The sequence below is a fragment of the Ruegeria sp. CDSB117 genome (genome assembly GCF_059611005.1).
The window spans coordinates 282,235-394,360 of record NZ_JBXWOS010000001.1 but is presented as its reverse complement, the minus strand read 5'-3'; the positions used below and the strand labels follow the sequence as shown (position 1 = coordinate 394,360).

The following is a 112,126-nucleotide window of genomic DNA, read 5'->3' as shown; positions in this document are numbered from 1 at the left end:
GGATCCGTTCACCGGCTCCGCAACCGGGGCGATGGCAGCTTATCTCTGGAAATATGGCCTGATGCCCAAGGACACGTTTACGGCAGAACAGGGCCACGACTTGGGCCGCCCCGGCCAAGCGACCGTTACACGCGTTGGACCTGCCGATGCGATGACCGGTATCAAGGTGGCGGGCCGTGGCTATATTCTGATGCGTGGTCAGGTCAATTTGCCCGGGCAACTGTAATGACTGAACCCGCGATCGCCATCCTTCCTTATGGGCATCGGTTGGGTCCGAAACTGGCTTCGGTTCCATTGTCCGATCTGATCTGGCCCGAAGGGTGCCCCGAGCGCCTGATGGGCAAAACGGTTGGCGATCTTGAGCGTACCGATCACCTGATCATGTACCCTAATTCAACCGTCCATCTGCGCCTGCGCCGAGGGACCCGCGCCCGGATTTCCCTGATGATGGGTGAGCCGTCGGCAATTCACGCCAAGCACGACAAGATGCTGCGCTACACGTGGCGGCGTTTCTTTCGCGTGATGACGTTCCACGACGTGTTGCTGCAGAACCTTCCGAACGCTGTGTTTCTGCCCTACGGCGTGACGATGGTGCCGGATTGGCGAGACCTCAACGTAGAGAAAACGAAATCCTGCTCGCTCATCGCCTCAGCCAAACGCGATCTGGAAGGGCACCAACTTCGCCATTCGGTGATTGACTGGGTGCGGGAAACGGGCGCTGACGTTGATATCATGGGGCGGGGATACACGCCGTTTGATCGTAAATCAGACGGGCTGGCTCCGTATCGCTATTCCGTTGTGATCGAGAATGTGCGCGAGAAGAACTATTTTTCGGAAAAGCTGACGGATGCGGTCCTGTGTTCAACGGTCCCGATCTATTGGGGGTGCCCGAATATCGGGGACTTCATGGACACAGCCGGTATGATCCTCTGTGAGTCCGAGGCCGACATTCAGCGCGCAATCAACAGCCTGTCCGCTGACGACTATGCCGAACGCCTGCCGCATCTGAAAGCTGCACAAAGCAAGGCGGCAGAGTTCGGTGACTTTGAAGGCCGAGCGGTGCGAACCCTGCGGGAACAGATAAACGCGGCCTAGTCGTCCAATGGCCGCGGGGCCAGCCATACCACCGGCAAGATCGGATTCGCCAGCGCGTTGATCCCATGTCGAAGGCAAAGGCGCTGCAGATATGATCCGCTGACCGGCAGCCCGGCGGTTTTGGCTGCCATGAATTTTTTCTGATGTCCGTAGATGTGAACTGAATGCACCTTATCCCGTTCGATCTCGGCCGTGGAAATGCGCGGATCGTGCAGTTTCCATAGCTGTTCCTTGTCCAAAGGATAGAACACATCCGGCTGCATCGCGTGGCTGTCCTCGCCGGTCTGGCGCAGAAAATACTCCAACGCCTTGGGGCCGGAGCTGCCCCAGGGAAGTGCTTCGATGCCCCAGGTCTCTCCGTTTCGGATGCGCCTGCGATTGTGTCGAAACAGCCGACCGCCACGCCAGGGCTGGGTCGGGTTGGCAGAGATCACGAAATCAATCCATAGCGCCAGCGTCTCTGAGTCTGGTGGCAGACGCAGAACACCATTGGGAAAAGTGCCTGATTGCGTCGACCCGAAAACGTAAGTCGAAGAAAAGTCGAATGGCTTGACGCAGTAGGCATCCAGATCGACCCAAATGAACGGGGTTTTCTGCATCAACCGCAGCCGGAAAATGTCGGAAAACACTGCGACCCCTAACCGGTCTTCCGGTCGGAAATCAAACGGCGCGGGCCAAAGGATATCAGAAGCGGGCCGTACTTCGGCGCCCCTGGGCACGCCTTGGATGTCATGCACGGTATACAGGATAAACCGGTGACCGTTATCCAGATAGGATTGAATGCACAGCGCCTCGAGCCAGCTCAGGTCTGAACCGAACCAGAAACTGGCAATTGGAGGCAGGTCGCGGGTCATGGGCACTTTGCGTTTTGGTTAGGGTCTGCATTTGCACCAAGGCAGCGTGCGCTTGTCAATCCAACACAAAAAGCGGCCACTGCTGGCCGCTTTGCTTGTTCGTTGTAGCAATTAGGATGCTGCAATCAGCCCCATACTTTCCAGTTTCAGGAGAACCTGATGGGCGCAGTTGTCGACCTCGACATTTTCGGTCTCGACGCTCAGTTCTGGGTCTGCAGGAACGTCATACGGGTCCGAGATGCCGGTGAACTCTTTGATCTTGCCTTCGCGGGCCAGCTTGTACAGTCCCTTGCGGTCGCGGCGTTCGCATTCCTCAATGGTGGTGGCCACGTGAACTTCGCAGAAGGCACCGAATTGTTCGATCTCTTCCCGGACTGCTCGGCGGGTCGTGGCATAGGGCGCGATCGGCGCGCAGATTGCGATGCCGCCGTTCTTGGTGATCTCGCTGGCCACATAGCCGATGCGACGGATGTTCAGGTCGCGGTGTTCCTTCGAAAAGCCCAGTTCGGACGACAGGTTTTTCCGAACGATGTCACCATCCAGCAAAGTAACGGGACGGTCGCCCATTTCCATCAGCTTGACCATAAGCGCGTTGGCAATCGTCGACTTGCCCGAGCCTGAGAAGCCGGTGAAGAACACAGTGAATCCCTGCTGCGAACGCGGCGGGAAGCGGCTGCGCAGTTCCTGTACAACTTCGGGGAACGAGAACCATTCCGGAATCTCAAGACCTTCACGCAAACGGCGGCGCAGTTCGGTGCCCGAGATGTTCAGGATCGTGACGTTGTCCCTGTCGAGGATTTCGTCGTTCGGCTCGTATTGCGCGCGTTCCTGCACATAGACCATGTGTTTGAAATCAACCATCTCGACGCCGATCTCATCCTGGTATTTGCGGAACAGATCCTGCGCATCGTAGGGGCCGTAGAAATCTTCGCCCTGACTGTTTTTGCCCGGGCCCGCATGGTCGCGGCCGACGATAAAGTGGGTGCAGCCATGATTTGCGCGGATCAGCCCGTGCCAGACGGCCTCGCGCGGGCCAGCCATGCGCATTGCAAGATTCAGCAGTGACATTGATGTGGTTGAGGCCGGGTATTTGTCCAGTACCGCCTCATAGCATCGCACGCGGGTAAAGTGGTCGACGTCGCCCGGTTTGGTCATGCCCACGACCGGATGGATCAGCAGGTTGGCCTGCGCTTCTTTCGCGGCGCGGAATGTCAGTTCCTGGTGCGCGCGGTGCAGCGGGTTACGCGTCTGGAACGCAACGATGCGCCGCCAGCCGACCTTGCGGAAATAGGCGCGCAACTCGTTCGGAGTGTCGCGGCGCGCGCGAAAGTCATAGTGGACCGGTTGTTGAATGCCGACTACAGGGCCGCCCAGATACACTTTACCCGCCACATTGTGCAGGTAATTCACCGCCGGGTGCGCCTCGTCATCGGCACCAAAGACTTTCTCGGCCTCACGCGCTTTGTCCGGTGTCCAACGGTCGGTGACGGTCATCGTGCCCAGAATAACGCCTTCCTGATCGCGCAGCGCGATGTCCTGGCCCAATTCGATTTTGTCGGCAAACGCCTCGTCTACGTCCAGAGTAATGGGCATCGGCCAAAGGGTACCATCGGCCAGCCGCATGTCCTCAACGACATTGTCGTAGTCCTCCTCGCCTAGGAAACCTTTGAGAGGGTTGAACCCGCCGTTCATCAGCAGTTCCAGATCGCAGATCTGGCGCGGGCTCAGGTCCCAGCTGGTCAGGTCTGCGGCTTCCACCTTCAGTTTCTGTGCTGAATCGTAGGACACGAACAATTCGGGGATCGGGGCCAGGTTACTTAACATCGTCATGGGAATACTCTTGTAAAAGTGCTGCTTTGCCGTTGATTAAGGGGCGTTTGCCCCGGCTTTTGGGTGAAGTCCATATACCTTGGTGAAACAAAGGACGATATGCGCGGTTTTTCCACGCAATGGAAGGATATTCCGGTTTGGGTGGCATTCTGCGAAGCTGGTTCCCGAGGTGGGCAACAATTCCACCCATTTCAGGGCGAGTGTTCTTATGCAGCGACACTGGCGTTCAGATCCGCGGCTTTGGGGACGGGCAGGGCGGGAATCGGTCGCGTCACGCCACGCAGCTCGAATGGGCGAACCTGCCGCATATCGCCGTCATATCCTGCCGCCAGCAACAACTTTTCCGAGACCAGAAGTTCGCAGCCCAGAGATTTGGTTTCGGCCTCTAACCGGCTGGCCACATTTACGGTGTCGCCGATGATTGTACGGGCGGCGTGGCCTGCGGCACCGATTTCGCCCAGAACAAGGTCCCCCAGATGCAGGCCCATTCCGATGCGGATCCGGGGGCTGCCCTCGGATTCCAGCTGCTGGTTAAAACGCTGCAAGGCAAGGCTGATATCAATGGCCGCTTTCATCCCGGCCCGCGCAGAGCTTTGGGCGTCGTTGGTTTCGAACACGGCCAACAGGCCGTCGCCCATGTATTTGTCGACCACTCCGCCCTCGGCCGTGATCGCCGGGACGATGGCGTCAAAAAAGCGGTTTAGCAGGAAAACGATGTCATAGGGCAGATGGCCAGCTGTGCGCGAGGTGAAGCCGCGCATATCCAGAAACAGGACCGCCAATTGCCGTTCCTGACCTTGGCTTGCATGTGCCCGGTGCCGGGCGCCATCCGGGCGGAACATGCGAAACGCCGTGATCGGAGCCATCGGGCGGATTTGGCATGCCAGCCGGGCGCCCGCCGGGGCGCTGACCGCAGCAAGACTTCGGGCTTCGACCTCACCAGGTTCGGGCAGTTGATCCCCGCCCTCCTCGACAATAACGCGGCAGGTGGTGCAGCGCCCTTTGCCACCGCATAGCGCCGTGTGTGGAATGCCGTTGGCTTGGGAAATTTCAAGCAGGGTCATCCCTTTTTCGGCAACGACCTCAGGGCCTTGAGCGTACTTGACGCGCACGGAATGTCGGCGGCGCCACAGCTTGCGGATCGCAAATACCGCCAGGGATGCGCCAAGGGCCACCCAGAACGCCATGAGCGCATTGTCTTTTACGCTGAACAGCTGCTGGAAGTCTTCGGGAGAGGGCCAGTTGTAATGCTCGATATATTGTTCGCGCAAAAATGGGTCTGCAAAGTCAGCCCAGATCCGACGCCCTTCCGTCAGCACTCCGGCAAGGGCAAATGTCGGAACAAACACAGCCAGGCCAATCAGATATGGCACCAGCTTGGGCCACCAGCGGGTCAGCCGCAGCCACATGTGCAGTCCGATACAGCCATGTACCCACACCACGAGCAACAACAGGCTTTGCATCCAGACCGCGTAGCTGGGCCACATCAGCACGATGATATAGCCCATTTCATCGTTCACATCGTAGACCGTATTCGCATAGCGCGTTTGCACGATATGCGAGATCAGCTGCAATGGGATCAACAACCCCAGAACCATCTGCAATCCCGTGCTGAACGGCATGCGCAAAGTCCGGCGCTGGCTGATCGAGTACAGGGCTAACCCCGCGTGAATCAAAAGAGCAGCATAGAGTATTATGCTGCCGACATCGTGACGTGTGATTACATGCCGGGCATCCTGCATGTCATGCAGGTAGTCCGTGTGAAACAGACCAAGGCCGATGTTGATGAAGTGAAAGAACGCAAAGGCGAACAGAACTAGGCCGCTGCCGATCCTCAGCCGGGTTGCCCACCCGCCTTGCCACAGAACAGTTTTCAATCAGATCACCTGCGTTGGTCTCGCCTGAGGCCGAGTCTGATACGCCGCAGCTTAGCGGTCAAGCGCAGGTTGCGGATAGGGCGGTGTCCAATCTGTTGACGGCGTATTCACACGGATCAGCGAAGGAGACGGGTCGAACAGGACAATGTGGCTGAGTTCGGGGCGCGAGCGTGAGCTGTATAGCAACCCGTCAGCTCCTGCGTCACGCGCGCGGTCCGAGAACCGCCATGTCGGCGAGGTGCCCCATTTGGCGTGAATATCCTGCCATATGACGGATGCGTCAGACTGGCCCCGTAGGTCGAGCAGCTTTGCGTCTGTCACGTTTGCCTGCACCAACACCCTTGGTGGATCGCCTGCCGTGACATATCGCCGAATGGCGATTCCGGCGCCTTCCGCGCTGTGCGAAGCGTAAAGCGCCGATTGTCCCGCGTAATGAAAACGCCCCTCTGGCGCCCGGGCAGGGGCCAAAGGGGCGTCCAATTGTGACAGAAACAAAATTCTCCAGACCGGGCCAGAGAATTCCAGCATCTGATTAGTCCTGTTCGGCTAGGAAGCGCTCGGCGTCCAGTGCGGCCATGCATCCCATTCCCGCACTGGTGACAGCTTGCCGGTAGATGTGGTCAGTCAGGTCGCCCGCCGCAAATACACCCGGCACCGAGGTCTCGGTCGAACCTGGCTTGGTCACGACATAGCCGCCCATATGGCTTTCCAGCGAGTCCTTGACCAGTTCATTGGCAGGTGCGTGTCCGATCGCGACAAAAACGCCTTTGCAGGGGATTTCGGTAATCTCGCCGGTCTTCACGTTTTTGACCCGCACACCTTCGACGCCCAGCGGGGCATCGGTGCCGGTCACTTCTTCTAACTCGTGGAACCACAGGGGTTCGATTTTTTCATGCTTCAGCAGCCGGTCCTGCAGGATCTTTTCCGCGCGCAGCTCATCCCGTCTGTGTATCAGCGTGACCTTGCTGGCAAAATTGGTCAGGAACAGCGCCTCTTCCACGGCGGTGTTGCCGCCGCCGATTACCACGATTTCCTGCCCGCGATAAAAGAAGCCGTCGCAGGTCGCGCACGCCGAAACGCCAAAGCCCTTATATTTCTCTTCCGACGGCAGCCCCAGCCATTTGGCGCGCGCGCCGGTGGCCAAAATGACAGCATCAGCCGTATAGACTGTGCCGCTGTCGCCTGTTGCGGTGAACGGGCGTTTGCTGACGTCCAGATCGGTGATGATGTCGCCAATGATCTCACAACCCATCGCCTTGGCATGGTCCTGCATACGCACCATCAGGTCAGGGCCTTGAACCTCGGTGTCTCCGGGCCAGTTTTCAACCTCGGTCGTTGTGGTCAGCTGGCCACCCGGCTCAATGCCCTGAACCAGAATCGGCTCTAGCATCGCGCGGCTTGCATAAACGCCGGCCGTGTAACCGGCCGGTCCCGATCCGATGATCAGAACCCTGGTGTGTCGTGTTTCGGCCATAGTACCCCCAACTCGATCTGCCTGATTGGGGCGCGTGGCCCCTGACGGATGGATATAGCGAGCGTCGCGCAGGGCTTAAACCCCCAACCTTTTGACAGGCAGCAATGCATTTGCGGCAAGGCGCCCAAAAAAAGAACATTGAAAATATAGAATATTGCGCAGGTGCGAAAGATAATTGCGCATTGGTCGGGTGCTGATATAACAACCGAAAAATTAGGAGCATTTCATGGTCGCGATACGGCTGGATGAGATTGACCGCAAGATTTTGGCAGAATTGCAGGCAGACGGTCGCATGACCAATGTAGAGCTGGCAAAACGCGTAGGTATTTCTGCGCCGCCTTGCCTGCGGCGCGTGCGTACGCTTGAGGATTCCGGGCTTATCCGCGGCTACCATGCCGATGTGAACTCACGCGAGTTGGGGTTCGAGGTTCAGGTCTTTGCCATGGTGGGGCTGGAAAGCCAGGCCGAATCCGAACTGAACGCGTTCGAGGAACGCTGCCGTGAATGGCCGCTGGTCCGGGAATGCCACATGTTGAACGGCGAGGTGGACTTTATCCTGAAATGCGTCGCCCCCGACCTGAGCAGTTTTCAGCAGTTCCTGACGGGTGAGCTGCTGACCACGCCCAATGTAGCCAGCGTAAAAACATCGCTGGTTATTCGCGGCGCCAAAGACGAACCCGGCGTTCCCTTCGACGTTCTGGAAGAACGAATGAACCGGACGGCGTGAACATCATTCGCTTTTGATGCGGTTTTGACGGCGGCAGAAAAGCAGCGACCGTTAATGATAGAACCCAACTAATTATCAGCTGCATAATGCCCCCACATTGCAGTTAGTTTTCGTTGTCACGCAGAAAGCGCATTTATCTCACCGTCTCCTGCGCGTGGTAGAACCAGTGGACCAAAATCGCTCAGCGATTCGATATGCGCAAACAAGTTCAAGTAGATCGATCTGAGCGATTGGCTAACCTGGCGTGCGGCATTGACTCCCGGATGGTATGATTCGAATTGCAGGCCATCGACCTTGATGACCGAATGACGTTTCAGGCAGATGTGAAACAGCTCAATCGGGGTCGGCGGCAATGTTTCGATCACGCTCATACCGTCCTGGAATTCATGGACAGGGGTCAGAATTTCGCCCCCGTCGTGTAAATGGCGCAGATGCGCAGGTGTGCCCAGCAGACGTGCTGCGGGTCCCGCGATTACGCCGGACAGCGGCTTTTGCATTCCAAATGTATCGGCCATGATCCGAGTTAGCGGGCGTGTTCGGCCCCGCGAATCCTCGCGCCCGGGAATCAGGGTCACCGACCCCTTCCACAACACGGTCTGAAGTGCGCCATCCTGTGTCAGAACCATGTCGCCCGGAAGCAGATCTTCGATCGCCAATGGGCCGTTTTCGGTTTCCACCAGGGATCCGCGTGTAAAGGCACAAAAGGCGTCTTCGAACATGGGCAATGCCGGGGCGATGTGGCGGGTTTGCGAAACATCTCCGTTCGGCATCAAGGTACTGACCTCATAGCGCCGCAACTGCGCCTTTGGTCTTGCGTTTGTCTTCGGAATTTCGCGCAGCATGGCCGAAGTTTCGACCGCGTTTCTGGCTGCGCGCGTCAAGGAATGTGGAATTGTCATTTTTATTCCGTCCCTCCTAAAATACCGTTCAGACGGGTAAAGCCCTCCGTACAGGGCAACCTGACCGGCGTATTCTTTGTCTTTAATGAGATAGCGACCTCAGGGCGCACGCCTTTGCGGCGTCGCAACGCGATGAACTTTCGCTTTCCTTTGGTCAACACACTGACCCCCCAGACAAACTCACTAAAACACAGGCGGAAATTACCTGCGCACACACACCCCTGAACCAGGCCGCTGGAAATTTCAGCGGTTGGTCACACACCGGCCCGGAGCACCCCTCCGATGTGCGTCTTGACCCTTGGAACCGGCAGCATGGTTCCTTGGGCTTTTGATCAGCGTTGGCGTGCCAAGCGGCGCGCGACCCTGATCGAAGAACTGGAAACCCGTTTCCACGGCATTTCCGGTGCCTGTTCTCGCGTGGCCGCAACAACGGCACTGAGAAAACGAGATTTAACCTTCATGTTATTATTCCTAGTCGTACCGGGGCAGCTACCCCGGGTTCCTGTGTAGGATCAGTGTGGCGCGTCAATGCGGCACCGATAAGGCTGACTCAGGATTTAAACAGTAAAGTCGAAGGTCGGCAGATCCTCTTCTTTGGAATGCCTCGCACCGCGGGATAATCGTTTGATAAACACCTGAGTGCGGACAATAAAAGTCAAAATGTCTCGACTCAAACAGACACAACAAATGTGGCGAAAAAGCGGCGATTTCGCCACATTTTGGGCGCGCTCTACAATTTAATGGCGGAGATCAAACGGCCATAATCGGCTTCTTTCGCGTGGGTCGAGCGGCGGAAGGAATAAAATCTGTCCGGGTCTGAATAGGTGCAGTGCCGCGTCCATTCCGCCTGACCCACCCCGGCTTGCCGCAATCTGTGCAGACCAAAGGCGGGCAGGTCGAACTGCAGTCGATCCCCATTGCCATTCGCGAAGAACCTAAGGTTTTCGGGCGAATCCGCTGCGAATTCATCCAGGAAATCTGGACCGACCTCATACGCGTTTTGAGAAATCGTAGGACCAATGACAGCGACGGTGTTTTCCCGCTGCGCGCCCAATGCCTCCATCGCGTCCAGGGTTGCCTCCAATACACCGTCCAAAGCACCGCGCCACCCGGCATGCGCAGCCCCGATCACATTCGCGTCAGAATCGGCAAACAGGACCGGTTGGCAATCCGCTGTCAGAATCGTCAGCGCCAATCCCGGGGTTGCGGTGACAACCGCATCCGCTTTGGGTTTGTCGCCATTTATCGGAGCGTCCACCGTCAGAACGGTTGGGGAATGCACTTGATGCACCCCGACCAATGCGTCCGGGTTGACCTCCATCGCCGCGGCCACGCGCTGACGGTTCACCGCCACTGCTTCGGTTTGGTCAGACGAGCCATAGCCGCAGTTCAAACCCGCGAATATTCCGGAAGAGGCACCGCCCCGACGGCTGAAGAACCCGTGGCGGACAGGCGATAGGACGTCCGAGGTCAGAATTTCCAATGTCATGGTTCCAGTCCCGGTGGAGGTGCAGCGTAAGAAGGATAGAGACCCAGTACTTTGAACAGATTTCCCATTTCCTCGGGATGCGTCAACCGGCGATGTGCAGCAATGAGCGCCTCAAGCTCAGACCCGCCGAGTGGCGCAGCCAGCGCCTGTGCGCGGGCGGTGATGCCCAACCGTTCCAGAAACATGCCCTGAGGTGTCAGCTTTGTATGGGCGCAACCCGCGGCCCGTGCGGCTATGGCAAGGGGCTCGAAATCTACATGCGCGGTCAGATCCGCCCGACCCGGAGCTTGCAGGGGATCAACACGTTTATGTGATTGCAAAGCTTGAAACGTGTCGCCCAGCGAATGCCAGTCACCGTAATCCACGATCAGACCCGCCCCGCCATAAGTGGCGATCCGCCCAGCGATCACGGTCAGGATCGGAATTGCGGCCGCGCAAAGTTCAACCAGGTCGCCATCTTGGGTGTCTATCATGCGATCCGTCAGCGCGACCTGAGCCGTGTTCGGCCCCAGCCCATACGTCAGCGATTCGCCCTGCGCACCAATCAGACGTTCGCACCAACTATCGCCGTCACGTATGAATTGGCGGACTGGCAGGGCATCAAAAAACTCGTTCGCCACCAGAAACAGGGGGGCTTCGGGCAGGTCGATGAGCGTATCGATCCAGCGCGGGTTGTGACAGCTCAGCAATTGCGCCTGCCTGTCCCGCAGGGCAGGGGAGGCCTCGAACAAAACAATTTCTGCGGCCTCGTGAAATCCAGATATGCTGCTGGTTGCGCGCAGGATATCTGCCATCAGTGTGCCGCGACCCGGTCCCAGCTCTGCTAGAATGAACCTGTCCGGCTTGCCTTGATCCATCCAGCTTTGCGTCAGAGCAAGCCCGATCAACTCTCCGAACATCTGGCTGATTTCCGGTGCAGTGATGAAATCCCCCTGTGCCCCCAGCGGATCGCGGGTGGTGTAGTATCCAAACTTAGGGTTCAGCAGGCATTCAGTCATGAAATCGGCCACGCTCATCGGGCCATTCAGCGCAATTTGCGCCAGTAGGTGATCCTTAAGGTTCATTGAGTGCGTCGCGCGCGCAGTGCAAACCAAAGGCCAAGCGCGATCATTGGCAGCGATAGCATTTGCCCCATGGTCAGGCCATAGCCGCCCACGTGCCACGCCAGCCCCAGCGGATTCCCGGCCGAGACGAACTGTGCGTCAGGCTGACGAAAGAACTCAACAATGAAACGCGAGGCGCCATAACCTGCCAGAAATACACCCATCACCAGACCGGGCTTGTGAAACGCCCCACGCCGATAGGCCATCCACAGTAGAAGTGCGCCCAGCAACAAACCTTCCAGTGCGGCTTCATAGAGTTGTGAAGGGTGCCGGGCACACATCCCGGCCACAACACCCGGGCAGTCCTGCGCGGCGCCACCTGGAAAGATCACTGCCCATGGAACGTCGCTGGGTCGCCCCCAAAGCTCGGCATTGGTGAAGTTCGCCAACCGCCCTAACAGCAGCCCGGGCGGCACGGCATGTGCGATCAGATCGGCCAAAGACAAGACCGGGACCTGGTAACGCCGCGCATAGAGATAGGACGCAACGACGACCCCCAGCAAACCACCATGGAAGGCCATACCGCCCTGCCAGATCATCAATATCTCCAACGGGTGCGATAGGTAGTAAGCCGGTTGGTAAAACAGAACGAACCCCAGACGCCCGCCGAGAATTACGCCGAGGATGATCCAGGTGATCAGATCCTCCAACTGCTGCGGTTTCATCGGTGGAGTATCTGCAGGCCAAAGGGCCGGACGCTTCAGCGCCGCAGTACCCAATCGCCATGCGATCAGAATACCGGCGATATAGGCCAGCGCGTACCATCTAAGTGCGAACTCCATCCCGAACAGCGAGATCGAGAAAACTTCGGGCGAAAGGTCGGGGAAATTCACAACAGCCTGCATGTGCGTCTCATTGCCCGGGGTTAGCGGGGCAAGTCAACCTTGAGCCCGGGCCATTCTTTACCCATATAGAGACCAACCGCGATACCGGAGTAAAGCCATGCAAACCCGTAATAAGATTCTTGATGACGTTTCCCAACTGATGACCAACGCCATGGGCGTCGCGCAAGGCGCGCGGGAAGAGGCCGAGAACGCCATGAAGTCGATGATCGACCGCTGGTTAGCCGATCGTGATTTCGTCACGCGCGAAGAATTTGATGCTGTGCGCGCCATGGCCCAGAAGGCGCGCGAAGAGAACGCAGCGCTTGAGGCACGTATTGCCGCGCTTGAAGCCAAGCTGGACAAATAAGTTCCGCACACTCGAGATTTTGAAAAAAGAAAACCGCCGCGCAATCCACGCTGGGATTGTGCGGTGTTGTGTATTTTGACACCTTACCAAATTTAATCAAGACAAAGCTGGCGGTGACGCCAATATTTTGATCGCCGTTGCCGACTGTCCACAACTTATTGATGTTATCCCCAACAAATAGGGTTGCCAGAACCCTGCCAGCGGCGCACCATATCTAGTACAGGCAGACTGGGGAAGCCCGGCTTGTAGAGCAAGCAACTAGCGCTGGGGCGCTGCCAGCCCCTAAAAGGCTAGAGATTAGTGAGGTGGCATTATGGCCCTTTCCGAACAGTTTCTCGAAGAAGACCTTCATCCAATCGACATTGTTGAACATCTTGCCGAACACCACGACTGGGATTTCGACCGGATCGGGGATGATCAGATTGCCATGGCTGTCGAAGGACAGTGGCGCACCTATTCGATCACCTTGGCCTGGTCCAACTATGACGAAACGCTCCGCATGGTGTGTTCTTTCGAAATGGAACCTCCATCCGAGCGCGAGAACGAGCTTTATGAGCTGCTCAACAAGATGAATGATCAGTGCTGGGCCGGTGCTTTTACGTATTGGGCCAATCAAAAGCTGATGGTCTACCGGTACGGTTTGGTTCTGGCGGGTGGCCAGATGGCCAGCCCGGAACAGATCGACACAATGATCACCGCCGCGGTTCTGAGCGCCGAGCGCTATTACCCCGCGATCCAACTGGTCACCTGGGGCAACCGCGATCCCGAGGACGCGATGCAGGTCGCCATTGCAGAGGCCTACGGCCGCGCGTAAAGATTTGCCCCAAACCGGATATGGAGAGGGGCAATCATGGACATGTCACGCGTCGCCGAGCAGGGGCTGGTTCTTCTGGGATGCGGCAAGATGGGTTCGGCCATGCTCGCCGGTTGGTTGGAGCATGGCCTTCCTACGTCAGCCGTCTGGGTGATCGACCCGTATCCTTCGGATTGGCTGAAGGCGCAGGGCGTCAATATCAACACTCCATTACCCGAGGCCCCGGCGGTCGTATTGGTGGCCGTCAAGCCACAGATGATGGGCGAGGCACTGCCAGCGATCAAAGCGCTGGGCGGAGGCGGCAGCCTGTTTGTGTCAGTCGCAGCGGGCACATCAATCGCCACCTTTGAAGCTTTGTTGGGTGAAGGCACCCCAATCGTGCGGGCGATGCCAAATACACCGGCGGCGATCCGGCAGGGGATCACAGCATTGATCGGCAATGCAAACGCCTCAGACGCCGATATAGCTCTAACGGAAAACCTGCTGTCCGCAATTGGTGACACAGTTCGCCTTGAGGACGAGGCACAGATGGACGCGGTGACCGGGCTGAGCGGTTCGGGGCCTGCTTATGTCTTCCACCTGATCGAAACGCTGGCAGCAGCCGGACAGGCGCAAGGCTTGCCGCATGATCTGGCGATGAAACTGGCCAAATCGACCGTGGCCGGGGCAGGGGCTTTGGCCATGGCGGCAGAGGAAGACCCATCGCAATTGCGCGTCAACGTGACGTCGCCCAACGGTACGACGCAAGCTGCGCTTGAAGTTCTGATGCATGAGGAAGAAGGTTTCCCCGATCTGTTGCACCGCGCCGTCAAGGCTGCAACTGACCGATCCAAGGAGCTGTCCCGTGAGTGAGATTTCATTCGATGATTTTCTGAAGGTCGACATTCGGGTCGGTAAGGTCGTCCGCGCCGAGCCTTACCCAGAGGCCCGCAAGCCCGCGATCAAGATGTGGATCGACTTTGGTGACGAAATTGGCGAGCGCCGAACCTCGGCCCAGATAACGGCGCATTATGATCCAGCGACGCTTGTGGGCAAGCAGGTGATGGCCGTTGTCAATTTCCCACCGCGCCAGATCGGCAAGTTCATGTCCGAGGTTCTGGTGCTGGGCCTGCCCGACGACAAGGGCGAGATCGTTCTGATTGGCCCGGATGGCGAGGTTCCAACCGGCGGGCGGATGCACTGATGAAACTTTTGATCGCACGCCCCATGACGGCCGCCGTCGAGGCGCGCGCTCGCGCCGAGTTCGACGTCGAGATCCGCAGCAGCACGTTGCCAATGTCGCCCGACGAAATGCGGCACGCATTGGCCGAATTTGATGTGGTCGTGCCCACCCTGGGCGATCAGTTTTCGGCCACAATTTTCGCGGAAGTGCCGCAACCGCGCTGCAAACTGCTGGCCAATTTCGGTGTGGGGTACAACCATATCGACGTCGCTGCCGCGCAGGCCGCAGGGGTTCAGGTCACTAACACCCCCGGTGCGGTTACCGATGCCACTGCTGACATCGCGATGACGTTGCTGTTGTCGACCGCGCGCCGCGCGGGCGAGGGAGAACGGCTGGTCCGCTCGGGCAACTGGCAAGGCTGGCATCCGACGCAAATGCTGGGGCATCATGTGACCGGAAAACGCGTTGGGATCGTCGGGATGGGCCGTATTGGTCAGGCGATCGCGTGGCGTTGCCATTTTGGTTTCGGGATGGACGTGGCGTACCAGTCGCGCAGCCCGAAAGAGGTGGAATTTCCCGCAGAAAACATACCCGACCTGAAAGAACTGGCCGCTGCGGTCGATTTCCTGGTGCTCGCCGTGCCCGGCGGTGCGCAAACGCGCCACCTGATCAATGCGCCGGTGCTGGAGGCGATGAAACCTTCGGGCATCTTGATCAACATCGCGCGCGGAGAAGTTGTGGACGAATCCTCCCTGATCGCTGCCCTGCAATCCGGTCAGATCGCAGGCGCGGGCCTTGATGTTTATGAGTTCGAACCCACCGTTCCGCAGGCCCTGCGCGATATGGAGAATGTGACGATATTGCCCCATCTTGGCACCGCGACCGAAGAGGTCCGCACCGATATGGGGCATATAGCGCTGGATAACGTTACAGCTTTCGTCGCGGGGCGATCTTTGCCGAACCCGGTCTAGCGCCCGACGGCCTCGCGCCAATGTTTGCGGCAGAGCGAAACATAAGTTTCATTGCCGCCGATCTGTACCTGTGCGCCTTCGGTGATGGCGTTGCCGTTTTCGTCCTGACGGATGACCATCGTGGCCTTGCGCCCACACTCGCAAATGGTCCGCACTTCGCGCATCTCGTCCGCCAACGCCAGCAAGGCAGCGGAGCCGGGAAACAGGTGGCCCTGAAAATCCACGCGCAAGCCATAGGCAAGCACAGGCACCCGCAGGTCATCCACTGCACGGGCCAATTGCCAGACTTGCTCTTCGGTCAAAAATTGCGCCTCATCAATAAAAACGCAGGTGATGTTCCCTTTTTTCAGGCGCTGTTCAATCATCGCGAACACGTCGGTTCCAGCGGCGAACGTGTCCGCATCAGCCGATATGCCGATCCGCGACGCAATCCTGCCAACACCGGCCCGGCCATCAAGGGCCGCGGTCATCAAATAGGTGTCCATCCCCCTCTCACGGTAATTGTGCGAGGCTTGCAGTAACACGGTCGATTTTCCCGCGTTCATCGTCGAATAATTAAAGTATAGTTTTGCCATGGGTCGGGTCTAAAACGCCTGCTTTGATCGGGCAAGCCATCAAGAGCTTTAATAAGCGACGTCGCCGTTATTGTTGCAGAGGTCGAGCGTAAGCCCATTGGGGATGGATTCCCCCGCCTCAACAACAGCGACGCCGTCGGCCAACATGCGGCCTAACCGTAGCAGGACAAGAATACCGACCCGCAATCACTCATTACTGGCATTAAATGCCTCCACTCACTCACAAAACCCCCGCATATCTGAGGGATAGCCAACATATGACATTTCAATTATGAATCGAGTATGGGAATTTTCTTTTCCCTTTCCCCCGCAATGGCAGATTTAGTGGGGCGTGCAGGCAGTAAAGGTAAAAACATGGCAGATATCGGGGCCTACCTGAAAAAACACACTGAAGCGCTGGTTAAAGACGTGGGAATCGAATCCGCGTGTGAGATTACAGGCAAATCCAAAGCCACGTTGGGCCGTTATTATTCTGACAATGTCGAACATACTGATCGGTTCATGCCGGTCGATGCGGTGGCGCGGCTTGAAGCAGTGGCAAACTTCCCCCACGTCACCTCGGCGCTGGCCGATCTGAAAAATATCACCCTGTCCTATGACGGGCGCAATGACGACAGCCCCCGTACTGGCGGAGTGAATTCCGACGTCATCGCGCTGAGCCAGCGGTTTGCGATGCTGATGACCGAATATCAATCGGCGATCGAGGACGGCATCATCACGGTGAACGAAGCCAAGCGTCTTCTGAGGGAAACCAGCCAGCTGCAACAGGTCCTGCTGGATATGAAGCTGCATCTGGAAGAGGAAAGCGTGAGCTGACAGCTGTTTGCCTTCTACTCGCTACGGTCAATTGCCCCTCGAATGGGGATCAGGCGACAAGCTATGTTTAATTTCCATACGCCCAAGCTTCCTAAACCTCTGAATCTTGACCTTGCCTTGCTGAACGGCGGCGGGTCATGCCCGAGCCAGTTCTATGGCCAAACTCATGACGAACGGGATGTTTATGTTCGCTACCGAGGCGGTCGGCTGAGCGTTCAGATTGCTGAAAAACCCGGTGCCGACCCCGCCAGCGCCGAACCGATTCTTGAGGCGGATGTTGGCCCGATCTTAGACGGGACGATTTCGCTGAGGCATTTCTGCCACTATTTTGGTGTCACTGTTCAGGGTGTTCTACCCACGGAATGCAGCCCTGATGCAGACAGAAACACTGACTTGTCCGGCGAAACAACTTACTTTCGAGCTTACTTGGATCGGATCACGCTCGAAACGTCTCGGGTAATTTTGAAGGTCTGTACGCAGGCTTTTCCGAAGGCGATTTTGGTGCGCCCGGTCTTGGATGAAAAGTTCAAGCTGAAAGAGTTGGCCGAAGTGACCGCGGACGTGACCGATGACGCTGTCTGGCTAATTGATGGCGCAACGAGCGTTGCTGACATCAAAACAAGTCCCGGCCGCTACGTTTTGCCAAATGAGGGGCAACTCCAGATCTATTTGGGATCCGAACTTTGGAAATGGCCCCGCCCCCGGAACTCGAGCAGAGGCTGTGAACTTGCCTCTCAAGATCTGGGACGAAAGCTGATTGTCGCTGGTTTAAGGGGAATGCCCAAAGATGAAGAAGTGGCGTTTTCCAGTTTTCACATTTCGACACAATTCCCGACGTCGGATATTGCTGCACGGGCCGGGTTGTCCGCACTAGGTGATGCGCTGAAAGCGGTATTGCCCGAAGCTGGTTTAAAGCAGGTCAATTTGGAAACGGATCAGGTTGTAGCGACGTTCACTCGGCCACTAGACCCAGCCTTGTACCAATGGTGTAAGTCAGAGCCAAACCGTTGGTTGGAAGTAACACGCGAGAGCCGCGACGGCCCTTGGCTTGGTGTTTGCCCCGAGTGATCTCGGCATATCACCCGTGGCGCTTAACAATCACCGATCCAACTGAATACCCCGCGCCGAAGGAACAGATCAGGCCGACATCTCCATCTGACAGATCATCCGAATACTTGGAAAACGCGATGATGGACCCGGCCGAGGAGGTGTTGGCATAATCTTGCAGGATGTTGGGCTGTTCGCTTGCTTCGGGCTCGCGGCCCAGCACTTTCTTACCGATAAAATCGTTCATCGTTTTATTGGCCTGATGCAGCCACAGGCGTTTCAGGTCATCGCTGTTCACGCCTTCCGCGTCCATGTGATCAGAGATGTGCTTGCTGACCATCGGCAGCACTTCTTTGAAGACTTTGCGTCCGTTCTGCATGAACTGCATGTCACGGCGGTCGACCACCCCGTCAGGGCGTGAACGGCGCAGGAAGCCGTTGTTGTTGCGAATATTGTTTGAGAATTCGGTCGCGCAGCGGGTCGACAGAATTTCGAAATGCGGGCCTTTCGCGTCTTCGATCCGTTCGATCAGGGTGGCGGTGGCCACATCACCAAAGATGAAATGACAATCGCGGTCGCGCCATTCCAGATGGCCTGAACAAATCTCGGGGTTCACCACCAATGCGGCACGGACCGAGCCGGAGCGAACCATGTCCGCGGCGGCCTGAATCCCGAAAGTGGCCGAAGAACAGGCGACATTCATGTCAAACCCGAACCCGTTGATCCCAAGGGCCTGCTGTATCTCGATAGCAACCGCAGGATAGGCACGTTCGTGGTTCGAGGCGGCGCAGATCACCAGATCAACGTCCTCAGCGCTGCGCCCGGCCTGTTCCAGCGCCTTTTTACACGCATCCAAGGCCATCTCGGTCATGATGCCCGGTTCGTTATCGCCACGTTGACGCAACAAAGGATGCATCACGTCAGGGTCCAGAACACCGTCCTTGTCCATCACGTAGCGTTTCTCGATACCCGAGGCCTTGAAGATGAACTCTTCCGACGAATGCTGCATCGGCTCAATCTCACCCGCCGCGATTGCGTCTGCGTTTTGGGCGTTCATCTTGTCGGCATAGGCGTTGAAGGCCGTGACAAGTTCGGCGTTGGTGATGACGTTTTCGGGGGTGAAAACACCTGAGCCGGTGATCGCGGGCGTGTACATGATAAGACCTGAATGTTTCGGATTCGCCCAAAATGCAGGCATACAAGGGTTAGATCAAGAGACGTTGACCCAAGGGAATGTCAAAGTTTCGGCTGAAATCCGCTTCGCTTCTTGAATAGTTCATATTTCGAAGTATATGCGAGGCCAAAGTTACAAACGGATTCACCGATGACCCATGACGACAGTGCGCTGGTCCGCTGCCTCAGCCCCGAAGTGCAGGCGATGATGGGAGTCTATGCGCTCTACTGGAAACTGGAAGAAAGCCTGGACGCACTAGAGGTCGGGCTGAGCCATCAGGAATGCCATATGATGGTCAAGCTTGAGCGACCCAAACGCATGGGCGTTTTGGCTGCAGACATGCTGACGGTGCCGTCCACCATCACGTCAACCGCTGACGCGCTGGAAGAGGCAGGGTACCTGACCCGCCAGCGCGATCCAGAAGACCGTCGGGCTTGGTTGTTGGTTCTGACCGACAAGGGGCTTGAGATGCGACAGGTTCTGATGTCCGAGGCGGGAGACCTGTTCCGCCGAGCTTCTGGGCTGGATGCTGACGAAACTGCCGAGTTTGCACGACTGGCCCGGAAGATCCGGGAAAACATAATGAAAACAGGAATTCCTGAGGGATTGAAGAAATGAAACTCTTCATTGTACTGAGCGTCGCTCTGACCGTGTTCGCCGCCTCCGTTTTGGCGCAGGATAGCGCCAAACCCGTAAAACTAATGATGGTCCAAGAGACATCGCCCGGCTTCTCGCGTCAGTTTTTTGGTCGCGTCGCTGCTCGGCAAACAGTCGATCTGGCCTTTCAGGTTTCCGGGCAAATCGTCGAAATGCCGGTGACCGAGGGGTTCGTGATACCCAAGGGCGAGCTGATCGCGCAATTGGATCAGGAACCATTCCAGCGCCGCTATGACCGCGCTGTCCTGCAAAAGGATCAGGCGGATCGTACCGTGGCCCGTCTTTCCCGCTTGCGCGGAACCACAGCCAGCCAGGTGGCGGTGGACGACGCGGAAACCGAAGCGCAACTGGCGGATATTGCCGTCCGCGATGCCGAATATGATCTGGAACACGCCACACTGACCGCGCCTTTTGATGCGTTGGTATCTCGTCGAACGGTCGAGTCTTTTACGACTGTAAACGCAGGGGCACCCATCGTACGTATCCACGATATGTCCGAATTGCGGATCGAAGTGGATGTGCCGGAAATCCTGTTCCAACGATCGGGTCAGGAAGATGACATTACGATTACGGCGAAGTTTCCAACCAGCGACGAGGTCTTTCCTCTGCAGATCCGGGAATTTGACGCCGAAACTTCAAGCGTTGGTCAGACGTTCCGTATCCAATTTGGTCTTACCCCTCCCGAAGGATTGCAGATTTTGCCGGGTTCGTCGGTGACCGTGAATGTGAAGGTCCAGGACGCCCGGACAGGTATCGTTGTGCCTGCAACGGCCATCATTTCGGACGCTGAGGGCGGTCTGGGCGTCATGGTGTTTTCACCGGTTGGGGCCGATGAAGGCGCCGTCCAGCTTGTGCCGGTTACCATCGAACCCACGCAGACCGGCGAAGTCCGTGTTCTGACAGGGTTGAACGATGGTGACGAGATCGTCGTCGCGGGTGGCAGCACGTTGACAGATGGCCAAGCCGTTCGCCGCTTTGTCGGCTTTGCAAACTGAAGGGCGGATCGATGAACATTGCGCGCGCATCCATTGATCGCCCGATCTATACGTGGCTGATAATCCTGATCGCCCTGTTTGGTGGCGTCTGGGGGTTTCTGTCGTTGGGACGTCTGGAAGATCCGGCCTTCACTATTAAAAACGCGGTCATCGTGACCCAGTATCCCGGTGCAACGGCTGAACAGGTGGCGCTGGAGGTATCCGAGCCACTGGAATCCGCCATCCAGCAAATGGGTGAGGTTGATACGATCACATCCGTGAATCAGCCCGGGCTTTCGCTGATCGAAGTTGAGATCCAATCGACATATGACGGAACCGAATTGCCCGAAATCTGGACCAAGCTGCGCGCCAAGGTGCGTGATACGGCCCGCAGCCTGCCGTCGGGAGTGCAGGCGCCGCTGGTCAATGACAGGTTCGGCGACGTGTTCGGGCTGTTCTATGCGGTAACGGCTGATGGGTTTTCGGACGCTGAAAAACACGAGCTGTCCACCTTCTTGCGGCGCGAATTGCTGACCGTCGAAGGCGTCGCAGACGTAGAAGTGATGGGCCTGCCGCAAGAGGCTATCTTTGTAGAACCCGATCTGGCCATCTCGGTGAACCAGAATGTGCCGCTGCAGTCCATCAATGAAGCTATTGCCAACGCAGACTCTGTGAACGCGTCGGGTTCGCTGCGTTCAGAGAATGACCGTACAACGATCCTGACCGCCGAAGGGTCGGACTCAGTTTCCGCCATCGCCGGTCTGTCTGTCGGTTCGCAGGGGCAGGTGATCAACCTGTTTGACATGTCTGAGGTTTTCCGAGGTCGCCAGACCGACCCGGACATTATGATCCGCTTTAACGGGACCGAGGCTTTTACGCTGGGGATCGCTGGCCTATCCTCCGAAAACATTGTTGAGGTCGGCAAGCGCGCCGATGCGAAGTTTGCGGAACTTGACCCTCAGATCCCCTTTGGCGTCGAAATCCTGCCGATCTACCAACAGCACGTGGTGGTGGAACAGGCCTCAAACGACTTTCTGGTGAACCTCGCCATGTCTGTGACCATCGTGGTCATTGTGCTGGCGGTTTTTATGGGGTGGCGCGCGGCTATTGTCGTTGGCTCGACCCTTTTGTTGACCGTAGTAGGAACGCTTCTGTTCATGTCGATGTTCTCGATCGAAATGGAGCGGATCTCGCTGGGTGCGCTGATCATCGCGATGGGTATGTTGGTGGATAACGCCATCGTTGTTGCCGAGGGTATGCAGATCGCCATGTTGCGCGGAAAGAACTCGCGCGATGCGGCGGATGAGGCTGCGTCCAAGACGCAAATCCCGTTGTTGGGCGCGACGGTAATCGGGATCATGGCCTTTGCAGGGATCGGTCTTAGCCCGGATGCGACGGGCGAGTTCCTGTTCTCTCTGTTTGCGGTGATCGGTATTTCACTGCTGCTGAGCTGGGTGCTGGCTCTGACGGTGACACCAATGCTGGGCCACTATTTCTTCAAGCAGGGTGAGGCAGGCGCTGTGGATGCCTATGGCGGGATCATGTTCCGTGTCTACGGCAGCATCCTGCGCTGGGCGCTCCGGTTCCGCTGGCTGGTTGTTGCCGGTTTGATAAGCGTCACTGTTGCCTGTTTCGCCGGGTTTGGACTGGTCAAACAGCAGTTCTTCCCCGATTCGAACACGCCGCTGTTCTTCGTGCACTACAAACTGCCGCAAGGTACGCCCATCGCGCGAACGGCCGAGGATATGGCTGTATTCGAAGAATGGCTGGACAAACGCGACGATGTCGTTGCCGTCACCACATTTGTTGGGCAGGGGGCAACCCGGTTTCTGCTGACCTATTCGGCAGAGAAACCGAACCCCAGCTATGGCCACATGATCATCCGTACAGAAACTCTGGATGACATTCCCGCATTGCAGGCTGATCTAGAGGCGTTTGGCTCCGCTCAATTCCCCGAAGGTGAGTTCCGCACCAAGCGTCTGATCTTTGGCCCTGGCGGCGGTGATCCGATCCAGGCCCGGTTCTCGGGTAGTGATCCGGCTGTTCTGCGGCAGCTTGCGGACGAAGCGATTCAGCGGATGCGCGGTGCGTCCGAGAACGCTTTGCATGTCTATCAGGACTGGCGTGAGAAGGAACTGGCGGTTCAGCCTATCTATGCGACAGAACGAGCGCAGACTGCCGGTGTCACCCGTGAAGATATCGCCGGAACGCTGCAATTTTCGACCGATGGTATCAGGGCGGGTGTATTCCGGGAACGCGACCGTTTGATCCCGATCATCATCCGCCGCCCTGCGGACGGAGATTACTCGATCGTCGATCAGGTCGTGTACTCGGATCAGTCCGAAAAGTTTGTGCCAATCGAACAGATGGTCGACGGGTTCGAGTACAAATCGCTCAACACGCTGGTTCATCGTCGTGACCGGGTGCTGACCATTACCGTCGGCGCCGAAATTCCGGCGGGTCTGACGGCGGCTCAGGTCCACTCGGAAGTTCGCGCTGCCATCGAAGAGATGGAACTGCCCGCAGGGTATCGCATGGAGTGGGGTGGCGAGTTCGAAAACGCCGGTGACGCCAACGAAAGCCTGGGCCGTCAGTTGCCGGTCAGCCTGTTGATCATGGTGCTGATTTCGGTGTTGATTTTTAACGCCATCCGTCAGCCGATTATCATCTGGTTGCTGGTGCCGATGTCCGTAAATGGCGTGGTTATCGGGTTGTTGGGTACTGGTCTTCCGTTCACCTTCACGGCGCTGCTGGGTCTGCTCAGCCTGTCGGGGATGCTAATCAAGAACGGCATTGTTTTGGTCGAGGAAATCGATCTGGTCCGCGAAACCGGCAAAGGCTTGCGCGAGTCGATCATCGAGGCCTCGGTCTCACGTCTGCGCCCAGTGATGCTGGCCGCGATCACCACTATTCTGGGCATGGCGCCGTTGCTGACAGATGCGTTCTTCAAGTCCATGGCGGTGACGATTATGGGCGGCCTGGCCTTCGCGACAATCCTGACGATGGTCGCAGCGCCCGTCTTCTACATGATCTTCTTCGCGCGAGATGAAAAGCGTGAGATTAAAGAAGCCGCTGCGTAACAGCTCAGATTTTTGTCGAATTTCTCAAACCCGGCTGGTGTCCTATCCAGCCGGGTTTTTCGACCAATTGACTCGGTCTAAGGCCGCCTGCGTTTCAGGGGCAATGTCATAGTTGGATCGGGCATTAGTGTCATAACTTCGCCAAGCGCTCGACGTGATTGCCTTGCAATGCCAGACGCCATTGGATTTTGGGGTGATCAGACTGCCTCGTGACTTCAACAGCCCGATTGTGTGGACGTGCCATGACGTAAACCAAAGAGGACCAGAGGGCGCGATGCAGTATTTGGCTCTGCACAGTTTGTCGTCCGCCTTTTTGCGGATGTGATCGGAATGTCGAAAATTTTCGGTGCAGCCTGCATCCGGATACCGCCATTCCACACCCAGGCGGACAAACCCGGTTGGCCGTTTTTGGGTGAGGTCAAAAATTGAACCGCTTTTGCACCAGACCAGTTCATCAATATCACATTGAAGAACCGCGCGAGCGCCCGAAAGAAAACGCAAGCGCGCGATGTTCAGCAGCGAAGTCTGCAGAAACATCGTATTGTGACGGTTTTTGCCCTTTCTGTCTTGCGAAACAACGCCGTACCTGAAAGGCGCGGACAGCACCGTTGGGTTATGGATCCCACCCCGCCTCAGCGCTTCGCGGATGTCGTCCAGCCCATACCGGGTTGAGGCATTGTCGAAGAACAGCATCTGCTCCAGCCCATGCATCTGACAATGGTAACGGGCAAAATCTTCAATCCAGGTCAGGTCGTTGTCACGCGACAAGGTTACGGCCACGTTTTTCCCAGTGTGAGGGGCCGAATCCTGCTGGACCGAATTCACGGGCGACTCGACACCAGAACCGCGCCATTCAAACCTTAGGGTTTGTGGCTTCTTTGACGTCCGGATGATCAATAGATCATAGAACTCATGGGACTTCAGGCGGGGTTTCCCGACTTTGTCTTCATCCAGATAAAACTGGCCTTCTCGGATCACGTGGTACAGGCCGAACAGTTTTGGGCAGAAAACCACCAGGCTGCCCCGGTCCCAAAATGCATCGTACCAGAACGTGTCATAGTCGTACACGTGCTCGGTATAGTCTGGGCCAACATGGCCCGGTTTCATTTCGCGGCGTAGCCCGAGTTCCGTAAGGCTGCTGGAGGCAAAAATCGGATAGTGCTCTTGTGTCAAAGTCGTTGCCTTAAACTTGCTGGCAATTTCGAATTGTTGCCGCCAACTTACATGCGCTTAGATAGCCAGCTCATCGGTATTTCTGGCGCCGGGTTCAGTCGCCCGGATCCCTCGCCGGGTCATAGTGATAATAAAAACAGGACAGTTTGTTCCCGTCAGGGTCGCGCAGATAAGTGACATAGAAATCAGGTGCGTAATAGTCTCTTGTACCCGGGGCACCAGCGTTTGTGCCACCATGCTCCAGCCCTGCAGTGTGAAACTGTCGGACCGTTGCGGCGCTTTGGGTGGGAAACGCGATCATCGTCCCGTTGCCCACATCGGCAGGGTTCCCGTCAAAGGGTGTGTTTATCCAGAACCCGGTCCCATCGTCTGGTTCGGTTCCCCAACCCGCACGATCTTTGGTCCATCCTGGAAGGCGTGGCAGTTCCAAGACAGAAAAGATCGCGTCATAGAACTTAATGGCCCGCGACAGGTCATTTGTTCCATAAGTGGCGTAAAGGCGCACGGCTTCCCCCGATTTAGGGACGGTATCACACGGCCTTAATATCGGAGGGTCACAGAAAAACAGCACTGAAAGCTGTATTAGATCAGCGGGACAAAGGGCACATCACACGCTGCAAGCGTCATCATTGCGGCGAAAACAATAAACCTGCGCATTTGTTTTTTTCCTTCTGCTCAATCATAGAAAAGATGCGCGCCCGGGGACACAAGGTCAACGGGCGCGCGAAACGTTCGGTCGTGTAAGCAGGTTAAGGCCGATCAGCCCTGCAACGATCTAACCTCGACATCGCCTTCGGCCTGCGCCTTGATTGCCAGCGCGGCGGCGTGGCTTGCGGCAGCCGTCGTATAGTACGGGATTTTGTCGTACAGCGCGATGGACCGAATGGCCTTGCTGTCCTCGACCGCTTGAGCACCTTCGGTGGTGTTCATCAACAGCTGAACCTGGCCGTCTTTCAACATATCGACCACGTCCGGGCGACCCTCATAGACCTTGTTGACGATCTCACAGGCAACGCCTTGCTCGGCCAACCAGCTTTGTGTGCCACGGGTCGCGACAAGCGAGAAACCTTGTTCGGTCAGAACCTGAGCGGCCTCTAGCATAGCAGCACCCTTATCGGCGTCCTTGATCGAGATAAAGGCGCGACCCGAGGACGGTAGGACCATGCCTGCGCCCATCTGCGCCTTGAGGAAGGCGCGCGGGAAGTCGCGGTCCCAGCCCATGACCTCGCCAGTGGAACGCATTTCCGGGCCCAGAATGGTGTCAACGCCGGGGAAGCGGGCAAAAGGCAAAACAGCCTCTTTCACCGAGAACCACGGCATGTCCGGATCGGCCAGCGTCATCTGGTCGGCAATCTTGGTATCCTGACCATCCTTGTATGCGGGGCGCATAGGGAAGTTCGAAAGTTTCTCACCGGCCATGACGCGTGCTGCAATCGAAGCAATCGCACTGTCGGTCGCCTTGGCCACAAACGGTACGGTCCGCGAGGCGCGTGGGTTCACTTCGATCAGGTAGATTTCATCGTCCTTGATCGCGAACTGCACATTCATCAGGCCGACAACGTTCAGTGCCTTGGCCAATTTGTATGCCTGGTCCTTGATTTGCACGATGATTTCTTTTGACAGCGAATAGGGCGGCAGCGAACAGGCCGAGTCACCCGAGTGGACGCCGGCTTCTTCGATGTGCTGCATGATGCCTGCAACGTGAACGTCTGTGCCATCACAAAGGGCGTCGACGTCCAGCTCAACCGCACCAGCCAGATAGCTATCCAGCAGTACAGGGCTGTCACCCGAGACGACCACCGCCTCGTTGATGTAGCGTTTCAGCTGATCCATATCGCGCACGATTTCCATAGCGCGACCACCCAGAACGTATGAGGGGCGGATCACCAGCGGGAAACCGATATCTTCAGCAATTTCCAGCGCTTGTTCGTCGGTAGATGCGATGCCATTCTTAGGCTGTTTCAAGCCCAGATCATTGACCAGTGCCTGGAACCGTTCACGGTCTTCGGCCAGGTCGATGGCGTCCGGCGTGGTGCCGAGGATCGGAATGCCTTCTGATTCCAGCGCGTTGGCCAGTTTTAGCGGGGTCTGACCGCCGTATTGAACAATCACACCGTGCAGCGTGCCGTTTTCCTGTTCTTTCGTCAGGATTTCCATGACGTGTTCGAAAGTTAGGGGTTCAAAATACAAACGATCCGAGGTGTCATAGTCGGTCGACACGGTCTCGGGGTTGCAGTTGATCATGATGGTTTCATAGCCAGCCTCGGTCAGCGCGAAGCAGGCGTGACAGCAACAGTAATCGAACTCGATCCCTTGACCGATCCGATTTGGGCCACCGCCGAGGATGACAACCTTTTTGCGGTCGGACGGACGCGCTTCACATTCAACCTCGCCCATCATAGGCGCTTCGTAGGTCGAATACATATAGGGCGTCTGCGCCTCGAACTCGGCGGCACAGGTGTCGATGCGTTTGAACACGGCATTGACGCCCAGATTGCGGCGGGCGCGCCGGACGTTGTCCTCGTCGCGGCCGGTCAGATTGCCCAGACGCGCATCGGTGAAGCCCAGCATTTTCAGCTTGCGGAGATCTTCTTCGGTCACCGGCAAGCCGTCTTTGCGCACCTGACGTTCGGCCGCAACGATTTCGCGGATACGGGCGAGGAACCACGGGTCGAATTTGGTAACGCCGAAAATCTCATCATCGGTCAGGCCGTGTCGCATGGCCTGCGCAATGGTGCGCAGACGGTCGGGTGTCTGCTGGCTGATCGCCTTGATCACGGCGGCTTTGTCGTCAGCGTCGTCCCAGACGCCCACATTCAGGCCAGGGATTTCCACCTCATCAAACCCGGTCAGACCCGATTCCATCGAAGCCAGCGCCTTTTGCATCGATTCGTGGATGGTACGGCCGATAGACATGGCCTCACCCACCGATTTCATCGCGGTGGTCAGATAAGGTTCAGACCCGGGGAATTTCTCGAAGGCGAATTTTGGGATCTTGGTGACGACATAGTCGATGGTCGGCTCAAACGAGGCAGGCGTGACCTTGGTGATATCGTTGTCCAGTTCGTCCAGCGTGTAACCTACAGCCAGCTTGGCCGCGATCTTGGCAATCGGAAAACCTGTCGCCTTGGACGCCAGCGCCGAAGACCGCGATACGCGTGGGTTCATCTCAATCACGACCATCCGGCCATCAACCGGATTGATCGCCCATTGCACGTTTGATCCGCCAGTTTCGACACCGATTTCACGCAGCACGGCAATCGAGTGATTGCGCATGATCTGGTATTCTTTGTCGGTCAGCGTCAGGGCAGGGGCCACGGTGATTGAGTCGCCGGTGTGCACGCCCATAGGGTCGACGTTTTCGATGGAGCAGACGATGATGGCGTTGTCCGCAGTGTCGCGCACCACCTCCATCTCGTATTCTTTCCAGCCCAGCAGGCTTTCATCGATCAGGATTTGGCCAACGGGCGAGGCATCCATGCCTGTGCGGCAAATATGAATATAATCCTCGCGGTTATACGCCACGCCGCCGCCGGTGCCGCCCAGCGTAAAGGCGGGGCGGATGATGGCGGGTAAGCCCACATTTTCAAGGGTTTCAAGGGCCAGTGCCACACCAGCGTCCAGGTCTTTCTTGCCGCTTTCGTCCTTGGGGGCAGTCACGATCTCGGCCTTTGGGTTTTCGATACCCAGCCGGTCCATCGCCTCGCGGAACAGGGCGCGGTCTTCGGCCATTTCGATGGCGTCGCGTTTAGCGCCGATCATCTCGACACCGAATTTGTCCAGCACACCCATCTCTTCCAGCGCGAGTGAGGTGTTCAGGCCAGTCTGACCACCCATTGTGGGCAGCAGCGCGTCGGGGCGCTCTTTCTCGATGATCTTGGCGACAACCTCGGGCGTGATCGGCTCGATATATGTCGCGTCGGCCAATTCGGGGTCGGTCATGATCGTGGCGGGGTTTGAGTTCACCAGAATGACCCGGTACCCTTCTTCACGCAGCGCCTTGCAGGCCTGAGCGCCGGAATAGTCGAACTCGCAAGCCTGACCAATAACAATGGGGCCCGCCCCGATGATCATGATCGACTGAATGTCGGTTCTTCTCGGCATGGCCACGTTCCTTCGATTGTCCGCGATTCAGGGCACCCCCAAGCGCCCAAATTGTCCTGCGTTATAGGGACCGCGCGAAAAGGTGCAAGGGGGATCGGAAACAGGGGCGAAATTGCCGCTTTCCCCCCTTTCCCTTGGCGGCGTATTCTCTATACCGCGCAGCACGACAAATGAGGATGCAATTGCGTATTCGTTTTGATCAGGGGCCAGCCGGATCAGGAACCAGTTTTGACCGGCCAGCCGAAATGATCCGCGCGGACAATGCGGAGGACGTGCCCCAAGCGTTGGAGGCGCTGGACGAGGCGCGCGCGCAAGGGGCTTGGTTGGCTGGCTATGCCAGCTATGAGCTAGGGTACGTGCTGGAACCGCGCCTGTCTGAGCGTTTGCCAGAAGGCCGCCGGCTGCCTTTACTATGCTTCGGCGTTTATGATCGCCCCATTCAGCGGGAATTGCCGGTTGCATCCGGTGGCGTGACCCAGTTTGAGCCGCGCTGGGACGAGGCGCGGTACACGCAGGCGTTTCAACACGTGCATGACGCCATTGGGGCAGGGGATATTTATCAGGCCAACCTGACATTCCCGATTGATATGACTGTAGAGGGCGATAGCGCCGCGCTTTATGCCGCGCTCACGGCCGGACAGCCCGTAGGTCATGGCGCGTTGATCCAGCAGGATGGGTTGCCCGATCTGCTCAGCCGGTCTCCTGAGCTGTTCTTTCGCACGAACGCGGACCGCGGGATCGAAACCCGCCCAATGAAGGGGACCCAACCCCGCAGCGAGGATATGGCTGAAGACGCCCGGCGTCGCGCGTTCCTGGCGGTCGACGAAAAGAACCGGGCTGAAAACCTGATGATCGTCGATCTGTTGCGCAACGATATCAGCCGCGTCGCGATGCCCGGATCCGTCAAGGTGCCCGAACTGTTCAAGGTCGAAACCTATGCGACCGTGCATCAGATGATCTCGCTGGTGCAGGCGCAGCTGCATATGGGCGCCGAGCTGTCCGATATCCTGACTGCTTTGTTTCCCTGCGGCTCCATTACCGGTGCCCCCAAAATTCGAGCCATGGAGATTTTGTCCGATCTCGAACCCTGGCCTCGCGATGTTTATTGCGGTGCAATTGGGTGGGCTGCGCCGGACGGGCGTTCCGAATTCAACGTGGCCATCCGGACCCTGATGGTCGAGAATGGCGCGGCCACCCTCAATGTCGGCGGTGGAGTGATCTGGGACAGCACGGCCCCATCGGAATATGAGGAAGCGCTATGGAAAGCTCGCTTTGCCCACCAGCTGACCCTGACTTCCGCCTAATCGAAACACTGGCCTTTCGACCCGGCCAAGGGTTCGTTCGCCGGGATCGACATCTATCCCGTATGGCCCGGTCAGCTGCTGCCATGGGCATGCCTTTCGATGTGGGCGCAGCCATCCAGGCACTGGACACTGTCGGAGGGCAATCTCCTCTGCGGTGCCGGCTTACACTGGCAGTTGATGGAACATACGATGTGACAACCGGAGCTTTGGCCGACAACCCACCATTATGGCGGGTCGCGGTCACCAAAATGCGGCTTTCCGCGTCGGATGTTTGGTTGCAGCACAAGACGACACAACGCTCTGTTTATGATACGGCTCGCGCATCGCTGCCGGACGGAATAGACGAATTTCTTTTTCTGAATGAACGTGAAGAACTGTGCGAAGGGACCATCACCAACCTGTTCCTGCATATGCCGGACGGCCGTCGTCTGACGCCAAAGCTGACCTGTGGTTTGCTACCGGGGATTCTGCGAGAAGAACTGATTGATAATAAACAGGTTACCGAAAGCGTCTTGTCCTTGACCGATCTGAAAAACGCGGAAAAAGTTTTCGTAGGGAATTCCTTACGTGGCCTGATCCGGGCGGAATTGGCGGTATTGTGAGCAAACAAAGCGATTGGGCGCATGACGGGACGCATCACCTGCGGCTACGGCTGGAGTTCGGCCTGTTCTTTGTCGCAGTACCAGTTCTGATCGCGGTCTTTTTTCCTCCGAATTGGATGTTTCCGTCGCTGTTCACCTTCACGGCCATCGGTATCATCCTGCTCCATTACACGCCGGGTTTTGCCTGGGCCGAACTTCGGTACAACTGGCGCAATTGGACGTGGCGCGAGCTCGCTCTCTTCACTGTTGCCATGGCGGCGTTTTGCTCGGCGGTCGTCATGGCGATGCGACCGGATGTTGCATTTCGCATGCTTCTCTACCGGCCCGAATTCCTGGCAGTGATCTGGCTGGCTTACCCGATTGCTTCGGCCCTTCCGCAAGAGCTTTTGTTCCGGTCGCTGTTCTTCCGCCGCTACCAGGCGATCCTGCCAAACGGGAAGGTGGCTTACCTACTGAACGCGTCCTTGTTTTCGCTGGCCCACCTGATGTACTGGAGCTGGATTGTCGCCATCATGACCTTTGGCGGAGGGCTGTTGTTCACTTGGGCCTACCGTCAACGCGGGTCGTTTTTCTACGCGGTCCTGCTGCACGCTATTGCGGGTAATGTTATCTTTGCGGCGGGTCTGGGCATCTATTTCTATTCCGGCAACGTGCAAAGGCCGTTTTGACGGCGCGACCTGCCTTGACTTTCCAAGCCTGACAGGGTGTACCGGCGCGACGAATTCTACGCCCGAAGGGATAAATCCATGCACGCCTACCGCAGCCACACCTGCGCCGCACTGACCGCCGCCAATGTCGGTGAAACCGTCCGCCTGTCCGGTTGGGTGCATCGGGTACGAGATCACGGCGGCGTGCTTTTCATCGATCTGCGCGATCATTTCGGTGTGACACAGGTTCTGTGTGATGGCGACAGTGCAGCTTTTGCCGCGCTTGAAAAGGTCCGGTCCGAATGGTGTATCCGCATCGACGGCACCGTCAAAGCACGTGACCCGGAACTGGTGAATGCAAAGCTGCCCACTGGTGAGATCGAAGTTTACGTGCGTGAACTGGAAGTGCTGGGAGCGGCTGACGAGCTGCCACTGATGGTGTTCGGAGACCAGGAATACCCCGAGGAAACGCGTCTGCGCTATCGTTACCTGGACCTGCGCCGCGAGGCGATGCAGCAGAACATGACCCTGCGTTCGGACGTTGTCGCCTCGATGCGCAAGCGCATGTGGGATCAGGGCTTCCGAGAGTATCAGACGCCGATCATCACCGCATCGTCGCCTGAAGGCGCGCGTGACTTCCTTGTGCCGTCGCGTTTGCACCCGGGCAAGTTCTACGCGCTGCCGCAGGCCCCGCAGCAGTTCAAACAGCTGATCATGGTGTCGGGCTTTGACAAGTATTTTCAGATCGCGCCCTGCTTCCGTGACGAAGACCCACGTGCCGACCGCTCGCCCACTGATTTCTACCAGCTTGACCTTGAGATGTCATTTGTCGAACAGCAGGACGTGTTCGACACGATCCAGCCGGTTCTGACCGGTGTGTTCGAAGAGTTCGGCGGTGGCCGCAAGGTCGATCAGGAATGGCCGCAGATCTCCTACAAGGATGCTGCATTGTGGTACGGTTCCGACAAGCCCGATCTGCGGAACCCTATTAAAATGCAAGTGGTCTCTGACCACTTCCGCGGGTCTGGCTTCGCGATTTTCGCGAAGCTGCTGGAGCAGGAAGGCACCGAAATCCGCGCCATCCCCGCGCCGACCGGTGGTAGCCGTAAGTTCTGCGACCGCATGAACGCATTCGCTCAGAAAGAGGGTTTGCCCGGCATGGGTTACATCTTCTGGCGCGATCAGGGCGAAGGGATGGAGGCCGCAGGTCCGCTGGCCAAAAACATCGGCCCCGAACGCACCGAGGCCATCCGTCAGCAATTGGGGCTGGGCGTTGGTGATGCGGCGTTCTTCCTGGGTGGTAAGCCGAAAGCCTTTGAAAAAGTCGCAGGCAAGGCGCGTGATGTGATCGGTGAGGAACTGAACCTGACCGAGAAAGACCGCTTCGCCTTTGCCTGGATCGTGGATTTTCCGATCTACGAGCAGGACGAAGAATCCGGTGCCATCGACTTTGAACACAACCCGTTCTCGATGCCGCAGGGCGGAATGGAGGCTCTGGAAGGCAATCCTCTGGATGTGCGAGGCTATCAGTACGACTTGGCTTGCAATGGGTATGAGCTGGTGTCGGGTGCAATCCGAAACCACAAGCCCGAGATCATGCTTAAGGCCTTTGAGCTGGCAGGCTATGGCGAGGATGAAGTCAAAAGCCGCTTTGGTGCGCTGTTCAACGCCTTCCATTATGGTGCCCCGCCGCACGGTGGCTGCGCCGCTGGTATCGACCGTATCGTGATGCTGCTGGCCGATGAAGCCAACATCCGCGAGGTCATGATGTTCCCCATGAACCAGCGTGCCGAGGACCTGATGATGGACGCACCATCCGATCCGACTTCGGATCAGATGATGGAGCTGGGCCTGCGGATCATCCCTCAAGACTGAGAATGACAAAACCCGCTGCTTACCCTGCAGCGGGTTTTCTCATGGTTTGCGCTTGTACAAAGGTCATGGCTATGGACCGGTATTCATAGCTTGGTCACAGGTCTGCATAGCCCGTTTGTTGGCGACCTATTCCCATGGGTCCTTAAATGACTTCCGGCTGGAGCGAATATCACGGGCGGTAGCGCGGGTTTGCCAGTAGACCCAAAGGCACAGGATCGTTGCGGTTATGAAGTAAGCGGTCATCATCTCAAATCGCCTCACGTTGTTCCAAACGGGTCTGCACAATCCCGGCGACCTGAGCGGCGACGGCCGTTACTGGGGTCCCGTCTGCCCGGGACTCGGCCAGCCGCTGCGCCGCTTCTGCCAGAACTGTATCGTCGGCATCGCGGGCGACCCCGCGCAGAAACTGTGCCGCGTAATCCAGCGTGCGCTGATCATTCGGACCAGCCAGAATGTCGGCGATATGGGCCATGTCATCCTGATAGGCCAACGGATCGGCGTTAATGATTTCATCCCGGACGGCATGCAGGCTGCTGGGGCGGCGATCTTCGGGCAAACGTTCCAGAACGGATGTCTGGAAATAGGCCAGCGATTTGAGGGGTTTTTCCAGAAAACCGTCGGCACCGGCCCGCATTGCGGTGCGTTTCATGTGGTCATCCCCGGACATGCCAAGAATGGCCCCAATACGGGGCGCAGCCTCAGACAGATCGGCGATCAGATCCGCGCCGGACCCGTCCGGCAGCCCCATGTCCACAATGATGACAGAGGGGCGGTAGATCTGCAGGTGACGCCGTGCCGATTGCAGGCAATCCGCCCGCCTGATGCGCGCGCCGCTGTGCAGGCACATCAAGCGGATGGCGTCGCAGGCATAGCGGCTGTCTTCCACAACCAGAATAGTTTGTCCCAGCAGGGGCCGCGTGGCCGTCGGCTGCGCGGGAGAGGCGAAGGGGCTCGAATCGTCCATGGCGGAACTCCTAATCAGCAGATACCTCACGCTAGGAACTTCTGGCTAACAGGGCGTTAACGGCAATTTGGCGCACTTGTTCTTTGTTCAATCAGCCCCCATAACCGCTGCAACGCAGAACAGAGGAGAGTTCCATGATTGGTCGACTGAACCACGTAGCCATTGCCGTACCCGATCTTGAGGCTGCCTCTGAGCAGTATCGCAACGCGCTGGGCGCGAAGGTCGGCGCGCCGCAGGATGAGCCGGATCACGGCGTGACAGTTGTGTTCATCGAATTGCCCAATACCAAGATCGAACTGCTCTATCCGATGGGCGATGACAGCCCGATCAACGGGTTTCTGGAAAAAAACCCCGCTGGCGGCATCCACCATGTCTGCTATGAGGTCGAGGATATCATCGCTGCCCGCGATCACCTGAAGGAAACCGGCGCGCGCGTGCTGGGTTCGGGTGAGCCCAAGATCGGTGCGCATGGTAAACCGGTGCTGTTCCTGCACCCCAAAGATTTTAACGGCTGCCTGGTCGAGCTGGAACAGGTGTAACCTAACCCCGGAGGGGATAAGATGTCGATTACTGGTGCGGCCGTTCTGTTCGCTGTGATCTGGTTCATGACCTTGCTGGTAGTGCTGCCAATCCGTATCAAGACGCAGGGCGATCTGGGTGACATCGTTCCGGGCACCCACGCGGGCGCACCTGAAGAGCATCACCTGAAGAAAAAGATGTGGATCACCACCGGTATCACGGTGGTGCTCTGGGCCATTATCGCAGGCATCATCCTGTCCGGCGTGATTTCCGTGCGCGACTTTGACTGGCTGAACCAGCTGGAGCCGCAGCGCTGATCTTTAAGCCATAGACCCTGATAGCTTGTGGTAGATATGGGTGAACGTTGCGACCCCTAGGATTGGGATCACAAGGTTCACCAGGGGCACGGATAGCGGGATCGCCATCAAAATGCCTGCCATCCAGATGGTCGTTGCGTGTTTGGCGCGCAGCTTACGTGCACCTTCGCGACCCAACCTGCGCATGGCCGCCAGCGTAAAGTACTCCCGCCCCAACAAGAAACCGTTCATGCCCCAGAAGATGAAGGGAGCGAGCGGGGTAAAGATTGCATAGAGAATCAGGGCCAGCAGGTTGGCAACGATCAGAACTCCCATGAAGCTCAGCCCGTCGCGCAGGCTTTCGCTGAACGGAATGCCGGGTACAGCTGGCAAAGACGGGTAATGCTTGTCTTCGACCGCTTGCGCGACGTCTTCCAGAAACATCGACGTAATCGCCGAGGCCACCGGGACCATCAGAAATACGGGCAGGATCAGGACGACAAAGATGCCGGAATAATTCAGCACGTCGTTCAGCCACGGCACGGCACCGATAAAGGGCAGAGAGATCTCGTTCCCCGACAGCCGGTTGATCAGCCAGATCGCCAAAGCACATGCAGCGATCAGCAAAACAATCGTCAGACCAACGCCGCGCAACAGGACAGCCCGGAGCTTTGGGTCGCCGATCTGTCCCAGCGCTGCAAAAAAGGCGTTGAGAATGGTCATTCCGAAACCCACTGCGTCAACCCATCCACGTCAGGGCGGGGTCTTTCGGGCGGTGCTTTGCCCTCGGTCGCGATATGGACCAGACCCGCGACGCGCTCATTATCTTGTAGCCCGAACGCCTTTTTGCAAAAGTCCCGGTTGTGGGTCTGCCAACCGGACAGCCAGTTCGCGCCCCAACCCGCAGCAAGCGCCGCGTTCAGCAAAGCCAGGCACACTGCGCCGGCGGAATAGGTTTGTTCAATCACCGGGATTTTCGCGGAGGGTTTTTGAACCTCGATCACGGCGACCGCCAGATGGCCCATGTCAAACTGACTGCGGGCCTTGGCGATATCCTCAGCAGTTTTACCAAGGGTAGCACCGCAGTCTTCGGTCAGCTGCGCCAGGCGCGGCATGGCACCTTTCTCAAGCACGATAAAACGCCAGGGTTCCAGCTTGCCATGATCCGGGCTGCGTGCGGCGGCGGTCAGCAGGGGCAACAGCTGGTCCCGCGTCGGGGCGGGTTCAACCAGCGTTTTTGCAGGGCGCGACCGGCGCGATTGCAGAAACTCCAGGGCGGCCGGATTCTTCAAGGACATATGTTAACTTCCTTTACATAGGCGGTTGTGTATGTGGTTGAACATCTGGCGGGTTTCAAGGGCAAGTGGCTGGATGCAGGAGATCAATTTCACTCCCTGAGCGTTCGTGCAAGGGTGTTCAAGAAGAAGAGAGGGAAGATGGCCAAACCAAAGCTGCGAAATGTACCGGATCTGCGCGCGCGCGCCGTACCCGATGAAGGGATCGAGGTCCGGGTCACGCCGAAAGCTGCGAAAGACGGGATTATAACCGATCAGGGAAACATTCGCATCACCGTCACCGCGCCGCCCGAAAACGGCAAGGCAAACGAGGCGGTGCGCAACATATTGGCCGTGGCCTTGGGGGTGGCACCGTCCACTCTGATCCTAAAGCGGGGGCAGACGTCGCGCGACAAGGTGTTTGTCTATTCACCCTGATCCGGTGTTTCCCGGACTTGGTACACGCCTTCCGGCAAGTCCAAAGCCGCCGCCAGATCGCGCACCTGTTCAGGGGACAACGTGATCCTCTGAATCTGATCCGTGCGCGGGTCCAATTGTTCAAGCGTCACACATTCGGCGAAGCTGTTGATGACGACATCCTCTTGCAAAGGCTTTGGGCCTTCGTCCACCAGAGTAATGACTGTCGAGTCGAATTCATGCTCAATCGAAAACATGAAAGCAGAGTGCAGGTCAGCCGAGTGCAATGCAACCCGTACCTTACCAATCGGGCTGTGGTGATTGGCGCAGCTCCGCGCTATGGTCGTGAAAACGGGCCGACCGTTTCAAAGGATTATGAATGTATCGTCTGATCTGTTTGTTTCTTCCTCTTTTTCTGGCGGCCTGTAGTGCTGGCGAGATGCGATTGCAACCCGCGACCCAATGGTCGGGGACCTTGGGCGAGTACCAGGTAGAGGCGGCCGCGGTTCGGGATGTCAGCCGCTCTATCGGCAAAGAAGCCCGGGCTGAGTGTCTGAAGCGGGCCAAAGTCAAAAATTGCGATTTCACGGTTCTTGTTGATCTCAATCCACAGGCGGAAGCGAATGCGTTTCAGACCTTGGATAACAGAGGCCAGCCGGTGATCATTATGACCCGTTCCATGATTCAGTCAGCAGAAAACCCAAATGAACTGGCTTTTGTCCTTGGGCATGAAGCGGCCCATCACCTTCTGCGCCATATCCCCCGCCAGTCGAAAAACGCGCAAGAAAGCGCTGCAATATTCAACAATCTGGGCAAGCTCTTTGGAGAAGAGGGCGAAGACCTGGAGCGAACACAGAAAATTGGGGCGGAAGTGGGTGTTCAATTGAACGTCAAGGCCTTCGAGCTTGAGGCTGACCAGTTGGGCACAATTATTACCCACAATGCCGGATACAACCCGTTGATCGGCGCAAAGTACTTTGACCGCATCCCGGACCCGGAGGACAGTTTTCTGGCGTCACATCCGCCGAATGCGCAGCGTGTGCAGATGGTTAAGAACACCGCCCGAAAACTTGGGCTGACGCAATGACCCAAATAACAAGGCTGGGTGTAATCCTGACAGATCGTGGGTCAAAATACGCGGTGTCGGGAGCTGCGGTGCAAATGCGCGAGGACGTGGATGCCGTGCTGCAAGATCTCAAATCCGACAAAGCCTATGCCAAGGCGACGCACAATACCTGGGCGGCGATCTTGCCGACAGGGGCTCTCAAGGCTGACGATGGAGAAAGCGGTGCCGGAATGGTTATCCTGCGCATGCTCGAAAGGGCCGGACTGGAGGGCCACGTCATCATTGTCACCCGCTGGTACGGCGGCTAAAAACTGGGCGGTGTCCGGTTTCGCAGGGTGCAGGATGCGACCCGCGCCTATCTGGACCATATCGGTGCCGGGTCTTGACCTGAGTCAAATGCCTGTTCGGGCCGCTGCGCTATCCTGCCAGAACTGTGCGACAAGGAGACAGCGCAATGCTTGGCAAAAATACTCTGAAACGACATGCGGAACTGGTCGACCAGATGGCAACCCACGTCGGGGTCGATCTGGAAGATGCGGCCATAGGCGGTGACGTCTCGATTGACCAGATCTCTGATGCGGTCCTGCGTTGCAGAGATTGTTCGAACCCCGATCATTGCGCGCAATTTCTGGCACAATCTGCCCAAGACCAGAAAACCCCGGAATACTGCAGGAACACGTCCCTGTTTGACCGCCTCACTTCGCTGTCGGAAAGCAAGCGCGACGGATAAGAAAAATCATGCCGCGCCATCGCCGCGTTTGTGCAAACAAAAGGCAGACTTGCCAATGACCCGAGATACTCTGGGCGACGTGGAGAAACACTTTTGGCTAACCCGGTCGGTAGCCAGATGTATGGATGTTTCGTTGACCGAAGCGATGGCCGAGGGGCGGTTGACCACCAATGGTTATGCGGAGATCGTGACGCGCTGTCGTGCGTCTGGGTGCAGCGACCAATGCGAATTGTGGTTGTCGAAACAACAGGTCAAAGCCGATTCGGCCCCTGAATTCTGCGTGAATGCAGAAACGCTGAACGCTTTGAAGACTTAGTCAGAGCTTGGAATGCGAACCGTCGCACAGCGGCGGATTGGCCGTTTGTTTGCACCCGCAAAAGAACACCTTCTTGCTGGTCTCGGCAGTAAACTTCACTGGTTCAAACTGGGTTCCCTTGTGTGAACCATCGCAGAAGGGCTGGCGCTCTGACTTGCCGCAAGCACACCAGAAATAGGTTTTCCCTTCGGTCACTTCGACCGGGTAGGGGGCTTTTTGGGCAGGTTTCGGCTCATCTGACATGTGGCTGCTCCGCTTTTGGCTAATGTCGTGAAACAACTATAAGGCCATCGCGGGGGCGTGTAGAGCGCTTATGTTTCTTTATGCAAGCAGCATGGTTTTGCCGTTCTCACAAAACTGTGATTGATTTTGTTGCAATAATATCAACGAGGTCGTATTTTGAGACTGGCCCCAGATAATAGGGCAATATGAGAAAATTTTTAGAGGAATGACGGACATGAAACTTAAATTTGCTGCCGTTAGCGCAATTGCCCTGGTTCTGGCTGCATGCTCGCAGCAGGAAGAGCCGACGCCGGTTTACATCACGCCTGAATACGACAAGTTCGGCACACCGAGCTGCCCGGCTGGAACCGAGCTGGCCACGACCGAAGCGGGACAGACCATCTGTAACCCGGTCGCTCAGTAAGAATTCTGCGGGCGGTCTTGTTTTGGCCGCCCGCTTACTCAACGCATCCGACCGCCCTTGTTGGGCGGTTTTTTTGTGCCCGCTTTAGGCCGGCGCGGGTCAGATCAGAATGTGCCGAAAATGGGCAATCATCGCCTCCCCAGCCGTCAAAATCCGTGCCCAAACGACTTGCGGTGATAGTGTTGACGCCTTGACTCGTACCGTGGTGCATAAAGGTAGCGATAGGATTTCTTTTTTTGCTTTTGCTGAACGTAGGGCGCGTTCTTAGGGGTCGGTTTTGCGTGGTAGACTTTTGGTGTGTAGACTTTCGGAGAGTAATAGTGCCGGTGAATGCGGATGTTATTGCTGTTATGAACATGTTGCGATTTTGACCCAACAACAGCTTGGCCGCTCGTTCCAACGGTGATGCTGCCTGCAGTTGCCGGGCCAGTAAAAAGTTGGGATGCAAGTATCGCGGCCATGCAATTGAAAGAGATTGCACGAAGGTACGACATGAAAACCCTCCTTCCAGCAAGTTGAGGTTTCCATTTATGGTCCGGGAAAATCCCGGCTCAAGCCAATAAACTTAAATCACGCTCTGCCCATCTGGGGTGAACGGGCATATTAGGGCCAGGTGCGTTTGCCCCATAAATCGTATTCGCCGGCCTCATCGATCTCGACCGATAGGATGTCACCAGGCTTCAGATCATCGAAACCTTCATCGATGAACAGGTTCCCGTCGATCTCGGGCGCGTCCGCCTTGGTGCGGCACGTGGCGGCTTCGTCATCAACCTCGTCCACGATCACGTCGATGGTCTGGCCGACCTTGGCGGCCAGCTTAGCCTCGGAGATGGCCTGCGCTTTTTCCATGAAGCGTTCCCAACGCTCTTGTTTGACCTCGGCTGGAACGTGATCCGGCAGGTCGTTTGATCGCGCGCCATCGACGTTTTCGTATTGGAAGCAGCCAACACGATCCAGTTGCGCCTCGTCCATCCAATCCAGAAGGGTCTGGAACTCGGCCTCGGTCTCGCCCGGATAACCGACGATAAAGGTCGACCGTAGCGTGATGTCCGGGCAGGTTGCGCGCCATGCGGCGATCTCATCCAAAGTCTTGGCTGCCGCTGCCGGGCGCGCCATGCGTTTCAGAACGTCTGGATGGGCATGCTGGAACGGAATATCCAGATAGGGCAGGATGTTGCATCCGGCGTCGGCCATCAGGGGGATCAACTCGCGCACATGCGGGTAGGGGTAGACATAGTGGAGCCGAACCCATGCATCCAATTGCCCCAGCTCACGCGCCAGATCGGTGATGTGGCTGCGCACCTCGCGGTCCTTCCACGGGTTTACGTCATACTTCCGGTCCAACCCATAGGCGGATGTGTCCTGCGAGATCACCAGCAATTCACGCACGCCATTGTCGACCAGCTTTTCGGCTTCGCGCAGCACCGCGTGGGCCGGGCGGCTGGCGAGCTTGCCGCGCATGTCAGGGATGATGCAGAACTTGCATTTGTGGTTACAGCCCTCGGAAATCTTGAGATAGCTGTAATGGCGGGGGGTCAACTGTACGCTTGCAGCAGGCAGCAGGTCCACAAACGGATCAGGATCGGGCGGCACTGCCGAATGCACCGCATCCAGTACCTGCTCGTATTGATGCGGGCCGGTAACAGCCATGATGCGCGGGTGATGTTCGCGGATGTAATCCGGTTCCGCGCCCAGACAGCCGGTCACGATGACCTTGCCATTCTCGACCAGCGCCTCGCCGATCGCGTCCAGCGACTCGGCCTTGGCACTGTCGAGAAACCCGCAGGTATTCACGATCACGGCATCCGCGCCTGAATAGTCGGGCGAGATGCCGTATCCTTCGGCACGCAGGCGCGTCAGAATGCGCTCACTATCGACCAGGGCCTTGGGGCAGCCCAAGGAAACCATGCCAATTGTTGGCTGGTTCGAACGTGGCGTCTCGGGCATCCGGGCGGCAGGCGCCAGGTCGGGGCGGAGGTTTGGCGGGTTCGTTGTCATTGCGCGGCATATAGTGGGGAACGCTTCCCCTTGCAAATGCGGCGCAGGCTTTGGATGATCTTTTTAACGCATGAAAAAGGCGGAGAGCAGAATATGAAGTGGCTGTTGCGCATAGTTTTCCTGTTGGTGGCGGTTTTTGGCTTGGTCATCGGGGCCTTGCTGCTGATGCCCGGCGACAAGCTGGCCACCATATTGGCCGAGCAGGTGCGCACCCAGACCGGGCGTGACCTGAAGCTTACGGGCGATGTGAACCTGTCTTTCTGGCCCGTGCTGGGGCTGGAAACCGGTCCGGTGACTTTTGGAAATGCACAATGGGCTGGTCCTGAACCAATGCTGAGCGCCGAAAGCCTGGCCGTGGGGGTTGATGCTGCCGCGCTGATCTCCGGGGACCTGCGCATAAAACGGGTGATCGCCGATAATCCGGTTCTGCGGTTGGAACTTTCGGATAGGCGTGGGAATTGGGAACTTTCGGCACCCGCAAACACAGCCTCGGCGGGGACTGCAAGCGGCGCGGCACCGCAAGGGCAGCAGGGCGAGGTGACGCTGGATCATCTGAAGCTGACGAATGCACGTTTGGTCTATATCGAAAACGGCGCAACTAAATTCGATTTTACCAATGTCGATCTGGCGGCCAGTTGGCCGGATGTTTCAGCGCCTCTGCAGGTTCAGGCTCAGATGGCTGTGCCCGGGGGGGCGGTCGATGTCGACCTCAAGATTCAAGATCTGCCAGCTTACGCGTCCGGCGCGGTAACGCCGCTGGATTTGACCATGACCGCGCCCGGCGGAGAGTTCGGTTTTGCAGGCCGGGTCAATCTGGCTGGTGAAATGGATGGCAGAATGCTGGCCAAAACGACGAACACGGAACGTATGCTGGCTGCTTTTGGTCAGGCCGGTGTTGGGGTGCCATTGGGTCTGGGGCGCGAGGCCGACGTGGCCGGGCAAATGACCTATACCAGCGATGGTCGGATTTCGCTGCGCAATTTGGTGGCGTTGCTGGATAATAATCGCCTGACTGGTGAGGCAGATATCGTTATCTCGGACCCGCCGCAGATTACCGCGCGGCTGGAAGGCGGTGACCTGGATCTTACTCATTTCAATGATACGCCTGGTGGCGCTAGCGGCGGGTCGGCGCCGTCACCTGACCAAGGGTGGTCGACCACCCCGATTGATGCGTCTGCGCTGGCCTTGGCGAATGGCAAAATCCGGCTCAAGGCAAATTCGATTGCCGTGCCGGGGCTAACGCTGGGTCCCAGCGATCTGACGCTTAACCTTGATCGATCCAGAGCGGTACTTCAGATGAGCCCAGCCACATTGTTTTCAGGGCATCTGAACGGGCAAGTGGTTGCCAACAATCGGAACGGTTTGTCGGTCGGCGGCAATCTGGCCGCGGGTGGCATGGACGTACAGCAAGCTCTGTCCGCCCTTGGCGGGATCGAGCGGTTGTCCGGCACCGGATCAGGGTCGTTTGAGTTTCTGGGAGTTGGACAGACCGAGGATCAGATCATGCGCTCACTCAGCGGCAAGGGCCGTGTGGACGTGGGCAAGGGCGTGATCTCGGGGTTTGATCTGGACCGCCTGATGGGCCGCAGCGGGGGCGAGCGCGGCACAACCGTGTTCAACAGCTTGTCTGCCAGCTTCACCATGGATCAAGGGGTGTTGTGGAACAACGACCTGTTGATGTCGCTGGATAACTTCCGGGCCGACGGTTCCGGTCGGGTCGGAATCGGCAACCGCGATATCGACTATCTTTTCACGCCTGTGGCGCTGCGCGCGAATTCGGGAAACGGCATCGCGGTACCAGTGAAAATTGTCGGGCCGTGGAGCGACCCGTCGATCAAGCCGGATCTAACCAAAGTCATCGAAGCTGTTGCTGAAGGAAAGGCCAAAGAGCTTGAAGATGAGGCCAAGCAGAAAGTTCTGGATAAGGTCGGGGACGAGCTGAATACGACGATTACGGACAGCGATCAGATCGAAGACGCGATCAAGAACAAACTGGAAGACGAGGTGAACAAGGGGCTGCTGAAGCTGTTTGGCGGCAACTAAAGCGCGCCAATACACATTGGTTTCGGGGCAGAAGGTGCCCCGAAACGCAGTAGTGCTTAGATGGTCTGATCGTAGTCGCCCACACCGGGTTCGGTGCGAATGACCGCGTCGATATCGGCAAAGATTGCGCGCATTTCGTCCTCGCTCTGGCTGCTTTCGCAGACCACAACAAGGTTCGGAGTGTTCGAGGATGCGCGCACCAGACCCCAGCTGCCATTGTCCAGAATGACACGAGCGCCATTGACAGTGACGACCTCTTTGATCGCGCGACCGGCAAAGGTATCTCCGGCATCTGCCTTGGCAACCAGCTTGTCGACCAACCGCTGAAGGATGTCATACTTCTCGGTGTCGGCCGCATAGGGCGACATGGTCGGCGTCGACCAGGTTTTCGGCAGAGCCTTGCGCAGGTCCGACATGCTTTGGTCAGGATTGCGATCCATCAACTTGCAGATTTCAACGGCAACCCGCATCCCGCAGTCGTAGCCGCGCCCGATCGGTTCAGCCAGAAAGTAGTGACCAGACTTTTCAAAACCGGCGAGCGCGTTGATCTCCTTGACCCGACGCTTCATGTGGCTGTGGCCGGTTTTCCAGTAATCCGCTTTGACACCAAGGGCCTGCAATTCGGGGTCACTGTCAAACAGACCAGTGGATTTCACATCTGCCACAAAGGTCGAGTTCGGATACAATTTGGCCAGATCACGGGCCATGATCACACCGACCTTGTCGGCGAAGATCTCTTCCCCCTCATCATCCACAACACCGCAGCGATCGCCGTCGCCGTCAAAGCCCAGAGCCAGATCGGCACCGCTGGCTTTCACAGAGGCGGACATGTCGTGCAACATCTCCATAGCCTCGGGGTTGGGGTTATAGTGGGGGAAAGTGTAATCCAATTGGGTGTGGCTGGGCACCATTTCGACGCCAATGCGCTCGAAAATCTCAGGCGCAAAGGCCGAAGCCGTTCCGTTTCCGGTTGCGCATACGACTTTCAGGGGACGGGACATTTTGAAATCACCGACCAGATCGTCGATATAGGCTTCTTTTACGCCCTCGACGAATTCGTAGGACCCACCGTCGTGGGTGACGCCTTCGCCGTTCAGGACAATGTCACGCAATTCCGACATCTCATCGGGGCCGTGGGTCAGTGGGCGGTCAAAGCCCATCTTCACCCCTGTCCAGCCGTTCGGATTGTGGCTGGCTGTGACCATGGCTACGGCGGGCACATCCAGATGGAATTGCGCGAAATAGGCCATCGGGCTAAGCGCAGGGCCAATATCTTTAACCTGAATACCCGCCTGCATCAGGCCCAGGATCAGCGCGTTTTTGATCGCCAGTGAGTAGTCGCGATAGTCATTACCCACCGCAATCACCGGTTCGATCCCACGCTTGCGCATCTGTGTGCCCAGACCCAAGCCAAGCGCGGTCATGCCGGGCAGGTTGATCTCTTCCGGGTATTTCCAGCGCGCGTCATATTCGCGAAAGCCGGTTGGCTTGATCATCGGATCGCGCAGAAAACTCCAGGTGTTCGGGGTCACCTCGGGGATGGGTTTGGTCATGCTATTGCTCTTACTCAAATCTGTATAGGATTGGCTTTGGCCAATGCATCAAAGCGCATCAAAGTGTCAATCAATTGAGGCATTTGGTCCAGATAGATCATGTTAGGCCCGTCTGACGGAGACTTGTCCGGGTCTTCGTGTGTTTCAATAAACACAGCACCGACGCCGATGGCGGCAGCTGCGCGTGCCATCACCGGCGCAAATTCACGCTGACCACCGGTCGAACCTCCAAGCCCTGCAGGCTGCTGAACCGAGTGGGTTGCGTCCATCACAACCGGATAGCCCGTCGCCGCCATCTGCGGGAGCGAGCGCATATCTGTCACCAACGTGTTGTACCCAAACGAGGTGCCACGTTCTGTCAGCAGAATATTCGAGTTACCAACACTCTCGATCTTGGCGACAATGTTAGCCATATCCCATGGTGCCAGAAATTGCCCTTTTTTGACATTGATCGCCGCGCCTGTTTGGGCTGCGGCCAACACCAGGTCGGTTTGACGGCACAATAACGCGGGAATCTGCAAAACATCACAAACGTTGGCCGCGTCTGCGCATTGCTCTGGCGTATGTACGTCAGTCAGGACAGGCACCCCAATTTGTTTTTTCACATCATCCAGAATGTCCAGACCTTTGGCAATTCCGGGTCCACGGACACCTGAAATTGAGGTGCGATTCGCCTTGTCATACGAGGCCTTAAAAACGTACTGCGCACCGGCGGCATCACAGGCTTCTTTCATTTTGCCTGCGATCATCTGCGCATGATCCGCGCTTTCAAGCTGACAGGGGCCGGCAATGACCGTCAGAGGCAGATCATTGCCGACCGTGAGGTCGGAGATTTTTACATGTTTCATGTGTCTTACGAGGATACCTGTTCACGAAGGACCGACGCGGTAAGCGAGATCAACAGGTAGATACCAGCAAACAACAGAAAAGCCAAAATCGTATTTTCGAACTTGCGCGGATAGGTGGGTTCCTGACTTGGCACCGGCCTTACGGACACCGTCAGATAGCGCACTTTGCGGTTTGCTTCAGTCCGTGTGGTTTCCATTTGCTGCATAGCTGTCTGCAGTATCATGTCCCTGGCAACAAGATCGGCCTGCGCCATTTGAATTCGTACACTGAGCCGGGCAAGCGAATTTTCGCCTGCAGACACATCCAGCATTTCCGCGTTGAGTTCTGCCAACACAGCCTCAAATCGCGCGATGTCCGCACGGGCACCATCCACCTTGGCCTGGTTCGGACGACGATTGTCCAGCAATGCGGCCAATTGTAGTTCTTTGTCCTGAATCTGCGTTTCCATGGCGTCTATGCGGCCACGCAAGCTGGCGATGACGTTCTGAGGGTCCAGCAAAGCGCCTTGAATCTGAAGTTCGATCAGATCTTCCTGCGCTTTTCTGCGTTCCTGCTGGGCCATTTCAAAACCATCCAGCGCATCGCGCATCTGGTCTTCGCGCTTAAGTTCTGTAAGCCCGTTTATGGTTTCTTCGGCGTAGGACAGAAGACGGTCAGAGATGGCCACCGAAATCTGCGGATCAGGGGCTGCGACTTCCATCCGGATAATGCCGTCGCTCGGGTCGTACCCGATGGTGATCATGCGTCGGAAGAGCTTGTAGGCCTCTTCCAGCGTGGCGTCCGGCGAAAGCCGTTGAATAGGGTCGATCCACTCCTGCTTGAAAATTTCCTCAAAGCCCATGTCACGCTCTAGCCTCAGCAAGGCATCCTTGGACTCCAGAAATTCCTGTGTGGCGACAGAATCCTGCGCGGTGGCATATTGTGTGCCCGCCAAAAACCCGCCAAACGATGCCCCTCCGCCGTCCGCCTGAAGGATCGAGAAGGCCGAGTCGCTGGCATACATGGGTGTCGCCACGCGGTAGAAATAGAACCCGACAATAAAGGTGGGCAGGAAGACAAAAACCGCCAGGCGGGCAAACAGGGCAAGCAGTTTGCGACGGCGGCGGCGGGCGATGTCTTTCTGTATCTCGCCAATTTCAAACTCTCGCCTTTGCGTAGGGGACATCTCGGGCCCGGGCAGGGTCCTTCCACCTTCGCTGACCGTTTGCGGCAAATGAATCGTAACCTTGTCCTTGGTCTGATCCTCGGTCTGCGTCGTTTCACCCGCCATCCCCAGCAAATTGGCGCGATGAAACGGATCGATGCCATTTTGGCGTAGCAAACGCACCGCATCATAGTCCGAGGTCGCCTCTAGCCCGTTCTTCTGCGCCAGTCTGCGTGCCATCCGCAATTGGCGCCCGGTCAGCCCCTCGTTTTTGATGGCGTCAATCTCGGTTATGGACTCTGAGTCATTGGCCGCAGTGGGTGGCCGCGTCGCGTTGCGAATGCGCGAAATGGCGTCAGCGCGGTCTTCTTCCGTTCCCGCATTGCGGCGTTTGCGGCGCCAGTTGTAGATGCTAGCCTTGGGTTTGGTAGTCATATAGCTGCTTTGCCTCTTCCAAGGTGTCGAACATATAAAGCTGGCCATCCATCAAAACGGCAGCCTCTTGCGCAAATTTCTCCAGCACGGCGGGACTGTGTGACACGATCACCAATGTTGTCGTGCGTAGTTTTTCCCGAAGGATGTCGCCGGCCTTCCTGTTGAATTCAACATCAGTCGACGCCGGCATCCCTTCGTCAATCAGGTACATGTCGAAATCTAGAGCTAACATCAAAGCAAACGTAAAGCGCCCCTTCATACCGCTGGAATAAGTGGTCAGGGGTTGGTCGAAATACTCCCCCAATCCGCATAGCCATTTGCAGTAGGCTTCGACATAATCGGGGTCCATCCCGTAGATGTTGGCGACGTAGCGCGCGTTTTCCAGGGCGGACAGTTTGTTTGCGACACCTCCGGTGAAACCCATAGGAAAAGATACCCGGCAGGACTTTCGAATCACGCCTTCATCGGGCTTTTCCAGCCCTGCCATCATGTTGATCAAGGTGGTCTTGCCGGTTCCGTTAGGTGCAAGAATGCCAATCGAACGGCCCAGTTGGACCCGAAACGAGACACTGTCCAGGATCACCTTGCGACGTGTCCCGGTCCAGAAGGACTTACTGACATTCTCAAACTCAAGCATTGAAGGCCTGCTGCTTGCACCTTGTTAATCGTACCGGATGTGTCGGTAATCGGGTTGTTATCCTACGTTTTATGTGGGCCATATTATGTCGAGTTTTGGTGGCAATGATCAATCCACTGGCATGTGTGCTGTTAGTATTGTGACTTTTCCATCGGTTGGACCCACGCATTGCGTTGACTATCTTTCAGGATGACCGTCAACCAATTTGATGCAGGAAACCTTGCCATCTGATGAATTCGCTACAGAAAGAAATCTCGGCCTGCCGAATCTGCGCGGATAGATTTGCCGCGACAGAAACCGCCCATCAGCCGCGCCCGGTGGTTTGGTTTCAGCCGGGAACGCCGATTTTGGTCGCCGGTCAGGCTCCGGGTGCACGGGTGCATGAATCGGGTCGGCCGTTTACCGATCCGTCCGGAGATCGCTTGCGGGATTGGCTTGGGGTGGATGAAGCCGTGTTCTACGACCGGTCACGGGTTTCAATCGTGCCGATGGCTTTTTGTTTTCCGGGTTATGATGTGCGCAAGGCGGATTTGCCGCCCCCCCCTGTGTGCGGCAAAACCTGGCACAACAAAGTCATGCAAACGCTGGGGGAAATACCCCTGACTATTTTGGTGGGTGGGCATGCTCATAAATACCACCTGAATGTGTGCAGCTCGGTGACGGAAACGGTTCGCAACTGGCGGGACCATGCGCCGCGCGTCTTTGCCTTGCCTCATCCCTCGTGGCGGAATACGGCATGGATGAAGAAAAACCCGTGGTTCCAGACCGACCTTCTGCCGGTTCTGCGTGCGCGGGTGCAAGAGGTTCTGAATGACTGAAACCACCGCTTTGGACACTGCCCACACCGCAATGGCTGCCGCCCCAAACGATGATTCAGCGCGATTGCGTTTCTTCGAACGGCTTGCCGACAGCGAGCTGTTTCTGATGCTGACGGAAGAGGCGAAGGGCGAAAATATCTCGCCCGAGTTGTTTGACGTCGCTGATGGACGCTTCGTGCTGGCCTTTGACCGAGAGGACCGGTTAGCGCGGTTTGCCGAACGTCCTGTCCCTTATGTGGCGCTTTCAGGCCGGGTGTTGTCCTCCATGCTGGCGGGGCAGGGGATCGGGCTGGGCCTCAACCTCGAAGTTGCGCCGTCCTCTATGCTGATCCCGTCCGAGGCGCTGGGTTGGCTGGTGGAAACTCTGCAGCATGGACCAGAGGAGGTTCAGCAACGGTTGGCAGAGTTCTTGCCCCCTGCGGGTCTGCCCGACGATTTGTTGACCGCTCTGGATGCGAAACTTGCCACGGCCGTTGGATTGGCTGAAGCCGCTTATCTGGTGGGAACGAAGTCCGAAGGCGGCGGTTCCGGGCACCTGCTTGGGTTCATAGGTGCTGTCGAAGGCGCCGAGCCCGCACTCGCTAAAGCCGCGTCCGAGGCGTTGACGTTTTCCGGGATTGAGGCAGGGGCAATGGATGTCGGGTTCTTCGGTGCGCACGATCAGGCAGCTGCCTCATTGGCACGGGTTGGTTTGCGGTTCGATCTGCCGCAGCCGGAGGCGCGTGTTGTCGCGCAGACGATACCCGGCAGCAACCCGGATAAGCCACCCATTCTAAAATAGGAAAAAAGCCCCGCGCACGAAGGATCTGCGGGGCTTTTGGGATTATTCCGCAGCAGCTTCCAGTTTGTCCTGGGTGCGGGTTTCGAAATCGCTGGCCTCGTGGCGTTCGTGCAGCTGGGTGTTCGGCTCGCCGAATGGGCGGTTGACCATCCGGCCACGCTGAACCGCGGGGCGTGCGTCGATGGCCTTGGCCCACCGCATGACGTTTTTGTACGAGTCGACATCCAGGAATTCTGCGGCGCTGTACAGGCGGCCCAGAACCAGTTGACCATACCAGGGCCAGATCGCCATGTCCGCGATGGTGTAATCCTCGCCTGCGATATACGTCTTGTCGGCCAGTTCACGATCCAGAACGTCCAACTGACGCTTGGTTTCCATCGTGAAGCGGTTAATCGGGTATTCGAACTTTTCAGGCGCATAGGCGTAGAAATGGCCAAATCCGCCGCCCAAATAGGGTGCACTGCCCATTTGCCAGAAGACCCAGTTCATGACTTCCGCACGTTCCGGTCCGGACTCTGGCAAAAACGCACCAAACTTTTCGGCCAGATGAAACAGGATCGACGCGCTTTCGAACACGCGTGTCGGCTTGTCGCCTGAGCGATCCCAAAGAGCGGGGATTTTCGAATTAGGGTTGGCCCCGACAAAGCCCGAGCTGAACTGATCGCCTTCGCCGATATTGACCAGCCATGCGTTGTATTCGGCACCTTCGTGACCCAGCGCCAGCAGTTCCTCCAGCATCACGGTCACTTTGACGCCATTGGGGGTGGCCAGCGAATATAGTTGCAGCGGGTGCCGTCCAACCGGCAGATCCTTGTCGTGAGTGGCGCCAGCGATTGGGCGATTGATGTTGGCAAATTGACCGCCATTCTGGCTGTCCCATGTCCAGACCTTTGGGGGCGTATAGGTCGGTTGCTCGCTCATTTCTTGCCTTTCTTCGCAAAGTGCAGGTGAATTGTCCGTCCATCACAACAGCTAATGTTGCAAAGCACCGAGTCCAACCCCCCAGAGCGCAGCGTTTTTGTAACAATCCTCACCCGACATCTCACGAATTCTCATTCAACGTCACAGCGACGCGAGGGGGACTTCGCAAGCGATCTGAATTGCCTATTGTATGTTCAGACCCGCAAGTTCGGGCAAATCAACAACCCCAAGGACAAAAGGACTTACCACCATGAAACGTTTTGCCCTGACTGTAGCTGCGGCACTGACCCTTGCCGCTCCGGCCTTTGCTGGTGATCAGTATATTGACGGCACCGGGTTCGCCGTATCCGGCTACGATGTTGTCGCCTACCGTAGCCTTGATCAGGTTGCGGTTGGCCAATCTCAGCCAGCACCTGTACGCGGCCGTGCAGACATCACCGTGGAATACAATGGTGCCACCTGGGCATTCTCGTCTGAAGAGAACCGCGACAAATTTCAGGAGAATCCAGCCTTCTACGCACCGCAATATGACGGACATTGCGCATACGGTGTTTCGAAGGGCGGCAAAGTCCCTGCAAACCCGAACCTGTGGCGCATCGTCGATGACAAGCTTTACCTGAACATCACCGATGTTGTCGTCGGTTTCTGGGAAGAAGACGTGCCCGGCAATATCAACCTCGCCGAAGGCAACTGGCCGGGGATCGAACCCGATGGCGCATCCTCCAGCGTGATCCCGAAATTCACTTCGGAAGGCCCGATTTCAAACTAGGTGGCCACTCGCCAAACCAAAGCCCGGCTCATTCCAGCCGGGCTTTTTCGTCAATGCGCAAACGAGAATTTGTCCCGCATCTGCTGATCGGCCTCGAACCGAATACGAACGCTCTTGGCACCGGGGAAGGTCCGGGCAATGATCGCGTCGGGGACAACAACTTCGCCGCCGCCGGAATCGTTCGATTGGAAATTCAAAACCTCTGTTTCCGTTCGGCGCGACCCGGCCAGAACTGACGTCGGCAGAGCAACGCGATTTGCCCCTTCGTAGACTGGCGTCGGGACAAAGAACGTTAAATGGCGCCCGAAAAACCCGACCGCATCCGGAACATGGTCTGATTTGCAGGCAAGCTCGGATTCGGGTGTTACGATCTCGTCCGATCGGTCCGGCAATGCAGTGTTTAATAAAGCGCGGCATGCGTTAATGTCGGCTGTTTCCAGCGTAACAACGCGTCGCCGCAGCTTTGGACGCAGCGGTTTCCTCAGCCCGGAGCCTTTCCCGGCCAGCCCTTCCTTGCGCAGAAGGTCATAGGCTTCTTTGGCGCGTGTAAATCCAGAACTATCGCCTTCGGCTTGGTCAGGGTGCCCATGAAACGCAATGTTTCGCCAGGCGTTTCTGATTTCATCAGAGGTAGCGCTTTGATTTAACCCTAGCGCATACAGTGCCTCTGTGCGGGCATTGATCTTGTCAGCAGGTTCCATAACCCAAAATACTCATTACAAAAAATGTTACTGTCCCAGTTTGAACAGGACTGCGAACTTGTCAAATTTCACATAAAATTGAAGTGCCTGCAGGAACAATTGCGGCAGTGCGCAGCAATTGTTCTCAGTTTTATTCCTGCCGGTGAAGGCGCCCTTTTCCCGAGCCCCATTCAGGCCACGTTTTGCAGATCAGTTTTCGGCGTTATGCCAAGGGCAAAACACACATCACGCGTCAATTCCGGCCGGTTCAGCGTGTAGAAATGCAGTTTGTCCACGCCCCCGTCGATCAGGTCCGAGCACAGCTCGGTGCACAATGCTGTAGCCAGCAAATCCTCACGATCGTCGCGCACGGCCTTTTCAAACGCCTGTTCGACCCATTGGGGAATGCGCGTGCCGCATCGTTTGGCGAAATTGCGTGCACCTTTCCAGTTCTCGATCGGCAGGATGCCGGGCACGATAGGCTTGTCGATGCCGGCTTTTTCGCAGGCGTCCCGGAACCGGAAAAACGTCTCGGCCTCAAAAAAGAACTGGGTCAGGGCCTCATCTGCGCCTGCATCCAGTTTGGCCTTGAGCCACTCAATATCGGTGCGGGCATTTTGTGCCTCGGGGTGAATGTCGGGGTAGGCGCCGACTCGAATGTTGAACATCTCGGTCTCAGCCAGGGCCGAAATCAGTTCAACCGAATTTGCAAAACCTTCGGGGTGTGGCTCAAAACGATCCTGACCGCTTGGCGGATCACCGCGCAGGGCTACGATATCCTGTACGCCCGCCCGCGCGAAAGTATCCGCGATTTCCAGCGTTTCCTGCCGCGAGGCATCAACACATGTCAAATGCGCAGCAACAGGCAGCCCCGAGGATTTGTGCAGGGTCGCCACCGCATCGCGGGTCAGTTCCCGCGTTGTGCCACCCGCACCATAGGTGACCGAGACAAATCGCGGCTCTAACGGGGCCAGAGTCTGAACCGTGTCCCAAAGACGAAACGAGGCTTCGAGCGTCTTGGGCGGAAAGAACTCGAATGAAATTTCTGGCTTGGTCATCACGGCCTCATTTGATTGGTACAAGGACCTTGTGCCAGTTTGGGCAATGTGAGACAAACTCATATTATTCAAGAACAACATGAGTATCACTGTAATGCACATTGAATTCCGCCACCTGCGTACGATCAAGGCGATCCACGAATGCGGTGGGCTTGCCCGTGCGGCGGATCAACTGAACATCACCCAATCCGCGCTAAGCCATCAGATCAAAGGGCTGGAAGATCAGGCGGGGGTTGAATTGTTCCTGCGCCGGTCCAAGCCGATGAAACTGTCAGCGGCCGGACTGCGTCTGCTGCGTTTGGCCGAACAGATTTTGCCGCAAGTTCAGGCCACACAACAGGAATTCTCGTCGCTTCGGGATGGGCGCACGGGGCGGATGCATATCGCGATCGAATGTCACGCCTGTTTCGAATGGCTGTTCCCGGTGCTTGAATCTTTCCGGAAATCCTGGGGTGACGTGGACGTCGATATCCGCCCGGGTTTGGCATTTGACGCCCTGCCTGCGCTGCAAAAAGAAGAAGTCGATTTGGTCGTTTCGTCCGATCCAGAGGACCTGCCAGGCATCGAATTCATTGAACTGTTTGACTATGACGCTGTTTTTGTTGCTGCCTCATCCCACCCGCTGGCGCAGAAAGAGTTCATCGAGGCCGAGGATTTCCGTGGTCAGACCCTGATTACCTATCCGGTCGAGCGCACCCGGCTGGATGTGTTCAGCCAGTTGCTGATATCCGCGCGGGTCGAGCCGGCCGCAATCCGGCAGGTCGAATTGACTGCAGTGATCCTTTTGCTCGTTGCGTCGAACCGCGGTGTATCGGTGCTGCCTGATTGGGTTGTGCGCGAAGTGAAGTACAATTCCGACTACGTCACCCGCCCCCTGACCAAGGACGGCATCACCCGCAGGCTATATGCGGCAGTGCGCAGCGAGGACCTGGAAAAACCCTTTGTGCAAGAGCTGATCCATCTGGCCGGGACCGAGGCGCGCAAGCTGCAAGAGCAATAGGCAAAAAACGCGGGTCTGCTATGCGCATCATTCCTCTTGGCAAGGGCGCTTTGCATCAGTATACGCGCGGTTTGACCGGACAGGAGCCTTTGGACAATGGTTGGCAGCGCAAACCTCAACATCATGATCAAAGCCGCGCGAAAGGCGGGGCGTTCTTTGGTCAAGGATTTCCGTGAAGTCGAGAACCTTCAGGTGTCGATGAAAGGCGCAGGCGACTTTGTGTCCAAAGCTGACATTGCTGCCGAGGCGATCCTGAAAGAAGAACTGCTGGGCGCACGTCCGACCTACGGCTGGCTGGCCGAAGAGGGTGGCGCCATTGACGGCGAAGACCCGACCCGCCGCTGGATCGTCGACCCGCTGGACGGCACCACGAACTTCTTGCACGGCCTGCCGCACTGGGCGATCTCAATCGCGCTGGAACATAAGGGCAAGATCGTCGCCGGTGTTATCTATGACGCTGCCAAGGATGAGATGTTCTTTGCCGAAAAAGGCGAGGGTGCTTGGATGAACGACATGCGTATCCGCGTGTCGGGCCGTCATCGGATGATCGAGTCGGTTTTCTCGACCGGCCTGCCTTTTGGTGGCCGTTCGGACCTGCCTGCGACCCTGCAGGATCTGGCGCGTCTGATGCCTGCTTGTGCTGGCGTACGCCGCTGGGGTGCCGCCGCGCTGGACATGGCCTATGTGGCAGCGGGGCGTTACGAAGGCTTTTGGGAGCGTCGCCTGAATTCCTGGGATGTGGCCGCCGGAATCATCATCGTCCAAGAAGCGGGCGGATTTGTTCAGGCGCTAAACCCTGAAGGCAACGTTTTGGAAGACGGTGAAGTGATCTGTTCGAACGAGCCGATTTTCGATCAGTTTTCCAAGGTGATCCGAGGCTGACCGGCCATATAGCAATTCCGCAAGCGCGCCCCGATTGAGGCGCGCTTTTTTGTTTTCAGAGGGTCGCGCGTTGCGCCAGACCTGCTTCGTCCGCCAGCCGCGCCGCGACGGATGCAACAGCGAGGTCCTGCAGACCCACGCCAGTTCCATCGAACAGGGTGATCTCGTCAGCACTGGTCCGCCCGGGGTGATCGCCGTTGATGACTGCACCAATTGGGGTGATTTGTGTTTCGGTCAAAGCCCCGCTTCCCATGGCGTGCTGTGCCTCGCCAATCGTCGCGGATTGGGCGACCTCGTCGGTGAAAACGGTGGCCGAGGCGACCAACGCCGGATCGACCTCCATCTTGCCTTTCGTGTCTGTGCCCATACAGGCCAGATGCGTGCCGGGTTTGATCCAGTCTTTCATCAATAGCGGCTCGAACGCCGAGGTGATGGTGATGATGACATCCGATTGGGCACCCAGCTCTTGTTGACTGACGGCTTCGAACTCCAGTCCGATTTCCTCGGCGACTGCCGCCAAACGGGGCAACATGTCGGGGTGCGGATTCCAGGCGACAACCTTTTCAAATGCACGCTGTTCTGCTGCCGCACGCAGTTGGAAGGTCGATTGGTGACCTGCGCCAACCATGCCCAGCACTTTGGCATCTTTCCGAGCAAGATGTGCGATCGAAACCGCTGATGAAGCTGCTGTTCGCACGGCCGTCAGGTAGTTTCCGCCTACCAGCGCAGATAGCCGCCCGGTATCAGGATCGAACAGAAACACCGTGGATTGGTGATTGGTCAATCCTTGTTCGGCATTGCCCGGCCAATAGCCGCCGGACTTAACGCCCAACACCTGTCCGTCCCGATCAAAACCGGATTTGAAACCATACAGCGCATCAGCGTAGCCCAGTGCCTCGCGAACGACCGGAAAGTTCCGCGCCCCACCGCTGGCCATTGCACCAAACACGGATTGGACCGCATCAAAGGCCTGTTGGCGGCCCACCAGCTGTTCGCACAGGTCTTCGCCTACTATCAGCAGGCCATCTTGCGTGGTCATAGCATCCCTCATCAATAAGCCTTTCCGCGGGCCGACACGGGCCACAGAGCCTCGACCTTGCCGTTGCGCACACCGACATACCAATCGTGGACGTTGCAGGTGGGATCACAATGCCCAGGCACCAGCCTCAGCTTGTCGTTCACCTTCAAAACGCCGTCGGGGTCGCCGATGACACCGTGCTCGTCCGAACATTTGAGGTATTGCACATCGTCGCGCCCAAAGATGAAAGGCAGGCCGCTATCGACCGATTGCGCCTTGAGGCCGGCGTCGCAGATGGCCTTGTCAGTCTTGGCATGGCTCATAACGCTGGTCAGAATGAACAGCGCGTTTTCCCATTCGCCCTGATCGATCCGTTTGCCGTTCTCGTCCAGAATGCGCCCATAATCCGCATCCATGAAAGCGTAGGATCCGCACTGCAACTCGTTGTAAACGCCTGAATTGCTCTCGAAGTAGTATGATCCTGTTCCACCGCCCGAAACCAGCTCGCAGTCGATGCCTTCGGCTTTCAAACCGTCAACCGCGTCTTTGACCATGGCGATGGCTGTATCCAGCTTCTCTTTGCGCGCCTCATAGGTGTCGAGGTGCTGCATCGCGCCCTGATAGGCCTGAATGCCGGTAAATTTCAGGTTGGGTGCTGCGTTGACTGCCTTTGCGATATCGACAACAGCTTGGGTCGTGGTCACGCCGCACCGACCTGCACCGCAGTCAATTTCGACAAAGACTTCAAGTTCCGTGCCGTGATCGACAGCGGCTTTGGACAGGTCGGCGACATTGTCGATGTCGTCTACGCACACAATAATGCGCGCGCCCAATTTGGGCAGTTGCGCCAACCGGTCGATCTTGGCCGGATCACGGACTTGGTTCGACACGAGAACGTCCTTGATGCCGCCCCGCGCGAAAACCTCAGCCTCAGATACCTTTTGACAGCAGACGCCAACCGCACCGCCGAGCTGTTCCTGTAGCTTGGCGATGTCGACGGACTTGTGCATCTTGCCGTGCACGCGGTGGCGCATACCATGAGCCTTGGCATAATCGCCCATCTTCTTGATGTTCCGCTCCAGCGCATCAAGGTCCAGGATCAGGCAAGGGGTCTGGATTTCGCTTTCATCCATGCCGATTGCAGCGGGGATGTCGAACCCGACTTCCAGTTCTTTGATGTTCACAGGTTTGTTCATGTCGTTCCTCCTTACCCTTTCAGCCAGGGCAGTTTGTCCAGATCCACGTTGCCGCCGGTGATGATCACACCGACGCGCTTGCCGCGGAATACGTCCGGGTTCTTGAGTATGGTTGCCAGAGGCACGGCCGATGACGGCTCCATCACGACGCGCAGGTATTTCCACGTCAGCTTCATCGCTTCGATGATCTCGTCGTCAGAGGCGGTGAAAATGTCGGTCACATTTCGGGACACGAAGTGCCACGTGTTCTCTTTCAGCGGCACCAGCAGCCCGTCGGCGATCGTTTTTGGCGCATCATCGGCGATGATGTGACCTGCTTTGAAGGACCGGTATGCGTCGTCCGCCTGTTCTGGCTCGGCGGCATAGATCGCGGTTTCGGGTGCCAGGTTCGAAACAGTCAGGCACGTGCCCGAGACCATGCCCCCACCTCCGATTGGGGCGATGACCGCATCCACTCCGTCTGTCTGTTCCAACATTTCGGCCGAGCAAGTGGCCTGACCCGCAATGACGCGCGGATCATTATAAGGGTGCACGAACTCTCCGCCCGTTCTGGCCTGAACTTCGGCAAAGGTCGCCTCGCGGGATGAGGTTGACGGCTCGCACTCTGTGATCGTCCCGCCATAACGGCGCACGGCGTCCTTCTTGGCTTGCGGCGCGGTACGCGGCATCACCACGTTGCAGGGAATACCCCGCCGTCCGGCGGCATAAGACAGGGACAAAGCGTGGTTGCCACTGGAGTGTGTGCAAACACCCTTGGTCGCCATATCATCACTCAGGCCAAACACGGCGTTGCTCGCACCGCGTACTTTGAACGCGCCGGCCTCTTGGAAGTTCTCGCATTTGAAGAACAGCTGCGCTCCGGTCAGATCGTTCAAGTAGTCCGACACCATGATCGGGGTGCGCCGGATGAAGGGTTTGATCCGTTCATGCGCAGCGCGCATATCGTCGATCGTCAGATCGGCTGCGCGGATGTGATCCAGCATTGCAATCCTCCTCAGGCTGCGGCTTGGGCGCGGTCAAATGGGCCGGTGCGATAGTAGTCCTGCGCCGCCGCGACCCCGCTGCCCAAAGTGATCGGATAGTTCAGATCGGCCATCGCCATCTCGATTGTGCTGAGGCCGGACAGAACCATCACATCCGTCAGACTGCCCAGATGGCCGATGCGGAACGCCTTACCATTCAGTTGACCCAGTCCAATACCAAAGGACACGCCATAAGCGTTGAACGCGTGGTCAGTGAGTGTGTTGCTATCATACCCGTCTGGCACGTAGATCGCGCTGACAGTGTCAGAATACAGATCGGGCGATTGCGCGACCAGTTTCAGCTCCCAGGCGTCGACGGCGCGGCGCACACCTTCGGCCAGTCGGAAATGCCGGGCATAAACATTCTCAAGCCCTTCTTCGAACAGCATCTTGAGGCTTTCGCGCATGCCGTAGATCAGTTGCAGCGGTGGCGTATAGGGAAACCCTCCCGATGCATTGGCCGCCATCATATCGTCGAAGTCAAAGAAGGTGCGCGGTAGCTTGGCGCTTTTCATCGCGTCCTGTGCCTTGGGGCTGACGCACAGAATTGCCATGCCGGTCGCCAGCATGAATCCTTTTTGCGACCCCGACACGGCGATATCGACGCCCCAAGCGTCAAAGTCGAACGGCATCGAAGCCAGAGAGCTGACGCAGTCGACAAACAGCATCGCGGGATGGTTTTCCGAATCCATCGCTTGGCGAACCGCTGCGATGTCCGAACGCACCCCGGTGGCTGTTTCGTTGTGGGTCACCAGAACAGCGCGGATTTCATGCGCGCTGTCATCGGCCAAAGCGGCCTGAAACTGATCAGCGGGTGCGCCGGTGCCCCAAGGACATTCGACGATCTGAACGTCCAGCCCGTGACGCTCGCACAGGTCTATCCAGCGATGGCTGAACACGCCGTAGCGCGCGACCAGAACCTTGTCGCCGGGGCTGAGTGTGTTGGTAACGGCCGCTTCCCATCCACCGGTGCCGCTGGCAGGGAAGGTCACGATCTGGCCGGTCGTAGTACCGAACACCTTTTTCGTGTCCTCAAGAACGGGTGCAAAAGTTTCGACAAAATCCGGTGCGCGGTGATCCTGCGTTTGAACCTGCATGGCAAGACGCAACCGGTCTGGGATGTTGGTTGGGCCGGGTATGAAAACCGGGTTTTGGTTGGACATCTGTTATTCCTCCGCTTTGGATGTAAGTGTCCGGGAAAACCTCACGACGTGCAATTTTCTTGAAAAATATTTTCATTTTTGCGATTAAATATTTAACGCGCTGTATTTATGCAGTTTTTCGTTTTTCATTTTTGGATCTCAAAAATGAACGGTTCAGAAATAATCTGGCGCAGAGCAATGGAGTAGGGCGATGGACAATCAGAAAAGACCGCGTGGCAGGCCCAAATCCCTGTTCAAGGAAAGTTCGGCCGGGACCATGCAATCGCTGGATCGGGCGCTGGGCGTTCTGACCACGGTTGCCCGGTTGGAACGCGCAGCGCTCAGCGATCTGGCGCGCGAGATTGATGTGCCGACGGCCACGACGCACCGCATTCTGGTAACCTTGCAGAAACACGGCTTTGTTGCCTTTGACGACGAACGTCAGGAATGGATGATTGGGATTGAGGCGTACCGGACCGGTGCCTCGTTCCTGCGCCGCAACAGTGTGCTTGAAATCGGGCGGCCAATCCTGAGACGTCTTATGCAGGACAGCGGTGAGACCGCCAATCTGGCAGTGCCGGATGGGGCCGAAGTAGTCTTCGTCGGTCAGGTCGAAACTCCGAACCCCATTCGCGCCTTTTTCCCGCCCGGGGCGCGAACGCCGATGTATGCCTCTGGCACTGGCAAGGCGATTCTTGCTGCGATGAACGAAACGGGGCTGGAAAAAACGCTGGGGGCGATTGATCCGGTGGAGTTCACTGCGAACACGCAGATACCGGGCGACGGATTACAACAGGATCTTGCCAATACCCGCGCACGCGGCTGGTCGCATGACCGAGAAGAAAGATATCAGGGCATGTCCTGTATCGGCTCGGCGATTTTCAATGACCGGGGGGAGCCATGTGCAGGGATCTCGGTATCGGGTCCGACCGCTCGGTTTGGCGCGGATCGAGCGCATGCGCTGGGTGAATTGGTTCTGGCCGCAGCGCGGGAAATCACCCATCTTAGCGGCGGCCAGACCCCGAAAACCTGAAGCCCTGCTACCTGCGGGGTACGCGGGGAATACGCGACTGAGTTAGCTTGTACTTGTGTTCAGGATGCGGCGGATGGCCGTGGGTGCGGCCCCAAAAATCAGTGCCGCCGCGCCGCAGCCAGATTGGGATGCACAAGATCAGACCCACAAAAAACCCACCCGTATGCGCCCAATAGGCCACCCCGCCTTCGTCCGGGTTGCTGGCCAGACTGCCAAAGAACTGCATAGCCAACCAGACCCCCAGCATGACAAAGGCAGGTATCGTGAATATGCGGAAATAGACAATGAGGATCAGCAGGATATCCACGCGGGCCTTGGGGAACAGCAGCAGGTAACCGCCCATAACCCCCGCAATCGCACCGGATGCCCCAATGGTCGGCACGACCGAGCCCGGCGCTGTGAAGACATGGATCAGACCCGCGCCGATCCCGGCTGCAGTATAGAACAACAGAAAGGGCAGGTGGCCCATTTCATCTTCGAGGTTGTCGCCGAAAATCCACAGGAACAGCATGTTTCCGGCCAGATGCATCCAACCTCCGTGCAGGAACATCGAGGTCACCAGTGTCTCAAACGCAAAACCGTCAGTGATCCGCGCCGGGATAATCGCGTAGTCGTAATACAGCTGATTGATCAGCCGGGCATCGTTCATGATGCCCACATAGCTGAGGAATATCAGGATATTGGCCGCCATCAGCAGATAGACGACATAGGGTGTTCGCCCCGAAGGGTTATGGTCGCGGATTGGAAACATGAGGCGACGCTGGGCTTTTCCCGGCCCAGCGTCAAGGCATGCTTACGCCGCACCCCCAAGCAATGCGGCATTGCCGCCCGCGGCTGTTGTATCAACGCACAGGTGGCGCTCGGCCAGGACTCGTGCGCGATCCGGAAGACCGGGGATCAGCGGCAGGATCGGACCGTCCCGGCGGGCGAGGTGACGTTCGATCTCACGCGCTGTGTCGTCATCGCCCCACCAAAGAACGCCCGATATCCCGGTCACGTTCTCCAACCGATGCAAGTCTAGCGAACCGGTCGCCTGAATGGCCGTTCCCCCCAGCGCCTGAACGGCGTCGGCTTGCGCGCGCGCGGCCTCGGCTCCGGGACCCATGCACAGCAATGGCGCGCGTGGGAATTCGCTCAACCGGTTGGATTCACCTGTCGGGCCGGGCAGGGATTGGGTCTGCACCGACGCGGGCGTACCCTGAACATCGGGAAGCTCGCTCATTGGGTGTTCCCATTGCTCGACGGACTGCTGCCGGTCCGGGGCGCAGAACCGCGTCATGTAATTCGGCCCACCCGCCTTGGGGCCTGTGCCCGAAAGCCCCTCACCGCCAAATGGCTGAGATCCTACGATGGCGCCGATTTGGTTGCGGTTGACGTAGATGTTTCCGGCGTGCACTGCCTCGGTGATGTGCTGTACGCGGTCGTCGATCCGAGTATGCAGGCCAAAGGTCAGCCCGTATCCGGTTGCGTTTATGTCGGCGATGATCTGATCAATCTCAGATGCCTTGAAGCGAACGACATGCAGGACAGGGCCAAAAATTTCGTGCTGCAAGGCGGAAATGCCGGGTATCTCGATAAGCGTCGGGGCGATGAACGTCCCTTCGGGCGGTATAGGCGTGTCCTTTAAAACACGGCCTTCGGCGCGGGCATTTGCAACGTGAACTGCGATGCCCTGGCGCGCCGTATCGTCAATAACCGGTCCGCAATCGGTGAAGATCAACCAAGGATCTCCGACCTGCAGAACCTGCATTGCACCGGTTAGCATTGTCAGCAAATCGTCGGCGATATCTTCCTGGACATAGAGACACCGCAAGGCAGAACACCGCTGCCCGGCAGATTGAAACGCGCTTTCGATGATAGACTGAACGGCCTGTTCAGGCAGGGCGGTACTGTCCACGATCATCGCGTTCAACCCGCCGGTCTCGGCGATCAGAGGCGCACCGGGGCGCAGGTTGTCGGCCATGGCTGCGCGTATTTTCAACGCGGTCGCCGTCGATCCGGTAAACGCCACGCCGGATACGCGCGGGTCAGAAGTCAACGCCGCACCAACGGATGGGCCGCCGGGCAATAATTGCAGCACATCGCGGGGAACTCCGGCCTCGTGCAGCAATTGAACGGCCCGATGTGAGATCAGTGGCGTTTGCGGTGCGGGCTTGGCCAGAACTGCGTTGCCTGTGGCCAAGGCCGCTGAAATCTGGCCTGTGAAGATAGCGAGCGGGAAGTTCCACGGGCTGATGCAGGTGAAAACGCCTGCCGGTTCCGCGTCCGGAATGTTCGCAGCGTAGTAGCGCAGGAAATCGACCGCCTCACGCAATTCGGCAACGGCATCGGGCAGGGACTTACCTGCCTCGCGCGCGAGCAAGGCGAAAAGCTCGCCAAAATGAGCCTCATATAGATCGGCAGCAGTATTCAAGATACGCGACCGTTCTGCTGGTGGTGCCTGCCACGGTGCCGCGGAACTCAGGGCAAGCTCGACATCCTCGGCGCTGGCGGGGGCGATTGCTCCGGGGCGATCCTGCGGTTGGGCCGGATTGGTAACCGGTTGATCCTGTTCAGGGGTTGCATCGCCGGACAGCAGCGGCTGCGCATACCAGTGGTGCGCCCGGAAAGCATCCCGCGCGGCGTCGATCTTGTCCAAAGTCGGGGTGTGATGAAGGTCAAAACCCTTCGAATTGACACGTTCGGGTTGGAACAGGTCCGGTCCGGTTGGCAGCGGTCGTGCCTGATCCACAATGGTCAGGAACGGATCAGCGGCGACCTCTTCCGGTGGAACGTTCTCGTCTACAATCTGGTTGACGAATGACGAGTTCGCACCGTTCTCCAGCAGACGCCGCACCAGGTAGGCCAGCAGATCGCGATGCGCTCCGACCGGCGCATAGATCCGGCACCGTGTGTTGTTTTGGTCTTTGACAAGCTGGTGCAGGGTTTCGCCCATCCCATGCAGGCGCTGGAATTCGAATGGCTGGTCATCGGCCATGTGAAGGATCGCGCTGACCGTGTGGGCGTTGTGGGTGGCAAATTGCGGGTAAATTCGATCGGTCATACCCAGCAGTTTGCGGGCATTGGCGATGTAGGAAATATCCGTGGCTGCCTTGCGAGTGAACACGGGAAAGCCATCGATGCCTTCAACCTGAGCTCGTTTGACCTCGGTATCCCAGTAGGCCCCTTTGACCAAACGAACCATCAGCTTTCGGTCATGACGCCCGGCCATGTCATACAGTGTGTCCAGCACGATCCCGGCGCGCGGGCCATAAGCCTGAACGACGATACCCAGGCCGTCCCAACCATCCAGGGCCGGTTCGGCCATTACCGCCTCGATCACCTGCAGAGACAAGGAAAGGCGGTCTGCTTCTTCGGCGTCCACATTCAGGCCCATGCCTGCCGCCTTGGCCAAAAGGGCCAATGCCCGCAACCGGGGCACCAGTTCTTCCATGACTTCTGCTTCTTGCGCCAACTCATAGCGTGGATGGAGCGCCGACAGCTTGACGGAAATCCCCGGATTGGCCCGGATATCGTCGTGAATGCAGGCTTCGGCGATTGCAGCAATCGCCCGTGAGTAGGACAGGTGATAGCGGGCGGCATCGGCCTCGGTTCGTGCCGCTTCGCCCAGCATGTCGTAGGAATATGTGTAGCCTTTTGCCTCCATACCGCTGGCGCGATCCATGGCGGATTTGATCGTCTCTCCCAGCACAAACTGGCGGCCCATTTCCTTCATTGCGCGCCCGACTGCCGTGCGGATCACGGGTTCGCCCAGACGTTTTATCGCACCGCGCAAGACACCGACCGGAGAGGTTTTGTCTTCGTCCAGAACCTTGCCCGTCAACATCAGGGCCCACGTGGACGCGTTGACCAGCGACGAAGAAGACCGACCCAGATGCTTGCCCCAATCCGACGGGGCGATCTTGTCTTCAATCAGCGCGTCTATCGTGTCAGCGTCCGGAACGCGCAGCAGCGCCTCGGCCAGGCACATCAGCGCAATGCCTTCGTCGGTGGACAGGCCGTATTCGGCAAGGAACACCTCCATCATGCCGGGTGAGGTGCTGGACCGTATATCGCGCACCAATTGCGCTGCGGACGCGCAGATCGCGGCGCGGTCGGCATCGCTCAGGTCAGCATTCGCGATCAACGCGTTAAGAATTTCCGACGGATCGGCATAGGTTTTGGCATCAATTCGGGCGCGCAGGCTGTGTGACATGTGTCCTCCGGTCTTTTGAGTAATATAGTGTCGATTTTGCGGGATGATTGCCTTAGTTTCATCTACGGCTAGGCGATTGGCCTGATTTCAGGGGTTTGAGCGATGCAAAAAGACTTTCCGGGGCTGGATCGGTTCGACAGATCAATTCTGGCGATTCTGGCCGAGGACGGCCGGATCCCCATCGCCGATCTCGCGCGGCGTATCGGGCTTTCAAAATCGCCAACTCAAGCACGTGTGAAGAGACTTGAGGCCGATGGCATCATCACCGGATATCGTGCCTTGCTGGATCCCATTCGCCTTGGTTTAGACCACGTAGCCTTTGTCGAAGTCCGATTGACCGACACGCGCGAGAGAGCTTTAGCCGATTTCAACGCGGCCGTTCGTAAAGTGCCTGAGATCGAACAAGCCCATATGATTGCGTCGAATTTTGACTATCTTCTGAAAATTCGCACCGGGTCTATGTCGGAATACCGTGCGGTTCTGGCTGAAAAGATCTCCTCACTGCCGCATGTCGCCAGTACTTCGACCTTTGTCGCGATGGAGGCTGTGAAAGAGACCGGGATGTCTGAGGCCTTAGATGTGATGGGTTGACGAACACGTTGCGCGCGTCACCATTGGCGTATGAAACGCTTTGCTTACGCCTCAATTTTCTATGCTGCGACTGTTTTTGCGGCCAATGCTCAGGACTGCCCGGTCGCGCCAGACCATTCCGCTGACGTATCTGCGGTTCTGGAACAGATACAGGACGCTGAAACCGAACAGTCTGCTCGTGCATTGTCCGGTCAGCTATGGGAGTTCTGGACCGATGCCCCTGACGAAAGCGCGCAGGCTGTCCTAGATCGTGGCATGACACGTCGAAATGCGTGGGACCTGTTGGGCGCAATTGAAGATTTTGACAAGCTGGTCGCGTACTGCCCGTCTTATGCCGAAGGATACAACCAACGGGCCTTTGCCCACTATCTGCGTCAGGACTTTCAATCGGCGCTGCCTGACTTGGACAAAGCAATCGAGCTGTCGCCCAACCACGTCGCCGCGATCAGTGGCCGTGCGCTGACCCTGATGGGACTACAGCGCATGGACGAGGCGCGAGAAGCGTTGTCTCAGGCGTTGGAGCTGAACCCGTGGCTTTCAGAGCGCCATCTCATGGCACCGGGTGGGCCACTTGCCATACCGGGTGAGGACATTTGAAACAAAACGCCCCCGAAACCGCAAGGTTGGGGGCGTTTAGGCTTTGTGGGGATTATCCGACCAGACCGTTATCGGTTCGCTTGATCGCGATAACCGACGACCGTGGCGTGCCGCCGTCCGGCCAGTTGCTGCCGGGGTGCTGAATGCCAACGAACATGGTGCGCAGATCGCCGGACCAGGCCAGACCGGTGACCTCACAGCCGTTCGGACCGGTCATGAAACGCGCGATCTCGCCGGTGATCGGGTCACCAACCAGCATCTGGTTGTTGCCGTTGCCTTCGAAGTCGCCTTCGTTGTCGTCATTGCCGTCTGTCTGGATCCAGATCAGGCCGGTCGAGTCGATGACCATTCCGTCAGGCGAGTTGAACAGGTTACCGTCGTTCACATTCGCTGACCCGGCGCGATCATCTGTGTGCACGTTCGGGTTACCGGCCATGACGTACAGGTCCCAGTCGAACCCTTCGGCAGCATGATCGTCATTTGCGGGGCGCCAGCGCACGATCTGACCGTACTTATTGGCTTCACGCGGGTTGGCTGCATTGACCGAAGTGTCATCACCCCCTGCGTTTGGTTTAACACCACGGTTCTTGTTGTTGGTCAGGCAGCAATAGGCCTCAACCGCTACTGGACTGGAAGCCACCCATTCGGGGCGGTCCATCGTGGTGCCGCCAGCTTTTGAGGCCGCCAAGCGGGTGAAGATGGAAATCTCAGCTGCATCCATACCTGTGGTTTCTGGTGTGAGCGGCAGCCACTCACCTGTCGTGTCGTCATTGAACTTGGCAACATAAAGCGTGCCATCGTTCAGCAGGCCCTCGGTCTCGCCACTCGGCTGATAGGTGCCGTTCGAGACGAACTTGTACAGGTACTCGCCCCGCTCATCATCGCCCATGTACACAACGACGCGGCCATCAGCGGCCAGAGTGACCTCAGCGTTCTCGTGCTTGAAACGGCCCAGGCCGGTGTGCTTGACCGGTGTGCTGTCGGGCTTGGTTGGGTCGATTTCAACGATCCAGCCCGCGCGGTGCGGTTCATTCGGGTTTTTCGACGTATCGAAACGCGGATCGAACAGCTCATACCCGTTCCAGCTTTCGGCTTTTACGCCATAGCGCTTGAAGCCATCTGCAACCTTTTGTTCGTAGGTGGCGTTTTCGTCGCTGGAACCGAAGTAGCCGTTAAAGTTCTCTTCGCAGGTCAGGTACGTACCCCACGGAGTTTTACCTGCACCACAGTTGTTCATCGTACCTAGCGACGTCGCACCGGTCGGGTCGGCTTGGGTCTTCATTAGGTCGTGGCCAGCGGCCGGGCCAACGATCTTCATCGGCGTATTGTGGTGGATACGACGGTTGAAAGGGCTGTCTTTGACGACCGACCAGCCGTCGGGGCCTTCGGTGATTTCCATCACGGTTACGCCCTGAATGTTCTGCAGTTTCAGTACATCGTCAGCGCTGGCCGGAACACCTTCCTGCGCGGCGGGCATGTTAATCTTTCGGTTCGGATATTCGTGGTTGATCGCAATCAACTCGTGACCCTGGAACGAAAAAGTCTCCATCCCGTCAGTGTTTTCGCCGAAGATGCGATCCGATTTTTCAACTGGGCCACCATCGGTGATGTCATAGCCGTCGGCATCGGAAAACAGCGGGTCGCCCCAGCGCGTCATAACCTTCCACTCATAGCCCTCCGGTACGTGAACAGTGCCGTCGGTTTGCGCAGCAATCGGAGTAAAGGCAAAGCGCGAAGCTTCGACAGCCTGGGCCGAGGTTGAGCCCAGCAGGCCCGTGCCCATTGCGGCGGCACCCGAGCCAAAGGCCACTACGCCAGCCAGAAACCCACGGCGCGAGATGGCGTTTTCGACGACGCGATCAAAATCGTTTTCTTCGGGGCGAGGGAAATGCAGCTCGTCCCAATCGTCGGCGGATAGGGTGGTGTTATCAACGTCTTTCATGAATGGCTCCTGGCTGTCTTAGAGTAGTCGATGAAAGGCATGTAGGGCGTCTGTGTGACATGTTCTTAACAACATTATTAATGACTTCGCTTGGCCCTCAAGAAAAAACCAATCGGCTGGCGAAAGCATATCGATGCTTTCTGCCAGCCGCGCTTGCTATATCGGTAAAATGCACTCGTGACGATCAGGTTGCGTGATGCCAGCGATATGTCGGATTAAGCTAGCCGCTGCCCTGCTTCGTCAAAGCGATAGGCCTTCTCGGATGCATATCCGAATCGCAACTCTTGGCCTTCGGTGATGGTATGTTGGCCAAACAATCGGGCTGTGACGTCGTGGTCCTGAACTTTGGCTATCACATTGGTGTCCCCGCCCAACTTTTCCACATGGCTGACACGCGCGGCAAGCGGGCCGTCATCTGACAGGAACAGGTCCTCGGGGCGAATTCCGATCGTGTTCTGACCGCTTTCTTGAACTAACGCTTCAGGCAGGAAGTTCATGGAAGGTGAGCCCAGGAATCCGGCGACGAATTGATTTGCGGGGTTGTTGTACAGTTCCATCGGGCTACCGATCTGCTCGACCCGACCATCGCGCAAAACAACGATCTTGTCGGCCAGCGTCATCGCTTCGGTTTGATCATGGGTCACATAGATCATCGATGCATCCAAAGCACGGTGCAGATTGGCGATCTCGATCCGAGTGTTCATTCGCAGGGCGGCGTCCAGATTGGACAGCGGCTCATCAAACAGGAACAGTTTAGGTTCACGCACAATGGCGCGCCCGATGGCGACGCGCTGACGCTGGCCACCTGACAACTCGGACGGGTAACGGTCCAAATAGGGTTCAAGGTTCAGCATCCGGCTGGCTTTGGCGACACGGCCTTCGATTTCCGATTTGGGCTGCTTTTCCTGCTTCAGTGCAAGGGTCATATTGCCCCGAACGCTGAGGTGAGGGTAGAGCGCATAGCTTTGGAACACCATCGCGATCCCGCGCTTGGATGGCGGCACCAGATTGACCTGCTGCCCGCCAATGTTGATCTCACCTGACGATGCATCCTCTAGCCCCGCAATCACGCGCAACAGGGTGGACTTGCCACAGCCCGACGGGCCGACAAAGACGACGAATTCGCCTTCTTCAACCTCCAGCGTGATGTCTTTCAGGACATGCACGTTGCCAAAGGACTTGTTCACATTGTTCAGCGTCAGGGCGGTCATGATGCGGGCTCCTCAAGGGAAACTGGCTGGCCGGTTCGGATGCTTTGATCCGCAGCCAGACAAATGGCAAGCGATTGGACGGCGTCATTCATATGACGGGTCAGGTCGATGTCTTCAGCGATGGCGCGCAGCATGTAAGCCTGTTCTGCATCGCAGAGTTGTTGATGGCCGGGTTCGTCCGGCATCTCGATGGTGTGGTCGCCTTGCGGTGTATGGACCAGCAAACCGCCGACTTTGGTATGGCCGTCGATGTCGGCAGACGCACCCTTGTTCCCGTCGGTGATCGAGACCGACCCGTTGGGCGACACGATATCTTTCACGAAGAACGCTGTTTCCGACATCATCGGGCCCCATCCGGCCTCGTACCATCCGACCGAGCCGTCGCCAAAGATCACCTGAAACTGTCCGTAATTGTACATATCTTCAGCGATCTCATCTGACAGGCGCAAACCCATGCCATGCACGCGGACAGGCTTCGCATCGGTGATCTGGCACATCACATCGACGTAGTGCACGCCACAATCGACGATGGGCGAAGTGGTCTGCATCAACGCTTTGTGCGTCTCCCATTCCGCGCCCGAAGACTGCTGGTTCAAATTCAGCCGGAACACGTAAGGCCCGCCCAGATTGCGCGCCTCGTCGATCAACCGCACCCAAGAGGGGTGGTGGCGCAGGATATACCCAACCACCAGTTTGCGTTTCAGCCGTGTGGCAGTCTCGACCACACGCCGCGCGTCGGTGACATTGGTGGCGAGTGGTTTTTCGACGAACACATGCGCGCCGGCCTCCATCGCCGCACAGGCAAAATCGGCATGGCTATCCGAGTAGGTGGCGACCACCACCAGACCGGGTTTTGTCTCGGCCAGCGCCATTGCGAAATCCGAATATGCTGGATAGCCAGCAAGGTCGGGATGATCCACACGACCAGACCGGTTCACCAAGCCAACGATCTGCGCGTCAGGGTGGTGGTGATGGGCCAACGCGTGGCTGAGCCCCATATTACCAAGGCCTGCAATCAGAACGCGGGTCATTTGACTGCTCCGGATGTGATGCCGCGGATCAGCTGTCGCGAGAAGATGACATACAGGACAAGCACCGGCAGGATCGCCATCGACAGGGCTGACAGAACTGCGTTCCAATCGGTCACGAACTGGCCGATGAACACTTGGCTTCCCAGCGTCAGGGTCTTGGTTTCTTCGGCTGGGGCGAGGATCAACGGGAACCAAAGGTCGTTCCAGATCGGGATCATGTTGAACACCGCCACGGTCGCCATCGCGGGCCGGACCAGCGGCAGAACAAGGCGGAAGAATATCGTGTATTCGGACAAACCGTCGATGCGCCCGGCATTCTTCAGGTCATCGCTGACTTGTCGCATGAATTCGGACAGGATGAATACGGCCAATGGTAATCCCTGGGCCGTGTATACAAGGATCAGCGCCCAGAGCGAGTTTACCAGCCCGGTCGCCACCATCATCTCAAGGATCGCCACGGTGCCGATGCGGATTGGGATCATGATCCCCAGCGCCAGATACAGCCCCATGATCAGGTTGCCCTTGAACTGGTATTCCGACAACGCATAGGCGGCCATTGCGCCGAACAACAGGATAAAGGACAGCGACGCCACTGTGACGATCATCGAGTTCTGGAAGTACAGGAAGAAATCCCCCTGCTTCATCACCGTCTCATAGCCGATCATCGAGAAGCTGTCCGCATTGGGCAGGGCCAGTGGTTCACGAAAGATCGCGCGGCGGGATTTGAAGCTGTTGATCAGGATAACAAAGACCGGAAACAGCGCGATCAGTGTGTACAGGATCAGCGCGCCGTGCATCGCGACCATGTTGAGGGGGTTATGACGTGCTTTGTTCATCGCGTGGCCCTCACAATTGATACCGGCGCATCCGGGTCTGGATGCCGAACAGGTAGATGCAGACTCCCACAAGGATGATGGCGAACATCGCCCCGGCGATAGCCGAACCCATATGCGGGTCACCCAGTTGCAGCTGGAAGCCAAAGAATGTGCGGTACATGAAGGTACCAAGAATATCGGTCGAGAAATCCGGCCCCGCCAGCGCGCCTTGTGACGCGTAGATCAGATCGAAAGCGTTGAAATTCCCCACGAAGGTCAAGATCGAGATGATCCCGATCGAGGGCAGGATCAGCGGCAGTTTGATCTTCCAGAAGGCCGCAGTTCCGGTGATCCCGTCGATCTCTCCAGCCTCAAGGATTTCTTCCGGAATGGTCAACAAGGCGGCGTAGATCAACATCATCGGGATGCCGACAAACTGCCAGACCGAAATCAGCGCCAGTGTGGTCAAGGCGTATTCCTCTTTCCCCAGCCATGGGGCGAACAGCGACTTGAGCCCGACGGCATCCAGCATCGACGGCGCAATGCCCCAGATAGGCGAGAGGATCAGTTTCCACGCGAACCCGACAATCACAAAGCTCAGGATCGTGGGAATGAAGATCGCCGACCGATACAAGGCCGCAAACCTCAGGCGCGGGTGGCTGAGCAGGGCGGCCAAGGCGATCCCGATCGGGTTTTGAACCAGCATGTGGATCAGGAAGAACCAGAAATTATTGCCCAAGGCGTTCCAGAACTGTTCGGACCAGATCGGATCAAAGAACAGGGTTTGAAAGTTCTGCAATCCAACGAAAACGCGGCTTTGGTCAATCTCGGTGTAGAGCGCCAGACGCAGCGTGTTGAACAGCGGGAAGATCATCACCGCCGTGTAAACAAGAACGGCCGGTGCAAGAAACACAAGGATATGCCAGCGGAAGCGGGGGCGGTTCATGGGACTGCTTTCAATGGGGTGTCGGGGATACCCGGGCGATCACAGCCGCCCGGGTATATGTCAGATCAGCGCTTACTGGTGCGGAGCGTACCAGGAGGACAGGCCTTTTTGCAGGTCTGCGCCCAGTTCTTCGGGGCTGTTGGCGCCCTTGATGGCGGCAACGGATGCGCCCCAGGTCTCGTTCTCAAGGTTCGGCGTGCCGCGCGACAGGATCTGATATGTCGAACGGATGGTCGATTCACACTCGTCGCGCCAACCGACGAACTCTTTGGCCAACGGATCTGCCAGCTCGACCGGAGTGTTGGACAGCGGGAAGAAGCCCGGTACGGCGTTGCCAAAGATTTCGGCAAACTCGGGGCTTGCGACCCACGCGAGGAAGGTCTCAGCGGCCTCGGGGTGCTCGGAAGCAGCATTCATGCCGATGCCGATATCCGTGTGGTCAGAGATATAGCAAGTGTCGCCCGCGTTTTGGACCGGCGGCTTGAACGCGCCCATCTCAAAGTCGGCTTGTGTGTTGAAGCCAGCGATTTCCCACGATCCGGCAGGGTAGATCGCAGCCCGGCCCAGGGTGAAGATGTTCTGGCTGTCGGGATAGGTTTGTGCCTCATACCCGTCGCCCAGATACTGTCCCCAGCGTGCCAGAGTGGCGTAGGGAGCGGTCCAGGCTTCATCCGTCAGTTTCTGTTCGCCAGCGATAAGGGCCTGGCGACCTTCTTCACCTTTCCAATAGTTCGGGCCGATGTTGTTGTAGCCCATTGTGGCGGCTTCCCACTGATCGTTGGTGCCCATCGCCATTGGGATGTAAGTGCCGTCTTCCTTGATCTTGTCGAGTGCGGCAAAGAACTCTTCTTCAGTCGTTGGGACTTCGATGCCCAACTCAGCAAACGCATCCTTGTTGTAAATGAAGCCATGGATCACCGACGCCATGGGAACACAGAAGCTGGCCGAGCCGTCATCCGTCTGCCATGCCGACTTGGCTACGTCCGAAAAGTTGCTCATCGCTTCGACCGAGGACAGATCGGTCAGGTGCCCGGCCTCATACAGTGCCAGCGACGCATCAAACGGACGGCACGTGATAAGATCACCGGCCGAACCCGCATCCAGTTTCGAGTTCAGCACGGCGTTGTATTCCGCCGGAGCTGATGGGGTGAACTGCAGTTTGATCCCAGGGTGTTTGGCTTCGAACGCCGGGATGATCTGTTCCTGCCACAAGGTCAGGTCGTCATTGCGCCAGCTTTCGATAATCAGCGTGACGTCCTCGGCATAGGCGCTTGAAGCCATCAGGGTCGTGCCCAGTAAGGCCAGTTTCAGGCTATTGCGTTTCATTCGTGTTCTCCCAGTTGGTTAGCAGTTATTTATCTTGTTCCAGTGCGGATTTCAGAACCCCGCCGCTTGCGTCCAGAACGGCCGAGGCATCTTTGGGTGATATGCCACGTGCAGCGACTAGCACCGCCGGCTTCACGTCTCCGTTCGCGGCGTCCAGCGCGAGTTTTGCTTTTTCCGTATCAACATTGGCGATCCGCGCGACGATCCCCGTCGCCCGCGCGCGCAACTTGTTGTTGTCGGCGCGCAGGTTGACCATCATGCCGCCGTGAACATGGCCAAGTTGCAGTGCCATAAGTGACGACAGCATGTTCAGAGCGATTTTTTGAGCTGTTCCGGCACCCATACGCGTCGAGCCCGAGATCAATTCCGGCGGCGTCGCCAAAAGAATTGGGATATCTGCGCTTTCCAGCAAAGGGCTGTCTGCGTTATTGGCAATTCCGATAACGGTTGCGCCAAATGACTGTGCGATATTGCTGGCGGTCAGGGTGTATGGCGTCGATCCGCTTGCGGACACTGCGATGATTGTATCCGTCGGTTGCAATGTCGAAAGCGCGTCTGCTAATCCGTCGGCTTCGTCTTCTGCGCCTCCGGGCATTTCGACACCGGTCGGCAGGCCGCCTGCCATATGTATACGGAGCTGGTTCGCGGGGATTGAAAAGGTGCCGCCCAGCTCTTGCGCGTCGGCAGCAGCCATCAACCCGGATGAGCCAGCCGCCACATAGTGTAAAACGCCGCCCGCGCGGATGGTCTGCGCCATGGCGTTGCCGCCCCGCGCGATCGCGTCCAATGCGCCCCGTGCCGAGGTCGCGGCTTCAATCTGACCCTCAACCAGCGCCCGAGCAGAAGCGACAGGGTCTTGTGGGTCCAGCTTGATGGCGTCTGGATGCAGTTGTTCGGTCGGCGGCAGCGTCAAAAGAATCCCCCTTTGCGGTTCCCAATACAATACCTATTCAATACCACTTGTCCATAATTTTATTTTTCAGCAGAAATCAACGTATTCTGTGTCAAAACAGAAAAAAGCTGTAGAAATCGGCCTATTTTGGCCTTCCTAAAATCAAATAGGTATTATAATGGTATTGTCATGACTGAGTCTCTGAGCAATGCTGTACTGGCCATAGATGGTGGCGGAACCCGATGTCGGGTTGCATGTGAAGTCGCTGGTATTGTCCATTCTGTTGAAACCGGGGCTGCCAATGTCTCGACAGATTTTGATGCGTCCGTCCTGCAGATGAAATCGGGGATCACCCAGATTGCGCAAACGCTTGCTGTAGATGTTCAGGACCTGACTCAGTTGCCCGCCTTTGTCGGATTGGCTGGCGTCACAGATGACCATATTGCCCGTCGCGTGCAGAGCGCGCTGGGCCTAACGCGGGCGCGCGTTTCCGATGATCGACCAGCCGCGCTGCGAGGGGCGCTCGCGTCTCAGGACGGCTTGATCGCCCATTGTGGCACGGGGTCCTTTGTTGCTTCGCAGAAGGATCGGGTGATGCGGTTTGCCGGGGGGTGGGGGCCAATATTGGGGGATGAGGCATCTGCGCAATGGGTTGGTCGTTTTGCATTGGCAGAAGCATTGAATTCCGTGGATGGAATTCAGGTCACTAGCGAGCTTACGCAGAAATTGCTGGATGATTTTGGCGGTAGTGCAGGGATCGTCGAATTTGCCGGGCGGGCGACGCCGACAGAGTTCGGCGCGTTGGCCCCGATGGTTACCACTGCAGCAGTTTCCGGAGACGACGTCGCCAGAAAAATTATGCAGGCCGGTGCTACTTACATCGCCGATATGGCGGCACGTCTCGGATGGCAGCCAGAAGTCGCGATCTGCCTGACCGGCGGTATCTCTCCGCATTATGCGCACTATCTGCCTGCTGCCATGCAGTCAGAGATATGCCCTCCATCGGGCGAGCCGTTGACCGGGGCACTGGCTTTGGCGAAGGAGGTCCCGCATGAGCATTGCTGAATTCCTACGCTCTGATCTTTGGCTGACCTCGGAAAATGGTCCCCGCTACGTGCAGTTGCGGCGCAGGTTGCAAGAGGGGATCGATACGGGCGTCCTTGCGCCGAACTCATCGCTGCCATCCGAACGGGAACTGGTGGAAATTACTGAGTTGTCTCGCGTAACCGTGCGCAAGGCGATTCAGGAGCTGGTGCAGGAAGGTGTGATCGAGCAGCGCCAAGGGTCAGGGTCCTTCATTCGGGAACGTGTTCAAAGGGTTGAACAATCGCTGAAACACCTGACCTCGTTCACCGAAGATATGTCGAGCCGAGGAATGGAGACGACGTCAAAATGGTTGGAGCGCGGAGTATTTGCGCCAACCCCGGAAGAGGTCACTGCGCTGAATCTGTCAGAGGGTGAGCAGATATCCCGCATTTACCGCCTGCGCGAGGCGGACGGGCGTCCACTGGCGTTGGAACGTGCTGCGCTGCCACTTGATATCCTGCCGAACCCAATCGAAGTCACGACGTCTCTGTACGAAGTGCTTGATGGTCTGGGGCGCCGCCCGGTGCGCGCGGTGCAAAAGATCTCAGCCCTCAATCTTGCTGCGCGAGAGGCAGACCTGCTGGAGGTGCCCGAAGGTGCGGCGGGGCTGAACATCGAGCGTATCTCATTTTTGAAAAACGGGCGGGTCGCAGAGATGACGCGGTCGCTCTATCGCGGCGACGCTTATGACTTTGTCGCTGAATTGCGCCTATAGCCGGAAGGACCGGGATCAAATGTCCGAAAAGAACTCGAAAATGCGTCAGGAAATCCTGGAAATCCCTGATGCCGTCGACAGATTGCTCAGCACGGGGGCAGACAATATCCGAGCAGCTGCGCAAAGTGTAAGGGATACGGATCCGCGGTTTTTGATCTCGGTCGCGCGGGGATCATCCGACCATGCCTGCAGCTATTTGAAATACGCCAGCGAACTGCTTTTGGGGTTGCCGGTTGCCTCAGTAGGGCCGTCCGTCAGTTCAATTTACGGGGTGGACCTTAGCGCAAAAGGATCTGTCTGCCTGTCCATCTCACAATCCGGCCAAAGCCCGGATATCGTTGGCCTCACAGGGTCTTTGCGAAACTCTGGCGCACTGACAATTGCGGTGACCAACAACTCTGGATCGCGCCTGGCCGACGTGGCGGATGCGGTTCTACCACTGCACGCGGGACCAGAGCTGAGCGTCGCAGCAACCAAGACATTTGTGACCTCGTTGGTGTCCGGTCTATGGCTGCTGGCCGAGGTCAAAGAGGATGCTGAATTGATCTCGGCGATCCAATCTTTGCCCGAATACCTGGCGCGGGCGGCACATTGCGATTGGTCGGCTGCAGCCGAAAAAATTACCGGGCGCTCGTTGTTTACGCTTGGCCGCGGTCCTTCTTATGCGATCTCTGACGAAGCTGCATTGAAGATCAAAGAGACCTGCCAAATTCACGCCGAAAGCTATTCAGCGGCCGAAGTGCTGCATGGTCCGGTTTCGATTGTCGAAGAAGGATTTCCTGTGATTTGCTTCGCGGCCAATGATGCAGCCGAACAGGCGACTGCCGATGCGGCTGATGCCTTGGCGGAAAAAGGGGCTGCGGTCTTTGCAACGACCAACAAAGTATCACGCGCGCAGGCGCTATCTGTGGTTCGAACGGATCATTGGATCACGGACCCGATAACGGCGATTACGTCTTTTTACAGCATGGTAGAGGCCGTCGCCAGTGCGCGGGGAATCGACCCGGACGCACCGCGGCACCTTAAGAAAGTGACCGAGACGGTATGACAGAGCGCAAGGTGATCTTTCGAAACGGGCCAATCTTTGACGGCAGCCGGTTGTTACACGACCACGCGCTTGTTTTTCGCGAGGGGCGTTCGGGGGAAGTTTTGCCCGACGCCGAGGTCGCCCGGGAAAAGGACGTTGTCGATCTGAACGGCGACATACTCAGCCCCGGTTACGTGGATCTGCAGGTCAATGGCGGTGATGGTGTTATGTTCAACGATGATCCGTCGGTCGAAACGATCCGCAGAATTGCCGGTGCCCATCGCCGATTGGGTGTGGTTTCGCTACTGCCTACGCTGATCACCGACGAACCCGCCAAAACCCGTGCGGCAATAGATGCGACGATCGACGCGGTACGTGCACAGGTGCCGGGCGTTACCGGATTGCATTTGGAAGGACCGCATTTGTCGGTCGCGCGGAAAGGGGCGCACGACGGTAATTTGATACGGCAGATGGAAAGATCGGATCTGGACACGCTGATAGAAGCGGCTAATGCACTTCCTTGCCTCAAGGTAACTGTCGCGCCGGAGGGTGTTTCCGAGCAGCAGGTCCGCGCCATGAGCGACGCTGGCATCCTTGTCTCGCTCGGGCACAGCGATGCAAATTTTGCGACCTGCCAGAGCTATACCGCCGCCGGTGCGCGTTGCGTAACCCATCTGTTCAATGCGATGAGCCAGTTGGGCAATCGTGAACCCGGCCTCGTCGGCGCAGCGCTGGCCAGCGGAACGCTGTCTGCAGGGCTAATTGCCGACGGTGTCCATGTGCACCCCGCCGCGATGCGCGCAGCCTGGGCTGCGAAAACTGCGCCAGGTCAAATCTTTCTGGTCAGCGATGCGATGGCTGTGGCGGGTACTGATCAAACGGAATTCACCCTTGAAGGCCGCAAAATCACGCGAACCGACAGCAGGTTGACACTGGCGGACGGAACGCTGGCCGGCGCGGACCTGGACCTGACGACCGCCGTTGGTGTGCTGGTCAAGCAAGTCGGCGTGCCGTTGCAGGACGCATTGGCGGCGGCCACTTCCTATCCGGCTACGCTGATCGGATTGGCCCCGCCAACGGTCTTTGAATACGGTTCGGTGATCCGGATATCTGCCGATTTCAGCCGTTGCGAATGGCTGCCCGCGCAATCTTGAGTTTGTCTTTAACTGCCAGAACGACTGTCTTCTGGATGCAGATTATCGCCTGTCAATTTTTGTCGACGAATTTGAAATCTGGCTTCGAACTGCGCTTGGCGACATCTAACGCATCGCTTAAACCGACCAGCGCTGAGCGGGCGTCGTATACTGGCTATTACCTCAGCCTTCCAAGCAGATGTTATATGTTTCCCAGGCATTCCTGCAGTTGCCAAGCTATTCATACTATGTATTTATTTGATTTCTGCTCCTTCCTTGAGTTTCCCTGAGTTTCAATTTATTTCCGACAGAAAACTGACAAAACTCACAGAGACCTTCGCCCGCAAGGTTCCACAGACAAAAAAGGGCACTGCCAAGCACTGGGATAACGAGGTCAAAGGGCTCGTTCTGTTCGTCGGCAAGCAGTCCAAAACCTGGTACTTCCAGAAAGATGTTGGAGGGCAAACCCGGCGGGTTTTGATCGGGCGGTACCCACTGATCTCTGCGGACGTCGCACGACAAACTGCATTGGGTTTTGCGTTGGACTGGGGCAGGGGAGCAGGCAGGCAGCTGCAGATTGGAGCTCCCACTCTTGAGACAGCTATGGAGACTTATCTGGCACGTCCAAAGCTTCGGTCTGAGGCCCACCGGTCCGGGTTGCGACAGCAGTTCGAGCTTCATTTGAAAGATTGGCTACGCCTGCCGCTGGATGAGATCACAAAATCCATGGTGGTTCAGCGCCATGGGTCAATGGCCGCGACACCGTCCTCCGCAAATCACACTTTGAAGTACTTTCGGACAGTCTGGAACCATGCGCGGCGGGTACATGATCTGCCGGCAAGCCCAACGATGGCCATAGAGTGGTATGCGGAACAACCAAATGGCTCGACAATTGAGGATTTGAACGCATGGCGCGAGGCCGTTGATGAGCTCTACAACCCGATCCACAGGGTATTCTACGAATTACTCTTGTTCACAGGCTTTCGCAAAACCGAGGCACTGACGCTCGAATGGAAGAACGTGCAGGAAGATCACATACATTTGCCGATGACCAAGAACGGGCGCAGTTTTGATCTCCCCATATCGCAAGTGCATCACGAGATACTTGCTCCTTTACGGGGCCTTCATCGCCAATGGGTCTTCCCCTCTCCGAAGTCACCGAGTGGCCATTTGAAGGGGCCCCAGCGTATGCAATGGTCCATTCATTCCCATCGTCGGACATTCGCGACGGTCGCCATGGAGGCTGGAATATTGGAAGAGATTGTAGGACGCCTTCTCAATCACACGCCGCTATCAATCACCGGTCAGCGCTACGTGAAGCCGTCGCTGAAAGCCCTCACACCAGCGATGGATACTGTGTGTCGGGAATTGGCCCGCAGAACAAGGTGGAACGCGGTGGATTGTAATGTCTAAGCGGGATTGGATTTGGCCTGTCGATTCCGACTTACCTGAATTGGATATGCCAGATCCAGAGGAGTTTGATAGTGGGCCCAGCGAATTCAATATGGAGTTAATTCGCCTCCTGAGAAAGCACTTTGACAAGTACGAACGCTTTGATGACGAAAGCTATGGCTGGATGGCCCATTACCTAAATTTCGACCAAGCTCATGAACTAGACGAGTTCTGGTCATCTAAAGAGGTGCTGGAAGACCTCGCTAGGCTCAAAACACGCTTAAACGAAGCAGGAGAAATCTTAGATCGGCTTCCTGCGCCCGTCAGTGATGCGTTTCGCATCGGCGCATTAAACAGGAGTGGTTTGCGAAATCAAAACAAAGTGGCTGATATTCGTAACGTCTGGTTTAACGATGCAATTGAAGAAACACCACATTGGAAGGCAATGATGGCCAAAGTAGAGTTCTTCAAAAGACTTCGCTACTATATTGAATTGATTAAAGATGCTGAAATTGCTGCTGCTCAGGGCGAGCCGGCCGGGAAGAAGGCAATTGAAGCTTGGCGCTTAGTCTCGGCTTGTGTCGGGCTTTGTGAGCGTCACCCAGACACAATCCGAGTTCCTAAAGCGATGAATGAAGCGGGTCCGTTCTATCGATTCCTGTGCGATATGTTCGAGGTGTTTGGTATTGAAGAGCTTCCAACGTCGGCATTTAGAGGCTGGAAAAAACATGTGGGTCGTTAGAAGGGTTCTTTCTTTCTGACGACCCATGACGAAGGCGCCACCTACGCCTTTTTTGTTCCTAGACATACTCAAAGGAGCAAGGCGATGCAGGCGCACTATCTGACAACACAAGAAGCTGCTCGATACACCGGAATAAGCCAAAGCTATCTCGCAAAACTGCGCATGGGTATCGGTAGCGTTGCGGGACCGAGGTTTATTCGGATCGGTTTACGATCCATCCGCTACAAGCGCTCTGATCTCGACGCGTGGATGACTTCGCGAAGCGAAGGTGTCGGGGGAGAGGGCTAATGGCTCGAACGGCTCCATTTACGAAACTTCGTTACCATTGGAAGAGGCGAATTCAAAGTTCAGCTTATCTGGCACCACGAACCAAGCACTTTGCAATGTTCGTCTGCGATCAGTTTGTGTCAAAAGCGAATGGTTGCTTCTGGGCCAGAAATACAACGCTCGCCAGCGCGTTTGGCGTTCATGAGCGCAGCATTCAGCGTTATCTTCGGGAACTCGAAGGGTGCGGTTGGATCACGCGTGTTCGTCGGCGCGGTGTTCGTCGCACATTTCAGATCAGCGTGCCACGTGATGCCGAACGCGACACTGAACCTGACATTGATATACGCCAAAGGGCGACAGACCTGTACTGGAAAGGCGACAACATTGTCGCGCACAATAAGAACATAGGAAAGAACATAGAAATCAAGCTCGGTGCGACAGGTCGTGGTGCATATCATTGGTTCGACGAAAGTGACGCATCTGCTCTTCGTGAATGGGAAGCGTTCGTAGCTGCCAAGACCGCCTTCAATTTTGAGGCGTTGGCGCAATTGCTGAGAAAGGATGGTTCTATTGCTTTGCCGGCACGTTTTCCAAAATCTGAAGAAGCAGATCGGTATGTTCGGTGCTTTGGCGAAGTCGTTCTCAGCAAAGGACAGAGCATTGGTACTGCACCGTCGCCAACTCGATGAAGGTCTCCTTGGGGGGCATCAAAAGTCTTAGGGCTAAAAGCTAGGGACCGGTGGGGGTAGTCAGATTTGTTCGCGTGAAACTTTTAAGGGGGGTACGACGAATTGTGCACTTAGGGCTGTAAACAGACTTTTTCTGCACCGTTCATAGAGCTCCGAAAAGGGAAGCAGAACAGACATTAAACTATCGCTGAACGTTCGCGCCGCGGACTTTCTGACCGCTTACTCCACGTACGCGAATGCATGCTTCCGCTAGCTTTCAATGGAAAAAACAAGCTTGTATCACAACTTAATAGCCGTCGGAAGGGCACACCAATTGCAGACGGCTTTGTAGAACAAATCGGTTGAGGTCGACAGACCCCCTTTACCCTGCGGACTTATCCCACGAGCTCTGTGGCAGGTATGCAAAGGGCGGTGTAACGGTTGAGGACGGCGACGCGGAATTGGATTTCCGCTACCTGCCGATCAATGTCTCGCGCCATTAGCGATTGGCCCATCAGTTTCTTACAGTGCACCTCTCTCTCAACGCGGCTTAGGCGGTGATACTCGCTCCACCGTTGCCAGATAGCGCGGCCAAGGTATCGAGATGCATTGATCGTCTCATTTCGGGCAATGGCACCGGCAATTGCGGGATTCCATGCCTTGGCGTTCTTGCGTGGCGGGATGATGGCGTGGCCATTGCGGGCGGCAAGCGCGTCGTGGCATTTGCGCGTGTCGCATGCCTCGTCTGCGGTCACTGCCCCAATGTTGTGACCTGGAGGGATATGATCAAGCAACTCGGCAGCATTGGCGGGTCTCCGACGTTGCCTGTGGTAACTTCAACGACGCACACTTCCAGCGTTTCCTCGTCGATGCCTATGCGTATTCTACGCCAAATGGAACGCTTGGGGCTACCATGCTTGCGGGCATTCTATTCTCCTTCGTCCTCGGATTTGATGCCGGTAATGTCGATCAGCAGATGCAGCGGGGCGCTTCCCACCACGATACGGAAGGCTCACGTTCAGCGTTCTTTTTACAGCGGCACAGGGTACTGAAATCAGGCACGGCACTGTCCAAGCTACCCAGCCGCAGGAGACCGCCCACGAAGCCCGTGGTTTGCCTCATCGTCATCTCGACAAAACCTTCAGGGTCAGACACGCTTGGATTGCGGAGTCGCTGAAACTCTGGTGACGGCCGCGCTTGCCTGAAGGTGGCGATGTCCAATACATCTCAGGATCAAACCAGATCGAGAGCGATCCTCGTTCTTTCAATGCGGTATTGTACGAAGGCTTTTCCCGGTCTTGTGCTTCGTCCGGGCCCAACTGGTCGTACCTCTCAGCTATCGTTCTGGATTCATGAAGTGAATCCTTCAGTCCATTTGTGCAGCAAAGCAGCTTGGCACCGGAATTGGCGGCCCGTCAGTTGGGAAAGAATCAGGAACCTGGCCATTCGGATTCCGGTAAGGAATCAGTCAAATTTGCGACAAAGAATCGACCAAGCTGCCAAATTTTACAATCCTGGCGTGTATTTCTCCGTGGTTTGGAGGATGCGGTGCCCTGATGGCGGGACGTAAGCTTGTGGAAGGCTCCGTCGGTATGGAGGGGGTTAGAACGCCGCGAATTTGGGCGGCATCCATGAGTAGCTAGTGAGTTAACTAGGAGAGTAAGATGTTGAAGCTTTATGTAATGATGAAGACCATGGCACGTGACGAAAACGGCGCGACCATTGTGGAATATGGCGTTGCCCTGACAATCGTCACGGCGATTGCAGTTGCTACCCTGACAGCGTTGGGCAACGACGTTAACGGTCAGTTCACAGACGCTGAAACCCTGATGTAATGACCTGACGGAAGACAAAGCACGCGGTGCGCTCAGCCCCGCGTGCTTATCGTCCCGGAATATTTTCTTGATCCGCTGGCAAAGTGCAACCACTCAGATCGGTTCATTCGATAAACGCCAAAAAAAGCTGAAGGAGCACCAGATGAGACTCTCTGCCATTTTCACAGCATTGACGGGCCTGGTCGTAGCCGGAGGGTCGGTTTACGTCGCTCGGGATTACATTCAATTCGATACTCAGTCCGCAAATGTCGAGGCCGAGAGCGAGATGGTGAGCGTGGTCGTTGCGTCGCGCGATATTTCGTTTGGCGAAGAAATCGAGCCAGGCGCGCTGACGACCATTGACTGGCCCCGCGGTGCTGTACCCGTGGGAGTCTTTACAGATTATGACGACCTGATTGCGGCGGCTAGCATGCCGTCCCGTCGCGCTCGTCGCGCAATTACTCAGGGTGAACTGATCCTGAACAGCAAGGTTTCCGACTTTGGTGAAAAGGTCACCATCGTTCAGACGCTGGGCGCAGATCATCGCGCCATGGCCATTGAGGTTGACGCTGAAACCGCCGTTGGGGGTTTTGTTACCCCGGGTGATCGGGTCGATGTGGTGATGACCACTGGCGAAAAAAGAGACATGCACGCCGTCACCATTTTGCAAAATATCAGGGTCATCGGTGTTGATCAGGAATCTGATGAACAGACCGACCAACCCGTTGTTGCTCGCACGGTCACCGTCGCCGTTACCCCGGATCAAGTTCAGCGCCTTGCTCTGGCGCAACGTGCCGGTCGGCTGAGCCTGACCTTGCGGTCCATTGATGACACCGAGGACAAGACGCTGGCCATGACTCGACTGAACGATCTTCTGATTGATGAACCAGCCGTCGCGCGGGACATCAAAGAACCGGTTCGCAAAACGATTATTCGGGTCCGCCGCGGCACCGAAGTGACAGAATCCATCATCAACTGAATCGACCAATGAAGGTTTCGCCCGTGTCCCTCGCTCAATTCATACGTCCATTCCGCAGCTCCGAAGACGGCGCGATCCTGGTCTTTGTTGCGGTGGCCCTGTCGGTCATGGTCGGTATGGCCGCCCTTGCATTCGACATTGGTCGGGTGACCACCACACAGTCGGAATTGCAGAGCTTTGCGGACAATGTTGCCCTTGCGGCTGCGGGGGAGCTTGATGGTCGCCCGGATTCAATCACCCGCGCCACAAATGCGGCTGCAAACATGATCCGCGACCGTCAAAGCTTTGGCGTTCGGAACAAGGATCAGCTGTTGTCCGGTGCAACGGATTACCAGTTGCGGTTTTATGAAAACCCGCCGACCACTGCGACTGATCCAGCTCAACCCGCGCAACTGCTGGATTCGACCGATCCGGTCAGCGGACCGAATGCTGCATTCGTTCGGGTGACTGTCGATACGCACGAGGTTGGTACTCCGCTCGCAGCGGCAGCGGCGGCTTTGTTGGGCAATGCGCAGCCCTTCTCCAGCGTCAATGCCGAGGCTGTGGCAGGGTTCACCCTGATGGCCTGCGACATCACCCCCATGTTCATCTGCCTGCCGCAACCTAGCCTCGATCTGACCGAGGGCCAATTGATTAGGATGGTAAGTCAGGGCGGCAATGGCCATTGGGGTCCCGGAAACTTTGGTTTTCTGTCTTCTAATCAGAATCTGGCCATCGACGCGTCTGGTGCCTGCGAACCTGCACCAAACGGTCAGGAAGATTCTTGTGCTCTGGCCGCGTCGCGCGCTGTTTCCATGTGCTTCAGCCAAAGAGGCGTTGAAACCAGACCGGGTCTGAGCGTGGGTAACATGATCGCGGGCTTTAACACACGCTTCGACCGGTTTGAATCCAGCGCCAAACAGTTCAGTAACGGTTCGCGCTACGACGTCGACAATTTTGCCTCTTCTCCGCATGTCTTGGACGGTTGGATCACTTCGGGCAATGGAAACAACTGTACCAGCCAACCGGCGCCTAGCTATGATTCAAACGGTGCCCTTGATCCGGCCGCGACCGTTGGTTTGCCGCTTGACGATTGTTTTGCCAGTGGCACTTGCCCGACGCCTCGTATTGGCAATGGCGTATTCACTGCTGGCCTTACCGAATATCTGACCATCAACTATGGCGCAGATTTCAGCGGCCCTCTCCCAACCGGTATTCCGCCATGGTTCCCGACTGGTGGCACCCGCTACGACATCTACAATGCTGAAGTCACCAACCAGGCCGCTCTGGAAGCTATCCTGACCGCTGGTGGTAAAGCTGAAAGCAGCATGCCTTCGTGCCAACCCGCGTCAGCCGGTCGTGCAGATCCTACGCGCCGTGTCATCACCGTCGCCGGTATCGATTGCGCAACTTTTGCGGACGAGCTTAACGGCGGATCGGGCACCATTCCGGTCACCAGTTTTATCGAGATGTTTCTGATCCGCCCCTCTGAATCCGGCAGCACCGGTGCCAACGCGGTCATCTATGGTGAAGTCATTCAGACCGTTTCGGACGGCATTGGCGGCGCCGGAGTCGGCGGCATCGTTCACGATCTGGTTCAGCTGTACGAGTAATGATCATGTTTGGTGCATCCCGTCATATCAGAAAGACCCTCAACCGGTTCCGCAATGACCAGTTCGGCGCGGCGTTGGTCGAATTCGCGATCCTTTTACCGATCCTGTTGGTGACATTTGCCCTGATCGTCGAAGGGGGGCGGATTTTCTGGTCCTATCAAAATGCGATCACGGGGGTTCGGGACACTGCCCGTTATGTTGGCCGGATCGCCCCGTCGGACCTGTGCACTGCCTCGCCAAGCGCTGCTATCGGCGATTTTCAAACCGCTGTCTCAAATACACTGACGTCGCTTTCGACCACTGACATTGCTGTTGGTCTAGACTCTCTGTCCCTCGAATGCGTTGGCAACGCAGGTGAATACCGCGTTTCGCCCACACCGGTTGCCGTACTGACCGCGTCACTGACAATTTCAAATCTGCCATTTACGCCCGTTTTCCAATTGGTTGGAGGCTCGGCAACGGCGCAGATCCAAACCACGATCACAGATCGCAGCCGGGTGTTTGGACCATGATCCGCCGCATTCAAAAGATAACCCGCGAAATGTCGCGACTTGGCCGTCAGGAAGATGGGTCGACGGTCACTGAGCTTGCCTTTGTCCTGCCGTTGTTCCTTTTGATTTTCCTGGGCTTGATAGATTTCGGCAGATTGGCCTTCCACTATGTGGCTGCTGAAAAAACAGCACAGGTCGCCGCTCGGATGGCTGCAGTGATGCCACCCGCATGTGGCGGTGTTCCGACAACCAACAGCCGAGGCACCTATACCGATATCACCGGCCCGCGGTTCGGGACCAATTGCAGTTTCGCTGCTGGCGTCTGTGTCGAACCGGCCACCACCATATGCACCGGTGCGGCCCCCGCGAATGCAGCTGCCCAGACCACCGTGACCGACATCTGGAACATGCTTCAGTTTGCCGTTCCCAACGATCCCACCGCAACTTTTGACGAAAGCAACATCACGTTCACTTACAACTTCGACCCGGAAATGAATTTCCTGGGTGGCCCCTATGTACCGATGGTCACAGTGACAATCGAAGAGCTTCCGTTCCGGTTTGTCTCTCCGTTGGGTTCGATCGCAGCGCTGGTTTTGGGCGGTTCCACGCCGCAAACCGATGCGCTGACCACCGCGACAACGGGCTTCAAGATATTTTCCGACTTTAGCGCAACCCTTCCTGGCGAAGACCTCGCCAGCGGAGTCAACGGTTGAATTTCTAACCATGGGAGCTGCAAAATGACTCAAAAATCATTAGCCCTTATCTCTGATAATGAGGCGATTAAGAATTCAGTCGCCCAGGCCGTCGACCGGCTCGACGATCTTTCGCTCGAGACGCACTCCGGAACATTGTCTTCGGTAAACGGCCGCGCCTGTGATCTGATGAGTGAAAATGACCTGCTGGTGTTCAGCTTTTCAGGTGAATTGGATCTGGAGACTGTCAGCGATCTTCGTCGTAACGCCGGTCCCCGCGGCACCCTGCTGGCACTTAGCGACCGTGACATCTCATTGACCGAGGTGCGCGCGATGAACAATTCGGGTGTCGATGAGATTTTGCCCTATCCCATCGGGCAGGACGAACTGGCTGAGCAGATCCAACGTCTGACGGTCGACAAATCTTTGTTGCCCACCATTTATGCGCCGCAACCGCAGCGATTGGGACAGATCATCAGCGTATGTCCGGCCCGCGGTGGCATCGGTGCGTCAACGCTGTCTATTAATCTGGCCGACCAGTTGCAGGGATATTCCGGTATCTTTCGGAAAAAGACACAAAACAAGGTCGCTGTCGTCGATCTGGATTTGCAATTTGGCACCGTGGCAACGTCCTTGGACTTGCAGCCTTCCTCGGGGCTTCTGAGAATGGCTCAGAACGGGGTCATGCCGGACCGGACGTTCCTTCAACAATCTCTGGTGCAACATGCATCCGGCTTGGAAGTCCTGAGCGCTCCCGAAGAATTAATTCCTCTGGATGTTCTGACACGCGAACAGATCAGCGCGCTGATCGAGAACCTGCGTCTGGAATTCGACTTTGTCGTCATTGATCTTCCACGCGTACTGGTCGATTGGCTGGGTGCGGTTGTTACCGCGTCGGACCGGATGCTCATGGTGGGCGACAGCTCGGTTTCTTCAGTGCGCCAGTCCTGCCGTTTGATCGAATTCTTCACAAAAGAGCGGCTCGAACCTCCGGTTGAGATCGTCATCAGCCAAGAAACGAAACCGACATTCCGGTCAAGCCAACATGTTGAAGCCCAAAAGGTGCTGGAACGCGAATTGCGGTTCTGGCTTCCCAGCGACGCGCGACACGCAAAGCAGGCGCTGGATCGGGGTCAGTTGCTGTCGCAGGCCTCAGGCAGTTGTGCCCTGTCCAAGGCGATCCGCTCGGTGGGTCGAAAAATCATAAATGAAACGATGGTCGGAAAAGCCGACCTGAGAAACAACGCAGCCTAATTGGAGTCTAAGGGATGTTTGAAAAGTTTACGCGCGCCGGACGAACCAATGAGGCCGAAGTTATCCAGCTGAATCAACGTGCCGAACCGCAGGCCCAGGACATTCAGCCAGACACTGCCGCCGAAGATACAGAACTGGCAGATTGGCTTGAGCTCAAAAGCACTTTGCACGAGGCTTTGCTGGAACGCTTGAACCTTGCAGTGATCGAAAAGGTTGAAAAAGACGTGCTGCGGCGCGAAGTCGCCGGGGTTGTCGGCAGCGCTTTATCCCAAGCGGGCAAGCCACTGAATACCGAAGACTTCAACCGCATCGTCGAAGAACTTCTGGACGAAATTCTGGGGCTTGGCCCGTTGGAGCCATTGCTGGCTGATCCAACTATCAATGACATTCTGGTTAACGGTTATCAGACGGTCTATGTCGAACGCTCTGGCCTGCTGGAACGCGTGCCGGTGCGGTTCCGGGATGAAAAGCACCTGTTGCGTGTTATCGACAAGATCGTCAGCAAGATCGGCCGACGCGTGGATGAGCGCCAGCCTTGGGTGGATGCCCGGCTGGAAGATGGCAGCCGTGTAAACGCAATCATCCGCCCGTGTTCGATTGACGGCCCCAGTGTTTCAATTCGAAAATTCGCCCAGTCGAAACTGACAATGAAAAAGCTGGTTGCAAATGGCGCTCTGAACGATGCCGCCGCACGGTTCTTGCAATCGCTGGTATTTGCGCGCCTGAATGTCCTGATTGCAGGCGGGACGGGGTCGGGTAAGACAACGATGTTGAACGCCCTGTCTTCGTATATCAACCATGGCGAGCGTGTCGTCACCATTGAAGACGCAGCCGAACTGCAACTCCAGCAGGAGCATGTTGTGCGACTGGAAACACGCCCGCCATCCCCGTCCGGCGACGGCCAGGTAATTCAGCGTGATCTGGTGCGAAACGCGCTGCGTATGCGCCCCGACAGGATCATTGTCGGTGAGGTTCGCGGAGCGGAGACCTTCGACATGCTTCAAGCCATGAATACGGGTCATGATGGCTCGATGACGACTGTACATGCAAACTCGGCGCGCGATTCATTGGGCCGTCTGGAGCAGATGGTCACGATGACGGGTATCGAATTTCCCGCCGCAGCCATTCGATCCCAGATCGCGTCGGGGCTACACTTTATTGTGCATCTGTCGCGGTTGGCGGATGGGTCGCGCCGCGTCACCAGCATTTCGGAAATAACCGGGATGGAAGGTGAGATTATCACCATGCAAGACATCTTCGTGTTTCAGAAGAAAGGCCGCGCGGAAAGCGGCGAGGTGCTTGGTAAGTTTGTTCCCACTGGGATTCGCCCGAAATGCTATGACATGCTCACAGCCGCTGGCGTCGATCTCGAACCCGAGACCTTCAGAGTATCAGGAGGCTGAGGCATGACCAGTATTAACACAGCCGAACTTCTTAACTATCTGACGCTCGCTTGCGTCTTCGTCGGAATTTTCATGCTGATTACCGGTTTGTTCCACTTTGCCCGTCGCGGTGAAAACCACTCCGAGGCCCGCAACCGCCGAATGCGCATGGTCCGGCAAGGCGTTACCGATGAAGATCGGCTCGCCTTGCTGCTTCCCGAGACCCAGACAGGGTTTTTTGCGAAGATCCCTTTTTTTGGGAACTTGCCGGATACGCTAGTTCAGGCGGGGCTGCATGTTTCAGCGAAGAATTTTGTGCTGCTTTGCCTGTTTGGTACCTTGGCGATCGCAACCGCCGGTATGATGTTTCTGCCGCCTTGGCAGACGGCCCCGATCGCACTCGTCCTGGGTGTGGTCATGCCGGCTTTGGTGGTGAAATCGCGGCAGGCTGAACGCCAAAAAGCTTTGACCAGCCAGTTGCCCGATGCGCTAGAGTTGATGGCGCGTGGCCTGAAAATTGGCCACCCGGTCAACACCTCGATCAAAGCCGTTGCGGACGAGATGCAAGACCCTATCGGGTCCGAGTTCGGCATCATTTTCGACCAGATCAGTTTTGGCGACGAATTGCCCGACGCGGTTCAGGACTTTGCTGACCGGGTCGGTTCGGAAGATGCACAGTACCTGGCGGCAAGCATGGCAATCCAACACGGCACTGGTGGCGATCTGGAGCGGATCGTGTCCGTTCTGGCTACCGTGGTCAGACGGCGCATTGCATTGCGTGCGCGGATCAAGGCCATTTCCGCAGAAGGGCGCCTGTCCGGGTTTCTTTTGTCGATCATTCCGCTGGTGATCATGGGGGTAATGTCGATCAACGCACCGGGATATTACACCGATATCAGTGACGATCCCGCATTCATCAAACTTGCAGTGCTGGTTGTCGTTCTGATGGTCTCGAACGTCATCATCCTGCACAAACTCGTCAATTTCCGTATCTGAGGGCAGTTTCATGGAACATATGCTGGAAATCATGTCGCTTCGTTTCGGTCTGCCAGCCGAAACAATTCTGCTGACCATCTTTGGCCTCGGCGTTTTGCTGGTGTTCGTTGCTGTAACCTCGGCGTTAAGCCGCCGCCATCCTGCGGCCGTCCGCATCGCCAAACTGCGCGCCCAAAGATATGGGGCCCGCAACGACCGTGGACTGTTGCGGGAAACCATTGCTACACCAAAAGGCCTTTTTAGAGCAGCGCTACCCAGCAAAGAGTCTGAGCGGCGCAAGATTGAGGATCAGCTTATTCAAGCCGGGTTGACCGGCCGGAATGCCCTGCGGATCTATACGCTGACGCGGGTTTGGTTTGGGATTTTCGTGCCGATGATTGTGGGTCTGCTCATTGTTGCCTCAAGAACTCCTGGCATTCCAGTTCCCAGCGCGATTACGGACATTTTTGAATCCATCAGCAAAGCCAACGCCATACAGCTTATCGGTTTGCTGACGGCCGTCGGATATTTTCTACCCGCAGCCTGGCTGAAGCGTCGCCGTAAGGAGCGTCAGCAACGTATCCGCGACGCGTTTCCAAATGCCCTCGACCTGTTGCAGATTTCGCTTCACGCCGGTTTAGGCTTCGATGCAGCTATGACCCGGGTCGGAAACGAACTGGCGCTGGCCTCCCCTGATCTGGCCTTTGAGTTTCTGAACACACAACACGAGATTCAGGCTGGGCGTCCCCGCGCAACCGCGCTGTCTGACATGGCGCGGCGTACAGGGGTTGATGAAATCCAGTCATTTGCCACAGTCGTCCAGCAATCCATTCGTTATGGAACGAGCATGTCCGAAGCCCTGACCACCTATGCATCTGAAATGCGGGATTCCCGCGAAACCAGGGCGCAGGAACTGGCAAATCAGTTACCGGTAAAGATGTCCGCCGTTCTGGCTGCGCTGATGCTGCCGACGCTGATCATCATCACCGCCGCACCTTCGATGATTCGATACTTCCGGGGCTTTGGGGCGTGAATTTGTGCCCGGTTCCACATCAATAACGTGTTCAAACAGGCCGCGTTTCCAAAAGGAGAACAAACAGAATACTTGTTGCGAACCTTTTTGCCCGCTTTAGGGAAATATGACTAAGCTTATATGCAGTTAAGTGGAGTCCGGCCACGCAAAAAAAATCGAGACACAATCGACGGGTGGGGGCGTTTGTCGAAAGGGTTGATCGGGTTTCGGTCAGTATTAAACGGTATGAATGGTATGTTTTCGGCGCATCGTTTCGCGCCAGATGCAATGGCACCGACTTCAGAACTTCTTAAGGTCGTGGCGGTCCTTTGCCAGGCCTCTCAGGGGAAAGTTCCACTGCTAAACGCACTGCGTGAAACGGCTCGCGCAATTGACGCGGAAGTGGTTGCAATCAGCCGGGTCGACCTGCAAGGCAATCAGAATTCGGCAAAAGTGGTGAGCTACGACGCCAATCACAAGACGCCGGACAGTTTCAGCGGTTTCGACTTCTGCATCGCGCCTGCCATCTGCGGCAACAACATGAGCCGGGCCAAACTGGGGTCGGCTTGGTTCGGCGACCTCGATGACCTTTCCGAATATAAACATCTGTCAGAGTTCTATGCGTTCCGCAGATTTTACGAGTCCGTTTCCATTTTGCTGGAAAGGCAAAATGGTGTCGCCGACTTTCTGGAATTGCATTTCAGCCACCCCATCTCTTCGGCCGTGGTAGATATTCTGAGCGTTCTGGGCCATGTTCTGTCGGATTGCTGGAAGAAAAGATCTCTTGGTCGGTTTTCCGAAGCGAAGCTGAAAAACACGCGCCGAAAGCTTATCAAGAAAGAACCAAAAAGCATTTTGTCTTTGGACAACCCTTGTCGGCTGAGTCGCTCGGAATATCGGGTTTGCCTGTTATTGGCGCGGGGATTAAACAACAATGCCTTGTTGTCCGAGTTGTCGATTTCAATTTCGACACTGCGTACACATCTTCGCAATATCTACGTGAAAACAGAAACGTCATCTCAACCCGAATTGATTCATGATTTGCTGACCCCGATGGTCAAGCGCCAATCGCCGACTGCAGGTAGCGAAAATGTCGCCTGAAGTCGCGCAGCTCGCCCCTTTGATCGTCATTACTCCGCTTTTGGCCGCAATGGCATGGAATGACCTGAAGAACCTCAGGATATCCAATAAGCTGGTGCTGATGATGCTCGCCGCTTTTGTCCTCTCCGCGCCCGTGTTTCTATCGTTGCACGAGACGGTGTACCGCGCGGTCTTCGGCGTTGGCGTTTTTGTCGTTGGTTTTCTTGGTTTCACGCTACGCCTGTGGGGTGGAGGGGACGTAAAGGCAATCGCCGCGCTGACATTGTTTGTGCCCAGCTACTTTCTTTTGCTGTTCTTTTACACTTTCACCCTGTCCATGGCCGTGGGCATGCTGTTTGTGATCACAAGCCGCTCGATAATTGGATTTCCGGAATGCCGCTGGCTCGCATTGCGACCAAAAGCCAGCTATCCGATGGGTGTATCGATAGCCATGTCGGGTGTATTATTGCCCTTGGTTGCGATGGGTTTGGGGTAGTACTATCCAAGATAGTTTTAGGCCGAATAGCCAATAAATAACGGTTGCTGGAGTGCTAGGGCAGAACGGAAGGCCATTAGGTTACTGTCGTAGCAGATGGCAACGCGTCTCCAATCTTTGAACCGGCCAAACATGATCTGGGGTGGTGTGGTGAGCACCACATCGCTTTATGAACTGTGAGGAAAATTCATTTTAGCGGTTTTCAGGTTGTCGGCGACAGCGCTTAGGCCAGAAAGATGTTGGGGTTGATCCGACAAACAGCACCGTGTTGGAGCCGAATGATCGTTTAGCGATAGGAAGGCTCTCCAATTTGCGCCTGCAGAGAATGTCCGGTTGCCGTCCAAATTGATCAATGCTGCGTAGCGAACCAGTGTCCAGTTTGGGCTTAAAGCAGTCTTTCGCTGCGTAGCGCATCAATGACCGCTGTGCGGACAAAGTGTGAATTCGCTGCGCCAGACCCAAGGTCTGCAATTGATGTATAGCGTCTTGGAGTAACGGGTATTCTCGGACTCAGAAATGTCCGCGTCGCAGCTTTGATTACTCGAAGTTTAACGGGTGGATCGCGGTTGTTCCACTTCCGTTTCTGACGATTCAGCAACTCCTACACTTTCAAATCGCGATAGCAGACTCACAGCGATGTAAATCGCGGCACACATTAAAAGAAAACCCAAGAAGTTTGGTTCATAAGCTTCCCTTGCCTCACGATAAATGTTCAGGCCTTCGATGTTTCGAAGAACAGAAAACCCCAAAACCGCAACTCCGATAAATGTGGGCAACACCAGTAGGAAATACCGCCGAACACGCCGCCCACCAGTCAAATAGAGAAGTTTCCCACAGCTTCCGCACATGTGGAAGTCGGTTTTATTGAGCCCGCGATGGGGATTAGTTGAAGCCATCATTCGTGGTGGCTGAGGACGACCGCATTCCGGGCACTTAATACCGATAATCTTTGACCACCATGTCGGAAGCTCACCAATTCGCGGAATGCTTACTTTGGGTGGATTGCCAGTGTTTCTTGCCAATTTTCTACAACGTGCCTTTTCGTATAATCGTCTAAACCTTCGATTTGGAACCGCTTCAACGACAGTTTATTTCTGCTCAGTAGCTCTTTGTACTTCCCACAAAGCGGACCTTCCATCAACTTGCAGCGTCGGTCAAAGTGGGCTCGGAGCCGTCGTTCGCTAAATCGCGACAAGTGTCTGCTGTGCGAACTTTTCCGCCTTTCGCCTGTTCGGAATCAAATACCGCAGGCAGCCCAAACCAGACATGCCACAGTAACACGCGGGACGGGCACTGCCGTTCTTTGCAGTCGCAAAGTCATTCATGGGAAACTCAAAAAGCGGCCATTCAGGTTCAGTATGACGATCTCGACGATCCCGCGGCCGCACCTATGCCTCCGAAGCGCCCTGTAGAATGGTCAGTCTATTGTAGGGTCTGTTCAGCGAGGAAAAACCGACGTCACCTCAGTTTTATTAAAGCCTAACAAAGCCTTAGGTGGTACAGGAGTAGACATCAACGTTTACGGATAAGCAGAGGGCGTTGCATCTCACAAACGCACCTTAATCTGTGTTTCGGGCAGTGCGAAAAGCGATCATGGTTAAGTCATCCAAACGTTCTTCATTCGTACTATGATCTTGGTAAGCGCCGTGAATAGCCGACAATAGATCTTCCGAACACGACCACTCTTCCTGTTCGAATACAGATACAACTTTCTGGAAGCCAAAAGCCAAACGTTTTTCTCCACCTAATTGATCAATCAACCCATCAGTTGAAATAAAAAAATCTGCTATTTGATCCATTTGAACTTCGTGTTCCAAGAATTTTGGACCAATTGGAGTATCCACATACCCAATGCTCAGCTTATCGCCTCGGATTCGGTCAATTCCAGTCTTGGATTTGACCAAAAGAGACATGTGCGCGCCTGCAAACGTCGCAACCCCTTTTGCTGAATCGATCTGGCATATCGCAGCGTCCATGCCGTCGTTAGAAGTCCCGTTTGCAGTATCCTGATTTAAAAGTGCACGCGTCAAGTCGCTCAACTTGGACAGCGCCAGTGACGGGCTAAGCGTTTCATTTTCGAAGTAGAGCCGCTCGAGTGTAGCGATTGCCAACATGGTCATGAAGCCTCCGGGAACGCCATGTCCAGTACAGTCAATTACGGCGAGCGTCGTAATTGGGCCATCCGTTTTGATCCAGTAGATGTCCCCACCAACCAAATCGCGTGGTTCCCATATGACAGCGAAATCAGCAAAGGCGGCCTTGCACTGGCTTGTCGTGGGCAGCAAACCCTGCTGAATTCGCGTGGCATAGTTTACACTTGCGACGATCTGGTGGTGCGCCTCGCGGATTTCACTGACACGTTCAACCTCCCGATCCAACATTGAGTTATAGCTTTGAACAACCTTGCCAATCTCATCTTCCGACTGGTATGGGACAATTTGAGGGTCATCGTATCGCTCGAACCTTTCAATGGCTTTCAACATTTGGCCGAGAGGTCTGTTAATGAGCCATAAAAATGCAGCGGCACCTGCTAAGATGAGTGCAAATCCCCCGAGCATTCCAAGAAGTACCACAACCCCCACTTCTGTCCTTAACTCATCGTTCAAGATCTCCTGATCAATTCGGACCAACATCGTGGCTGGCCCTGCGGCCGTCGGAACAGAAACGACGACATCTAGACCAGATTTTTTTATCTTGTCGCATCCAATAGCAGGCCAAGAAACCAGAGATTCCGAGCTTCGCTCTAACCTCTGTTCAGCGCAAATAATGTAAGGAAAACCCGAATAGACGGCGAGCAGGCTCGTTGCTTGCGCAAAATTCCCTACTTCAACCAATTCAGCCAACGGGCGTGCTATACGATTGGCAATCGTTGCAACCTCTGCTGCAACCTGATCCGTTTGAGCTTTCTTTTTAAATTCATAGTAAAAAAGAAGCACAATGGCATTTAACACGCCTCCGAGCAGGAGGGTCGCCAGAATATGCTTCAGAAATATTCGGCGCTTCAAGAATGTCCAGAGTTTACGCAATAAATGCCTCTATAGTGTTCGGCATCTAGTTCCCGATGTTCTTCATCGCGGCCTGGAGAGCGCCACGATTGTTGACGATCATCTGTACAACTTTGTAATCCCCGGAAACTTCACGCACAAGAAAGTCCGCCGTCACGGTATCGCCATCTTCGGTTATCATTTCAGAGCAGACGAAATAGTCACTTCCCGCAAGAAGAACCATGGGATGAACATTCGCAGGGTAAACGGTTTCAAACGCGTTGGTGGTCGTGTCCAGATACGTGTAAGAACCGTCGACCATCACTCCATCTACATGTGAAATCATGGCGGATTGGAGCTTTGCCTTGACCTCAGTTGGAATGTCGGCCGCTGCTGCCGGGTTGGACGATATTACTACGGCGACCATACACAATAGCCTAATCATGCTAACCTCCCCACTAATAACACTGCACAATTGATACACTAAAAATGCATAAATGTGTATCTTGTGATATTAAGGCCTGAATTGAACTTGGTTCCACCCAAGCATGACCAAGGGGAACAAATGCTTGCAAGCGAAGTCTACGAACTGCGCGCGAACCTGCGCCGACAAGGCGTTGTCTTTGCATACAGTGGTTATGTAACTGAAGGTATCCTCAGCGGTGTTGGCGATGCGTTAAAGCAGAAATTAGTGTCTGAAGACGCTGACACCAAAACTCTCCGAAGTGTTTTCGCTGTTTTTGTAGAGCAAATGCAGAACATCATCAGATATTCAGTTGAACGGCTACCGACCGACGGTGAGACCGAGGTGCTGGACATAAGTTACGGCATTGTGACCATCGGAAACGAGGCCGGCGGCTATGTCGTTCATGCGGGCAATCTGATCCTTTTGAGTGACGTAGACAACATGCGAAGACGACTTTCAGAACTACGCGCCATGAATCGTGAGGAACTTAAGGCCGCATACAAAGACCAACTCCGGTCAGAAACTGACGCTGTCGGCAATAGTGCAGGTATCGGGTTAATTGAAATTGCGCGTCGAGCGTCAAAGCCAATCGAATTTGATTTTATGCGGATTGACGATCAGCACGCATTCTTCGCACTCAAAGCGACGGTTTAAGAGGGTACGAATGCAAAATATTGATATCCCGGCAACAAACCGCACTCCGGCCGTCGCGTTCGATTTTGACGTTGGCCACCTCAAACTGATTGGGGAATCCTATCCTGAGGATGTTACGACCTTCTACAACCCGTTGTTTGATGCTTTGAAAAGTTGGTTGGCGGATGGCTCAATATCCAAATGTCGTTTTGAATTTGAACTCATCTATTTCAATTCGTCCAGCGCCAAGGCCATCATGATGATCATGGAGCTTTTGGATTCCGCTGCTGAGGCGGGGAAAAGCGTTGACGTCTATTGGTTTCACGACCCCGAAGACGCGACCATGGAAGAACTTGGGGAGGAGTTTGGGGAAGACTTGAAACATGCCAAATTCACACTGGAAAAGTTGTTGGATCGATGACTATCGACGATCTCTTTGTTCGCGAGAATGAGGCTTTGGAAGTCGCGGAAGCAGCTTTAAACAGTGGACAATTTCCGAATGATGAAACGCGCAAGTCAATTGAAAACCTTGTAGGAGAATACAGAAAGCTGCTCAGAACCACGCGGCGCATGATGCGATTGAGTGATCGCAACGAGCGGGAACTGAATGCATTAGCCGAAAAACAGCGCATCGCCGCCGAAGAAGTTACCCAGAAAAACCAAGAGCTTGAGGCATTGTCAGGAAAGCTTGCCAAATACTTATCGCCTCAAGTCTACAACTCGATCTTTTCCGGTCGCCAAGAAGTTAAACTCGCGAGTAAGCGAAAAAAGCTGACAGTGTTTTTCTCGGACGTCGCCGGCTTCACAGAGCTTACGGATCAGATGGAGTCGGAAGATTTAACAGAACTCCTGAACAGCTACCTGACTGAAATGGCGGAAGTCGCCCTGAAACACGGTGCGACGATAGATAAGTTTATCGGCGACGCAATCCTTGTTTTCTTTGGAGACCCGGAGACTAAAGGGGTGCGGGAAGATGCTTTGACATGCGTGAGAATGGCAATTGCAATGCGAGACAAGTTGACAGAGTTGCGGGCAAAATGGAGCCGTCATGGAATAAGGCAACATTTACAATGCCGTATAGGTATCAATACAGGCTTTTGTACGGTTGGCAATTTTGGAAGTGACGACCGAATGGATTACACCATTATCGGCGGCGCTGTGAACGTGGCATCAAGGTTGGAGCATCAGGCCGAGGAAGGAGAGATTTACATCTCGTACGAAACCTGGGCTCACGTGAACCACGAAATAGAGACCGAAGAAGTTGGAGCTATCCAAGTCAAAGGCGTGGCTCAACCTGTCATGACATACCGTGTCTTGGGTCAAAAGAAATCGAGACCGCGCGCAGAAAAAGTAGTATATGAAAACCCGAATTTTCAAATGGTGTTGGACCCGAGCTCGATGACACCAGAAGAACGCGCCGCAAGCTTAGAGATACTTAAAACGGCTCTTGCATCACTCCGCAAAAACTAACACTGAGGTCTCGCAGCCAGTGTTTGAACGTGTCTCAGAAAATTCCCACGAATACTCAAGAATTGTTCCATGCTGTGGACAAGGTCAGTTTTGTTCATACATCTGAATTAGATGTAACCTGCCTCAAAGGTAGCTTCGCCCGCGGACTGTGAGCTCACCCAACCCAAAAGATTGCTCTTGCAGCGGACGGCTGCAATGCGATCTGCGACCGCAGAATAAAGACCTACCCTTGAATTCAGAAGAGAGCTGTTCGCCAAACTTTGCAAAGCCCGCTTTCTGCGCATTGCCGACATTGGTGCTGGTTGCCGCATTCGGAACCTTGGGCTCAACGCAGTCACCTGACGGATTTACTCAGATGACCGATTAGCGGATTTGAGCGGACGTTCACCCCCGAAAACTCGGAGTTTCAAACAGGAACAACCGCTCTCACTAAAAACGGTCGCTCTCCTAGATCGTGGCTACGACCGGCTTGCGGACAGAGCTGCAACCGTTTGAAGATTAGTTTTTTGATGTGTCGGCAAAGAAGCCACAACCGCACAATAATCCAAAATGGGGTCCAACTAACGCCAAATCCCTGTGGTGAACTGCACAATGCAGAGGTCAACTCTGCCTTCTCCCTGTTGGACTGGCCGGCGCGTTTGCGCCGGCTTTTTTTCAATCACGTGCCCCCTTTTTGGTTGTGCTAGTGCATTAGTCGCGTATCAGGAATTGATCTTCTCAGGCTGAAATCGGTCATTTGCTGCGCCATCAAGCGAGACTTCCAAACCGATGACCGGGCCGGGCTCGAAGCAGACATTCGGTTAATTCCGCTGAATGTCCGCCTTGCGGACAATGCGGCCGCTCAATGGTCACCGGCGCGACGACCGCTTTCTTTCGAATGCAATCTTGGCGTTCGTTCCAACATAGATTGTCCAGACGGAGACTTTCCGCAAATTGGGCCGTACCTCAGCGACTCGCTACAGTGGCTTGATAAGCGTCAAGCTCAGTGATCAGCTCAGTACCTGTAGGCGCGCCGTTTCTGGTGCAAAATTCAGACCACACCGCTCCGTAGGGTAGGTCTTTCAGTTCCTCTGTCACAACAAACCGGCTTGTGAAATCCAGCGCGTCCTCCGCTGCTCGCAAGCGATCCCAGGGCTTCAGAAGCGCCTGCAGAAGCGCCTTTTGCATGTTGCGCGTGCCGATCACCCAAGCGGCCGTGCGACTGATCGTGGCGTCGAAGAAATCAAGCCCGATATGGGTCTTGCCCAACAGGTCGCCGCTGACCAGTTCATGCGCCATCGCCAGGATGTCATCGTTCAGCATGATCACATGGTCGCTATCCCAACGCATAGGGCGCGACACGTGCAGCAGAAGCTCATCCAGAGACAGGGCCACGGCGCTCAGTTTGTCGGCGATATTCTCGGTCGGGTGGAAGTGCCCCATGTCGAGGCACAGCAGTGTCTTGTTGCGGATCGCATAGCCCATGTAGAACTCATGGCTGCCCACCGTGCAGGCCTCGACCCCGATGCCGAAAAGCTTGGATTCGACCGCATCCAACATATCCGATTTCGCCTCGGCCAGCATGGTGTCGAGCGAGGCCTCAAGCCGTGCCCTTGCCGCCATACGGTCGATAGGAAGGTCCTTGAACCCATCCGGAACCCAAATGTTGTTGATGCAGGGTGAACCAAGCGCGGCTCCCATCTGCGCCGCGATGTCCCGCGTGCGTTTTCCATGTTCGATCCAAAAGTCCCTGATGCCCTTGTCGGGGTGCGCCAACGTCAGGTTGTCGTCGGCCTTTTGATGGGCAAAGAAAGTCGGGTTGAAATCCAGCCCGATGCCGATGCCATTGGCCCAGTCGACCCATGGCGTGAAATGGCGGTACTCGATCTCATCCCGGTCCGGGGTATCGTCTGTGTCCATGTACATCGCGTGCAGGTTCAACCGATGTGACCCGGGGATATTTGCATAGGCAAACTCAAGATCCGCCCGCAGTTCGTCGGGGTTGCGGGCCCGGCCCGGATGGTTTCCGGTTGCCTGAATGCCCCCGCCCGAGGTGGCGGTCTGGTTTTCGAACCCCACCACGTCATCGCCTTGCCAACAGTGAACGGAAATCGGGATGTCCTTCAGAGCCTTGATCGCAGCATCAGTGTCGACGCCCCAGTCAGCGAATTGCGCTTTGGCGCTCTCATAGCTCATGGACCGTCTCCCTATCGCGTGAAGGCCTGAACGTTGCCCGCATCAACGTTCAGAATGTTACCCGTGGATTTGGCCGACGTCTCGGCGGCGAAGAAATAACAGGCCTCGGCGATATCTTCCGGCAGGACTGAGCGTTTCAGCATGGATCGGTTGCGGTACATCTCTTCCAGCCCCTCCTTATCCGTGCCGTAGGTCGAAGCCCGCTGATCCAGCCAATCGCCCTCCCAGATCTTGGAACCCCGCAACACCGCATCCGGGTTCACAACGTTGACCCTGATCCCGACCTCAGCACCTTCCAGCGCAAGGCAACGGGCCAAGTGGATTTCCGAGGCCTTCGCCGTGCAATAGGCCGAGGCATTGGGCGAGGCGGCAAGCCCGTTTTTCGAGGCCACGAAAACGATAGATCCGCCTATGGCCTGCACCCGCATGATCTTGAAAGTTTCTCGGCTGACGAGGAAATACCCCGTGGACAAGATGTCCATGTTCTTGTTCCAAAGGTCGAGGGATGTTTCCTCAATCGGGGCAGAGGATGCGATCCCGGCGTTCGAGACAAGGATGTCGATGCCGCCAAATTCGACGGATGTTTCAGCCAACGCGTGGGCCACGGCATTTTCATCCGTGACGTCCATCAGGACGGTGCACACGACGTCCTTGCCGAACTGCTGAGTCAGGACCCCTTCCGTCGCGGTGAGGCTTTCGGGATTGATGTCAGCCAGCATGACACAGGCGCCCTCGGACAGGCAACGTTCTGCCGTTGCCGACCCTATGCCACCGGCGCCGCCGGTGACCAGAGCGACGCGACCAGCCAGCGATTTTGGTTTCGGCATGCGCTGCAACTTGGCTTCTTCCAACAGCCAGTATTCAATGTCAAAAGCTTCCTGCTCTGGCAGGCCGCAGTATTCGCTGACGGCACGTGCCCCGCGCATAACATTGATCGCGTTGACGTAGAATTCGCCGGAAATGCGGGCCGTGCCCTTGTCCTTGGCAAAAGTGATCATGCCGACCCCGGGGATCAGGTAGACAACCGCGTTGGGGTCCCTAAGCGCAGGCGAGTTATCGTGTTTGCAACGGTTGTAGTAGGCCGTGTAGTCCTCACGATAGGCCGCGACTTGCGCGGGCAGGCCTTCAAGCACTGCGTCGATGTTGTTCTGGGCCGGGTCGAAGCCGACGACCAAAGGGCGGATCTTAGTGCGCAGGAAATGGTCGGGGCAGGACGTACCAAGGGCCGCCAGCGCCTCCATGTCCTTAGAATTCACGAACTCAAGCACCGAGTCGCTGTCGTTGAAATGCCCGACCATGTGCTGGTTGCCACTCACAAAGCCACGGATCGCGGGCATCAGCCGGGCGGCAACGGCCCGCCTGCTTTCCGGGGCGAGGCTCTCGTGGACCGCTCCGCCAAAGGCCGGAGCATCAGCGGTCTTTTCGGTCAACCACTTGGTCGCGACGTTGATCACGTCGATGGTGCAGTCATAGCAGTCTTTCGCCGTGTCAGCCCATGTGAACAATCCGTGACTTTCAAGGACAACGCCGTCGGCACCCGGGTTTTCCAGGCAGAACTTTTCAAGCCACAGGCCCAGTTCATACCCCGGCCGTTTCCACGGCAGCCAACCGATCCGGTCACCGAAAATTTCCTGGGTCAGCTCCTTCGAATTCTTCGACGCTGCGATCGCAATAATCGCGTCGGCGTGGACGTGATCGACATGTTTGCGCGGCACATAGGCGTGCAAGGGCGTGTCAATTGAAGCCACGCGCGGGTTCAGTTTGAAGGTGCAGTGGGGCAGATAGCCGACCATTTCATCTTCAAACTCGACCCCGCGATAAAGCCCCTTCAGCGCGTTCAGCTTGTCCATGTATAGCGTGGAGAAGCCGTCAAGTTTCATGGACCCGATGTCACCGCCGGAACCCTTGACCCAGAGCACCTCGACCTCTTTGCCGGACAGTGGGTCGGTTTCCATGGCCTTCGCAGAGGTATTGCCACCGCCATAGTTTGTGACGCGCTTATCCGATCCCAGCGTGTTGGAGCGATAGAGAAGCAGTTCCGATTCGGACATACCACCTGCCACAGCGTCATCCCAGCGGTTCTCAAGAAGCTGATTTTCGATGGATTTCAAAGTTCTGCCCTCCTCACGATGCATCGGTCGGTACTGCACCATCGCATTTAGGCTTAGTATTGTGCATCGTTATGTCAATCAAAAACAATCACAAACAGTCATTCTGCAATGCAGAATGATTGAAAGTGATCGAAAATGATTGACAGCTGCGACGAATCTGCGCAGCGTGGAGTGAATGGGAGGTGACTTTGCACGAAAAAGAACGCCATAGGATCATCATTTCTGCGGTGCAGGATCGCCCCGTCGTGACGGTTGGGGACCTGTGCACCTTGACCGGCGTGTCCGAAGCCACCATCCGGCGCGACATTTCAACACTTCACATGAAACAGAAGGTACGCCGTATCAGAGGCGGCGCTGAGGCGATAACGCCACCGCAGTTCGCCGGGCTGGCGGGCCGTCCGTTCGTCGTCAACGAAACCATGAATATCGCAGCGAAGCAGGCGATTGCGCGCGCGGCGGTTGAGTTGTGTAGCGAAGGTGACAGCATCATAATCAACGGGGGCACAACGACCTTTCAGATGGTGCATCCGCTGGCCAATCGCAGGATGCAGGTCTTTACCAATTCGTTCCCGATTGCCGAGCACCTGCTGAAGCATTCGAAGAACACGATCATGTTGTCAGGCGGCGCGATCTACCGGGAACAGAACATAATCCTGTCGCCATTTGACAACGACGTGACCCGCAACTTCTATGCAAAGCGCATGTTCATGGGGGCGCAGGGGCTGGGCCCCATCGGCCTGATGGAGGCCGATCCGCTTTTGATCCAGGCAGAACAGAAACTGATCGGACAGGCGGATGAGCTTATCGTTCTGGTCGACAGTTCGAAATTCGCGCAGCGCTCCAGCCTGGTGCTTTGCCAGTTGGACCGGATCACGACCGTGATCACCGACGAAGGAATTCCTGACAAGGCGGCGGCCATGCTTGAGGCTGCCGATGTGAATCTGATCGTTGCCCAGTCGGGCAGCGTTCAAGAAAACGAGGTGGCCTCTTGACCGCCTCCGAAACCCGAGACCCAAACATGACTTTCTGGGAGGAACTATCATGAAGCGTCGTACTTTCACATCACTTGTCGCAGGGATGAGCCTTGCTGCCGGTATGTTTGGCACCACGGCGATGGCGCAGGACAACATGCGCATCGCTCTGGTCGTAAAAGCGCTTGGGATCGGCTTCTTTGAAGCGGCCGCCGAAGGCGCTGAAGAGGCTGCCGGAGAGCTTGGCAATGTCGAGATCATCTACACCGGCCCGACCGACACCACTGCGGAAGGTCAGATCGAGGTCATCAACTCCCTGATCGCGCAGGGTGTCGACGCCATCGCGATTTCGGCAAACGACCCCGATGCACTTGTGCCAGCGCTGAAACGCGCGATGGACCGCGGTATCACCGTGATTTCCTGGGACTCGGGTGTGGCTGAAGGCGGACGCCAAATGCACCTGAACCCATCCTCGACCCCGCTGATCGGCAATACGATCATCAAGCTTGCCGCGGATCACATGCCGGATGGTGGTGAAGTCGCGATCCTGTCGGCGTCGGCCACGGCAACCAACCAGAACGCCTGGATCGAGGCCGCGAAAGAGGTTCTTCCGAACTATGACGGCGTAGATCTGGTGGCCACCGTCTATGGCGACGACCTCAGCGACAAATCCTACCGAGAAGCACAGGGCCTCATGGCATCCTACCCTAACCTGAAGGCGATCATCGCGCCAACGACCGTTGGCATCCTGGCGTCCTGCCAGGCGGTGACCGACGCGGGCAAGATCGGTGAGATCAACGTGACCGGTCTGGGCCTCCCGTCCGAGATGGCAGGCTGTGTTGATAGCGGTGCAACCAAGAGCTTCGCAATCTGGAACCCGATTGACCTTGGCTACTCGGCCACCATGCTTGCGCACGCAATCGCCAACGGTGCTGAAACCGGTGCCGGTGCCGAAATCCCGATGGGCCGCATGGGCTCGGTGACGCTGGATGACACCGGCTCGGCAGCCATGGCTGATCCGTTCACCTACGACAGCTCGAACATCGAACAGTTCAAGTCGATCTTCTAATCTGAACGACGTGTCTGGGCGTGTGCGATGACCCACGCCCCGACACCCCACTCTTCCCACATCCAGAAACACCGTCCATGCAGTTGGAATTGAGACCAGACGTGTCGAACGCCGCCGCCCCTACACCGCTTCTGAGCCTGTCCGGCGTGACCAAGACATTTCCCGGCGTGCGGGCCCTTTCAGATGTTTCGCTAAACCTCTACCCGGGCAAGGTCACGGCATTGGTGGGCGAAAACGGTGCTGGCAAGTCTACCATGGTGAAGGTTCTGACGGGCATTTATCAACCCGACGAGGGTGACATCCGGATCGATGGCGAGGCTCTCAGTTTCCCGACACCGCAATCCGCCGAAACTGCTGGCGTGACCGCCATCCATCAGGAAACCGTCCTTTTCGACGAACTGACGGTGGCGGAAAACATTTTTCTCGGCCATGCGCCAAAGGGGCGATTTGGCCTGATCGACAAAACTGCCATGGCGACCCGTGCGCGCGAGATTCTGGATGGAATCGGGGCCAAGATTGATCCGGGCGCGACGCTCAAGGACCTTGGAACCGCGAACAAGCACCTGGTTGCCATTTCCCGGGCGCTGTCCATCGACGCGCGCGTTGTGATCATGGACGAACCGACCGCAGCCCTCAGTCAGAAAGAAATCGAAGAGCTTTACGAACTCGTTGAAAGCCTGAAGGCGCAAGGCAAGGCGATCCTCTTCATTAGCCACAAGTTTGACGAGATCTTCCGCATCGCCGATTTCTACACCGTCTATCGTGACGGCCAGATGGTCGGCGAAGGGGCGATTGTAGATGTCAGCGAGCCGGAACTGGTCAAGCTTATGGTAGGCCGCGACGTCAGCCAGATTTTCCCCGAACGCGACCACAACGTCGGCCACGATATCCTCGAAGTCGCAGGGTACGACCACCCGACCGAATTCGCGGATATCGGTTTCACGCTCAGGCGCGGCGAAATCCTCGGGTTCTATGGGCTGGTCGGCGCAGGTCGGTCCGAATTCATGCAGGCCCTTTTAGGGATCACCCGCCTCTCGGGCGGAACCTTGAGGATCGACGGGGCACCGGTTTCGATTGCATCGCCCGCCGACGCGGTCGCAAGTGGCATCGTCTATGTCCCGGAGGACCGGGGCAAGCAAGGCACAATCAGCGCGCTGCCGATTTTTCAGAACGTGACGCTGCCGTCACTCGCTCGCACCTCGCGCAAGGGGTTCATCAGGCTGGCCGAGGAATTCAAGCTGGCGCGGGAATATACCGAACGTCTCGACCTGCGCGCCGCTTCGCTGGACACCGATGTCGGCAACCTGTCGGGCGGCAACCAGCAGAAGGTCGTGATCGCCAAATGGCTCGCCACCCAGCCCAAGGTCATCATCCTGGACGAACCCACCAAGGGCATCGACATCGGGTCTAAGGCCGCCGTGCATGAATTCATGGCGGAGCTTGCCGCGCAAGGGCTCGCCGTCATCATGGTCAGTTCCGAAATCCCCGAGATCGTGGGCATGTCGGATCGAGTGATCGTCATGCGCGAGGGGCGCATCGTGGCGGAACTGGCCCGCGACCAGATCACGCCCGAAACGCTTGTCAGCCACGCCGCAGGGATCAGGGAGGCCGAGCAATGAAACGTATTCTCGCCTCCCGCGAACTTTTGCTGCTGGTCGCCATCGCATTGGTGCTTGGCATCATCTCAAGCCGCTTCCCGGCGTTCATAACGCTGTCGAACCTGGCTGCCGTCTTCAACGACACCTCGCCGCTTATCCTGCTAGCCATCGGCCAGATGATCGTGATCTTGACAAAGTGCATCGACCTCTCGGTCGCCGCCAACCTCGCGCTGACCGGCATGGTCGTGTCCCTGATCAATATCTCGGCACCAGGTCTGCCGATTATCGTAACGCTGGTCGTGGCCACCGGGTTCGGGGCGTGCCTTGGAATGTTTAACGGTATCATGGTGTGGAAATTGGACATCCCGCCTATCGTAGTGACGCTTGGCACCATGACCATCTTCCGGGGGACCATCTTCCTTCTGACCGAGGGCAAATGGGTCAACAGCCACGAGATGAGCGACACTTTCAAGGCATTCCCGCGCACCGAGCTTCTTGGCCTTCCGGTGCTAAGCTGGTTTGCCATCGCGGCGGTGATCCTTTTCACCATCGTCATGACCCGCACCACCCTGGGCCGCGCCTTCTACGCTGCCGGGGGCAACCCCCATGCGGCGACCTATGCCGGGATCAATGTGGGCCGGACCCAGTTCTGGGCCTTCACGATCTCTGGCGCGCTGGCCGGTCTGACCGGCTACCTCTGGGTCTCTCGCTTCGCGGTTGCTTATGTCGATGTTGCCGGGGGGTTTGAATTGACCGTCGTGGCGGCCTGCGTAATTGGCGGCGTGTCGATCATGGGTGGCATCGGTTCGGTCCCCGGCGCGCTGCTGGGCGCGCTGTTCCTCGGCATCATTGCCAATGCCCTGCCGGTCGTGAACATCTCTCCCTTCTGGCAGATGGCCATCTCGGGCGGCGCGATCATCGTCGCAGTTGTTCTGAATGCCCAGGCCAACCGGACGAAGGGCCGCATAATCCTCAAACGCGCGGAGCACGCGACATGACCACGACGACACGCGCGATCCCCGATCGCCTGCGCTCGCCGCTGGAGCGGAACCTGAAAAGCTGGGAAAGCCTACTGATGCTGGTCGCAATCGGCATCTTCATCGCCAACAGCTTCGCCTCACCCTATTTCCTGAATGCCTGGAACCTCTCCGACGCGACCTTCAACTTCACCGAAAAGGCGATGATTGCCTTTGCCATGGCCCTGCTTATCATCTCTGGTGAAATCGACCTCAGCGTCGCCGCGATCATCGCACTGGCTTCGACCGCCATGGGCGCCGCCGTGCAGGCGGGTGTCGGGACAGAGGGGCTGGTCCTGATCGGTCTGGCCGTCGGTCTGGCCTGTGGCGCGGTAAACGGTTTCCTCGTCACCGGCCTTGGTCTGCCATCCATCGTCGTCACCATCGGCACGATGAGCCTTTTCCGCGGGATCAGTTTCATCGTGTTGGGCGATCAGGTCTACAAGGGCTATCCAGCCGATTTCGCCTTCTTCGGGCAGGGCTATGTCTGGTGGGTGATTTCCTTCGAATTCGTCCTCTTCGCCATCATTGCGGTGATCTACGCGGTCATCCTGCACATGACCAATTTCGGCCGCGCGGTCTATGCAATCGGAAACAATGCCACCGGGGCGCTGTTTTCGGGCATTCGGGTGGGCCGGGTGAAGTTCACCCTGTTCCTGCTGACGGGCCTGATGTCCGGGGTCGCCGCCGTCTGCCTGACATCCCGCCTCGGCTCGACCCGACCCTCCATCGCCTTCGGGTGGGAACTTGAGATCGTGACCATGGTCGTCCTTGGCGGGGTCAACATCCTCGGCGGCTCCGGCTCCATCCTCGGCGTTGTGATCGCGGCCTTTGTCATGGGGCTTGTGACATTCGGACTTGGCTTGCTGAACGTGCCCGGTATCGTGATGTCGATTGTTATCGGGGCGTTGCTGATCTCGGTCATCGCGCTGCCCCGGCTCTGGTCGATGTGGAGGGGCTGACATGGAAAAATACGCCTTCAAGATGAAGCTCAAGCCGGGCTGCAGGGATGAATACGAAAAGCGCCACGATGAGGTCTGGCCAGAGCTTGCCACGCTGCTGAAAGACGCGGGCGTGTCTGACTATTCGATCCATTTGGACGAAGAAACGAACATTCTTTTTGGCGTCCTCTGGCGCACCGACGACCACAAAATGGATGCCTTGCCCCGCCACGAGATCATGCAGCGATGGTGGGCGCATATGGCGGACATCATGGAAACCAATCCCGACAACGAACCCGTGGCGGTGCCGCTGACGCCCGTCTTCTACATGCCATGACCCCCCGGCACGTCGCCGTCATCGACATCGGCAAGACCAACGCCAAGCTTGCGCTGGTCGATGCGACTGACATGTCCGAAGTGGAGGTGCTGACCCGGCCTAACATGGTTCTCGCCATTCCACCCTATCCGCACTTCGATGTTGAGGCTATCTGGCGCTTCGTTCTGGACGGGTTGGAGCAGTTTCAGAAGGCGCATGGCGTAGATGCCATTTCCATCACGACCCACGGGGCGTCTTGTGCCCTGATCGCGCCAGACGGCGCGCTTGCTGCCCCGATCCTCGACTATGAGCACACAGGCCCTGATGATCTGGCCGCGGCGTACGACGCCATCCGCCCGCCCTTTGAGGAAACCGGATCGCCAAGGTTGCCGATGGGTCTGAACCTGGGTGCGCAGTTGCATTGGCAATTTGAGCAGGACCCCGCGCTTCGCGAACGCACCGCCGCCATTGTTACCTATCCGCAATACTGGGGACATCGCCTGACAGGAGTGCCGGCTAGCGACGTGTCGTCCCTTGGTTGTCACACGGATCTGTGGAAACCGTCCAAGGCGCTCTATTCTTCGTTGGTCGAACGGTTGGGCATATCTGAAAAAATGGCGCCCGCGCGCAAATCTGCGGAGGTTCTCGGACCCGTGTTGCCGCAGGTCGCATCGCAAACCGGCCTGCGCTTTGACACGCCGGTGCACTGCGGCATCCACGATTCAAACGCATCGCTTTTGCCTCATGTACTGACCCGAACCGGGCCGTTTTCCGTCGTTTCGACCGGGACATGGGTCATTGCCATGACCATCGGCGGCGAAGAAGTAACTCTGGAACCTTCGCGTGACACGCTTCTTAACGTCAACGCACTGGGTGCCCCGGCACCCTCCGCCCGTTTCATGGGGGGACGCGAGTTCGAGTTGGCGATGAACGGTCAAACCACTCAATGTGCAGAGGAATTCCTTGACCTGGTCGCGAAAGACGGCCCCATGCTCTTGCCCGCAATGGTCCCGGACAGCGGACCGTTTCAGGGGCAAAAACACAGCTGGATGGGGTCAGAGCCTTTGCCCGGAACCCAGGAACGCGCAGCGGCGGTGAGTTTTTACCTCGGATTGATGACCGCGGAATGCCTGTCGCTGACCGGACACAAGGGCCCCATTATCGTCGAAGGTCCATTTGCCAGGAACAAAGGCTTCGTCAGTATGCTCGCCGCGGCGACAAACTGCAGGGTCGACGCGACCGTCACCGCAACAGGGACGAGCCAGGGAGCCGCCCTCTTGGCAATAGGCGCACTCCCCGAGCGCGCGGCCTTCGACGTCGAAACCTATTTTCACAAGACCGACGTGAGCTACCAACGTTACGCGAACAGTTGGCACAGAGCCGCAAAAGCAGGCCTGGAATCACGCCCATAGGATACCCTAAAAACCTGCACGGAACTCCGATAGCAGACATTGGGGACCAGCGTGAAACTGAACGGAATGGGCTCAGTGCAGTCCTTGCCGCCAATAAGACGAATGCCCGTTCTGTACGCAATGGGGACATTCGAACAGTTCCGATGGGAACAGGGACACTTTGATTGTTCCGTTGGTTCTATTAAAAAATTGACAGCTTACTTTTTGGCCAAACTCCATAACTTGCCTGCGATTCAGCTGCAGATTTTTTGTTCAACAAAGATCAGTTGTCTGAAAAAAAACAAATCCTCTATTGACCGCAAATTCGGGATGAAATAGACCCGCTCGAGCTGAGCGGGCGTCGTATACTGGCTATTACCTCAGCCTTCCAAGCTGATGAAGCGGGTTCGATTCCCGCCGCCCGCTCCAAGAATTTTTCTCCGACATATAACCTGCAAAACGACTATATTTATTCTAATAGTGCATTGAAATAGTTGTTAAAGCAGTGATTAAGATGCTTGCCTTCCAAGCTGATGAAGCGGGTTCGATTCCCGCCGCCCGCTCCAAATCAGCCTTTAAATTCTGCGTCAAATGGCCCTTTTATGTGGGGTCATATATTGTGGTTCTTGACCCGGCTTGCCGTGGCCGCCAAGAAGCGAACACTTAAGTGCGAAAAAGACGTAAGGGCCAATTATGGCAAACTCTGCCTCAGCCACGCCTAAGGGCAAACCTGCACCCGGTGCCACGGAAGAGCGTGCTGGATCGCGGAAGATAGGCGTTCTGTCGTCTCTTTGGCCATTTATGAAGCCGTATCGGGCCCTGATGACGGGTGCGGTTCTGGCACTGGTGTTGACAGCCAGCATGACGCTAACCCTGCCACTTGCGGTACGCCGAGTAGTCGACAATTTCCGAATTGAGGATGGCGAGTTGCTGGATTGGTACTTTCTGGCGGCACTGGGCATTGCCGCGATTTTGGCGGTGGGAACTGGCATCCGGTATGCGTTGGTGACCCGGTTGGGTGAGCGCGTTGTGGCCGATATCCGCAAGGCCGTGTTTAACCGCGTTATTGGGATGAGTCCCGAGTTTTACGAACGGGTCATGACCGGAGAGGTTCTCAGCCGTATCACGACGGACACGACCCTGATTCAGTCCGTGCTGGGATCGTCCGTATCCATTGCCTTGCGCAATATGCTTTTGTTCGCGGGTGGTTTGGTTCTGATGCTGCTGACCTCGGCCAAGCTAACGGGAATGGTGCTTTTGCTGATCCCGGTGGTGGTGGTGCCGATACTCGTTTTGGGGCGTCGTTTGCGGGTCCTCAGCCGCGAAAATCAGGACTGGATCGCGGCCTCGTCGGGTAACGCAGGCGAGGCACTGAGCGCGGTGCAAACCGTTCAGGCATTTACGCATGAAAAAGCCAGCCGGAGGCAGTTTGGTGATATGACCGAAACCTCTTATGCGGTTTCTCTTCGGCGTATTCAGACGCGCGCCGTGATGACGGTAATCGTTATCTTCCTTGTATTTTCGGGCATCGTCGGCGTGTTGTGGATGGGGGCAAACGACGTTCGCAACGGCGTGATGACCGAAGGTGTTCTGATCCAGTTCGTGATCTATTCAATCATCATGGCCGGCTCTGTCGCCGCCCTCTCTGAGATTTGGAGCGAGCTGCAACGTGCAGCCGGCGCGACCGAGCGCCTGGTGGAATTGCTGAATGCGCAGGATACCGTGATTGATCCGGACAAGGCAGCATCACTGCCTACTCCTGTTCGGGGCGAGATCCGTTTTGAGGATGTGATCTTCCACTATCCGGCCCGTCCGGATGTTGTGGCCCTGGACCATCTGACCCTGTCGATCCAACCGGGTGAAACCGTGGCTTTCGTTGGTCCATCGGGTGCAGGCAAAACCACAGTGATTCAAATGATCC

108 protein-coding genes, 1 tRNA gene and 3 pseudogenes (2 of these 112 running past the window's edge) are annotated in these 112,126 nt (G+C 56.7%); 65 read left to right on the top strand and 47 right to left on the bottom strand.

Annotated features, from left to right (window positions below; genetic code table 11):
- Together AC2FJC_RS01965 and AC2FJC_RS01960 are read left to right on the top strand one after the other, a co-directional pair.
- Positions 1-226, top strand: partial view of a PhzF family phenazine biosynthesis protein gene (locus tag AC2FJC_RS01965; protein WP_496733891.1) — the 3' end only. Its footprint begins 659 nt before the window's first position; 226 of the gene's 885 nt are visible here — the last part of the coding sequence; its start codon lies beyond the left edge, outside the window; its stop codon occupies positions 224-226.
- Entirely contained in the window at positions 226-1,095 is an 870-nt protein-coding gene (locus AC2FJC_RS01960) for a hypothetical protein (RefSeq protein ID WP_496738204.1), read from the top strand. Before AC2FJC_RS01965 ends, AC2FJC_RS01960 begins: the two co-directional genes overlap by 1 nt.
- On the opposite strand, the gene AC2FJC_RS01955 is transcribed toward AC2FJC_RS01960, so the two are convergent.
- The 5 genes from AC2FJC_RS01955 to trxB all read right to left on the bottom strand — a co-directional run bounded on the left by AC2FJC_RS01955 (position 1,092) and on the right by trxB (position 7,130).
- On the bottom strand, positions 1,092-1,949 hold the full coding sequence (locus AC2FJC_RS01955) for a hypothetical protein (RefSeq protein WP_496738203.1): 858 nt from the start codon (positions 1,947-1,949) through the stop codon (positions 1,092-1,094). The genes AC2FJC_RS01960 and AC2FJC_RS01955 overlap by 4 nt on opposite strands.
- A gap of 111 nt (positions 1,950-2,060) precedes the next feature.
- A complete protein-coding gene (locus AC2FJC_RS01950; protein WP_496738202.1) occupies positions 2,061-3,779 on the bottom strand; it encodes a bifunctional sulfate adenylyltransferase/adenylylsulfate kinase in 1,719 nt (572 codons plus the stop codon).
- Positions 3,780-3,985: 206 nt separating this feature from the next.
- The gene (locus AC2FJC_RS01945) at positions 3,986-5,656 is read right to left on the bottom strand and encodes an adenylate/guanylate cyclase domain-containing protein (protein ID WP_496738201.1); all 1,671 of its coding nucleotides are present in this window, start codon (positions 5,654-5,656) and stop codon (positions 3,986-3,988) included.
- Between the two features lie 51 nt (positions 5,657-5,707).
- Positions 5,708-6,184 (bottom strand): RES family NAD+ phosphorylase, encoded by a 477-nt coding sequence (locus tag AC2FJC_RS01940; RefSeq protein WP_496738200.1) that lies wholly within the window; start codon positions 6,182-6,184, stop codon positions 5,708-5,710.
- A 4-nt stretch (positions 6,185-6,188) separates the two neighbouring features.
- Positions 6,189-7,130: a thioredoxin-disulfide reductase gene (trxB, locus tag AC2FJC_RS01935; protein WP_496738199.1), complete on the bottom strand. Its 942-nt coding sequence runs from the start codon at positions 7,128-7,130 to the stop codon at positions 6,189-6,191.
- Between the two features lie 226 nt (positions 7,131-7,356).
- On the opposite strand from trxB, the gene AC2FJC_RS01930 reads away from it, so the two are divergent.
- A complete protein-coding gene (locus tag AC2FJC_RS01930) occupies positions 7,357-7,857 on the top strand; it encodes an Lrp/AsnC family transcriptional regulator (protein ID WP_108859290.1) in 501 nt (166 codons plus the stop codon).
- Between the two features lie 116 nt (positions 7,858-7,973).
- On the opposite strand, the gene AC2FJC_RS01925 is transcribed toward AC2FJC_RS01930, so the two are convergent.
- The 5 genes from AC2FJC_RS01925 to lgt all read right to left on the bottom strand — a co-directional run bounded on the left by AC2FJC_RS01925 (position 7,974) and on the right by lgt (position 12,193).
- Positions 7,974-8,756: a Hint domain-containing protein gene (locus tag AC2FJC_RS01925; protein ID WP_496738198.1), complete on the bottom strand. Its 783-nt coding sequence runs from the start codon at positions 8,754-8,756 to the stop codon at positions 7,974-7,976.
- Positions 8,757-9,088: 332 nt separating this feature from the next.
- Positions 9,089-9,217, bottom strand: a complete 129-nt coding sequence (locus AC2FJC_RS01920; protein WP_496738197.1) for a hypothetical protein — start codon at positions 9,215-9,217, stop codon at positions 9,089-9,091.
- A 269-nt stretch (positions 9,218-9,486) separates the two neighbouring features.
- Positions 9,487-10,245, bottom strand: a complete 759-nt coding sequence (pgeF, locus tag AC2FJC_RS01915; protein ID WP_496724024.1) for a peptidoglycan editing factor PgeF — start codon at positions 10,243-10,245, stop codon at positions 9,487-9,489.
- Positions 10,242-11,309, bottom strand: coding sequence for a class I SAM-dependent methyltransferase (locus AC2FJC_RS01910; RefSeq protein WP_496738196.1), 1,068 nt, complete (start codon positions 11,307-11,309; stop codon positions 10,242-10,244). Before AC2FJC_RS01910 ends, pgeF begins: the two co-directional genes overlap by 4 nt.
- Entirely contained in the window at positions 11,306-12,193 is an 888-nt protein-coding gene (lgt, locus tag AC2FJC_RS01905; RefSeq protein WP_496738195.1) for a prolipoprotein diacylglyceryl transferase, read from the bottom strand. The genes AC2FJC_RS01910 and lgt overlap by 4 nt, the downstream gene beginning before the upstream one ends.
- Before the next feature lie 97 nt (positions 12,194-12,290).
- Between lgt and AC2FJC_RS01900 the strand changes: the two genes are divergently transcribed.
- The 5 genes from AC2FJC_RS01900 (at position 12,291) to AC2FJC_RS01880 (ending at position 15,486) form a co-directional block, all read left to right on the top strand.
- Positions 12,291-12,539, top strand: coding sequence for an accessory factor UbiK family protein (locus AC2FJC_RS01900; protein ID WP_050604795.1), 249 nt, complete (start codon positions 12,291-12,293; stop codon positions 12,537-12,539).
- A gap of 313 nt (positions 12,540-12,852) precedes the next feature.
- Positions 12,853-13,353 (top strand): type III secretion system chaperone family protein, encoded by a 501-nt coding sequence (locus tag AC2FJC_RS01895; protein ID WP_496724030.1) that lies wholly within the window; start codon positions 12,853-12,855, stop codon positions 13,351-13,353.
- Between the two features lie 36 nt (positions 13,354-13,389).
- Entirely contained in the window at positions 13,390-14,205 is an 816-nt protein-coding gene (gene proC, locus AC2FJC_RS01890; RefSeq protein WP_496738194.1) for a pyrroline-5-carboxylate reductase, read from the top strand.
- Positions 14,198-14,536, top strand: coding sequence for a tRNA-binding protein (locus AC2FJC_RS01885; protein ID WP_496738193.1), 339 nt, complete (start codon positions 14,198-14,200; stop codon positions 14,534-14,536). Before proC ends, AC2FJC_RS01885 begins: the two co-directional genes overlap by 8 nt.
- Positions 14,536-15,486, top strand: a complete 951-nt coding sequence (locus AC2FJC_RS01880; protein WP_496738192.1) for a 2-hydroxyacid dehydrogenase — start codon at positions 14,536-14,538, stop codon at positions 15,484-15,486. The genes AC2FJC_RS01885 and AC2FJC_RS01880 overlap by 1 nt, the downstream gene beginning before the upstream one ends.
- Here AC2FJC_RS01880 and AC2FJC_RS01875 read toward each other — a convergent pair.
- On the bottom strand, positions 15,483-16,061 hold the full coding sequence (locus AC2FJC_RS01875) for a thymidine kinase (protein ID WP_496738191.1): 579 nt from the start codon (positions 16,059-16,061) through the stop codon (positions 15,483-15,485). The two genes, AC2FJC_RS01880 and AC2FJC_RS01875, sit on opposite strands and share 4 nt — an antisense overlap.
- A 354-nt stretch (positions 16,062-16,415) precedes the next feature.
- Here AC2FJC_RS01875 and AC2FJC_RS01870 point away from each other — a divergent pair, with 354 nt between their 5' ends.
- A complete protein-coding gene (locus AC2FJC_RS01870; protein WP_058275729.1) occupies positions 16,416-16,877 on the top strand; it encodes a hypothetical protein in 462 nt (153 codons plus the stop codon).
- A gap of 63 nt (positions 16,878-16,940) precedes the next feature.
- The gene (locus tag AC2FJC_RS01865) at positions 16,941-17,945 is read left to right on the top strand and encodes a hypothetical protein (protein ID WP_496738190.1); all 1,005 of its coding nucleotides are present in this window, start codon (positions 16,941-16,943) and stop codon (positions 17,943-17,945) included.
- A 10-nt stretch (positions 17,946-17,955) separates the two neighbouring features.
- Here the strand turns inward: AC2FJC_RS01865 and AC2FJC_RS01860 are convergent, their stop codons facing one another.
- Positions 17,956-19,080 carry a beta-ketoacyl-ACP synthase III gene (locus AC2FJC_RS01860; protein ID WP_496738189.1) on the bottom strand — a complete coding sequence of 375 codons (1,125 nt, stop codon included), beginning with the start codon at positions 19,078-19,080 and terminating at the stop codon, positions 17,956-17,958.
- 168 nt (positions 19,081-19,248) lie between these two features.
- Here AC2FJC_RS01860 and AC2FJC_RS01855 point away from each other — a divergent pair, with 168 nt between their 5' ends.
- The 3 genes from AC2FJC_RS01855 to AC2FJC_RS01845 are packed head-to-tail and all read left to right on the top strand — an operon-like array spanning position 19,249 to position 23,809.
- Positions 19,249-19,716 (top strand): MarR family winged helix-turn-helix transcriptional regulator, encoded by a 468-nt coding sequence (locus AC2FJC_RS01855; RefSeq protein WP_282151756.1) that lies wholly within the window; start codon positions 19,249-19,251, stop codon positions 19,714-19,716.
- On the top strand, positions 19,713-20,750 hold the full coding sequence (locus AC2FJC_RS01850) for an efflux RND transporter periplasmic adaptor subunit (protein WP_496738188.1): 1,038 nt from the start codon (positions 19,713-19,715) through the stop codon (positions 20,748-20,750). Before AC2FJC_RS01855 ends, AC2FJC_RS01850 begins: the two co-directional genes overlap by 4 nt.
- Before the next feature lie 11 nt (positions 20,751-20,761).
- Entirely contained in the window at positions 20,762-23,809 is a 3,048-nt protein-coding gene (locus AC2FJC_RS01845; protein WP_496738187.1) for an efflux RND transporter permease subunit, read from the top strand.
- Between the two features lie 42 nt (positions 23,810-23,851).
- Here AC2FJC_RS01845 and AC2FJC_RS01840 read toward each other — a convergent pair whose 3' ends face one another.
- From AC2FJC_RS01840 to carB, 3 genes are all read right to left on the bottom strand, one after another.
- Positions 23,852-24,982 (bottom strand): hypothetical protein, encoded by a 1,131-nt coding sequence (locus AC2FJC_RS01840; protein ID WP_496738186.1) that lies wholly within the window; start codon positions 24,980-24,982, stop codon positions 23,852-23,854.
- A gap of 94 nt (positions 24,983-25,076) precedes the next feature.
- The gene (locus AC2FJC_RS01835) at positions 25,077-25,487 is read right to left on the bottom strand and encodes a VOC family protein (protein WP_496738185.1); all 411 of its coding nucleotides are present in this window, start codon (positions 25,485-25,487) and stop codon (positions 25,077-25,079) included.
- A gap of 254 nt (positions 25,488-25,741) precedes the next feature.
- The gene (gene carB, locus AC2FJC_RS01830; protein WP_496738184.1) at positions 25,742-29,086 is read right to left on the bottom strand and encodes a carbamoyl-phosphate synthase large subunit; all 3,345 of its coding nucleotides are present in this window, start codon (positions 29,084-29,086) and stop codon (positions 25,742-25,744) included.
- Between the two features lie 176 nt (positions 29,087-29,262).
- Here carB and AC2FJC_RS01825 point away from each other — a divergent pair, with 176 nt between their 5' ends.
- The 4 genes from AC2FJC_RS01825 to aspS all read left to right on the top strand — a co-directional run bounded on the left by AC2FJC_RS01825 (position 29,263) and on the right by aspS (position 33,514).
- Entirely contained in the window at positions 29,263-30,390 is a 1,128-nt protein-coding gene (locus AC2FJC_RS01825) for an aminodeoxychorismate synthase component I (protein ID WP_496724576.1), read from the top strand.
- Entirely contained in the window at positions 30,345-30,992 is a 648-nt protein-coding gene (locus AC2FJC_RS01820) for an aminotransferase class IV family protein (RefSeq protein ID WP_496738183.1), read from the top strand. Before AC2FJC_RS01825 ends, AC2FJC_RS01820 begins: the two co-directional genes overlap by 46 nt.
- On the top strand, positions 30,989-31,660 hold the full coding sequence (locus AC2FJC_RS01815; protein ID WP_496738182.1) for a CPBP family intramembrane glutamic endopeptidase: 672 nt from the start codon (positions 30,989-30,991) through the stop codon (positions 31,658-31,660). The genes AC2FJC_RS01820 and AC2FJC_RS01815 overlap by 4 nt, the downstream gene beginning before the upstream one ends.
- 78 nt (positions 31,661-31,738) lie before the next feature.
- Complete coding sequence (aspS, locus tag AC2FJC_RS01810; RefSeq protein WP_496738181.1) at positions 31,739-33,514, top strand: aspartate--tRNA ligase; 1,776 nt, start codon at positions 31,739-31,741, stop codon at positions 33,512-33,514.
- A gap of 247 nt (positions 33,515-33,761) precedes the next feature.
- Here the strand turns inward: aspS and AC2FJC_RS01805 are convergent, their stop codons facing one another.
- Positions 33,762-34,478: a response regulator gene (locus AC2FJC_RS01805; protein ID WP_108859308.1), complete on the bottom strand. Its 717-nt coding sequence runs from the start codon at positions 34,476-34,478 to the stop codon at positions 33,762-33,764.
- A 134-nt stretch (positions 34,479-34,612) separates the two neighbouring features.
- On the opposite strand from AC2FJC_RS01805, the gene mce reads away from it, so the two are divergent.
- Positions 34,613-35,017, top strand: a complete 405-nt coding sequence (mce, locus tag AC2FJC_RS01800) for a methylmalonyl-CoA epimerase (protein ID WP_058275955.1) — start codon at positions 34,613-34,615, stop codon at positions 35,015-35,017.
- Between the two features lie 21 nt (positions 35,018-35,038).
- Positions 35,039-35,314, top strand: a complete 276-nt coding sequence (locus AC2FJC_RS01795; protein ID WP_113789877.1) for a DUF1467 family protein — start codon at positions 35,039-35,041, stop codon at positions 35,312-35,314.
- 3 nt (positions 35,315-35,317) lie between these two features.
- On the opposite strand, the gene AC2FJC_RS01790 is transcribed toward AC2FJC_RS01795, so the two are convergent.
- Both AC2FJC_RS01790 and AC2FJC_RS01785 read right to left on the bottom strand, forming a co-directional pair.
- Complete coding sequence (locus tag AC2FJC_RS01790) at positions 35,318-36,016, bottom strand: EI24 domain-containing protein (protein WP_496738180.1); 699 nt, start codon at positions 36,014-36,016, stop codon at positions 35,318-35,320.
- Complete coding sequence (locus AC2FJC_RS01785) at positions 36,013-36,591, bottom strand: nitroreductase family protein (RefSeq protein WP_496738179.1); 579 nt, start codon at positions 36,589-36,591, stop codon at positions 36,013-36,015. Before AC2FJC_RS01785 ends, AC2FJC_RS01790 begins: the two co-directional genes overlap by 4 nt.
- A 138-nt stretch (positions 36,592-36,729) precedes the next feature.
- Between AC2FJC_RS01785 and AC2FJC_RS01780 the strand changes: the two genes are divergently transcribed.
- Positions 36,730-37,005: a DUF167 domain-containing protein gene (locus tag AC2FJC_RS01780; protein WP_496738178.1), complete on the top strand. Its 276-nt coding sequence runs from the start codon at positions 36,730-36,732 to the stop codon at positions 37,003-37,005.
- Here the strand turns inward: AC2FJC_RS01780 and AC2FJC_RS01775 are convergent.
- Entirely contained in the window at positions 36,993-37,241 is a 249-nt protein-coding gene (locus tag AC2FJC_RS01775) for a DUF8831 family protein (protein ID WP_496738177.1), read from the bottom strand. The genes AC2FJC_RS01780 and AC2FJC_RS01775 overlap by 13 nt on opposite strands.
- A 122-nt stretch (positions 37,242-37,363) precedes the next feature.
- Here AC2FJC_RS01775 and AC2FJC_RS01770 point away from each other — a divergent pair, with 122 nt between their 5' ends.
- The 4 genes and pseudogenes from AC2FJC_RS01770 to AC2FJC_RS01755 all read left to right on the top strand — a co-directional run bounded on the left by AC2FJC_RS01770 (position 37,364) and on the right by AC2FJC_RS01755 (position 39,096).
- On the top strand, positions 37,364-38,071 hold the full coding sequence (locus tag AC2FJC_RS01770; protein ID WP_496738176.1) for a M48 family metallopeptidase: 708 nt from the start codon (positions 37,364-37,366) through the stop codon (positions 38,069-38,071).
- Positions 38,068-38,436: pseudogene (locus AC2FJC_RS01765) on the top strand (YigZ family protein). Before AC2FJC_RS01770 ends, AC2FJC_RS01765 begins: the two are co-directional and overlap by 4 nt.
- 68 nt (positions 38,437-38,504) lie before the next feature.
- A complete protein-coding gene (locus AC2FJC_RS01760) occupies positions 38,505-38,780 on the top strand; it encodes a DUF6455 family protein (protein ID WP_496724073.1) in 276 nt (91 codons plus the stop codon).
- Between the two features lie 55 nt (positions 38,781-38,835).
- Entirely contained in the window at positions 38,836-39,096 is a 261-nt protein-coding gene (locus AC2FJC_RS01755; RefSeq protein ID WP_496724075.1) for a DUF6455 family protein, read from the top strand.
- On the opposite strand, the gene AC2FJC_RS01750 is transcribed toward AC2FJC_RS01755, so the two are convergent.
- Positions 39,097-39,339, bottom strand: coding sequence for a CDGSH iron-sulfur domain-containing protein (locus AC2FJC_RS01750; RefSeq protein ID WP_496724077.1), 243 nt, complete (start codon positions 39,337-39,339; stop codon positions 39,097-39,099).
- A 214-nt stretch (positions 39,340-39,553) separates the two neighbouring features.
- Here AC2FJC_RS01750 and AC2FJC_RS01745 point away from each other — a divergent pair, with 214 nt between their 5' ends.
- A complete protein-coding gene (locus AC2FJC_RS01745) occupies positions 39,554-39,742 on the top strand; it encodes a hypothetical protein (RefSeq protein ID WP_058275732.1) in 189 nt (62 codons plus the stop codon).
- A 603-nt stretch (positions 39,743-40,345) separates the two neighbouring features.
- Here AC2FJC_RS01745 and rimO read toward each other — a convergent pair.
- Positions 40,346-41,740, bottom strand: a complete 1,395-nt coding sequence (gene rimO / locus AC2FJC_RS01740; protein WP_496724079.1) for a 30S ribosomal protein S12 methylthiotransferase RimO — start codon at positions 41,738-41,740, stop codon at positions 40,346-40,348.
- 93 nt (positions 41,741-41,833) lie between these two features.
- On the opposite strand from rimO, the gene AC2FJC_RS01735 reads away from it, so the two are divergent.
- Positions 41,834-43,783: an AsmA family protein gene (locus AC2FJC_RS01735; RefSeq protein ID WP_496738175.1), complete on the top strand. Its 1,950-nt coding sequence runs from the start codon at positions 41,834-41,836 to the stop codon at positions 43,781-43,783.
- A gap of 56 nt (positions 43,784-43,839) precedes the next feature.
- On the opposite strand, the gene AC2FJC_RS01730 is transcribed toward AC2FJC_RS01735, so the two are convergent.
- Genes AC2FJC_RS01730 through AC2FJC_RS01715 form a run of 4 tightly spaced genes read right to left on the bottom strand, consistent with a single transcriptional unit; the run spans position 43,840 to position 48,401 of the window.
- The gene (locus AC2FJC_RS01730) at positions 43,840-45,336 is read right to left on the bottom strand and encodes a phosphomannomutase/phosphoglucomutase (RefSeq protein ID WP_496738174.1); all 1,497 of its coding nucleotides are present in this window, start codon (positions 45,334-45,336) and stop codon (positions 43,840-43,842) included.
- Positions 45,337-45,350: 14 nt separating this feature from the next.
- Positions 45,351-46,184 carry a 3-deoxy-8-phosphooctulonate synthase gene (kdsA, locus tag AC2FJC_RS01725; RefSeq protein WP_496738173.1) on the bottom strand — a complete coding sequence of 278 codons (834 nt, stop codon included), beginning with the start codon at positions 46,182-46,184 and terminating at the stop codon, positions 45,351-45,353.
- A 5-nt stretch (positions 46,185-46,189) separates the two neighbouring features.
- Positions 46,190-47,764 (bottom strand): KpsE/RkpR family capsule polysaccharide export protein, encoded by a 1,575-nt coding sequence (locus AC2FJC_RS01720; RefSeq protein ID WP_496738172.1) that lies wholly within the window; start codon positions 47,762-47,764, stop codon positions 46,190-46,192.
- Positions 47,742-48,401 carry an ABC transporter ATP-binding protein gene (locus AC2FJC_RS01715; protein ID WP_496738170.1) on the bottom strand — a complete coding sequence of 220 codons (660 nt, stop codon included), beginning with the start codon at positions 48,399-48,401 and terminating at the stop codon, positions 47,742-47,744. Before AC2FJC_RS01715 ends, AC2FJC_RS01720 begins: the two co-directional genes overlap by 23 nt.
- Positions 48,402-48,631: 230 nt before the next feature.
- On the opposite strand from AC2FJC_RS01715, the gene AC2FJC_RS01710 reads away from it, so the two are divergent.
- Positions 48,632-49,219, top strand: coding sequence for a uracil-DNA glycosylase family protein (locus tag AC2FJC_RS01710; RefSeq protein WP_496738169.1), 588 nt, complete (start codon positions 48,632-48,634; stop codon positions 49,217-49,219).
- Complete coding sequence (locus tag AC2FJC_RS01705) at positions 49,212-50,000, top strand: SseB family protein (RefSeq protein WP_496738168.1); 789 nt, start codon at positions 49,212-49,214, stop codon at positions 49,998-50,000. Before AC2FJC_RS01710 ends, AC2FJC_RS01705 begins: the two co-directional genes overlap by 8 nt.
- A 42-nt stretch (positions 50,001-50,042) precedes the next feature.
- On the opposite strand, the gene yghU is transcribed toward AC2FJC_RS01705, so the two are convergent.
- Positions 50,043-50,921, bottom strand: coding sequence for a glutathione-dependent disulfide-bond oxidoreductase (gene yghU, locus AC2FJC_RS01700; RefSeq protein ID WP_496738167.1), 879 nt, complete (start codon positions 50,919-50,921; stop codon positions 50,043-50,045).
- A 250-nt stretch (positions 50,922-51,171) separates the two neighbouring features.
- On the opposite strand from yghU, the gene AC2FJC_RS01695 reads away from it, so the two are divergent.
- Positions 51,172-51,690, top strand: coding sequence for a YHS domain-containing (seleno)protein (locus tag AC2FJC_RS01695; protein ID WP_496738166.1), 519 nt, complete (start codon positions 51,172-51,174; stop codon positions 51,688-51,690).
- A 50-nt stretch (positions 51,691-51,740) separates the two neighbouring features.
- Here the strand turns inward: AC2FJC_RS01695 and AC2FJC_RS01690 are convergent, their stop codons facing one another.
- Positions 51,741-52,391: a J domain-containing protein gene (locus tag AC2FJC_RS01690; RefSeq protein WP_496738165.1), complete on the bottom strand. Its 651-nt coding sequence runs from the start codon at positions 52,389-52,391 to the stop codon at positions 51,741-51,743.
- 170 nt (positions 52,392-52,561) lie between these two features.
- A complete protein-coding gene (gene metF, locus AC2FJC_RS01685; protein WP_496724099.1) occupies positions 52,562-53,428 on the bottom strand; it encodes a methylenetetrahydrofolate reductase [NAD(P)H] in 867 nt (288 codons plus the stop codon).
- 94 nt (positions 53,429-53,522) lie between these two features.
- Between metF and AC2FJC_RS01680 the strand changes: the two genes are divergently transcribed.
- A complete protein-coding gene (locus AC2FJC_RS01680; protein WP_496738331.1) occupies positions 53,523-54,428 on the top strand; it encodes a LysR family transcriptional regulator in 906 nt (301 codons plus the stop codon).
- Positions 54,429-54,524: 96 nt separating this feature from the next.
- Positions 54,525-55,310, top strand: a complete 786-nt coding sequence (locus AC2FJC_RS01675; protein WP_496738164.1) for an inositol monophosphatase family protein — start codon at positions 54,525-54,527, stop codon at positions 55,308-55,310.
- 55 nt (positions 55,311-55,365) lie between these two features.
- Here the strand turns inward: AC2FJC_RS01675 and bhcD are convergent, their stop codons facing one another.
- Genes bhcD through bhcA form a run of 4 tightly spaced genes read right to left on the bottom strand, consistent with a single transcriptional unit; the run spans position 55,366 to position 59,709 of the window.
- Positions 55,366-56,349 carry an iminosuccinate reductase BhcD gene (gene bhcD, locus AC2FJC_RS01670; RefSeq protein WP_496738163.1) on the bottom strand — a complete coding sequence of 328 codons (984 nt, stop codon included), beginning with the start codon at positions 56,347-56,349 and terminating at the stop codon, positions 55,366-55,368.
- Between the two features lie 11 nt (positions 56,350-56,360).
- Entirely contained in the window at positions 56,361-57,524 is a 1,164-nt protein-coding gene (gene bhcC / locus AC2FJC_RS01665) for a 3-hydroxy-D-aspartate aldolase BhcC (protein ID WP_496738162.1), read from the bottom strand.
- Positions 57,525-57,535: 11 nt separating this feature from the next.
- Positions 57,536-58,507, bottom strand: coding sequence for a beta-hydroxyaspartate dehydratase BhcB (gene bhcB / locus AC2FJC_RS01660; protein WP_496738161.1), 972 nt, complete (start codon positions 58,505-58,507; stop codon positions 57,536-57,538).
- An 11-nt stretch (positions 58,508-58,518) separates the two neighbouring features.
- On the bottom strand, positions 58,519-59,709 hold the full coding sequence (gene bhcA / locus AC2FJC_RS01655; RefSeq protein ID WP_496738160.1) for an L-aspartate--glyoxylate aminotransferase BhcA: 1,191 nt from the start codon (positions 59,707-59,709) through the stop codon (positions 58,519-58,521).
- A 190-nt stretch (positions 59,710-59,899) separates the two neighbouring features.
- On the opposite strand from bhcA, the gene AC2FJC_RS01650 reads away from it, so the two are divergent.
- Entirely contained in the window at positions 59,900-60,721 is an 822-nt protein-coding gene (locus AC2FJC_RS01650) for an IclR family transcriptional regulator (protein ID WP_496738159.1), read from the top strand.
- A gap of 7 nt (positions 60,722-60,728) precedes the next feature.
- Here AC2FJC_RS01650 and AC2FJC_RS01645 read toward each other — a convergent pair whose 3' ends face one another.
- Together AC2FJC_RS01645 and putA are read right to left on the bottom strand one after the other, a co-directional pair.
- Positions 60,729-61,472 (bottom strand): rhomboid family intramembrane serine protease, encoded by a 744-nt coding sequence (locus tag AC2FJC_RS01645; protein ID WP_496738158.1) that lies wholly within the window; start codon positions 61,470-61,472, stop codon positions 60,729-60,731.
- Between the two features lie 42 nt (positions 61,473-61,514).
- Positions 61,515-64,916 (bottom strand): bifunctional proline dehydrogenase/L-glutamate gamma-semialdehyde dehydrogenase PutA, encoded by a 3,402-nt coding sequence (putA, locus tag AC2FJC_RS01640; protein WP_496738157.1) that lies wholly within the window; start codon positions 64,914-64,916, stop codon positions 61,515-61,517.
- Positions 64,917-65,018: 102 nt separating this feature from the next.
- Here putA and AC2FJC_RS01635 point away from each other — a divergent pair, with 102 nt between their 5' ends.
- Together AC2FJC_RS01635 and AC2FJC_RS01630 are read left to right on the top strand one after the other, a co-directional pair.
- Positions 65,019-65,507 (top strand): Lrp/AsnC family transcriptional regulator, encoded by a 489-nt coding sequence (locus tag AC2FJC_RS01635; RefSeq protein ID WP_496738156.1) that lies wholly within the window; start codon positions 65,019-65,021, stop codon positions 65,505-65,507.
- A 30-nt stretch (positions 65,508-65,537) separates the two neighbouring features.
- On the top strand, positions 65,538-66,104 hold the full coding sequence (locus tag AC2FJC_RS01630; protein ID WP_496738155.1) for a tetratricopeptide repeat protein: 567 nt from the start codon (positions 65,538-65,540) through the stop codon (positions 66,102-66,104).
- 52 nt (positions 66,105-66,156) lie between these two features.
- Here the strand turns inward: AC2FJC_RS01630 and AC2FJC_RS01625 are convergent, their stop codons facing one another.
- From AC2FJC_RS01625 to AC2FJC_RS01595, 7 genes are all read right to left on the bottom strand, one after another.
- The gene (locus AC2FJC_RS01625; RefSeq protein ID WP_496738154.1) at positions 66,157-68,046 is read right to left on the bottom strand and encodes a PhoX family protein; all 1,890 of its coding nucleotides are present in this window, start codon (positions 68,044-68,046) and stop codon (positions 66,157-66,159) included.
- A 215-nt stretch (positions 68,047-68,261) separates the two neighbouring features.
- Positions 68,262-69,257: an ABC transporter ATP-binding protein gene (locus AC2FJC_RS01620; protein WP_496724122.1), complete on the bottom strand. Its 996-nt coding sequence runs from the start codon at positions 69,255-69,257 to the stop codon at positions 68,262-68,264.
- A complete protein-coding gene (locus AC2FJC_RS01615; protein WP_496738153.1) occupies positions 69,254-70,288 on the bottom strand; it encodes a Gfo/Idh/MocA family protein in 1,035 nt (344 codons plus the stop codon). Before AC2FJC_RS01615 ends, AC2FJC_RS01620 begins: the two co-directional genes overlap by 4 nt.
- On the bottom strand, positions 70,285-71,124 hold the full coding sequence (locus AC2FJC_RS01610) for a carbohydrate ABC transporter permease (RefSeq protein WP_058275926.1): 840 nt from the start codon (positions 71,122-71,124) through the stop codon (positions 70,285-70,287). The genes AC2FJC_RS01615 and AC2FJC_RS01610 overlap by 4 nt, the downstream gene beginning before the upstream one ends.
- Positions 71,125-71,134: 10 nt before the next feature.
- On the bottom strand, positions 71,135-72,049 hold the full coding sequence (locus AC2FJC_RS01605; protein WP_058275594.1) for a carbohydrate ABC transporter permease: 915 nt from the start codon (positions 72,047-72,049) through the stop codon (positions 71,135-71,137).
- A gap of 72 nt (positions 72,050-72,121) precedes the next feature.
- Positions 72,122-73,375, bottom strand: coding sequence for an ABC transporter substrate-binding protein (locus AC2FJC_RS01600; RefSeq protein ID WP_058275595.1), 1,254 nt, complete (start codon positions 73,373-73,375; stop codon positions 72,122-72,124).
- Positions 73,376-73,400: 25 nt separating this feature from the next.
- Positions 73,401-74,288, bottom strand: a complete 888-nt coding sequence (locus tag AC2FJC_RS01595; protein ID WP_496738152.1) for an N-acetylmuramic acid 6-phosphate etherase — start codon at positions 74,286-74,288, stop codon at positions 73,401-73,403.
- Positions 74,289-74,456: 168 nt separating this feature from the next.
- Between AC2FJC_RS01595 and AC2FJC_RS01590 the strand changes: the two genes are divergently transcribed.
- The 8 genes from AC2FJC_RS01590 (at position 74,457) to AC2FJC_RS01555 (ending at position 81,318) form a co-directional block, all read left to right on the top strand.
- A complete protein-coding gene (locus AC2FJC_RS01590) occupies positions 74,457-75,332 on the top strand; it encodes a glucosamine kinase nucleotide-binding domain-containing protein (RefSeq protein WP_496738151.1) in 876 nt (291 codons plus the stop codon).
- Positions 75,319-76,068 carry a GntR family transcriptional regulator gene (locus AC2FJC_RS01585; RefSeq protein WP_496738150.1) on the top strand — a complete coding sequence of 250 codons (750 nt, stop codon included), beginning with the start codon at positions 75,319-75,321 and terminating at the stop codon, positions 76,066-76,068. Before AC2FJC_RS01590 ends, AC2FJC_RS01585 begins: the two co-directional genes overlap by 14 nt.
- Positions 76,069-76,087: 19 nt before the next feature.
- Positions 76,088-77,116, top strand: coding sequence for an SIS domain-containing protein (locus AC2FJC_RS01580; protein ID WP_496738149.1), 1,029 nt, complete (start codon positions 76,088-76,090; stop codon positions 77,114-77,116).
- Positions 77,113-78,249, top strand: coding sequence for an N-acetylglucosamine-6-phosphate deacetylase (nagA, locus tag AC2FJC_RS01575; RefSeq protein WP_496738148.1), 1,137 nt, complete (start codon positions 77,113-77,115; stop codon positions 78,247-78,249). The genes AC2FJC_RS01580 and nagA overlap by 4 nt, the downstream gene beginning before the upstream one ends.
- A 294-nt stretch (positions 78,250-78,543) precedes the next feature.
- On the top strand, positions 78,544-79,641 hold the full coding sequence (locus tag AC2FJC_RS01570; RefSeq protein ID WP_496738330.1) for a tyrosine-type recombinase/integrase: 1,098 nt from the start codon (positions 78,544-78,546) through the stop codon (positions 79,639-79,641).
- Positions 79,634-80,362: a hypothetical protein gene (locus AC2FJC_RS01565; protein ID WP_496738147.1), complete on the top strand. Its 729-nt coding sequence runs from the start codon at positions 79,634-79,636 to the stop codon at positions 80,360-80,362. Before AC2FJC_RS01570 ends, AC2FJC_RS01565 begins: the two co-directional genes overlap by 8 nt.
- 84 nt (positions 80,363-80,446) lie before the next feature.
- Positions 80,447-80,650, top strand: coding sequence for a helix-turn-helix transcriptional regulator (locus tag AC2FJC_RS01560; RefSeq protein ID WP_496738146.1), 204 nt, complete (start codon positions 80,447-80,449; stop codon positions 80,648-80,650).
- Entirely contained in the window at positions 80,650-81,318 is a 669-nt protein-coding gene (locus AC2FJC_RS01555; protein WP_496738145.1) for a helix-turn-helix domain-containing protein, read from the top strand. Before AC2FJC_RS01560 ends, AC2FJC_RS01555 begins: the two co-directional genes overlap by 1 nt.
- Before the next feature lie 374 nt (positions 81,319-81,692).
- Here the strand turns inward: AC2FJC_RS01555 and AC2FJC_RS01550 are convergent.
- Positions 81,693-82,616: pseudogene (locus AC2FJC_RS01550) on the bottom strand (IS5 family transposase).
- 345 nt (positions 82,617-82,961) lie between these two features.
- Between AC2FJC_RS01550 and AC2FJC_RS01545 the strand changes: the two are divergent.
- From AC2FJC_RS01545 to AC2FJC_RS01495, 11 genes are all read left to right on the top strand, one after another.
- Positions 82,962-83,132: a Flp family type IVb pilin gene (locus AC2FJC_RS01545; RefSeq protein ID WP_170558866.1), complete on the top strand. Its 171-nt coding sequence runs from the start codon at positions 82,962-82,964 to the stop codon at positions 83,130-83,132.
- Positions 83,133-83,274: 142 nt separating this feature from the next.
- The gene (gene cpaB / locus AC2FJC_RS01540; RefSeq protein ID WP_496724146.1) at positions 83,275-84,090 is read left to right on the top strand and encodes a Flp pilus assembly protein CpaB; all 816 of its coding nucleotides are present in this window, start codon (positions 83,275-83,277) and stop codon (positions 84,088-84,090) included.
- 8 nt (positions 84,091-84,098) lie between these two features.
- The gene (locus tag AC2FJC_RS01535) at positions 84,099-85,682 is read left to right on the top strand and encodes a pilus assembly protein TadG-related protein (RefSeq protein ID WP_496738144.1); all 1,584 of its coding nucleotides are present in this window, start codon (positions 84,099-84,101) and stop codon (positions 85,680-85,682) included.
- A 5-nt stretch (positions 85,683-85,687) separates the two neighbouring features.
- Complete coding sequence (locus tag AC2FJC_RS01530; RefSeq protein ID WP_496724150.1) at positions 85,688-86,194, top strand: TadE/TadG family type IV pilus assembly protein; 507 nt, start codon at positions 85,688-85,690, stop codon at positions 86,192-86,194.
- Complete coding sequence (locus AC2FJC_RS01525) at positions 86,191-86,886, top strand: TadE/TadG family type IV pilus assembly protein (RefSeq protein ID WP_496724152.1); 696 nt, start codon at positions 86,191-86,193, stop codon at positions 86,884-86,886. Before AC2FJC_RS01530 ends, AC2FJC_RS01525 begins: the two co-directional genes overlap by 4 nt.
- A gap of 24 nt (positions 86,887-86,910) precedes the next feature.
- A complete protein-coding gene (locus AC2FJC_RS01520) occupies positions 86,911-88,119 on the top strand; it encodes a CpaE/TadZ family protein (RefSeq protein WP_496724153.1) in 1,209 nt (402 codons plus the stop codon).
- 14 nt (positions 88,120-88,133) lie between these two features.
- A complete protein-coding gene (locus AC2FJC_RS01515; protein WP_496738143.1) occupies positions 88,134-89,522 on the top strand; it encodes a TadA family conjugal transfer-associated ATPase in 1,389 nt (462 codons plus the stop codon).
- A gap of 3 nt (positions 89,523-89,525) precedes the next feature.
- Complete coding sequence (locus tag AC2FJC_RS01510) at positions 89,526-90,497, top strand: type II secretion system F family protein (protein WP_496724157.1); 972 nt, start codon at positions 89,526-89,528, stop codon at positions 90,495-90,497.
- 10 nt (positions 90,498-90,507) lie between these two features.
- Positions 90,508-91,509, top strand: coding sequence for a type II secretion system F family protein (locus AC2FJC_RS01505; RefSeq protein WP_496738142.1), 1,002 nt, complete (start codon positions 90,508-90,510; stop codon positions 91,507-91,509).
- Positions 91,510-91,776: 267 nt separating this feature from the next.
- On the top strand, positions 91,777-92,589 hold the full coding sequence (locus AC2FJC_RS01500; protein WP_496738141.1) for a helix-turn-helix transcriptional regulator: 813 nt from the start codon (positions 91,777-91,779) through the stop codon (positions 92,587-92,589).
- Positions 92,579-93,064, top strand: coding sequence for a prepilin peptidase (locus AC2FJC_RS01495; protein ID WP_496724163.1), 486 nt, complete (start codon positions 92,579-92,581; stop codon positions 93,062-93,064). The genes AC2FJC_RS01500 and AC2FJC_RS01495 overlap by 11 nt, the downstream gene beginning before the upstream one ends.
- Before the next feature lie 27 nt (positions 93,065-93,091).
- On the opposite strand, the pseudogene AC2FJC_RS01490 reads toward AC2FJC_RS01495, so the two are convergent.
- From AC2FJC_RS01490 to AC2FJC_RS01480, 3 genes and pseudogenes are all read right to left on the bottom strand, one after another.
- Positions 93,092-93,204 (bottom strand): annotated as a pseudogene (locus AC2FJC_RS01490) (IS5/IS1182 family transposase); the annotation flags it as partial.
- Between the two features lie 1,419 nt (positions 93,205-94,623).
- Positions 94,624-96,090 carry a SpoIIE family protein phosphatase gene (locus AC2FJC_RS01485; protein ID WP_496738140.1) on the bottom strand — a complete coding sequence of 489 codons (1,467 nt, stop codon included), beginning with the start codon at positions 96,088-96,090 and terminating at the stop codon, positions 94,624-94,626.
- A 25-nt stretch (positions 96,091-96,115) separates the two neighbouring features.
- Positions 96,116-96,493, bottom strand: a complete 378-nt coding sequence (locus AC2FJC_RS01480) for a hypothetical protein (RefSeq protein WP_496738139.1) — start codon at positions 96,491-96,493, stop codon at positions 96,116-96,118.
- A 120-nt stretch (positions 96,494-96,613) separates the two neighbouring features.
- On the opposite strand from AC2FJC_RS01480, the gene AC2FJC_RS01475 reads away from it, so the two are divergent.
- The 3 genes from AC2FJC_RS01475 to AC2FJC_RS01465 are packed head-to-tail and all read left to right on the top strand — an operon-like array spanning position 96,614 to position 98,617.
- The gene (locus AC2FJC_RS01475; protein WP_496738138.1) at positions 96,614-97,168 is read left to right on the top strand and encodes a SiaB family protein kinase; all 555 of its coding nucleotides are present in this window, start codon (positions 96,614-96,616) and stop codon (positions 97,166-97,168) included.
- 10 nt (positions 97,169-97,178) lie between these two features.
- Positions 97,179-97,568 (top strand): DUF1987 domain-containing protein, encoded by a 390-nt coding sequence (locus AC2FJC_RS01470; protein ID WP_496738137.1) that lies wholly within the window; start codon positions 97,179-97,181, stop codon positions 97,566-97,568.
- Positions 97,565-98,617, top strand: coding sequence for an adenylate/guanylate cyclase domain-containing protein (locus AC2FJC_RS01465; protein ID WP_496738136.1), 1,053 nt, complete (start codon positions 97,565-97,567; stop codon positions 98,615-98,617). Before AC2FJC_RS01470 ends, AC2FJC_RS01465 begins: the two co-directional genes overlap by 4 nt.
- A 945-nt stretch (positions 98,618-99,562) precedes the next feature.
- Here AC2FJC_RS01465 and AC2FJC_RS01460 read toward each other — a convergent pair.
- Together AC2FJC_RS01460 and AC2FJC_RS01455 are read right to left on the bottom strand one after the other, a co-directional pair.
- Complete coding sequence (locus tag AC2FJC_RS01460; protein WP_496738135.1) at positions 99,563-100,792, bottom strand: L-rhamnose isomerase; 1,230 nt, start codon at positions 100,790-100,792, stop codon at positions 99,563-99,565.
- Between the two features lie 11 nt (positions 100,793-100,803).
- Positions 100,804-102,927: a bifunctional rhamnulose-1-phosphate aldolase/short-chain dehydrogenase gene (locus tag AC2FJC_RS01455; RefSeq protein ID WP_496738134.1), complete on the bottom strand. Its 2,124-nt coding sequence runs from the start codon at positions 102,925-102,927 to the stop codon at positions 100,804-100,806.
- Between the two features lie 164 nt (positions 102,928-103,091).
- On the opposite strand from AC2FJC_RS01455, the gene AC2FJC_RS01450 reads away from it, so the two are divergent.
- From AC2FJC_RS01450 to AC2FJC_RS01410, 9 genes are all read left to right on the top strand, one after another.
- The gene (locus tag AC2FJC_RS01450; protein ID WP_496738133.1) at positions 103,092-103,895 is read left to right on the top strand and encodes a DeoR/GlpR family DNA-binding transcription regulator; all 804 of its coding nucleotides are present in this window, start codon (positions 103,092-103,094) and stop codon (positions 103,893-103,895) included.
- Positions 103,896-103,944: 49 nt separating this feature from the next.
- Positions 103,945-104,943, top strand: a complete 999-nt coding sequence (gene rhaS / locus AC2FJC_RS01445; RefSeq protein WP_058272419.1) for a rhamnose ABC transporter substrate-binding protein — start codon at positions 103,945-103,947, stop codon at positions 104,941-104,943.
- A 77-nt stretch (positions 104,944-105,020) separates the two neighbouring features.
- Positions 105,021-106,562 carry a sugar ABC transporter ATP-binding protein gene (locus AC2FJC_RS01440; protein WP_496738132.1) on the top strand — a complete coding sequence of 514 codons (1,542 nt, stop codon included), beginning with the start codon at positions 105,021-105,023 and terminating at the stop codon, positions 106,560-106,562.
- Positions 106,559-107,539 (top strand): ABC transporter permease, encoded by a 981-nt coding sequence (locus AC2FJC_RS01435; RefSeq protein ID WP_496738131.1) that lies wholly within the window; start codon positions 106,559-106,561, stop codon positions 107,537-107,539. The genes AC2FJC_RS01440 and AC2FJC_RS01435 overlap by 4 nt, the downstream gene beginning before the upstream one ends.
- Positions 107,536-108,519: an ABC transporter permease gene (locus AC2FJC_RS01430; protein ID WP_480717215.1), complete on the top strand. Its 984-nt coding sequence runs from the start codon at positions 107,536-107,538 to the stop codon at positions 108,517-108,519. Before AC2FJC_RS01435 ends, AC2FJC_RS01430 begins: the two co-directional genes overlap by 4 nt.
- 1 nt (position 108,520) lies before the next feature.
- On the top strand, positions 108,521-108,835 hold the full coding sequence (rhaM, locus tag AC2FJC_RS01425; protein WP_496738130.1) for an L-rhamnose mutarotase: 315 nt from the start codon (positions 108,521-108,523) through the stop codon (positions 108,833-108,835).
- Positions 108,832-110,226, top strand: coding sequence for an FGGY-family carbohydrate kinase (locus AC2FJC_RS01420; RefSeq protein ID WP_496738129.1), 1,395 nt, complete (start codon positions 108,832-108,834; stop codon positions 110,224-110,226). Before rhaM ends, AC2FJC_RS01420 begins: the two co-directional genes overlap by 4 nt.
- A 333-nt stretch (positions 110,227-110,559) precedes the next feature.
- Positions 110,560-110,634, top strand: a tRNA-Gly gene (locus tag AC2FJC_RS01415).
- A 264-nt stretch (positions 110,635-110,898) separates the two neighbouring features.
- On the top strand, positions 110,899-112,126 hold the 5' portion of the coding sequence (locus AC2FJC_RS01410; RefSeq protein ID WP_496738128.1) for an ABC transporter transmembrane domain-containing protein. 593 nt of this gene lie beyond the right edge of the window; 1,228 of the gene's 1,821 nt are visible here — the first part of the coding sequence; its start codon is at positions 110,899-110,901; its stop codon lies off the right edge, out of view.

What these genes read in the sequence shown, in the direction of transcription:
- AC2FJC_RS01960 (WP_496738204.1), top strand. Translation starts at nt 226, where the DNA reads ATGACTGAACCCGCGATCGCCATCCTTCCTTATGGGCATCGGTTGGGT.
- AC2FJC_RS01955 (WP_496738203.1), bottom strand. Translation starts at nt 1,949, where the DNA reads ATGACCCGCGACCTGCCTCCAATTGCCAGTTTCTGGTTCGGTTCAGAC.
- AC2FJC_RS01950 (WP_496738202.1), bottom strand. Translation starts at nt 3,779, where the DNA reads ATGACGATGTTAAGTAACCTGGCCCCGATCCCCGAATTGTTCGTGTCC.
- AC2FJC_RS01940 (WP_496738200.1), bottom strand. Translation starts at nt 6,184, where the DNA reads ATGCTGGAATTCTCTGGCCCGGTCTGGAGAATTTTGTTTCTGTCACAA.
- trxB (WP_496738199.1), bottom strand. Translation starts at nt 7,130, where the DNA reads ATGGCCGAAACACGACACACCAGGGTTCTGATCATCGGATCGGGACCG.
- AC2FJC_RS01930 (WP_108859290.1), top strand. Translation starts at nt 7,357, where the DNA reads ATGGTCGCGATACGGCTGGATGAGATTGACCGCAAGATTTTGGCAGAA.
- AC2FJC_RS01925 (WP_496738198.1), bottom strand. Translation starts at nt 8,756, where the DNA reads ATGACAATTCCACATTCCTTGACGCGCGCAGCCAGAAACGCGGTCGAA.
- AC2FJC_RS01920 (WP_496738197.1), bottom strand. Translation starts at nt 9,217, where the DNA reads ATGAAGGTTAAATCTCGTTTTCTCAGTGCCGTTGTTGCGGCCACGCGA.
- pgeF (WP_496724024.1), bottom strand. Translation starts at nt 10,245, where the DNA reads ATGACATTGGAAATTCTGACCTCGGACGTCCTATCGCCTGTCCGCCAC.
- AC2FJC_RS01910 (WP_496738196.1), bottom strand. Translation starts at nt 11,309, where the DNA reads ATGAACCTTAAGGATCACCTACTGGCGCAAATTGCGCTGAATGGCCCG.
- lgt (WP_496738195.1), bottom strand. Translation starts at nt 12,193, where the DNA reads ATGCAGGCTGTTGTGAATTTCCCCGACCTTTCGCCCGAAGTTTTCTCG.
- AC2FJC_RS01900 (WP_050604795.1), top strand. Translation starts at nt 12,291, where the DNA reads ATGCAAACCCGTAATAAGATTCTTGATGACGTTTCCCAACTGATGACC.
- AC2FJC_RS01895 (WP_496724030.1), top strand. Translation starts at nt 12,853, where the DNA reads ATGGCCCTTTCCGAACAGTTTCTCGAAGAAGACCTTCATCCAATCGAC.
- proC (WP_496738194.1), top strand. Translation starts at nt 13,390, where the DNA reads ATGGACATGTCACGCGTCGCCGAGCAGGGGCTGGTTCTTCTGGGATGC.
- AC2FJC_RS01880 (WP_496738192.1), top strand. Translation starts at nt 14,536, where the DNA reads ATGAAACTTTTGATCGCACGCCCCATGACGGCCGCCGTCGAGGCGCGC.
- AC2FJC_RS01875 (WP_496738191.1), bottom strand. Translation starts at nt 16,061, where the DNA reads ATGGCAAAACTATACTTTAATTATTCGACGATGAACGCGGGAAAATCG.
- AC2FJC_RS01870 (WP_058275729.1), top strand. Translation starts at nt 16,416, where the DNA reads ATGGCAGATATCGGGGCCTACCTGAAAAAACACACTGAAGCGCTGGTT.
- AC2FJC_RS01865 (WP_496738190.1), top strand. Translation starts at nt 16,941, where the DNA reads ATGTTTAATTTCCATACGCCCAAGCTTCCTAAACCTCTGAATCTTGAC.
- AC2FJC_RS01860 (WP_496738189.1), bottom strand. Translation starts at nt 19,080, where the DNA reads ATGTACACGCCCGCGATCACCGGCTCAGGTGTTTTCACCCCCGAAAAC.
- AC2FJC_RS01855 (WP_282151756.1), top strand. Translation starts at nt 19,249, where the DNA reads ATGACCCATGACGACAGTGCGCTGGTCCGCTGCCTCAGCCCCGAAGTG.
- AC2FJC_RS01850 (WP_496738188.1), top strand. Translation starts at nt 19,713, where the DNA reads ATGAAACTCTTCATTGTACTGAGCGTCGCTCTGACCGTGTTCGCCGCC.
- AC2FJC_RS01845 (WP_496738187.1), top strand. Translation starts at nt 20,762, where the DNA reads ATGAACATTGCGCGCGCATCCATTGATCGCCCGATCTATACGTGGCTG.
- carB (WP_496738184.1), bottom strand. Translation starts at nt 29,086, where the DNA reads ATGCCGAGAAGAACCGACATTCAGTCGATCATGATCATCGGGGCGGGC.
- AC2FJC_RS01825 (WP_496724576.1), top strand. Translation starts at nt 29,263, where the DNA reads ATGCAATTGCGTATTCGTTTTGATCAGGGGCCAGCCGGATCAGGAACC.
- AC2FJC_RS01820 (WP_496738183.1), top strand. Translation starts at nt 30,345, where the DNA reads ATGGAAAGCTCGCTTTGCCCACCAGCTGACCCTGACTTCCGCCTAATC.
- aspS (WP_496738181.1), top strand. Translation starts at nt 31,739, where the DNA reads ATGCACGCCTACCGCAGCCACACCTGCGCCGCACTGACCGCCGCCAAT.
- AC2FJC_RS01805 (WP_108859308.1), bottom strand. Translation starts at nt 34,478, where the DNA reads ATGGACGATTCGAGCCCCTTCGCCTCTCCCGCGCAGCCGACGGCCACG.
- mce (WP_058275955.1), top strand. Translation starts at nt 34,613, where the DNA reads ATGATTGGTCGACTGAACCACGTAGCCATTGCCGTACCCGATCTTGAG.
- AC2FJC_RS01795 (WP_113789877.1), top strand. Translation starts at nt 35,039, where the DNA reads ATGTCGATTACTGGTGCGGCCGTTCTGTTCGCTGTGATCTGGTTCATG.
- AC2FJC_RS01790 (WP_496738180.1), bottom strand. Translation starts at nt 36,016, where the DNA reads ATGACCATTCTCAACGCCTTTTTTGCAGCGCTGGGACAGATCGGCGAC.
- AC2FJC_RS01785 (WP_496738179.1), bottom strand. Translation starts at nt 36,591, where the DNA reads ATGTCCTTGAAGAATCCGGCCGCCCTGGAGTTTCTGCAATCGCGCCGG.
- AC2FJC_RS01780 (WP_496738178.1), top strand. Translation starts at nt 36,730, where the DNA reads ATGGCCAAACCAAAGCTGCGAAATGTACCGGATCTGCGCGCGCGCGCC.
- AC2FJC_RS01775 (WP_496738177.1), bottom strand. Translation starts at nt 37,241, where the DNA reads ATGTTTTCGATTGAGCATGAATTCGACTCGACAGTCATTACTCTGGTG.
- AC2FJC_RS01770 (WP_496738176.1), top strand. Translation starts at nt 37,364, where the DNA reads ATGTATCGTCTGATCTGTTTGTTTCTTCCTCTTTTTCTGGCGGCCTGT.
- AC2FJC_RS01760 (WP_496724073.1), top strand. Translation starts at nt 38,505, where the DNA reads ATGCTTGGCAAAAATACTCTGAAACGACATGCGGAACTGGTCGACCAG.
- AC2FJC_RS01755 (WP_496724075.1), top strand. Translation starts at nt 38,836, where the DNA reads ATGACCCGAGATACTCTGGGCGACGTGGAGAAACACTTTTGGCTAACC.
- AC2FJC_RS01750 (WP_496724077.1), bottom strand. Translation starts at nt 39,339, where the DNA reads ATGTCAGATGAGCCGAAACCTGCCCAAAAAGCCCCCTACCCGGTCGAA.
- AC2FJC_RS01745 (WP_058275732.1), top strand. Translation starts at nt 39,554, where the DNA reads ATGAAACTTAAATTTGCTGCCGTTAGCGCAATTGCCCTGGTTCTGGCT.
- rimO (WP_496724079.1), bottom strand. Translation starts at nt 41,740, where the DNA reads ATGACAACGAACCCGCCAAACCTCCGCCCCGACCTGGCGCCTGCCGCC.
- AC2FJC_RS01735 (WP_496738175.1), top strand. Translation starts at nt 41,834, where the DNA reads ATGAAGTGGCTGTTGCGCATAGTTTTCCTGTTGGTGGCGGTTTTTGGC.
- AC2FJC_RS01730 (WP_496738174.1), bottom strand. Translation starts at nt 45,336, where the DNA reads ATGACCAAACCCATCCCCGAGGTGACCCCGAACACCTGGAGTTTTCTG.
- kdsA (WP_496738173.1), bottom strand. Translation starts at nt 46,184, where the DNA reads ATGAAACATGTAAAAATCTCCGACCTCACGGTCGGCAATGATCTGCCT.
- AC2FJC_RS01720 (WP_496738172.1), bottom strand. Translation starts at nt 47,764, where the DNA reads ATGACTACCAAACCCAAGGCTAGCATCTACAACTGGCGCCGCAAACGC.
- AC2FJC_RS01715 (WP_496738170.1), bottom strand. Translation starts at nt 48,401, where the DNA reads ATGCTTGAGTTTGAGAATGTCAGTAAGTCCTTCTGGACCGGGACACGT.
- AC2FJC_RS01710 (WP_496738169.1), top strand. Translation starts at nt 48,632, where the DNA reads ATGAATTCGCTACAGAAAGAAATCTCGGCCTGCCGAATCTGCGCGGAT.
- AC2FJC_RS01705 (WP_496738168.1), top strand. Translation starts at nt 49,212, where the DNA reads ATGACTGAAACCACCGCTTTGGACACTGCCCACACCGCAATGGCTGCC.
- yghU (WP_496738167.1), bottom strand. Translation starts at nt 50,921, where the DNA reads ATGAGCGAGCAACCGACCTATACGCCCCCAAAGGTCTGGACATGGGAC.
- AC2FJC_RS01695 (WP_496738166.1), top strand. Translation starts at nt 51,172, where the DNA reads ATGAAACGTTTTGCCCTGACTGTAGCTGCGGCACTGACCCTTGCCGCT.
- AC2FJC_RS01690 (WP_496738165.1), bottom strand. Translation starts at nt 52,391, where the DNA reads ATGGAACCTGCTGACAAGATCAATGCCCGCACAGAGGCACTGTATGCG.
- metF (WP_496724099.1), bottom strand. Translation starts at nt 53,428, where the DNA reads ATGACCAAGCCAGAAATTTCATTCGAGTTCTTTCCGCCCAAGACGCTC.
- AC2FJC_RS01680 (WP_496738331.1), top strand. Translation starts at nt 53,523, where the DNA reads ATGCACATTGAATTCCGCCACCTGCGTACGATCAAGGCGATCCACGAA.
- AC2FJC_RS01675 (WP_496738164.1), top strand. Translation starts at nt 54,525, where the DNA reads ATGGTTGGCAGCGCAAACCTCAACATCATGATCAAAGCCGCGCGAAAG.
- bhcD (WP_496738163.1), bottom strand. Translation starts at nt 56,349, where the DNA reads ATGACCACGCAAGATGGCCTGCTGATAGTAGGCGAAGACCTGTGCGAA.
- bhcC (WP_496738162.1), bottom strand. Translation starts at nt 57,524, where the DNA reads ATGAACAAACCTGTGAACATCAAAGAACTGGAAGTCGGGTTCGACATC.
- bhcB (WP_496738161.1), bottom strand. Translation starts at nt 58,507, where the DNA reads ATGCTGGATCACATCCGCGCAGCCGATCTGACGATCGACGATATGCGC.
- bhcA (WP_496738160.1), bottom strand. Translation starts at nt 59,709, where the DNA reads ATGTCCAACCAAAACCCGGTTTTCATACCCGGCCCAACCAACATCCCA.
- AC2FJC_RS01650 (WP_496738159.1), top strand. Translation starts at nt 59,900, where the DNA reads ATGGACAATCAGAAAAGACCGCGTGGCAGGCCCAAATCCCTGTTCAAG.
- AC2FJC_RS01645 (WP_496738158.1), bottom strand. Translation starts at nt 61,472, where the DNA reads ATGTTTCCAATCCGCGACCATAACCCTTCGGGGCGAACACCCTATGTC.
- putA (WP_496738157.1), bottom strand. Translation starts at nt 64,916, where the DNA reads ATGTCACACAGCCTGCGCGCCCGAATTGATGCCAAAACCTATGCCGAT.
- AC2FJC_RS01635 (WP_496738156.1), top strand. Translation starts at nt 65,019, where the DNA reads ATGCAAAAAGACTTTCCGGGGCTGGATCGGTTCGACAGATCAATTCTG.
- AC2FJC_RS01630 (WP_496738155.1), top strand. Translation starts at nt 65,538, where the DNA reads ATGAAACGCTTTGCTTACGCCTCAATTTTCTATGCTGCGACTGTTTTT.
- AC2FJC_RS01625 (WP_496738154.1), bottom strand. Translation starts at nt 68,046, where the DNA reads ATGAAAGACGTTGATAACACCACCCTATCCGCCGACGATTGGGACGAG.
- AC2FJC_RS01620 (WP_496724122.1), bottom strand. Translation starts at nt 69,257, where the DNA reads ATGACCGCCCTGACGCTGAACAATGTGAACAAGTCCTTTGGCAACGTG.
- AC2FJC_RS01615 (WP_496738153.1), bottom strand. Translation starts at nt 70,288, where the DNA reads ATGACCCGCGTTCTGATTGCAGGCCTTGGTAATATGGGGCTCAGCCAC.
- AC2FJC_RS01610 (WP_058275926.1), bottom strand. Translation starts at nt 71,124, where the DNA reads ATGAACAAAGCACGTCATAACCCCCTCAACATGGTCGCGATGCACGGC.
- AC2FJC_RS01605 (WP_058275594.1), bottom strand. Translation starts at nt 72,049, where the DNA reads ATGAACCGCCCCCGCTTCCGCTGGCATATCCTTGTGTTTCTTGCACCG.
- AC2FJC_RS01600 (WP_058275595.1), bottom strand. Translation starts at nt 73,375, where the DNA reads ATGAAACGCAATAGCCTGAAACTGGCCTTACTGGGCACGACCCTGATG.
- AC2FJC_RS01590 (WP_496738151.1), top strand. Translation starts at nt 74,457, where the DNA reads ATGACTGAGTCTCTGAGCAATGCTGTACTGGCCATAGATGGTGGCGGA.
- AC2FJC_RS01585 (WP_496738150.1), top strand. Translation starts at nt 75,319, where the DNA reads ATGAGCATTGCTGAATTCCTACGCTCTGATCTTTGGCTGACCTCGGAA.
- AC2FJC_RS01580 (WP_496738149.1), top strand. Translation starts at nt 76,088, where the DNA reads ATGTCCGAAAAGAACTCGAAAATGCGTCAGGAAATCCTGGAAATCCCT.
- nagA (WP_496738148.1), top strand. Translation starts at nt 77,113, where the DNA reads ATGACAGAGCGCAAGGTGATCTTTCGAAACGGGCCAATCTTTGACGGC.
- AC2FJC_RS01565 (WP_496738147.1), top strand. Translation starts at nt 79,634, where the DNA reads ATGTCTAAGCGGGATTGGATTTGGCCTGTCGATTCCGACTTACCTGAA.
- AC2FJC_RS01560 (WP_496738146.1), top strand. Translation starts at nt 80,447, where the DNA reads ATGCAGGCGCACTATCTGACAACACAAGAAGCTGCTCGATACACCGGA.
- AC2FJC_RS01555 (WP_496738145.1), top strand. Translation starts at nt 80,650, where the DNA reads ATGGCTCGAACGGCTCCATTTACGAAACTTCGTTACCATTGGAAGAGG.
- AC2FJC_RS01545 (WP_170558866.1), top strand. Translation starts at nt 82,962, where the DNA reads ATGTTGAAGCTTTATGTAATGATGAAGACCATGGCACGTGACGAAAAC.
- cpaB (WP_496724146.1), top strand. Translation starts at nt 83,275, where the DNA reads ATGAGACTCTCTGCCATTTTCACAGCATTGACGGGCCTGGTCGTAGCC.
- AC2FJC_RS01535 (WP_496738144.1), top strand. Translation starts at nt 84,099, where the DNA reads ATGAAGGTTTCGCCCGTGTCCCTCGCTCAATTCATACGTCCATTCCGC.
- AC2FJC_RS01530 (WP_496724150.1), top strand. Translation starts at nt 85,688, where the DNA reads ATGTTTGGTGCATCCCGTCATATCAGAAAGACCCTCAACCGGTTCCGC.
- AC2FJC_RS01525 (WP_496724152.1), top strand. Translation starts at nt 86,191, where the DNA reads ATGATCCGCCGCATTCAAAAGATAACCCGCGAAATGTCGCGACTTGGC.
- AC2FJC_RS01520 (WP_496724153.1), top strand. Translation starts at nt 86,911, where the DNA reads ATGACTCAAAAATCATTAGCCCTTATCTCTGATAATGAGGCGATTAAG.
- AC2FJC_RS01515 (WP_496738143.1), top strand. Translation starts at nt 88,134, where the DNA reads ATGTTTGAAAAGTTTACGCGCGCCGGACGAACCAATGAGGCCGAAGTT.
- AC2FJC_RS01510 (WP_496724157.1), top strand. Translation starts at nt 89,526, where the DNA reads ATGACCAGTATTAACACAGCCGAACTTCTTAACTATCTGACGCTCGCT.
- AC2FJC_RS01505 (WP_496738142.1), top strand. Translation starts at nt 90,508, where the DNA reads ATGGAACATATGCTGGAAATCATGTCGCTTCGTTTCGGTCTGCCAGCC.
- AC2FJC_RS01500 (WP_496738141.1), top strand. Translation starts at nt 91,777, where the DNA reads ATGGCACCGACTTCAGAACTTCTTAAGGTCGTGGCGGTCCTTTGCCAG.
- AC2FJC_RS01495 (WP_496724163.1), top strand. Translation starts at nt 92,579, where the DNA reads ATGTCGCCTGAAGTCGCGCAGCTCGCCCCTTTGATCGTCATTACTCCG.
- AC2FJC_RS01480 (WP_496738139.1), bottom strand. Translation starts at nt 96,493, where the DNA reads ATGATTAGGCTATTGTGTATGGTCGCCGTAGTAATATCGTCCAACCCG.
- AC2FJC_RS01475 (WP_496738138.1), top strand. Translation starts at nt 96,614, where the DNA reads ATGCTTGCAAGCGAAGTCTACGAACTGCGCGCGAACCTGCGCCGACAA.
- AC2FJC_RS01470 (WP_496738137.1), top strand. Translation starts at nt 97,179, where the DNA reads ATGCAAAATATTGATATCCCGGCAACAAACCGCACTCCGGCCGTCGCG.
- AC2FJC_RS01465 (WP_496738136.1), top strand. Translation starts at nt 97,565, where the DNA reads ATGACTATCGACGATCTCTTTGTTCGCGAGAATGAGGCTTTGGAAGTC.
- AC2FJC_RS01460 (WP_496738135.1), bottom strand. Translation starts at nt 100,792, where the DNA reads ATGAGCTATGAGAGCGCCAAAGCGCAATTCGCTGACTGGGGCGTCGAC.
- AC2FJC_RS01455 (WP_496738134.1), bottom strand. Translation starts at nt 102,927, where the DNA reads ATGCATCGTGAGGAGGGCAGAACTTTGAAATCCATCGAAAATCAGCTT.
- rhaS (WP_058272419.1), top strand. Translation starts at nt 103,945, where the DNA reads ATGAAGCGTCGTACTTTCACATCACTTGTCGCAGGGATGAGCCTTGCT.
- AC2FJC_RS01440 (WP_496738132.1), top strand. Translation starts at nt 105,021, where the DNA reads ATGCAGTTGGAATTGAGACCAGACGTGTCGAACGCCGCCGCCCCTACA.
- AC2FJC_RS01435 (WP_496738131.1), top strand. Translation starts at nt 106,559, where the DNA reads ATGAAACGTATTCTCGCCTCCCGCGAACTTTTGCTGCTGGTCGCCATC.
- AC2FJC_RS01430 (WP_480717215.1), top strand. Translation starts at nt 107,536, where the DNA reads ATGACCACGACGACACGCGCGATCCCCGATCGCCTGCGCTCGCCGCTG.
- rhaM (WP_496738130.1), top strand. Translation starts at nt 108,521, where the DNA reads ATGGAAAAATACGCCTTCAAGATGAAGCTCAAGCCGGGCTGCAGGGAT.
- AC2FJC_RS01420 (WP_496738129.1), top strand. Translation starts at nt 108,832, where the DNA reads ATGACCCCCCGGCACGTCGCCGTCATCGACATCGGCAAGACCAACGCC.